The sequence below is a fragment of the Janthinobacterium sp. CG_23.4 genome (genome assembly GCF_029892305.1).
In the GTDB taxonomy this organism is placed as follows: Bacteria; Pseudomonadota; Gammaproteobacteria; order Burkholderiales; family Burkholderiaceae_D; genus Janthinobacterium; species Janthinobacterium lividum_D.
Window position 1 is genome coordinate 288,358 of record NZ_JARXUX010000001.1, and the last position, 115,343, is coordinate 403,700.

At 61.3% G+C, this 115,343-nt stretch carries 100 protein-coding genes (2 of these 100 only partly in view); 68 read left to right on the forward strand and 32 right to left on the reverse strand.

Features of this window, described 5'->3' with window-relative positions; genetic code table 11:
* A protein-coding gene (locus H4V96_RS01295) for a monovalent cation:proton antiporter family protein (protein WP_196856281.1) crosses the window boundary here: on the reverse strand, positions 1-1,581 show its 5' portion. 399 nt of this gene lie to the left of the window's left edge; only the first 1,581 of its 1,980 coding nucleotides appear in the window; its start codon is at positions 1,579-1,581; its stop codon lies beyond the left edge, outside the window.
* Between the two features lie 108 nt (positions 1,582-1,689).
* Here H4V96_RS01295 and H4V96_RS01300 point away from each other — a divergent pair, with 108 nt between their 5' ends.
* The 7 genes from H4V96_RS01300 (at position 1,690) to raiA (ending at position 7,164) form a co-directional block, all read left to right on the forward strand.
* The gene (locus H4V96_RS01300) at positions 1,690-2,700 is read left to right on the forward strand and encodes a KpsF/GutQ family sugar-phosphate isomerase (RefSeq protein WP_196856280.1); all 1,011 of its coding nucleotides are present in this window, start codon (positions 1,690-1,692) and stop codon (positions 2,698-2,700) included.
* On the forward strand, positions 2,700-3,233 hold the full coding sequence (locus H4V96_RS01305; RefSeq protein ID WP_196856279.1) for an HAD hydrolase family protein: 534 nt from the start codon (positions 2,700-2,702) through the stop codon (positions 3,231-3,233). Before H4V96_RS01300 ends, H4V96_RS01305 begins: the two co-directional genes overlap by 1 nt.
* Before the next feature lie 45 nt (positions 3,234-3,278).
* Positions 3,279-3,890, forward strand: coding sequence for an LPS export ABC transporter periplasmic protein LptC (lptC, locus tag H4V96_RS01310; RefSeq protein WP_280720653.1), 612 nt, complete (start codon positions 3,279-3,281; stop codon positions 3,888-3,890).
* Positions 3,891-3,915: 25 nt separating this feature from the next.
* Positions 3,916-4,497, forward strand: a complete 582-nt coding sequence (gene lptA, locus H4V96_RS01315) for a lipopolysaccharide transport periplasmic protein LptA (RefSeq protein WP_010394581.1) — start codon at positions 3,916-3,918, stop codon at positions 4,495-4,497.
* Positions 4,497-5,252, forward strand: coding sequence for an LPS export ABC transporter ATP-binding protein (gene lptB / locus H4V96_RS01320; RefSeq protein WP_010394583.1), 756 nt, complete (start codon positions 4,497-4,499; stop codon positions 5,250-5,252). The genes lptA and lptB overlap by 1 nt, the downstream gene beginning before the upstream one ends.
* A 4-nt stretch (positions 5,253-5,256) precedes the next feature.
* Complete coding sequence (locus tag H4V96_RS01325; RefSeq protein WP_196856278.1) at positions 5,257-6,735, forward strand: RNA polymerase factor sigma-54; 1,479 nt, start codon at positions 5,257-5,259, stop codon at positions 6,733-6,735.
* A 69-nt stretch (positions 6,736-6,804) separates the two neighbouring features.
* The gene (gene raiA / locus H4V96_RS01330) at positions 6,805-7,164 is read left to right on the forward strand and encodes a ribosome-associated translation inhibitor RaiA (RefSeq protein ID WP_010394587.1); all 360 of its coding nucleotides are present in this window, start codon (positions 6,805-6,807) and stop codon (positions 7,162-7,164) included.
* A 314-nt stretch (positions 7,165-7,478) separates the two neighbouring features.
* On the opposite strand, the gene rapZ is transcribed toward raiA, so the two are convergent.
* The 5 genes from rapZ to ilvA form a co-directional block, all read right to left on the reverse strand.
* Positions 7,479-8,342 (reverse strand): RNase adapter RapZ, encoded by an 864-nt coding sequence (gene rapZ / locus H4V96_RS01335; RefSeq protein ID WP_010394589.1) that lies wholly within the window; start codon positions 8,340-8,342, stop codon positions 7,479-7,481.
* Positions 8,343-8,523: 181 nt separating this feature from the next.
* A complete protein-coding gene (gene hprK / locus H4V96_RS01340; RefSeq protein WP_034753337.1) occupies positions 8,524-9,459 on the reverse strand; it encodes an HPr(Ser) kinase/phosphatase in 936 nt (311 codons plus the stop codon).
* A gap of 36 nt (positions 9,460-9,495) precedes the next feature.
* Positions 9,496-9,978 carry a PTS sugar transporter subunit IIA gene (locus H4V96_RS01345; protein WP_010394591.1) on the reverse strand — a complete coding sequence of 161 codons (483 nt, stop codon included), beginning with the start codon at positions 9,976-9,978 and terminating at the stop codon, positions 9,496-9,498.
* A gap of 333 nt (positions 9,979-10,311) precedes the next feature.
* Positions 10,312-11,154: an NADPH-dependent 7-cyano-7-deazaguanine reductase QueF gene (queF, locus tag H4V96_RS01350; protein WP_196856277.1), complete on the reverse strand. Its 843-nt coding sequence runs from the start codon at positions 11,152-11,154 to the stop codon at positions 10,312-10,314.
* Between the two features lie 109 nt (positions 11,155-11,263).
* On the reverse strand, positions 11,264-12,802 hold the full coding sequence (gene ilvA / locus H4V96_RS01355) for a threonine ammonia-lyase, biosynthetic (RefSeq protein ID WP_196856276.1): 1,539 nt from the start codon (positions 12,800-12,802) through the stop codon (positions 11,264-11,266).
* A gap of 202 nt (positions 12,803-13,004) precedes the next feature.
* Between ilvA and H4V96_RS01360 the strand changes: the two genes are divergently transcribed.
* The 26 genes from H4V96_RS01360 (at position 13,005) to H4V96_RS01485 (ending at position 40,513) form a co-directional block, all read left to right on the forward strand.
* Entirely contained in the window at positions 13,005-13,496 is a 492-nt protein-coding gene (locus H4V96_RS01360; RefSeq protein ID WP_010394600.1) for a YqaA family protein, read from the forward strand.
* Between the two features lie 281 nt (positions 13,497-13,777).
* Positions 13,778-17,818, forward strand: coding sequence for a DUF3683 domain-containing protein (locus H4V96_RS01365; protein ID WP_196856275.1), 4,041 nt, complete (start codon positions 13,778-13,780; stop codon positions 17,816-17,818).
* Positions 17,818-18,267: an HIT family protein gene (locus H4V96_RS01370; RefSeq protein ID WP_010394604.1), complete on the forward strand. Its 450-nt coding sequence runs from the start codon at positions 17,818-17,820 to the stop codon at positions 18,265-18,267. Before H4V96_RS01365 ends, H4V96_RS01370 begins: the two co-directional genes overlap by 1 nt.
* A gap of 9 nt (positions 18,268-18,276) precedes the next feature.
* Positions 18,277-18,726, forward strand: coding sequence for a DUF971 domain-containing protein (locus H4V96_RS01375; protein WP_010394606.1), 450 nt, complete (start codon positions 18,277-18,279; stop codon positions 18,724-18,726).
* A gap of 254 nt (positions 18,727-18,980) precedes the next feature.
* A complete protein-coding gene (gene ubiE, locus H4V96_RS01380; protein ID WP_010394608.1) occupies positions 18,981-19,715 on the forward strand; it encodes a bifunctional demethylmenaquinone methyltransferase/2-methoxy-6-polyprenyl-1,4-benzoquinol methylase UbiE in 735 nt (244 codons plus the stop codon).
* Positions 19,716-19,758: 43 nt separating this feature from the next.
* Complete coding sequence (locus tag H4V96_RS01385; RefSeq protein ID WP_196856274.1) at positions 19,759-20,715, forward strand: Tim44-like domain-containing protein; 957 nt, start codon at positions 19,759-19,761, stop codon at positions 20,713-20,715.
* A 180-nt stretch (positions 20,716-20,895) separates the two neighbouring features.
* Entirely contained in the window at positions 20,896-21,540 is a 645-nt protein-coding gene (locus H4V96_RS01390) for an SCP2 sterol-binding domain-containing protein (protein ID WP_196856273.1), read from the forward strand.
* Positions 21,537-23,108 (forward strand): ubiquinone biosynthesis regulatory protein kinase UbiB, encoded by a 1,572-nt coding sequence (gene ubiB, locus H4V96_RS01395; protein WP_196856272.1) that lies wholly within the window; start codon positions 21,537-21,539, stop codon positions 23,106-23,108. The genes H4V96_RS01390 and ubiB overlap by 4 nt, the downstream gene beginning before the upstream one ends.
* A gap of 19 nt (positions 23,109-23,127) precedes the next feature.
* On the forward strand, positions 23,128-23,730 hold the full coding sequence (locus H4V96_RS01400) for a methyltransferase (RefSeq protein ID WP_010394618.1): 603 nt from the start codon (positions 23,128-23,130) through the stop codon (positions 23,728-23,730).
* 90 nt (positions 23,731-23,820) lie between these two features.
* On the forward strand, positions 23,821-24,129 hold the full coding sequence (locus H4V96_RS01405; RefSeq protein WP_196856271.1) for an FmdB family zinc ribbon protein: 309 nt from the start codon (positions 23,821-23,823) through the stop codon (positions 24,127-24,129).
* A gap of 40 nt (positions 24,130-24,169) precedes the next feature.
* Positions 24,170-24,811, forward strand: coding sequence for a DUF502 domain-containing protein (locus H4V96_RS01410; protein ID WP_010394622.1), 642 nt, complete (start codon positions 24,170-24,172; stop codon positions 24,809-24,811).
* A gap of 63 nt (positions 24,812-24,874) precedes the next feature.
* A complete protein-coding gene (gene aspS / locus H4V96_RS01415; protein WP_010394624.1) occupies positions 24,875-26,677 on the forward strand; it encodes an aspartate--tRNA ligase in 1,803 nt (600 codons plus the stop codon).
* Positions 26,678-26,762: 85 nt separating this feature from the next.
* Positions 26,763-27,227, forward strand: coding sequence for a dihydroneopterin triphosphate diphosphatase (nudB, locus tag H4V96_RS01420; protein ID WP_196856270.1), 465 nt, complete (start codon positions 26,763-26,765; stop codon positions 27,225-27,227).
* A gap of 19 nt (positions 27,228-27,246) precedes the next feature.
* Positions 27,247-27,540, forward strand: coding sequence for a hypothetical protein (locus H4V96_RS01425; RefSeq protein ID WP_010394629.1), 294 nt, complete (start codon positions 27,247-27,249; stop codon positions 27,538-27,540).
* Positions 27,541-27,654: 114 nt separating this feature from the next.
* Positions 27,655-28,476, forward strand: coding sequence for an endonuclease/exonuclease/phosphatase family protein (locus tag H4V96_RS01430; protein WP_029496130.1), 822 nt, complete (start codon positions 27,655-27,657; stop codon positions 28,474-28,476).
* A gap of 9 nt (positions 28,477-28,485) precedes the next feature.
* Complete coding sequence (clsB, locus tag H4V96_RS01435; RefSeq protein WP_196856269.1) at positions 28,486-29,649, forward strand: cardiolipin synthase ClsB; 1,164 nt, start codon at positions 28,486-28,488, stop codon at positions 29,647-29,649.
* Positions 29,650-29,654: 5 nt separating this feature from the next.
* The gene (locus H4V96_RS01440; RefSeq protein WP_128089221.1) at positions 29,655-30,035 is read left to right on the forward strand and encodes a S4 domain-containing protein; all 381 of its coding nucleotides are present in this window, start codon (positions 29,655-29,657) and stop codon (positions 30,033-30,035) included.
* Between the two features lie 256 nt (positions 30,036-30,291).
* Entirely contained in the window at positions 30,292-30,894 is a 603-nt protein-coding gene (locus tag H4V96_RS01445; RefSeq protein WP_029496131.1) for a TetR/AcrR family transcriptional regulator, read from the forward strand.
* A gap of 79 nt (positions 30,895-30,973) precedes the next feature.
* Complete coding sequence (locus H4V96_RS01450; RefSeq protein ID WP_010394642.1) at positions 30,974-32,776, forward strand: acyl-CoA dehydrogenase C-terminal domain-containing protein; 1,803 nt, start codon at positions 30,974-30,976, stop codon at positions 32,774-32,776.
* A 14-nt stretch (positions 32,777-32,790) separates the two neighbouring features.
* Positions 32,791-35,190 carry a 3-hydroxyacyl-CoA dehydrogenase/enoyl-CoA hydratase family protein gene (locus tag H4V96_RS01455; protein WP_196856267.1) on the forward strand — a complete coding sequence of 800 codons (2,400 nt, stop codon included), beginning with the start codon at positions 32,791-32,793 and terminating at the stop codon, positions 35,188-35,190.
* Positions 35,191-35,201: 11 nt separating this feature from the next.
* Positions 35,202-35,699, forward strand: coding sequence for a YiiD C-terminal domain-containing protein (locus H4V96_RS01460; protein WP_280720654.1), 498 nt, complete (start codon positions 35,202-35,204; stop codon positions 35,697-35,699).
* 60 nt (positions 35,700-35,759) lie between these two features.
* Positions 35,760-36,956 (forward strand): acetyl-CoA C-acyltransferase, encoded by a 1,197-nt coding sequence (locus tag H4V96_RS01465; RefSeq protein WP_010394649.1) that lies wholly within the window; start codon positions 35,760-35,762, stop codon positions 36,954-36,956.
* 94 nt (positions 36,957-37,050) lie between these two features.
* On the forward strand, positions 37,051-37,830 hold the full coding sequence (locus tag H4V96_RS01470) for an enoyl-CoA hydratase (protein ID WP_280720655.1): 780 nt from the start codon (positions 37,051-37,053) through the stop codon (positions 37,828-37,830).
* A gap of 135 nt (positions 37,831-37,965) precedes the next feature.
* Entirely contained in the window at positions 37,966-38,568 is a 603-nt protein-coding gene (locus H4V96_RS01475; RefSeq protein ID WP_010394658.1) for a TetR/AcrR family transcriptional regulator, read from the forward strand.
* A gap of 87 nt (positions 38,569-38,655) precedes the next feature.
* On the forward strand, positions 38,656-39,813 hold the full coding sequence (locus tag H4V96_RS01480; protein WP_070345867.1) for an iron-containing alcohol dehydrogenase: 1,158 nt from the start codon (positions 38,656-38,658) through the stop codon (positions 39,811-39,813).
* A 22-nt stretch (positions 39,814-39,835) separates the two neighbouring features.
* Positions 39,836-40,513, forward strand: coding sequence for a type 1 glutamine amidotransferase domain-containing protein (locus tag H4V96_RS01485; protein WP_010394662.1), 678 nt, complete (start codon positions 39,836-39,838; stop codon positions 40,511-40,513).
* 7 nt (positions 40,514-40,520) lie between these two features.
* Here H4V96_RS01485 and H4V96_RS01490 read toward each other — a convergent pair whose 3' ends face one another.
* Positions 40,521-40,838 (reverse strand): hypothetical protein, encoded by a 318-nt coding sequence (locus tag H4V96_RS01490; RefSeq protein WP_280720656.1) that lies wholly within the window; start codon positions 40,836-40,838, stop codon positions 40,521-40,523.
* Here H4V96_RS01490 and H4V96_RS01495 point away from each other — a divergent pair.
* Both H4V96_RS01495 and bla read left to right on the forward strand, forming a co-directional pair.
* Positions 40,830-41,225, forward strand: a complete 396-nt coding sequence (locus H4V96_RS01495) for a dihydrofolate reductase family protein (RefSeq protein ID WP_280720657.1) — start codon at positions 40,830-40,832, stop codon at positions 41,223-41,225. The genes H4V96_RS01490 and H4V96_RS01495 overlap by 9 nt on opposite strands.
* Before the next feature lie 212 nt (positions 41,226-41,437).
* Positions 41,438-42,382, forward strand: coding sequence for a subclass B3 metallo-beta-lactamase (bla, locus tag H4V96_RS01500; RefSeq protein ID WP_196856265.1), 945 nt, complete (start codon positions 41,438-41,440; stop codon positions 42,380-42,382).
* 34 nt (positions 42,383-42,416) lie between these two features.
* On the opposite strand, the gene H4V96_RS01505 is transcribed toward bla, so the two are convergent.
* Positions 42,417-43,178 (reverse strand): transporter substrate-binding domain-containing protein, encoded by a 762-nt coding sequence (locus H4V96_RS01505; protein WP_010394668.1) that lies wholly within the window; start codon positions 43,176-43,178, stop codon positions 42,417-42,419.
* Between the two features lie 218 nt (positions 43,179-43,396).
* On the opposite strand from H4V96_RS01505, the gene pnuC reads away from it, so the two are divergent.
* The 3 genes from pnuC to H4V96_RS01520 all read left to right on the forward strand — a co-directional run bounded on the left by pnuC (position 43,397) and on the right by H4V96_RS01520 (position 48,409).
* A complete protein-coding gene (pnuC, locus tag H4V96_RS01510) occupies positions 43,397-44,008 on the forward strand; it encodes a nicotinamide riboside transporter PnuC (RefSeq protein WP_010394670.1) in 612 nt (203 codons plus the stop codon).
* 126 nt (positions 44,009-44,134) lie between these two features.
* Positions 44,135-45,541, forward strand: a complete 1,407-nt coding sequence (locus H4V96_RS01515) for an IS66 family transposase (protein ID WP_280720658.1) — start codon at positions 44,135-44,137, stop codon at positions 45,539-45,541.
* Between the two features lie 300 nt (positions 45,542-45,841).
* Positions 45,842-48,409, forward strand: coding sequence for a TonB-dependent receptor (locus tag H4V96_RS01520; RefSeq protein ID WP_196856751.1), 2,568 nt, complete (start codon positions 45,842-45,844; stop codon positions 48,407-48,409).
* Here the strand turns inward: H4V96_RS01520 and H4V96_RS01525 are convergent.
* Both H4V96_RS01525 and H4V96_RS01530 read right to left on the reverse strand, forming a co-directional pair.
* Positions 48,387-49,205, reverse strand: a complete 819-nt coding sequence (locus tag H4V96_RS01525) for a response regulator (protein WP_010394676.1) — start codon at positions 49,203-49,205, stop codon at positions 48,387-48,389. The genes H4V96_RS01520 and H4V96_RS01525 overlap by 23 nt on opposite strands.
* 12 nt (positions 49,206-49,217) lie before the next feature.
* A complete protein-coding gene (locus H4V96_RS01530) occupies positions 49,218-49,487 on the reverse strand; it encodes a hypothetical protein (protein WP_196856750.1) in 270 nt (89 codons plus the stop codon).
* 38 nt (positions 49,488-49,525) lie between these two features.
* Between H4V96_RS01530 and H4V96_RS01535 the strand changes: the two genes are divergently transcribed.
* Together H4V96_RS01535 and H4V96_RS01540 are read left to right on the forward strand one after the other, a co-directional pair.
* On the forward strand, positions 49,526-49,912 hold the full coding sequence (locus tag H4V96_RS01535; protein ID WP_196856749.1) for a hypothetical protein: 387 nt from the start codon (positions 49,526-49,528) through the stop codon (positions 49,910-49,912).
* Between the two features lie 15 nt (positions 49,913-49,927).
* A complete protein-coding gene (locus H4V96_RS01540; RefSeq protein WP_010394680.1) occupies positions 49,928-50,485 on the forward strand; it encodes a helix-turn-helix domain-containing protein in 558 nt (185 codons plus the stop codon).
* Between the two features lie 106 nt (positions 50,486-50,591).
* Here the strand turns inward: H4V96_RS01540 and H4V96_RS01545 are convergent, their stop codons facing one another.
* Both H4V96_RS01545 and H4V96_RS01550 read right to left on the reverse strand, forming a co-directional pair.
* Positions 50,592-51,245: an FMN-binding negative transcriptional regulator gene (locus tag H4V96_RS01545; protein WP_196856748.1), complete on the reverse strand. Its 654-nt coding sequence runs from the start codon at positions 51,243-51,245 to the stop codon at positions 50,592-50,594.
* Entirely contained in the window at positions 51,246-51,707 is a 462-nt protein-coding gene (locus tag H4V96_RS01550; RefSeq protein WP_010394684.1) for an OsmC family protein, read from the reverse strand. It lies immediately after the preceding gene.
* A 107-nt stretch (positions 51,708-51,814) separates the two neighbouring features.
* Between H4V96_RS01550 and H4V96_RS01555 the strand changes: the two genes are divergently transcribed.
* The 6 genes from H4V96_RS01555 (at position 51,815) to H4V96_RS01580 (ending at position 58,432) form a co-directional block, all read left to right on the forward strand.
* Positions 51,815-53,305, forward strand: a complete 1,491-nt coding sequence (locus tag H4V96_RS01555; RefSeq protein WP_196856747.1) for a PLP-dependent aminotransferase family protein — start codon at positions 51,815-51,817, stop codon at positions 53,303-53,305.
* Positions 53,306-53,343: 38 nt separating this feature from the next.
* On the forward strand, positions 53,344-53,946 hold the full coding sequence (locus tag H4V96_RS01560; protein WP_196856746.1) for a DNA-3-methyladenine glycosylase I: 603 nt from the start codon (positions 53,344-53,346) through the stop codon (positions 53,944-53,946).
* Entirely contained in the window at positions 53,946-55,577 is a 1,632-nt protein-coding gene (gene mnmC, locus H4V96_RS01565; protein ID WP_196856745.1) for an FAD-dependent 5-carboxymethylaminomethyl-2-thiouridine(34) oxidoreductase MnmC, read from the forward strand. The genes H4V96_RS01560 and mnmC overlap by 1 nt, the downstream gene beginning before the upstream one ends.
* A 120-nt stretch (positions 55,578-55,697) precedes the next feature.
* Positions 55,698-56,417 carry a HAMP domain-containing sensor histidine kinase gene (locus H4V96_RS01570; RefSeq protein ID WP_010394690.1) on the forward strand — a complete coding sequence of 240 codons (720 nt, stop codon included), beginning with the start codon at positions 55,698-55,700 and terminating at the stop codon, positions 56,415-56,417.
* 11 nt (positions 56,418-56,428) lie between these two features.
* Positions 56,429-58,153 carry a tetratricopeptide repeat-containing response regulator gene (locus H4V96_RS01575; protein ID WP_196856744.1) on the forward strand — a complete coding sequence of 575 codons (1,725 nt, stop codon included), beginning with the start codon at positions 56,429-56,431 and terminating at the stop codon, positions 58,151-58,153.
* Positions 58,154-58,216: 63 nt separating this feature from the next.
* The gene (locus H4V96_RS01580) at positions 58,217-58,432 is read left to right on the forward strand and encodes a hypothetical protein (RefSeq protein WP_010394693.1); all 216 of its coding nucleotides are present in this window, start codon (positions 58,217-58,219) and stop codon (positions 58,430-58,432) included.
* 202 nt (positions 58,433-58,634) lie between these two features.
* On the opposite strand, the gene H4V96_RS01585 is transcribed toward H4V96_RS01580, so the two are convergent.
* Entirely contained in the window at positions 58,635-59,342 is a 708-nt protein-coding gene (locus tag H4V96_RS01585) for a PhaM family polyhydroxyalkanoate granule multifunctional regulatory protein (RefSeq protein ID WP_010394695.1), read from the reverse strand.
* A 149-nt stretch (positions 59,343-59,491) separates the two neighbouring features.
* Here H4V96_RS01585 and H4V96_RS01590 point away from each other — a divergent pair, with 149 nt between their 5' ends.
* The 5 genes from H4V96_RS01590 (at position 59,492) to H4V96_RS01610 (ending at position 66,625) form a co-directional block, all read left to right on the forward strand.
* Positions 59,492-60,610, forward strand: a complete 1,119-nt coding sequence (locus tag H4V96_RS01590; protein WP_280720659.1) for a DUF3108 domain-containing protein — start codon at positions 59,492-59,494, stop codon at positions 60,608-60,610.
* Positions 60,611-61,384: a DUF3108 domain-containing protein gene (locus H4V96_RS01595; protein WP_010394712.1), complete on the forward strand. Its 774-nt coding sequence runs from the start codon at positions 60,611-60,613 to the stop codon at positions 61,382-61,384. It begins immediately after the preceding gene.
* Positions 61,385-61,666: 282 nt separating this feature from the next.
* Positions 61,667-63,049, forward strand: coding sequence for a hypothetical protein (locus H4V96_RS01600; RefSeq protein ID WP_029496138.1), 1,383 nt, complete (start codon positions 61,667-61,669; stop codon positions 63,047-63,049).
* On the forward strand, positions 63,042-63,785 hold the full coding sequence (locus tag H4V96_RS01605) for a hypothetical protein (protein WP_010394717.1): 744 nt from the start codon (positions 63,042-63,044) through the stop codon (positions 63,783-63,785). Before H4V96_RS01600 ends, H4V96_RS01605 begins: the two co-directional genes overlap by 8 nt.
* Before the next feature lie 8 nt (positions 63,786-63,793).
* On the forward strand, positions 63,794-66,625 hold the full coding sequence (locus H4V96_RS01610; protein WP_196856743.1) for an ATP-binding protein: 2,832 nt from the start codon (positions 63,794-63,796) through the stop codon (positions 66,623-66,625).
* Between the two features lie 360 nt (positions 66,626-66,985).
* Here the strand turns inward: H4V96_RS01610 and H4V96_RS01615 are convergent, their stop codons facing one another.
* Positions 66,986-67,504, reverse strand: a complete 519-nt coding sequence (locus H4V96_RS01615; protein ID WP_196856742.1) for a hypothetical protein — start codon at positions 67,502-67,504, stop codon at positions 66,986-66,988.
* A gap of 189 nt (positions 67,505-67,693) precedes the next feature.
* On the opposite strand from H4V96_RS01615, the gene H4V96_RS01620 reads away from it, so the two are divergent.
* From H4V96_RS01620 to H4V96_RS01630, 3 genes are all read left to right on the forward strand, one after another.
* The gene (locus tag H4V96_RS01620) at positions 67,694-70,201 is read left to right on the forward strand and encodes a prolyl oligopeptidase family serine peptidase (protein WP_280720660.1); all 2,508 of its coding nucleotides are present in this window, start codon (positions 67,694-67,696) and stop codon (positions 70,199-70,201) included.
* 67 nt (positions 70,202-70,268) lie between these two features.
* Positions 70,269-70,421, forward strand: a complete 153-nt coding sequence (locus H4V96_RS01625; protein ID WP_196856741.1) for a hypothetical protein — start codon at positions 70,269-70,271, stop codon at positions 70,419-70,421.
* Between the two features lie 25 nt (positions 70,422-70,446).
* On the forward strand, positions 70,447-70,686 hold the full coding sequence (locus H4V96_RS01630) for a hypothetical protein (protein WP_280720661.1): 240 nt from the start codon (positions 70,447-70,449) through the stop codon (positions 70,684-70,686).
* A 174-nt stretch (positions 70,687-70,860) separates the two neighbouring features.
* On the opposite strand, the gene H4V96_RS01635 is transcribed toward H4V96_RS01630, so the two are convergent.
* Both H4V96_RS01635 and H4V96_RS01640 read right to left on the reverse strand, forming a co-directional pair.
* Positions 70,861-75,276, reverse strand: coding sequence for a translocation/assembly module TamB domain-containing protein (locus tag H4V96_RS01635; protein ID WP_280720662.1), 4,416 nt, complete (start codon positions 75,274-75,276; stop codon positions 70,861-70,863).
* An 8-nt stretch (positions 75,277-75,284) separates the two neighbouring features.
* Positions 75,285-77,207 (reverse strand): autotransporter assembly complex family protein, encoded by a 1,923-nt coding sequence (locus H4V96_RS01640; protein ID WP_343029686.1) that lies wholly within the window; start codon positions 77,205-77,207, stop codon positions 75,285-75,287.
* A 211-nt stretch (positions 77,208-77,418) separates the two neighbouring features.
* Between H4V96_RS01640 and queC the strand changes: the two genes are divergently transcribed.
* From queC to H4V96_RS01655, 3 genes are all read left to right on the forward strand, one after another.
* Positions 77,419-78,132 (forward strand): 7-cyano-7-deazaguanine synthase QueC, encoded by a 714-nt coding sequence (queC, locus tag H4V96_RS01645; protein WP_010394734.1) that lies wholly within the window; start codon positions 77,419-77,421, stop codon positions 78,130-78,132.
* Between the two features lie 400 nt (positions 78,133-78,532).
* Positions 78,533-80,314, forward strand: a complete 1,782-nt coding sequence (locus H4V96_RS01650) for a CHASE domain-containing protein (protein WP_280720663.1) — start codon at positions 78,533-78,535, stop codon at positions 80,312-80,314.
* A 54-nt stretch (positions 80,315-80,368) separates the two neighbouring features.
* Positions 80,369-81,514: a sensor domain-containing diguanylate cyclase gene (locus H4V96_RS01655; RefSeq protein ID WP_280720664.1), complete on the forward strand. Its 1,146-nt coding sequence runs from the start codon at positions 80,369-80,371 to the stop codon at positions 81,512-81,514.
* On the opposite strand, the gene H4V96_RS01660 is transcribed toward H4V96_RS01655, so the two are convergent.
* Positions 81,515-81,895 (reverse strand): hypothetical protein, encoded by a 381-nt coding sequence (locus H4V96_RS01660; RefSeq protein WP_010394737.1) that lies wholly within the window; start codon positions 81,893-81,895, stop codon positions 81,515-81,517.
* A 570-nt stretch (positions 81,896-82,465) separates the two neighbouring features.
* Here H4V96_RS01660 and H4V96_RS01665 point away from each other — a divergent pair.
* Positions 82,466-82,975, forward strand: coding sequence for a hypothetical protein (locus tag H4V96_RS01665; RefSeq protein WP_196856738.1), 510 nt, complete (start codon positions 82,466-82,468; stop codon positions 82,973-82,975).
* 72 nt (positions 82,976-83,047) lie between these two features.
* Here H4V96_RS01665 and H4V96_RS01670 read toward each other — a convergent pair whose 3' ends face one another.
* From H4V96_RS01670 to H4V96_RS01690, 5 genes are all read right to left on the reverse strand, one after another.
* Complete coding sequence (locus H4V96_RS01670; RefSeq protein WP_196856737.1) at positions 83,048-86,227, reverse strand: CusA/CzcA family heavy metal efflux RND transporter; 3,180 nt, start codon at positions 86,225-86,227, stop codon at positions 83,048-83,050.
* Between the two features lie 24 nt (positions 86,228-86,251).
* Positions 86,252-87,502 (reverse strand): efflux RND transporter periplasmic adaptor subunit, encoded by a 1,251-nt coding sequence (locus H4V96_RS01675; protein WP_196856736.1) that lies wholly within the window; start codon positions 87,500-87,502, stop codon positions 86,252-86,254.
* A 12-nt stretch (positions 87,503-87,514) separates the two neighbouring features.
* Positions 87,515-88,753 carry a TolC family protein gene (locus H4V96_RS01680; RefSeq protein ID WP_196856735.1) on the reverse strand — a complete coding sequence of 413 codons (1,239 nt, stop codon included), beginning with the start codon at positions 88,751-88,753 and terminating at the stop codon, positions 87,515-87,517.
* Between the two features lie 119 nt (positions 88,754-88,872).
* Positions 88,873-89,235, reverse strand: coding sequence for a cation efflux protein, CzcI family (gene czcI / locus H4V96_RS01685; protein ID WP_196856734.1), 363 nt, complete (start codon positions 89,233-89,235; stop codon positions 88,873-88,875).
* 37 nt (positions 89,236-89,272) lie between these two features.
* Positions 89,273-90,820: a C13 family peptidase gene (locus H4V96_RS01690; protein ID WP_196856733.1), complete on the reverse strand. Its 1,548-nt coding sequence runs from the start codon at positions 90,818-90,820 to the stop codon at positions 89,273-89,275.
* 183 nt (positions 90,821-91,003) lie between these two features.
* Here H4V96_RS01690 and H4V96_RS01695 point away from each other — a divergent pair, with 183 nt between their 5' ends.
* A complete protein-coding gene (locus tag H4V96_RS01695; protein ID WP_196856732.1) occupies positions 91,004-92,947 on the forward strand; it encodes a GAF domain-containing sensor histidine kinase in 1,944 nt (647 codons plus the stop codon).
* A 184-nt stretch (positions 92,948-93,131) separates the two neighbouring features.
* On the opposite strand, the gene H4V96_RS01700 is transcribed toward H4V96_RS01695, so the two are convergent.
* A complete protein-coding gene (locus tag H4V96_RS01700) occupies positions 93,132-94,643 on the reverse strand; it encodes a response regulator (protein WP_010394755.1) in 1,512 nt (503 codons plus the stop codon).
* Positions 94,644-95,076: 433 nt separating this feature from the next.
* Between H4V96_RS01700 and H4V96_RS01705 the strand changes: the two genes are divergently transcribed.
* The gene (locus H4V96_RS01705) at positions 95,077-95,580 is read left to right on the forward strand and encodes a DUF3016 domain-containing protein (protein ID WP_010394757.1); all 504 of its coding nucleotides are present in this window, start codon (positions 95,077-95,079) and stop codon (positions 95,578-95,580) included.
* A gap of 133 nt (positions 95,581-95,713) precedes the next feature.
* Here the strand turns inward: H4V96_RS01705 and H4V96_RS01710 are convergent, their stop codons facing one another.
* Complete coding sequence (locus H4V96_RS01710; RefSeq protein ID WP_010394760.1) at positions 95,714-96,157, reverse strand: thioesterase family protein; 444 nt, start codon at positions 96,155-96,157, stop codon at positions 95,714-95,716.
* Positions 96,158-96,275: 118 nt separating this feature from the next.
* Positions 96,276-97,724, reverse strand: coding sequence for a PQQ-dependent sugar dehydrogenase (locus tag H4V96_RS01715; protein ID WP_196856731.1), 1,449 nt, complete (start codon positions 97,722-97,724; stop codon positions 96,276-96,278).
* A gap of 276 nt (positions 97,725-98,000) precedes the next feature.
* On the opposite strand from H4V96_RS01715, the gene H4V96_RS01720 reads away from it, so the two are divergent.
* Together H4V96_RS01720 and H4V96_RS01725 are read left to right on the forward strand one after the other, a co-directional pair.
* Positions 98,001-99,107 (forward strand): S-(hydroxymethyl)glutathione dehydrogenase/class III alcohol dehydrogenase, encoded by a 1,107-nt coding sequence (locus H4V96_RS01720; RefSeq protein WP_010393359.1) that lies wholly within the window; start codon positions 98,001-98,003, stop codon positions 99,105-99,107.
* A gap of 123 nt (positions 99,108-99,230) precedes the next feature.
* The gene (locus H4V96_RS01725; RefSeq protein WP_196857059.1) at positions 99,231-99,464 is read left to right on the forward strand and encodes a hypothetical protein; all 234 of its coding nucleotides are present in this window, start codon (positions 99,231-99,233) and stop codon (positions 99,462-99,464) included.
* Positions 99,465-99,496: 32 nt separating this feature from the next.
* On the opposite strand, the gene H4V96_RS01730 is transcribed toward H4V96_RS01725, so the two are convergent.
* Entirely contained in the window at positions 99,497-100,501 is a 1,005-nt protein-coding gene (locus tag H4V96_RS01730; RefSeq protein WP_196857060.1) for a helix-turn-helix domain-containing protein, read from the reverse strand.
* Positions 100,502-100,846: 345 nt separating this feature from the next.
* Here H4V96_RS01730 and H4V96_RS01735 point away from each other — a divergent pair, with 345 nt between their 5' ends.
* From H4V96_RS01735 to H4V96_RS01745, 3 genes are all read left to right on the forward strand, one after another.
* Positions 100,847-103,645 carry a polymer-forming cytoskeletal protein gene (locus H4V96_RS01735; protein WP_196857061.1) on the forward strand — a complete coding sequence of 933 codons (2,799 nt, stop codon included), beginning with the start codon at positions 100,847-100,849 and terminating at the stop codon, positions 103,643-103,645.
* Between the two features lie 94 nt (positions 103,646-103,739).
* Positions 103,740-104,438, forward strand: coding sequence for a dienelactone hydrolase family protein (locus tag H4V96_RS01740; protein ID WP_010393363.1), 699 nt, complete (start codon positions 103,740-103,742; stop codon positions 104,436-104,438).
* 152 nt (positions 104,439-104,590) lie between these two features.
* Positions 104,591-105,007, forward strand: coding sequence for an SRPBCC family protein (locus tag H4V96_RS01745; RefSeq protein WP_196857062.1), 417 nt, complete (start codon positions 104,591-104,593; stop codon positions 105,005-105,007).
* A 208-nt stretch (positions 105,008-105,215) separates the two neighbouring features.
* Here the strand turns inward: H4V96_RS01745 and H4V96_RS01750 are convergent, their stop codons facing one another.
* Positions 105,216-106,832 (reverse strand): M28 family peptidase, encoded by a 1,617-nt coding sequence (locus H4V96_RS01750; protein ID WP_196857063.1) that lies wholly within the window; start codon positions 106,830-106,832, stop codon positions 105,216-105,218.
* 416 nt (positions 106,833-107,248) lie between these two features.
* On the opposite strand from H4V96_RS01750, the gene H4V96_RS01755 reads away from it, so the two are divergent.
* A complete protein-coding gene (locus H4V96_RS01755; protein WP_196857064.1) occupies positions 107,249-109,402 on the forward strand; it encodes a DEAD/DEAH box helicase in 2,154 nt (717 codons plus the stop codon).
* A gap of 586 nt (positions 109,403-109,988) precedes the next feature.
* On the forward strand, positions 109,989-111,650 hold the full coding sequence (locus tag H4V96_RS01760) for a PAS domain-containing methyl-accepting chemotaxis protein (protein WP_196857065.1): 1,662 nt from the start codon (positions 109,989-109,991) through the stop codon (positions 111,648-111,650).
* Between the two features lie 116 nt (positions 111,651-111,766).
* Here the strand turns inward: H4V96_RS01760 and H4V96_RS01765 are convergent, their stop codons facing one another.
* The 5 genes from H4V96_RS01765 to H4V96_RS01785 are packed head-to-tail and all read right to left on the reverse strand — an operon-like array spanning position 111,767 to position 114,924.
* A complete protein-coding gene (locus H4V96_RS01765; protein ID WP_196857066.1) occupies positions 111,767-112,075 on the reverse strand; it encodes an outer membrane protein assembly factor BamE in 309 nt (102 codons plus the stop codon).
* Positions 112,072-112,896 (reverse strand): hypothetical protein, encoded by an 825-nt coding sequence (locus H4V96_RS01770; protein ID WP_196857067.1) that lies wholly within the window; start codon positions 112,894-112,896, stop codon positions 112,072-112,074. The genes H4V96_RS01765 and H4V96_RS01770 overlap by 4 nt, the downstream gene beginning before the upstream one ends.
* 49 nt (positions 112,897-112,945) lie before the next feature.
* On the reverse strand, positions 112,946-113,305 hold the full coding sequence (locus H4V96_RS01775) for a nucleotide pyrophosphohydrolase (RefSeq protein WP_196857068.1): 360 nt from the start codon (positions 113,303-113,305) through the stop codon (positions 112,946-112,948).
* Entirely contained in the window at positions 113,302-113,451 is a 150-nt protein-coding gene (locus H4V96_RS01780) for a hypothetical protein (RefSeq protein WP_196857069.1), read from the reverse strand. The genes H4V96_RS01775 and H4V96_RS01780 overlap by 4 nt, the downstream gene beginning before the upstream one ends.
* A gap of 36 nt (positions 113,452-113,487) precedes the next feature.
* Positions 113,488-114,924, reverse strand: a complete 1,437-nt coding sequence (locus H4V96_RS01785; protein WP_280720665.1) for a cytochrome P450 — start codon at positions 114,922-114,924, stop codon at positions 113,488-113,490.
* A gap of 162 nt (positions 114,925-115,086) precedes the next feature.
* Between H4V96_RS01785 and H4V96_RS01790 the strand changes: the two genes are divergently transcribed.
* Positions 115,087-115,343, forward strand: partial view of an AraC family transcriptional regulator gene (locus tag H4V96_RS01790; protein ID WP_010393378.1) — the 5' end (the start) only. Its footprint extends 580 nt past the window's final position; only the first 257 of its 837 coding nucleotides appear in the window; its start codon is at positions 115,087-115,089; its stop codon lies beyond the right edge, outside the window.

Consider the following 115,343-nt stretch of genomic DNA (forward strand, 5'->3'; position numbering starts at 1 on the left):
GGCCGCGCCCGCGCTTTTCAGCTGGTCGATGTCGGTGTCGTCATGGCTGCGCACGATGACGGGCAAGGTCGGCGCCATTTCTTTGAGTAAATGCAGTAACTTCAGTGCCGAGGGCGTGTTGGCATAGGTGATCACCACGGCGCTGGCGCGGTAGATGCCTGCCGCCACCAGGCTTTCACGGCGGCCCGCGTCGCCATACGAGACATGGGCGCCCGCCAGCTGCGCTTCCTGCACGCGTTCGGGGTCCAGGTCCAGCGCGTGGTATTCAATCTTTTCCTCTGCCAGCAGGGTGGCCAGGCTTTGTCCGCTGCGCCCGAAGCCGGCGATCAGCACGTGTTTTTGCGAGGCCATGGTGCGCGTGGCGATTTTCGTCAGGGCCAGCGACTGCATCATCCAGTCGTTGGCCGCCAGTTTCATGACGATGGCATCCGATTTGGCGATGAGGAAGGGGGCCACCAGCATCGACAGCACCATGGAAGCCAGCACGACCTGCACGACGAACGGGTCCATCAGCTTGATGCCGCCGGCCAGGTTCAGCAGCACGAAGCCGAACTCGCCCGCCTGCGCCAATCCCAGCCCCGTGCGCAAGGCCACGCCGTTGCTGGACCCGAACAGGCGGGCCAGCCCCGCGATCAGGGCGAATTTCAGCAGTACCGGGCCGCACAGCAGCAGCAACACTAGCCACCAGTTATCCAAAACCACGCGGATATTGAGTAGCATGCCGACGGTAATGAAGAATAGTCCCAGCAGCACATCGCGGAAGGGCTTGATATCCTCTTCCACCTGGTGCTTGAATTCGGTCTCGGAAATGAGCATGCCGGCAACAAAAGCCCCCAGGGCCAGCGACAGCCCGGCACGTTCCGTGATCCATGCCGCGCCCAGTGTGATCAGCAGCAGGTTGAGCATGAACAATTCTTGCGAGCGGCGCTTGACGACGATGGTCAGCCAGCCCCGCACCAGTTTCTGGCCGATGAACAAGAGCAAAATGAGGACGACCAGGGCCTTGCCGCCGGCCCAAACCAGGGTTTCGGCCAAGTTGTCCGAATCGCGTGTGAGGGCGGGAATCAGGATCAGCAGGGGCACCACGGCCAAGTCCTGGAACAGCAAGATGCCGATGATCTTGCGGCCGTGTTCGCTTTCCAGTTCCAGCCGTTCCGTGAGCATTTTCGAGACGATGGCCGTCGATGACATGGCCAGCGCACCGCCCAGGGCGAAGGCGGCTTGCCAGCTCAGGTGAATATAGGCAGATAGGTAGCGCCCGACGAACCAGCCGAAGATGACGGTGGCGACGATGGTGGTGACCACCTGCGCCATGCCGAGCCCGAAAACGATGTGCCGCATGGCGAGAAATTTGGGTAGCGAGAATTCGAGTCCGATGGAAAACATCAGGAAGACAACGCCGAATTCGGCCAGTGTGTGGCTGGCCTCGTTTTCCGCCGCCAAGCCCAGCGCGTGGGGGCCGATGACGATGCCGACAGCCAGGTAGCCCAGCATGGGCGGCAAATGCAGCATTCTGAAAGCGACGACGCCCAGCACGGCGCTGCCAAGTAACATCAGGGTCAGTTCAAGGGAGGAAAACATGGGTTGCCCGGTGCGGTCAATGGAAATCGTTGTTTGTTGTGACTGGCAAGTTTTTTGCTTTCCTAATTCGTTTATACTTTGGGCATGAGTGTAACCCATGAAAAAACAATGCTGAAAGCTTTTGATCGAATTGACATGCAAGCGACCACCGAGCGTGCCGTCGCGCTCGCCCGCACTACCTTGCAGATCGAGTCCGACGCCATCGTTGCGCTGCGTGAACGCCTGGCCACGGACGATAGCGTGGGCCGTGCCGTGGCGATGTTGCTGCAATGCAAGGGACGTGTCGTCGTCTCCGGCATCGGCAAGTCCGGCCATATCGCGCGCAAGATTGCCGCCACCCTCGCTTCCACCGGCACGCCAGCCATGTTCGTGCATCCGGCCGAAGCGGCCCATGGCGACCTGGGCATGGTCACCTCGGAAGATGCTTTTATTGCCATATCGTACTCGGGCGAATCGACCGAACTGATGGCCATCATGCCTGTCGTCAAGCGCATGGGCGGCGTGCTCATTTCCATGACGGGCAAGCCGAACTCCAGCCTTGCCCAGCTGGCCGACGTGCACCTGGATATTTCTGTTGAGAAAGAGGCCTGTCCGCTAAATCTGGCACCGACTGCCAGCACCACCGTGACCCTGGCCCTGGGCGATGCGATCGCTGTGGCCTTGCTGGACTTGCGCGGCTTTAAGGAAGACGATTTCGCCCGCTCGCATCCGGGCGGCGCCCTGGGCCGTCGCCTGCTCACGCACGTGCATGACGTGATGCGCAGCGGCGAACGGGTACCCAAGGTAGCCGTCGACGCTTCCTTGCTGCAGGCGCTGGAAGAGATGACGAAGAAGGGCATGGGCATGACGGCCATCGTCGATGCGGATAACCGCCCCGTGGGCGTGTTTACGGATGGCGACTTGCGCCGCATGTTCGAGCGTGTGCAGGATTTCACGCAAGTGGCGATCCGCGACGTCATGCATGCGCAGCCGCGCAGCATCGCGCCCGAACGCCTGGCCGTCGACGCCGTGGCCGTGATGGAGCAGTTCCGCATCAACCAGATGCTGGTCGTCGATGCCGACGCCAAGCTGGTGGGCGCCCTGCATATCCATGATCTGACGCAAGCGAAGGTGATCTGATGGACAGCGTAGCTGGCAACCTGGCGCGCGCGGCCAAAGTCAAACTGATGATCTTTGACGTCGATGGCGTGCTCACCGACGGCAGCCTGCATTTCGGCCCCGATGGCGAGATGATGAAAACGTTTAATGTGTATGATGGCCTGGGCATCAAGCTGCTGCAGGAATCGGGCGTGCAGACGGCCATCATCAGCGCGCGCCGCTCGGCCATCACGGCGCGCCGCGCGCAAGACCTGGGCATTACCCATGTGCACCAGGGCGGTCACGACAAGCTGACGCCGTTTCGCGAACTGCTGGCGCTGACTGGCTTGACTGAAGAGCAATGCGGCTACATCGGCGACGATGTCATCGATGCGCCCATCCTGCGCCGCGTGGGCTTTGCCGTCAGCGTGCCGGGCGGGCGTCCCGAAGTGCAGGGCCTGGCGCACTATGTGACGCAGGCCGGTGGCGGCCGTGGCGCGGTGCGCGAGATCTGTGAATTCCTGCTGCGTGCCCAGGATAACTACGCGCGCGTCATGGCGCCGTTCCTTGCGTGAGGCGCATCGCCTCGCCGCCAGTGATATTTGAAAGAGTGAAACCCTATGCGTAAGCCAGGAGGCGCCCATCGCTGGCGCATGATTTTTACCTTGCTGGGGGCCATCATCTTTGCGCTGGGCAGCTTTTGGCTGCTGGCGGTGATGAACAAGAATGCCCAAGACATCTCGGCTAGCAAGCATCTGGACGAGCCAGACTATTTCATCACCAATTTCAGCATGGTGCGCATGGACTTGACGGGCAAGCCCAGCTATATCGTGTCGGGCAGCAAGCTCACGCATTATCCGCTGGACGATTCATCCGATATCGACCAGCCTTTCGTGCGCAAGCTGTCGCCAGGCATGCCGCCGCTCAATATGCATGCGGAACTGGCGCATATCGACCAGGACAACACCCGGCTGCAACTGCACCGCAATGTCGTGATCGATCGCGTGGCCAGTGCGAAGGCGCAGCACCTGAGGATCGAGACGGAAGCGCTGACGGTGTTCCCGGATGAGGAAAGAATGGAAACGGACGTGCCTGTCGACATCCTGACGGGCAGCTCGCGCATCAATGGCGTAGGCATGCGAGCCAATAACGCCACCGGCGTGGTGGAAGTACACAATGCCCTGCGCATAGTGCTGCCGCCGAAACCGCGCCCGGCCGCAGCGCCAAAATGACAGAATGAAACAAGGAAACCATATTATGAAGAAGATCTTGCTGTTGAGCCTATTTTCCCTGGCCGTCATGGGCGCAGCGCATGCCGAGAAGGCCGATTCCGAGAAGGAAGCCGTCATCACGGCACGTAGCGGTCACGTCGATGACGTCAAGCAGGTTCGTACCCTGACGGGCGACGTCGTGCTGGTCAAGGGGAGCTTGATCATGAAGGCGGGCCGGGCCCTGATCACGGAAGATCCGCAAGGCTACCAGTTCATTACTTTCTGGGCTGATCCTGGCAAGCTGGCCACCTTCCGCCAGAAGCGCGATGGCGCGGGCGACCTGTGGGTCGAAGGCGAAGCTGAGCGCGTGGAATACGACAACAAGACGGAAGTAGTGAAACTGTTTTCCAATGCCAAGGTGACGCGCCTGGAAGGCAAGAAGCCGACCGATGTGGCCAATGGCGCCTTCATCTCGTATGACAGCCGCAAGGAAGAATTTGCGATGGAAAATTCCAACAGCGGCACCAGCACCCCGGATGGCGGCAGCGTGCGCATGGTGATCCAGCCAAAGACCAAGGCAGCGGCGGCGGAGAAAGCGCCAGCGACGCCTGCGCCAGGAAAGAAATAATGGACAATACACGTTGCGGCAGTACCCTGATCGTTCGCGGGCTGCAAAAATCCTATGGCAAGCGGCAAGTCGTGCACGACGTCTCGCTGCAAGTCGAATGCGGCGAAGTGGTCGGGCTATTGGGGCCGAACGGTGCCGGCAAGACCACCTCGTTCTACATGATCGTCGGCCTGGTGCCATCGGATGGCGGCAGCATCGATATCAGCGGCGTGGACATTTCCCGCCTGCCGATACACCGCCGCGCGCAGATGGGCCTGTCGTATCTGCCGCAGGAAGCGTCCGTATTTCGCAAGCTGACGGTGGAAGACAATATCCGTGCCGTGCTGGAAATCCAGACCGTCGAAGGCCGCCCCCTGAAGAAGGCCGAGATCGAGGAACGCCTCGATAAATTGCTGGCGGACTTGCAGATTGAAAAGTTGCGTGAGAACCCGGCGTTGTCGCTCTCGGGCGGTGAGCGGCGCCGCGTGGAAATCGCCCGCGCGCTCGCTACCGATCCGCGTTTCGTGCTGCTCGACGAGCCGTTCGCCGGTGTCGACCCCATCGCCGTGATCGAAATCCAGCGTATCGTGCGCTTCTTGAAGGAGCGTAATATCGGCGTCCTGATCACCGATCATAATGTGCGCGAGACGCTGGGTATCTGCGACCGTGCCTACATCATCAACCAGGGCTCGGTACTGGCGTCGGGACGCCCCGACGACATCATCGCGAACGAGTCGGTACGCCGGGTCTATCTGGGCGAACACTTCCGCATGTGAGCCAATGAAACAATCATTGCAGCTGCGCACTTCGCAGCACTTGGCACTGACGCCGCAGTTGCAGCAATCGATACGCCTGTTGCAATTGTCTACGCTGGAATTACACCAGGAGCTCGAGCAACTGCTGACGGACAATCCTTTGCTCGAGCGCCTCGACGATCCGCTCGACCGTTCGCTGCGCCTGCTGTCCGACGGCGCCTTGAGTTCCACGGCCGCGCCGGCCGAAGCGCCGCCGCAGCCTCCAAGCCAGGAGGCACCCACCGCGCCGGTCGAAGCGGAAACCTTTGACGGCGAGGCCAGCGACAGCCCTGCCGCTGGAGACGCCGGTGACAGCGACTGGAGCGAGGCGAACCGGGGCAAGGCACCCGACGACGAAGATTCCCGCCCGCAGCTCGAAGCCCATCACTGTACCCTGCGCGAGCACTTGATGGAGCAGATGCGCGTGACGGTGCTCGAATTGCGCGACCGCGCGCTCGTTGAGCTGATCATCGATGCACTCGATGACAATGGCTACCTGGAAGAATCGCTCGACGACATCCTGGCGCGCCTGCCGGAAGAGCTGGAAATCGACGCCGACGAGATGCGCACGGCCTTGTCGCTGTTGCAAAGTTTCGATCCGCCCGGCGTGGGTGCGCGTAATGCGTCGGAGTGCCTGGCACTGCAAATCAAGCGCTTGCCGCACATCGCCATGGTGACGCGGCGCATGGCCCTGGTGATCGTGGAAAAGCACCTGGCCTGGTTTGCCCAGCGCGATTTCAACAAGTTGAAAAAAGCCCTCAATTGCGATGATGAAGACTTGCGCGAAGCGCAGACGGTGATTCGCCAGTGCAATCCGCATCCGGGCGCCGTGTTCGCCTCTGACGTGTCCGATTACGTGGTGCCCGACGTCGTCGTCAAGCGCGCGCGCAATGGTTGGCAAGTCACCCTGAACAACGACGTCATGCCGCGCCTGCGCGTGAACGCCATGTACGCCAACTTGCTCAAGCAGGGCAAGGGCGAGGGCGCCATGGGCGCACAGTTGCAGGAAGCCAAGTGGCTGATCAAGAATATGCGCCAGCGTTTCGACACGATCTTGCGCGTGGCGCAGGCGATAGTAGAAAGACAAAAGAACTTTTTTTCGCATGGGGCCGTTGCCATGCGTCCCCTTGTACTCCGTGAAATAGCTGATACACTGGGATTACACGAGAGTACTATCTCGCGGGTAACAACCCAAAAGTACATGCTGACCCCGCATGGCATGTTTGAGTTGAAATATTTCTTTGGTAGCCACGTCGCCACCGAAGCGGGGGGCGAAGCATCATCGACGGCGATACGGGCATTGATCGTGCAACTGACAGGAGCAGAAGACCCTAAAAATCCTTTATCCGACAGTAAGATTGCGGACATGCTGGGCGAGCAAGGCATGGTGATTGCGCGACGTACTGTTGCCAAATACCGGGAAGCGTTGAAAATTCCGCCAGTGAGTCTGCGTAAGTGTTTGTAAGTTTTTTTCGGTTCCTCTGCGGGCCGGATAGGATGGACCGCACGAACCCGATCATCTTTAGGAGTGTGTATGAATCTCACCATCAGCGGACATCATCTCGAAGTGACACCAGCCATCCGTGAATACGTACAAACGAAGCTGGAGCGCGTGAAACGGCATTTCGATCAAGTTATCGATATTGCCGTGATACTGACCGTGGATAACCTCAAAGAGAAAGAAAAACGTCAAAAGGCCGAAGTCAACCTGCGTATGAGTGGCAAAACCGTCTATGTGGAAAGCCTGGCGCAAGACCTGTATGCCGCAATCGATATGCTGATCGACAAGCTGGACAGGCAAGTGATGAAGTACAAAACCAAAGTGCAAGGGCACGGTAAAGAGGCGATCAAGCATCTGCCAGACAACTCGGACGAAGAAATCGCCGCCGCTTAAGCGGCCCGCGACTTCCAAACGGTTGTGATCAACTAAGGGCGCACATTGCGCCCTTTTTTGCGCCTGTCGCCCTTGTCGGGCTACCATCATGGGAACGCAAAGTTCCGTCCGAAGACGCTAGAATGTGTGCACTTTGACTTCTTTCCTGCCTGGCGGGCCTGCTGGCTCGCATCTGCATTAAGAATACCGGATCACAGCATGGCGAGCGGCAGGAAAAGGTGTTGGAGTAGCGCAACTTCGCCTGGCACTGCGCCGCCCAGGCAGTGAACGTTGCCCGCTACCTGCGCCGATGCGCAACAGATTTTATGCGCGTCTTACCCACGTTCGCGATGTCGCAAGACGACGCGCTCGTTCGGGCTGAAATACTGTGCCAGCCGTTCCGCCATGTACACCGAGCGATGCTGGCCACCTGTACAGCCGAGTGCCACGGTCAGGTAGCTGCGGTTGTCGGACTTAAAGGATGGCAACCATTTTTCGATGAAGGCGCGGATGTCGGCCAGCAGTTCCAGCGCGCTGGGCTGTGCGTCGAGGAAGGCGATCACGGGCGCATCGCGTCCGTCGAGCGGGCGCAGCGTCAGGTCGTAATAAGGATTGGGCAAGGCCCGCACGTCGAAGACGAAATCGGCGTCCAGCGGCACGCCCAGCTTGAAGGCGAAGGATTCGAAGAACAGGGTCAGCGGTGCGCGTTCCGAGGCGACGATATCCTTGACCCAGGCGCGTAACTTGTTGGCGCTCAGCTCTGAGGTATCGATTACATGGCCCAGCTGTTCGATGGCAGACAGGCGTTCGCGCTCTTCAGAGATGCATTCGATCAGGGTGCGGCGGCTGGCTGGATTCTGATTCGGACGCAATTCGTGCGACAGCGGATGGCTGCGCCGCGTTTCCGAGAAGCGCGCTACCAGCGAATGCGTGGTAGCCGTGAGGAACATGACCTTGACGTCGTGCCCCTGGTCGCGCAGCAGGGTGACATTGTGCGGCAGGCTGGTCAGCGACTCTGCGCTGCGCGCATCGACGGCGACGGCCAGTTGTGATGCGCCTTCGTCGAGCAGCGTTTGCACCAGGCTGGGCAGCAATGCCGGTGGCAGGTTGTCGACACAGTAGTAGCCGGTATCTTCCAGCACATTGAGTGCGACGGATTTACCGGAGCCGGATATTCCGGTGATGAGGACGATATGCATAACCCGATCATACAATAAAGATCGGCATGGCGCCCCCGAGGCAACTCTCTTTACAAATTATTGCAATGTCATATGTGTATTTCGTAGGTCGGCTTAGCGCAAAGCGCGTAAGCCGACACCACCTTGGGCGTCAACAATGTCGTCGGATTACGCGGGGCTTTGCCCCGCTAATCCGACCTTGTTAATCGCCACTCATTGCCAATCTCTGCCGCTCCATGAACTCTTGCAAGGTATCGATGCCGCGCAGTTGCAAGATGGTATTGCGCACGGCCGCTTCCAGTAGCACGGCGATGTTGCGGCCGGCGGCGACGGGGATGACAACCTTGCGCACGGGCAAGCCGAGCACGTCTTCCGTGGGGAACAGGAAAGGCAGGCGCTCGACTTCTTCTTCTAGCGCGTTGCGGCGCACCAGATGTACGATCAGTTTCAAGCGCATCTTGCGGCGCACGGCTGTTTCGCCAAAGATGGCCTTGATATCGAGCAAGCCCAGGCCGCGTACTTCCAGCAGGTTTTGCAGCAGCGGTGGGCAGCGACCTTCGATCATGTTCGGCGCGATGCGCGAAAATTCCACGGCGTCATCGGCCACCAGACCGTGGCTGCGCGAAATCAGTTCCAGGCCCAGCTCGCTCTTGCCCAGGCCCGAGTCGCCCGTGATCAGCACGCCCACGCCCAGCACGTCCATGAACACGCCATGCATGATGATGCGCTGCGCCAGCTTTTTCGACAGGTAGACGCGCAGGAAGTCGATCACTTGCGCGGCCGGCAGCGGGGTCGAGAACAGGGGAATGTTTTGCTCGTCGCAGATGGCGAGGATATCGGGTGGCGTTTCCAGGCCTTGCGCAATGATCAGCGCCGGTGGACCGCCAGCGATCAGTTCGCCAATGACGTGGGTGCGCGTGTTGACCTTCAGGCGCTGATAGTAATTGATTTCCTGATGACCAAAGACCTGGATGCGGCCCGGATGGATCAGGTTCAAGTGGCCCACCTGGTCGGCAGCCGACGAGACATCGCCCGAGATCAGGCGTTCGCCGCCGGGAAAGCCGGCGAACCAGCCCAGTTGCAGACTTTCACGATTATCGTCGTACAGGCGTTGTATCGTCAGTGGCGTTTGCAACATGGCAGTCTTCTTCAGGAGTGGAGGAATACCTGAAGTTTAACCCGCCGCTTGCAGGCTGGGTTGCCAATTGACGATGCGCGCATGCACCGATTTCGGATCTGGATCCGTGGCCAGTGCCGTGCGGAAGGCATCGTCGGAAAACATTTCAGCAATTTCTGACAAAATTTCCAGATGCTGCTGGGTAACATGATCGGGAATCAGCAGAAAAAACAGCAGATTGACGGGCTTACCATCGGGCGACTCGAACGGAATCGGTTCGGCCAGGCGCACGAAAGCACCGAGTGGCGCTTTCAGGGTTTTACTACCCTTGACCCTGCCATGCGGCACGGCCACGCCATGGCCCAGGCCTGTTGAGCCCAGCCGTTCGCGGGCAAACAGATTGTCCGAAACAGTAGAGCGGGCGATGCCGTAATTGTTTTCGAAGATCAGCCCGGCTTGCTCGAAAGCGCGCTTTTTACTGGAGACTTCCAGGTCCAGCAGGACGTTTTCGAGAGATAGTATTTTGCTAAGATTAGTCATGACACTCAATGAAATGGTGCAATGCGCAGAGGGCTTGCGAGCCGAATTATAGGCCTGTTTTCACGGCCTGTAACGCCAATTCTCATCAGTATAGGCCCGTTGCGGGCGCAGTGTATGCGACAGCCCATGCCGCCATCATTTTGGTAAAAAAATAACACCATGGTGTATCGGCTATTTCTGGATTAAAAACACGCGGCGGACAGGTTTTTCCGCCGCCGAATGCCGATTTTCCAATTTTTCAGCGTCTTTGGCATGCACTGTGGCACGACTGCTACGTTGTTTTAAAACACAGCCAACATTCCTGTTGGCATGATTTTGTGCTGTGGCCCGGTGTTACTGTCGCGCATTGCGCAGATTGGCTGGCATGGTGCCGGTGCTGTAGTTGCTGCGCCAGGGATTGATATCGAGTCCGCCGCGGCGCGTATAGCGCGCATAGACGGAGAGTTTTTGCGGCTTGCACTGGCGCAATATATCGACAAAAATGCGCTCCACGCATTGCTCGTGAAATTCATTGTGTTCGCGAAAACCAATCAGATAGCGCAGCAGGCTTTCCTGGTCGATCTGCGGCCCTGCATACTCGATCTGTACGCTGCCCCAGTCTGGTTGGCCGGTCACCAGGCAATTCGATTTCAACAGGTGCGAGACCAGTTTTTCTTCCACCGGTGCTGCATCCAGCGCGGCCTTCAAGAGTTGCGGCGAAGGCGAGTATTGCGTGATTTCCAGGTCCAGGCGGTCGAGCAGAACGCCATCGAATTCGCCCATTTTGAGCTTGCCGAAATCTTCCTGCAACGTCAGCTCCACCTGCACAGGCGCGCCAAAACCGTTCGATAAATCTTGCTTGAGCAAGCTCAGCAGGGCTTCCGGGCTGTCCAGCTTGGTCTGGTTATAAGAGTTCAGGTAAAGCTTGAACGATTTCGATTCGATGATGTTCGGCGAATCGGCCGGCGCGCTGACCTTGGCAATGGCCACCTGCGGCTTGCCGCGCTGGTTCAGCCACGACAGTTCGTAGGCATTCCAGATATCGAGACCAAAGAAGGGCAGTGTGCCGTGTAGTGCCAGCTCGTCGCGCTTGCCCTGGCGCGCAATGGGAAACAGCAATTCCGGCGCGTAATGGCTGCGGTAGGCGGAGCTTTTGCCCAGAGGCGAGAGTGCGGCGAGGTCGTTGGTGGTGGTCATGGTCGTGTGGCGTGAATTCAGTCAAGGACGCATGGTAGCCTATTTCAACCCAACGGCGACGACTGGGGTCGTACCCTGCAGGGTACGACCCCAGTATTTGCAGTTGGGCTTATTGCCCGAGGAACAGCTTATACACAGGATTGCTGCTTTCATCCCAATAACGATAGCCGAGCGTATCGAGGAAGCGGGCGAATTGTCCCATCTCATCGGGTGGCACTTGCAAGCCCACGAGGATGCGGCCGACGTCGCCGCCCTGGCTGCGGTAATGACACAGAGAAATATTCCAGTTCGGCGCCATGCTGTCGAGGAAGCGCATCAGCGCGCCCGGGCGTTCGGGAAATTCAAAGCGGTACAGCAGCTCATCTTGCGCCAGGCGGCTCTTGCCGCCCACCAGATGGCGGATGTGCGACTTGGCCAGTTCGTCGTGCGTCAAGTCCAGCGTCTTGAATTCATGCTCTTCGAATTTCTTCGCCATCGCCCCGGATTCATACCGGTCGGCGATCTGGATGCCGACGAACACGTGCGCGGCTTTTTCGTCACTGATACGGTAGTTAAACTCCGTCACGTTGCGCGCGCCGATGAGCGAGCAGAAGCGTTTGAAGCTGCCGCGCTGTTCGCGCATGGTGACGGCAAACACGGCTTCGCGGAACTCGCCCAGCTCGGCACGTTCCGCGACGAAGCGCAGGCGGTCGAAATTCATGTTGGCGCCGCAGGCAATAGTCACCAGCGTCTGGTTGACGATGGGGTGCTTGCTCAGGCTGGCCCGCTCCACGTAGGCCTTGGCGCCCGCGATGGCCAGTGCGCCGGCCGGTTCCAGGATGGAGCGCGTATCCGTAAACACATCCTTGATGGCGGCGCAGATGGCGTCCGTGTCGACGATGATGATTTCATCGACATATTGCTGCGCCAGGCGGAAGGTTTCCTCGCCTACCAGGCGCACGGCCGTGCCGTCTGAAAACAGTCCCACGTCGGGCAGGGTGACGCGTTCGCCTGCTTTCAGCGAGCGCGCCATGGCATCCGAATCGAGCGTTTGCACGCCGATGATCTTGATGTCGGGGCGAATCTGTTTCACGTAGGCAGCCACGCCGGCGATCAGGCCGCCGCCGCCGATGGCCACGAAGATGGCATGGATGGGGCCGGAATGCTGGCGCAGGATTTCCATGCCTATCGTGCCCTGGCCCGCGATCACGTCCGGATCGTCGAACGGGTGTACAAAGGTCAGCTTCTGTTCCTTTTCCAGGGTCAGCGCATGGTTGTAGGCATCCGTATAGGATTCGCCGTGCAGCACGATTTCCACATGCACGCCGCCGCGTGCCTTGACGGCGTCGATCTTGACGGGTGGCGTGGTGGTTGGCATGACGATGACGGCGCGGCAACCCATGCGCGCGGCCGACAGGGCCACGCCCTGGGCATGGTTGCCTGCCGAGGCGCAAATGACGCCGCGCTTGCGTTCCGCATCGCTGAGCTGGGCCATCTTGTTGTAGGCGCCGCGAATCTTGAAGCTGAACACGCTTTGCATGTCTTCGCGTTTGAAGTAAATCTGGTTGTTCAGACGCTGCGACAGCGCAGGGGCCAGTTCCAGCGGCGTTTCGGTAGCGACGTCATAGACGCGGGCGGTCAGGATTTTCTTGAGGTAGTCGATGTTCATAGTCTGCTAGCAAGTGATTCTGGGCCAGAAAGGGTCTGGAGCGTGTCGGTCGATAGCGGTGGCGCGGCGGCGGATAGCCTGGCGACAAATAATGCTTGATGAGACTAGGGGCCGGTGAGCCCTGGCTGCCTGGCACCGATTGTGCGGCGCGCAAGCTACGCTTCATTATAATGGAGAGCCTTACTGCATCGCGAAGTGTTCCATGATCGAATCCGCAATCGCCTGGCTGCTGCAGCTGATCGCAGCGCCGGAAGTCGGGCTGACATCGGTCTTTCTGATCAGCTTTATTTCCGCCACCTTGCTGCCGCTCGGCTCGGAGCCAGCCGTCTTTGCCGTCATCAAGGCCAATCCTGCGCTGTTTTGGGCCGCCATCGGCGTCGCCACCCTGGGCAATACCCTGGGCGGCATCGTCGACTACTGGATCGGCTACCGGGCCAAGCAGGCATTCGCCAAGGAGCGCGACACGCGCTGGTTCCGCTGGCTGGCCCGCTATGGCGCCAAGACCATGCTGCTGGCCTGGCTGCCCATCGTGGGCGACCCCCTGTGCACGCTGGCGGGCTGGCTCAAGCTGCCGTTCTGGCCCAGCGTGGCCTATATGGCCATCGGCAAGTGCGCGCGCTATCTGAGCATGACGGCTTTGCTGTTATACGTGCCTGATGGCGTATGGCAGCGCATCGGGCAAATGCTGGGATGATGGCGATGGCGATGGCGATGGCGATGGTGGTGGTTGCAACGCTTGTTTGCCCTATATTTGGGCAGCGTGATAGTTTGTGGTCGAGTCTGATTCTTGGCATTTTCACGTAAAAAAATCATGGAAACTGGTTTTTTATTCATGTAAAAGTAAACTTTTCCATATTTGCTATGGCGCCCGATGCTGTGCTTAAACCTTAGGCGGTCTAAGGCTGTTCCCGCGTGCTGCGGCGCAATAAGATAAAATGGTCCTTTAGGGTCCAGTCCAAACCGTCACCACACTCCATGAACGCTCCCGCACACATCCAAGCTTTACTGGCAGAAACGCCCAATGGTTCCGCAGCAAGCCGCCTGCGCGAAATCCCGTATAACTACACGTCGTTTTCCGATCGCGAGATCGTCATACGCCTGTTGGGGGAGGATTCCTGGCGCTTGCTCGACGAGTTGCGCGGCGCCCGCCAGACCGGCCGTTCGGCCCGCATGCTGTACGAGGTGCTGGGCGATATATGGGTCGTGCGCCGCAATCCTTACCTACAGGATGACTTGCTCGACAACCCGAAGCGCCGTCAGGGCTTGATCGATGCCTTGCATCACCGCCTGGCCGAAGTCGACAAGCGCCGCCTGTCCATCGACGCTGCCGGTGGCGACGTCGCCGCCGGCGGCGAAACGCCGGCAATGGCCAAGGCGCGCAGCGCCAACGTGGAATTGCTGTTGAAGGCGGCCAGCAAGGCCGTGGCTGACTTTGGCGCCGAATTTCGCACCACCTATGACTTGCGCAAACGCACGGTCAAGGTACTTGGCCGCTACACGGAAAAACACAATGTGCGCTTCGACGGCATGACGCGCGTGTCGCACGTGACGGATGCCACCGACTGGCGCGTGGAATACCCCTTCGTCGTGCTGACGCCCGACACGGAAGAGGAAATGGCCGGTCTGGTCAAAGGCTGCATCGAGCTGGGGCTGACCATCATCCCGCGCGGCGGCGGCACCGGCTACACGGGCGGCGCGATTCCCCTGACGCCAATGTCGGCCGTCATCAACACGGAAAAGCTGATCACCCTGGGCGCCGTGGAAATGACGGTCTTGCCGGGCCTGACGCATGCCTACGCGACCATCAATTCGGGCGCGGGCGTGATCACGAACAAGGTCTCGGAAGCGGCGGAAAAAGCCGGTTTCGTGTTTGCCGTCGATCCGACCTCGGCGCATGCTTCTTGCATCGGCGGCAACGTCGCCATGAATGCGGGCGGCAAGAAAGCCGTGCTGTGGGGCACGGCGCTGGACAACCTGGCTTCGTGGCGCATGGTCGACCCGAACGGCGACTGGCTCGAGGTCACGCGTCTCGAGCATAACCTGGGCAAGATCCACGATATCGCCCTCGCACGCTTCCAGCTGGAATGGCGTCATCCGAGCACGCGCGACGCGGCCAAGCCAAACGCGCCGTTCAAGACGGAAATCCTGGAAATTCCTGGCCGCAAGTTCCGTAAAGAGGGCCTGGGCAAGGACGTGACGGACAAATTCCTCTCTGGCTTGCCGGGCATCCAGAAAGAAGGCTGCGATGGCCTGATCACGTCGGCGCGCTGGATTTTGCATAAAATGCCGAAATTCGCCCGTACCGTCTGCCTGGAATTCTTCGGCCAGGCGCGCGACGCGATCCCGTCGATCGTGGAAATCAAGGATTACCTCGATGGCTTGCCGGCCAAGGGCGAGCAATACACGAGCATTCGCCTGGCTGGCCTGGAACACCTGGACGAGCGCTATCTGCGCGCCGTCGGCTACGCCACCAAGTCGAAGCGGGGCGTGCTGCCGAAGATGGCCCTGTTTGGCGACATCGTCGGCGATGATGAAAATGCTGTCGCACAAGCGGCGTCGGAAGTGGTGCGCATCGCCAACACCCGCGTGGGCGAAGGCTTTGTCGCTGTCAGCCCGGAAGCGCGCAAAAAATTCTGGTTAGATCGCGCCCGCACAGCGGCGATTGCCAAACACACCAACGCGTTCAAGATTAATGAAGACGTCGTGATTCCGCTCAATCGCATGGGCGAATACACGGATGGCATCGAACGCATCAATATCGAACTGTCGATCAAGAACAAGTTGCAACTGGCCGATGCCCTGAGCGAGTTCTTTGCCAAGGGTAATTTGCCAGTGGGCAAGAGCGACGATGCGTCCGATGAGCGGATCGACGACGCTGAAATGCTGGGCGATCGCGCTGAGCAGGCACGGCAGTTGCTGGCCCAAGTGACCAGCCGCTGGACCTATCTGCTGGCCCAGCTGGATCGTCCGCTGGTGGACGTGAAGGGCGAGCTGGCCGAACTGGGCTTGGAGCGCTTGCTGCCCGTGTTCGAGGCGCGCCTGGAAACGCAGCCGGGCGCCAGCCTGTTCGACGTGGTGCAGGACCGCACCGTGCGCATTACCTGGAAGCAAGAAATTCGTGCCCAGTTGCGCCAGATCTTCAACGGCGCCGCCTTCAAGCTGATCCTTGACGAGGTGACTGCGATTCATGCGCGCATCTTGCGTTCGCGCGTGTTTGTCGCGCTGCACATGCATGCGGGCGACGGCAACGTGCACACGAATTTACCCGTCAACTCGGATAATTACGAAATGCTGCAAGATGCCCACGAAGCCGTCGGCCGCATCATGATTTTGGCCCGCTCGCTCAATGGCGTCATTTCCGGCGAACACGGTATCGGTATCACCAAGCTGGAATTTTTGACGGAAGAAGAAATCGGTGAATTCCGCAGCTACAAGCAGCGCATCGATCCGGAGGGCCGTTTTAACAAAGGCAAATTGCTGAACTTGCCAGGCATGGGCGCCGATTTGCGCAATGCTTACACGCCATCGTTCGGCCTGATGGGCCACGAGTCGCTGATCATGCAGCAAAGCGATATCGGCGCCATTGCCGACAGCGTCAAGGATTGCTTGCGCTGTGGCAAGTGCAAACCCGTGTGCGCGACTCACGTGCCGCGCGCCAACTTGCTGTATTCGCCGCGCGATAAAATTCTGGCGACCTCATCGCTGATCGAAGCCTTCCTGTACGAAGAGCAGACACGGCGCGGTATTTCCATCAAGCATTGGGAAGAGTTTGAAGACGTGGCCGATCACTGTACGGTCTGCCATAAATGCGTGACGCCTTGCCCCGTGAACATCGACTTCGGTGAGGTGTCGATGAACATGCGCAACTTGCTGCGCAAGATGGACAAGAAGAGCTTCAATCCGGGCACCAAGGCGACGATGCTGTTCCTCAACGCCACCGATCCCGTGACCATCAATGCCACGCGCAAGGTCATGATTGGCTGGGGTTACAAGGCACAGCGCCTGGGCCATGATTTGTTGAAGAAATTTGCCAAGAAGCAAACCAAGGCGCCGCCGCCATCGACGGGCAAGCCGGCCGTCAAGGCGCAGGTGATCCACTTCATTAACAAAAAGATGCCGGGCAACCTGCCGAAGAAAACGGCGCGCGCGCTGCTCGACATCGAGGACGATAAAGTCATTCCTATCATCCGCAATCCGAAGACCACCACGGCCGATACCGAAGCCGTGTTTTACTTCCCCGGTTGCGGTTCGGAGCGATTGTTTTCGCAAGTGGGCCTGGCGACGCAGGCGATGCTGTGGGAAGTGGGCGTGCAGACGGTCTTGCCACCTGGCTACCTGTGCTGCGGTTATCCGCAGCGCGGTGCAGGTGAGTTCGACAAGGCCGAGAAGATGATGACGGACAACCGCGTCTTGTTCCACCGCATGGCCAATACGCTCAATTACCTCGATATCAAGACGGTACTCGTCTCGTGCGGCACTTGCTATGACCAGCTGGCGACGTATCAATTTGAAAAGATTTTCCCTGGCTGCCGCATCATGGATATCCATGAGTATTTGCTGGAGAAAAACGTCAAGCTCGAAGGCGTCAACGGCACGCGCTATATGTATCACGAGCCTTGCCACAATCCGATGAAGTTGCAGGAATCGGGCAAGACCATCAATTCCTTGATTAGCACGGTAGACAACGTGAAGATCGAGAAGAATGAGCGTTGCTGCGGCGAATCGGGTTCCCTGGCCGTCACGCGTCCCGATATTTCCACGCAAGTGCGTTTCCGCAAGGAAGAAGAGATGCTCAAGGGTGCCGACAAGCTGCGCGGCGATGGTTTCACGGGTGATGTGAAAATCCTCACCAGCTGCCCGTCGTGCCTGCAAGGCCTGTCGCGCTACAATGATGATTCGGGCACGACGGCCGACTACATCGTCGTCGAGCTCGCCAAGCACTTGCTGGGAGAGAACTGGATGCCCGATTACGTCAAACGCGCCAACGACGGCGGCATCGAACGGGTGCTCGTGTGATGTCCATCAGTTGCGATCTGTGTAACTTGCTGGACGGCTACGCCAACGGGCAGGGTTTGGAGACCTTGCTGTGGCGTAGCGAATGCTTGTCCGTGGTGGCCGTCGATGAGCCTGCATATCCGGGCTTTTGCCGCGTGATCTGGCACCAACACGTGAAGGAAATGACGGATTTGACGCCAGGCGAGCGCCATGATGTCATGCAAGCCGTGTGGCAAGTCGAGCTGGCCGTGCGTGAAGTGATGCAGCCGGAAAAGGTCAATGTGGCCAGTTTCGGCAACATGACGCCGCATGTACACTGGCACGTGATTCCCCGTTATCGCGACGATGCGCATTTCCCTCATCCCAGCTGGGCGGTGATCCAGCGCGAGACGGCGCCCGAGGTGCTGGCCGCGCGCCGCGCCCGGTTGCCGGCACTGTATGCCGCCATCATTCAACGTTTATCCGCATAAAGTATTGTCATGACTGAAAAAACAGCAACACCCCAACCGACGGGCTTGACCGTGCACAACCAGTCGCGCGTGCTCGACGTAGCTTTTGACGACGGCAGCACATTCACGCTGCCGTTCGAATACCTGCGCGTGTATTCGCCATCGGCCGAAGTGCAGGGCCATGGCAAGGGCCAGGAAACCTTGCAGTTAGGAAAGCGCCTGGTGGGCATCACGGGCCTGGAACCGGTCGGCAACTACGCCGTGCAGCCAACCTTCAGCGATGGCCACAATTCCGGCCTGTACACCTGGGCCTATTTGTACAAGCTGGGCGCGGAAAAGGCTACCTTGTGGCAAGCTTACCTGGACCAGTTGACGGCAGCCGGCTACCCGGGCGACAGCGGCCGCGATGCCAAGGCCGACATGACGATCAAGCAGTCTTCCGGCCACGTCCACGGTCCGAGCTGCGGCCACAAGCATTAAGTAGAAATCATGCGCTAGTGTGGTCGGATTGCCACCGCGGCTTTCCTTGCAGGCAGGCGCGGAGCGTCTGAGCCTGACCTGAGCCTGCTGCGCCTGCTGTGTGGCTGCTGTCATCGTGCGCTGGCGCTGGCCGCGTATGCGCGGGCGGCAATGCTGGCGTTGAATGCAGTCGAAAGGCAATACCTTCTCCGGCGTCAGGGGAAAATGCGCCTGCCGCTTGTATAATGCACGCAAGTTCAAACAGACTGGCTACCATGACCAATACGACCCATTTCGGATACAAAACAGTTGCAGAAGACGACAAAGTGCGCGAAGTCGCCAAGGTGTTCCATTCCGTCGCTGCCAAATACGACGTGATGAACGACTTGATGTCGGGCGGTCTGCACCGTCTGTGGAAGACGTTTACCATTGCCAACGCGGGCGTGCGCCCCGGCTTCAAGGTGCTCGATATTGCCGGCGGCACAGGTGACCTGTCGAAGGCGTTTGCCAGGCAGGCCGGCCCCACGGGCGAAGTCTGGTTGACCGATATCAATGAATCGATGTTGCGCGTGGGCCGCGACCGCCTCTTGAATCGCGGCTTGCTCACCCCCACCTTGTTGTGTGATGCGGAAAAACTGCCTTTCCCCGATAACTATTTTGACCGTGTCAGCGTGGCCTTCGGGCTGCGCAACATGACGCACAAGGATGTGGCGCTGGCTGAAATGCGCCGCGTGCTGAAACCGGGCGGCAAGCTGTTGGTGCTGGAGTTTTCCAAGGTGGCCGCGCCGCTGCAAAAACCGTATGACCTGTATTCGTTCTCGGTCTTGCCATGGTTTGGACAGAAAATCGCCGGCGACGCGGAAAGCTATCGCTACCTGGCAGAGTCGATCCGCATGCACCCGGACCAGGAAACGCTGAAGACCATGATGGAAACGGCGGGCCTGGAGCGCGTGCAGTACTACAATTTGACGGCAGGCATTGCCGCTTTGCATACCGGCATCAAGATGTAATGCAAGAGCTAACTTCGTGTTGCCGGTGAATTTAGGAGATGGAATGAAATTGAAGAAATTTATGGTTGGCATGATGCTGGCCGCGACCACGCTATCCATGCTGGGTGAAGCGCTGGCTCGTCCGATGGGTGGTGGCCGTTCGATAGGTCGTCAGTCGCAAAACGTGGGCCGCCAGGCTCCGGCCCCGACCCCGGCTGCCGCGCCACGCCAGGCGCAAGCTGCACCAGCGCCGGCACCGGCAGCGGCACCCGCCGCCAAGCCACCGAGCCGTTGGAAAGGCTTGCTGGGCGGCGCCTTGTTGGGCCTGGGGCTGGGTGCGCTGCTGTCGCACTTCGGCCTGGGCGGCGCCATGGCCAGCATGCTCGGCACGCTGCTGATGGTGGCCTTGCTGGCTGGGGCAGCCTTCTTCATCTACCGCATGGTGCGCGGCAAGCGTGACGGCAATGCCAGCGGCAATACGCCGTTCGCGGGCTTTGGCGGCAACCAGCCGGCACCGGCCGGCAACGTGCCCGATATCGGTTCGGCCATTGCGCCGCTGCCGCCGCTGCAGCCCGTTTCGTCCGGCGTCGGCCTGGATAAGCCGGCGCCGGTCCCGGTCCCGGCGCCGCTTGCTGCGCCATGGGGCGTGCCAAGCGACTTCGACAAGGACACCTTCCTGCGCCACGCGAAAAGTAATTTCATTCGCCTGCAAGCGGCCTGGGATAAGGCGGACGTCAACGATATCCGTGAATTCACGTCGCCGGAAGTGTATGCGGAATTACGCATGCAAATCCAGGAACGGGGTGCGCAGGCAGACTTTACCGATGTCGTTACCATCGATGCCGAGCTGATGGGGATCGAGACGAGTGCCAACGATTACCTGGCCAGCGTGAAATTTACGGGCCAGATCCGTTCGGCGCCGGGCGCCGCAGCCGAGCCGTTCGCGGAAGTATGGAATATGTCGAAACCCGTCAGCGGCAATAGCGGTTGGGTATTGGCTGGCATACAGCAATTGAACTAATGGTCAAAACTTGCTCAATCGTGGTTTAAGTTCCTGTGCATGCATGATGCATAGCAGCTATTGCCTGATGAACTGGTAAGATCGAAACCGCCCACGTTGTTTTCCGGGCGGTTTTTTCTTTTTAGGGGGGCGCGCGCAGCGCGCAGTATATAGATGGCACCGACGGCACCGATGGCACAGATGACACTACTTTCCGATCTCTCCCTGATGACGCCCGTCATCGCGACCATCAATCATTTGCTGGCGCAGGAACCGTGGGCGCGCCAGCAGTTGGCGCTGCACGCCGGTAAGGTGGCTTGCATCGATACGGGCGCCGTGGCCCTGCGCATGCGCGTCGACAGCGCCGGCATGCTGGAAGCGGCGCCCGCGACGGCCGAGATACAGGCCAATGTCACCATCGGCGTCAAATTGTCCGATGTGCCCTTGATACTGCAAAACCGCGAACGGGCATTTTCGTATGTGAAGATCGAAGGCGATGCCGAGTTTGCCAATGCGATTTCGCAATTGAGCAAGGGCTTGCGCTGGGATGCCGAGCACGACCTGGAAAAGGTGATAGGGCCCATGCTGGCCACGCGGCTTGTTTCCGGTGTGAAAGATGCTGCCGCTTTTGTGCGCACGGGCCAGCAAAAGCTGGCGGAAAACGTGGCCGAATATTTTCTCGACGAACAGCCTATGCTGATCCGTCCTTCTACCTTGCAAGAGTATTCGGCTGGCGTGACGCGCGTGCGCGATGACGTCGAACGCCTGGCCAAGCGCCTTGCCCGTCTGGAAAAGGCGGCCGCCGCCCTCCAGTCGCAGTCTTCCTCACCGGATTTGCCTACATGATATTGAAATTCCTGCGCCTGATTAAAATTATCCGTGTTTCCATCAAGTACGGCCTGGATGAGATAGCGATTTCTGGTCTGAAAGTGCCACGCACCGCCAAATTGATCGACACCCTGATTTTCTGGCGCGACCTGTCGTCGCCACGCGGTGTGCGCCTGCGTTTGGCGCTGGAAGAGCTGGGTCCCATTTTTGTTAAATTCGGCCAGGTGCTGTCGACCCGGCGCGACCTGATGCCGCCCGACATCGCCGAAGAACTGGCGCGGCTGCAAGACCGCGTGCCACCGTTCGATTCCGACCTGGCCATCGCGCAAATCGTCAAGTCTTTGGGCGCGCACCCGGAGCAGTTGTTTGCCAGCTTCGAGCGCGAGCCGGTGGCGTCCGCCTCCATTGCCCAGGTACACTTCGCCACCTTGAAAGACGGGCGCGAAGTGGCCGTGAAAGTCTTGCGTCCAGGCATGAAAAAGCTGATCGACGAAGACGTGGCCCTGATGCATATCGCCGCCGATTGGACCAGCCGCCTGTGGGCCGACAGCAAGCGCCTCAAGCCGCGCGAAGTGGTGGGCGAGTTCGACAAATACCTGCACGACGAGCTGGACCTGATGCGCGAGGCGGCCAATGCCAGTCAGTTGCGCCGCAACTTTGCCAATTCGAACTTGCTGCTGGTGCCGGAAATGCACTGGGATTATTGCTCCAGCAGCGTTATCGTGATGGAGCGCATGGTAGGCATTCCCGTGTCGCAGATCGACCGTCTGGTGGAGGCCGGTGTGGATTTGCGCAAGCTTTCCAGCGATGGCGTGGAGATTTTCTTCACGCAAGTGTTCCGCGACGGCTTTTTCCATGCAGATATGCACCCGGGTAATATTCTCGTGTCGATCGCGCCCGAATCGTTTGGCCGCTACATCGCCCTCGACTTCGGTATCGTGGGAACCTTGAATGACTACGACAAGGATTATCTGTCGCAAAACTTCCTCGCCTTCTTCCGCCGCGACTATAAGCGGGTGGCCGAGGCGCACATCGAATCGGGCTGGGCGCCGAAAGACACGCGCGTCGATGAACTGGAAGCGGCCGTACGCGCCTGCTGCGAACCGATCTTCGATCGCCCGCTGAAAGATATTTCTTTTGGTCAAGTCTTGCTGCGCCTGTTCCAGACTTCGCGCCGCTTTAACGTGGAAGTGCAGCCGCAACTGGTGCTGTTGCAAAAAACCCTGCTCAATATCGAAGGCTTGGGGCGCCAGCTGGACCCGGAACTGGACCTGTGGCAAACCGCCAAGCCGTATCTGGAAAAATGGATGAGCAACCAGGTGGGGCCGCAAGGCTTCATGGAGCGTCTGCGCGCCGAGGCGCCCCGTTATGCGCACATCTTCCCGCAACTGCCGCGTTTGCTGTACCAGGCCTTGACGGTGCATGGCGTGCCGCGCGAAAACGACGTGGAATTGATGAAAACCTTGCTGGCGGAGCAACGCCAGACGAATCGATTGCTGAGCTTTATCGTCTACTTCGTGGGCGCTTTTGTCCTTGGCGCGCTGGGCTTGCAAGTGTTCATGCGCTGGCATCAACTACCGTTTTAACGCACTGAGGACGTAGGCAATGGCTGACTTTCAAACCCGCGACCCGCTGTCGCCCGCCTTTTGGGACGAGCGTTTCGAGAAGCAATTCATGCCCTGGGACCGTGGTGGCGCGCCGTCGCGTTTGCGCAGCCTCGTTGCCGCTAGCCCGGCGCCGCTGCGCTGCCTGATTCCCGGCTGTGGTTGCGCCCATGAACTGGTTTGCATGCTCGATCACGGCTGGGATGCCACGGCCATCGACTTTTCACCGGCCGCCGTGGCCGCCGCGCGCGGCCAGCTAGGCGAGCGGGCAGGGCACGTGGTCGAGGCCGATTTCTTCACTTGGCAAGCTGTTGCGCCGCTGGACCTCATCTATGAGCGGGCCTTTCTGTGTGCGATGCCGCGTGCCATGTGGCCGCAGGTGGCAGCCCGCTGGGCGCAGTTGCTGGCACCAGGCGCCATGCTGGTCGGTTACTTTTTCTTTGACGATAATGCCAAGGGGCCGCCGTTTGGCATGTCGCGTGAGCGATTGCAGGCCTTGCTGGCACCGCATTTCGACTGCCTGGCCGATGAGGCCGTGGACGATTCCATCGCCGTCTTTGCCGGCAAGGAGCGCTGGATGAGCTGGCGTCGCCGGGCGCACTGAGTTGGCAGGCTGAGCGAGCTGGCATTTTCCGCTGGGAATGGCGGAAAAGCTTTATAATTCAGGGTTTTTGATGATTTTCTCGGAGTAGAGATGCCGATTTACGCTTACCGTTGTGACGAGTGTGGTTTTGCCAAGGATGTCTTGCAAAAGATCTCCGATCCTGTATTGACGGTGTGCCTGTCGTGCGGCAAGCCCAGTTTCAAGAAACAATTGACGGCCGCCGGTTTCCAATTGAAGGGCACTGGCTGGTACGCGACCGATTTCCGCGGCGGCGCGGCGTCCACCACGGCGATACCGACGGGCCCGGCCGATAGCACCAAGCCCGCTCCAGCGGCCGAGAGCGCTCCCGCCACTGCGCCTGCGACCCCTGCGGCTGCGGCTGCGGCGAAAGCGGACTGAAAGGCGCAGCGCGCCGATACGATCCATTACCGAGAAATTGATGCGTAAATATTTTATTACCGGCTTACTGATTTTGGTGCCCCTGGCCATTACTGCCTGGGTCTTGAATCTGGTCATCAGCACGATGGATCAGTCGCTGTTACTGGTGCCCGGCAGTACACAGCCCAGCGTCTGGTTCGGCCACAAAGTTCCGGCCCTGAGCTCCATTCCCGGCCTGGGGACGGTATTGACGGTACTCATCGTTTTCTTCACCGGTTTGCTGACGAATAACCTGGTCGGCAATTACGTGGTGAAAATATGGGAAAAATTGCTGCAACGCATACCCATCGTCAATTCCCTGTATTCCAGCGTCAAGCAAGTGTCCGATACCTTGTTTTCCCCGTCGGGCAATGCCTTCCGCAAGGCCGTGCTGGTGCCGTATCCGCACCACAATTCCTGGACCATCGCTTTCCTGACCGGCGTGCCGGGCGGCGATGCGGCGAACCATCTGGTGGGCGACTATGTCAGCGTGTATGTGCCAACTACGCCCAACCCGACGTCAGGCTTTTTCCTGATGATGAAGCGCAGCGACGTGGTTGAACTCGACATGAGCGTCGATGCGGCGCTCAAATATATCGTCTCGATGGGCGTGGTAGCGCCTGCGGAAGTTGTTGCTGTAGCGGCCCCGGCAGCCAAAGAATAAAGGCAGGCGTCCCATGAGGGACGTGGCCGGATTGAACACTCACTAACCTGAACTGAGAATTTTATGTCTATGCGTACTGAATACTGCGGCCTCGTCACCGAAGCCATGCTGGGACAAACCGTCAGCCTGTGCGGCTGGGTACATCGCCGCCGCGACCACGGCAGCCTGATTTTCATCGACTTGCGCGACCGTGAGGGCCTGGTGCAAATCGTCTGCAACCCGGAACAAGCGGAGATGTTCAAGGTCGCCGAAGCCGTGCGTAACGAATTCTGCCTGCGCGTGACGGGTGTCGTGACCAGCCGCATCGACGGCACTATCAACAACAACCTGAAATCGGGCAAGATCGAGGTGGTTTGCGCGGAACTGGAAGTGCTGAACGCTTCCGTGCCCGTGCCGTTCCAGCTCGACGACGACAACCTGTCGGAAACGACGCGTCTGACGCACCGCGTGCTGGACCTGCGCCGCCCGCAAATGCAGAACAATCTGCGCCTGCGCTACAAGGTGACGATGGAAGTGCGCAAGTACCTCGACGCGCTGGGCTTCATCGACATCGAAACGCCGATGCTGACCAAGTCCACGCCAGAAGGCGCGCGCGATTATCTGGTGCCGTCGCGCGTCAACGCCGGTAGCTTCTTCGCCTTGCCACAATCGCCACAGTTGTTCAAGCAACTGTTGATGGTCGCTAACTTTGACCGTTACTACCAGATCACCAAGTGCTTCCGCGACGAAGACTTGCGCGCTGACCGCCAGCCTGAATTCACGCAGATCGATTGCGAAACCTCGTTCCTGACGGAACAGGAGATCCGCGACCTGTTCGAAGACATGATACGCGTCGTTTTCAAGAACACCCTGAACATCGACTTGCCGAACCCGTTCCCGGTGATGGACTTCGCCGAAGCGATGGGCCTGTACGGTTCCGACAAGCCCGACATGCGCGTCAAGCTGGCCTTTACGGACTTGACCGAAGTCATGAAGACGGTCGAATTCAAGGTCTTCAACGGCGCCGCCAATATGAAGGGCGGCCGCGTGGTGGCCCTGCGCGTACCGCAAGGCGGCAGCATGCCGCGTTCGGAAATCGACGCTTACACGCAATTTGTCGCCATCTACGGCGCCAAGGGTCTGGCTTACATCAAGGTCAACGAGAAAGCCAAGGGACCTGAAGGCTTGCAGTCGCCTATCGTCAAGTTCCTGCCTGCCGACGTGCTGGCCACGATTCTCGAGCAGACGGGCGCGCAAGACGGCGACCTGATCTTCTTCGGCGCGGACAAGGCCAAAGTTGTCAACGACGCCATCGGCGCGCTGCGCGTGAAAATCGGTCACAGCGAGTTCGGCAAGAAAGCCGGCCTGTTCGAGGACGTGTGGAAGCCATTGTGGGTGGTCGACTTCCCGATGTTCGAACACGACGAAGAAGCGGACCGCTGGACGGCGACCCACCATCCGTTCACGGCGCCGAAAGATGGCCATGAAGACATGCTGGAAACCAATCCCGGCGCCTGCATCGCCAAAGCGTACGACATGGTCTTGAACGGCTGGGAACTGGGTGGCGGTTCGATCCGTATCCATCGCGAAGAAGTGCAGAGCAAGGTCTTCCGTGCATTGAAAATCGATGCCGAAGAAGCGCAGCTGAAGTTCGGCTTCCTGCTTGACGCCCTGCAATACGGCGCGCCACCGCATGGCGGCCTGGCGTTTGGCCTGGATCGTATCGTGACCATGATGACGGGTTCCGATTCCATCCGCGACGTCATCGCCTTCCCGAAAACCCAGCGCGCCCAGTGTCTGCTGACACAAGCACCGTCGGAAGTGGACGAGAAGCAATTGCGCGAGCTGCACATCCGTTTGCGCGGCGCCGAGCCAAAAGTAGCATAATGCATCAGGCGGCCGCTGCGGCGGTCCCTGTTTAATAATGCTGGGCAACAAGAGGCGCTGACGAGGCGCCTTTTTCATTCTTGATATGACTGATAAAATTCCTGTTTCCGTGCTGGTCGTCATTCATACGGCTAATTTGGACGTCTTGCTGATCGAGCGCGCGGGACAACCGGGTTTCTGGCAATCGGTAACCGGTTCCATCGACGCCGTCGATGAGCCGCTGCAGCTGACGGCCGCGCGCGAATTGGGCGAGGAAACCGGCATCATTGCCGATGGCCAGCACATCGTGCTGCGCGACTGGAACTTGTCGAATGTGTACGAGATTTTTCCCATCTGGCGCCACCGCTATGCACCCGGCGTGACGCACAACACCGAGCATGTCTTTAGTGTGCAGGTGCCGCGCGACATCGCCATCGCGCTCAGTGCGCGCGAACACTTGCAATACGCGTGGCTGCCCTACCTGGCGGCGGCCGAGCGCTGCTTCTCGTCGTCCAACGCGGAAGCGATTTTGCAATTACCGGCCATAACGGGCCTGGCGCGCCCCACCTGATTTCCCTAGAAAGCATGGCATGTTGAACTGGTTATATTTGACTGCGCAGCAAAAACTGCTGGGCACCCTGGGTATTGTTTTCTGCCTGTGCTGCATTTTTCTGCTGTTGACTTCCACCGTGCCTGGCCGCACGCCACCGATCGGCATGCCGCTGATGGCCATCGGTTGGCTGCTGCATCCGGGCGCCTTTGCCAAGGCCAGGCGCAGCGTGGCCTGGCGCGGCGCGCCGTTGCTGGTGAAGATCGTCTGGGCGGCCGGCATCACCGCGCTGATCGTCAGCGTGACGGCGGGCGTGGGACGCATGCTGGCCTGAGAGTTTTCTGGTATGCGCCTGGCAAGCCTTGGCTTCCGGAAAAAGTCTGCATTAGGTGCGCACGCGCACCTGCGTCGTTGCCGCACGGGGCCCGTCTGGGAGTAGAATCAGGGCATGAAAATCCGCGTAGCAACTTATAATATTCACAAGGGTGTCTCCTCCGTGCGGGGCTTGCCCAGAGTACATGCATTGAAGCAGGCGATCGCTCTCTTCGATGCGGATGTCGCCTTTTTGCAAGAAGTGCAGGGCAAGCATGATCGCAATGCGGCCCGCTTTGGCGCCGAGAAAAACGGCCATGCGCATTGGCCGCAAGCGTCGCAACATGAATTTTTTGCTGGCGCCGAGCATCATAGCGCCTATGGCATGAACGCCGTGTACGACCATGGCCACCATGGCAACGCCTTGCTGAGCAAGTTTCCCATCGGCTCGCACATCAACCATGATGTGTCCGACCATGCTTACGAGCAGCGCGGCATCCTGCATTGCGTGCTCAACACGCCGCATGCCGACGTGCACTGTTATGTCGTGCACCTGGGCCTGTTCGAATCGGGACGGGGAAGGCAGACGCAGGCGCTGATTGAGGCCGTCATGGCATCGGCGCCCGATGGCGAACCGGTCATCATCGCCGGTGATTTCAACGACTGGCGCAATACGCTCAGCGACAAGCTGCGCAATGCGCTGGGGGTAGTGGAAGTGTTCGACCAGCGCGCGTCGAACTCGGCCCTGGGCGACCTGGTGCGCACCCTGGCGCGGCGCCAGACGAAAACTCCGGTGCCCGTGCCGGCGCGCACCTTTCCCGCCGCCTTGCCGTGGTTCCGCCTGGATCGCATCTATGTGCGCGGTTTCCATGTGGAAGGCGCGCAAGTGATGCATGGCACCTTGTGGGCCAAACTATCGGACCACGCGCCGATAGTTGCAACTTTGAAACTCGCGTAGACTATTCGCATGCGCACCGTCAATTTCATCGCCCACAACGACATCCGGTTGCTGTATTGCGGCACCGATTACTTTCCCGCATTGATCGCCGCCATCGACGGCGCGCGCTCGGAAGTGTATTTCGAGACGTATATCTTCGCCGATGACGGCACTGGCACCCTGGTACTCGATGCGCTCAAGCGGGCCGCCGCGCGCGGCGTGCTGGTGTGCATGATCACGGACTGGTTCGGCACGGGCAATCGCCGCGTGAATGCCATGCATGCACAGCTGCAAGCGGCCGGCGTGCACCACCGCATCTTCAACCCCTGGTTCCGGCGCGGCATCACGCGCACGCACCGCAAGATTTGCGTGGCCGATGGCGAGATCGCCCTGGTAGGCGGCATCAATATCAATGACGACATGTTTTGCGACTACGACCACAGCATCAGCCTGCAAGCGCCGCGCTGGGACTTTGCCGTGCAGGTGCAAGGCCCGTTGGTGGCCGCCATCCATGAAGAGGTGCAGGCGCAGTGGGCGCGACTGGGCAAGATGAACCTGGTACGGCGTATCAAGCTGTATCGCAAGATGCGCGTGGTCAGCAATGAACTGGCGAACAACCCTGTGGTGGCCGGCTTTGTCGTGCGCGATAACTTGCGCAACCGTCGCACCATCCAGCGCGCCTACCTGCAGGCGCTGGGCCAGGCGCGCAAAAGCGTGATGCTGGCCAATCCATATTTCGCACCCGGACACAAGCTGCGCCACGCCCTGGCTCAGGCCGCCCAGCGCGGCGTGGACGTGGTCCTGTTGATCGGCGTGGGCGAGTTCCGCATGCAAGATGCCGTGGCGCACTCGTTTTATCCGAAACTGCTCGCTGCCGGGGTGAAAATCGTCGAATATCGCAAGACGCAGCTGCATGCCAAGGTGGCCGTGGTCGACGATGACTGGGCCACGGTCGGTTCCAGCAATATTGACGCGCTGAGCCTATTTCTGAACCAGGAAGCGAACGTGGTCATCAAGGACGTCGCTTTCGCGCAAAGCCTGCGCCGGCATATCGAGCAGGGCGTGGCCGACGGCATCGTCATTCATCAGGACGATTTCAAGCACATCGGCCGTTTCCGGCGTATCGGTTACGAAGCCGCATTCCTCGCCTACCGGCTGGTGATGCGCATTTTTTCAGTGGGCAAGTACGCATGAACGAGATGACAACGGTAAGACTGGACAAATGGCTGTGGGCGGCGCGTTTCTTCAAGACGCGCTCGCTGGCCAGCGAGGCCGTCGACACGGGCAAGGTGAAAGCCGGCGGCGAACGCGTGAAGCCGGCGCGCAGCCTGCGCGTGGGCGACGAGCTGGCCATCGACAACGGCTACGATACGTGGGAAGTGGCCGTGCTGGGCTTGTCCGACAAGCGCGGCGCGGCAAGCGTGGCGCGCCTGCTGTATGGAGAAACACCGGCCAGCATCGCCCGCCGCGAGCAGCTGGCCGAGGAGCGCAAGCTGTTCCGCGAGCCAGGCACCACGATCAAAGGGCGACCGACCAAACGCGACCGCCGTCAACTGAGCAAGGCAGGCGACCTTTCCTGAGGCCTGTCTGTTGTTGTAAAGCAAGGGCGCGCGCCGCTTTTGCTCTTCTGCAATCGCTACAAACACTTAGCTAAAAAATGCTGCGGCGCACCAATAGAATATCAGCTCTAAAGTTCCCGTTTGACTTTTACGTGGTAGTGGATAATAGTACGAGCGTTCGGATTTTTTCGAGGCGTGCTTTTTTACCCTCGCTTCAGTCCGCCAAACCGGCAACATCACTTTGAGAACGGACCTCTTGAATACTTCAGTCAAATTCATGCGCAAGGGCGAACTGACCCGTGCCGCCATCCTCGACGTGGCGCTGGACTTGTCCAGCCGCGACGGCCTGGAAGGCCTGACCATTGGGCTGCTTGCGGACAAAATGAACATGAGCAAGTCGGGCGTGTTTGCCCACTTCGGCTCGCGCGAAGACTTGCAGATGGAAGTGCTGAAGCTTTACCACTATCGTTTCGAGCAAGAAGTCTTTTTCCCCAGCATGAAAGAACCACGCGGCATCCAGCGATTGCAATCGATGTATGCGCGCTGGGTCAAGCGGGTCAGCGTGGAAATCGCTTCCGGCTGCATCTATATCAGCGGCGCCGTCGAGTATGACGACCGCCCCGGTCCCATCCGCGATTCGCTGGTGGCGATGGTGCGCGCTTGGCAGGGCGCGCTGCTGCGCAGTGTCGAGCAATCGATCTCCACAGGCGACCTGAAAGTGGACACGGACGCCCAGCAGTTGGTGTACGAGATGTATGGCCTGATCCTGGCCCTGCATCACGATGCGCGCTTTCTGCGCGTGCCGGGTAGTATCGAACGCGCGCAGGCAGGGTTTGTCCGCTTGCTGGCGTCGTACCAGAATTCTGTAACAAGCAAATAAGCAGTCAGGCTGTATCCGCAGCAACGCACACGCAGTTCACAAGTATCACACTTTAGCTAAACGCTTTCAGGAGAAAATAATGGGTCAATACGTCGCGCCAATCCGGGATATGCAATTCGTTCTGCATGAGTTTTTGAAGGTCGAAGAAGAACTGAAACAACTGCCGTCGTACGCCGACGTCGACGCCGATATCATCAATCAGGTGCTGGAAGAGGGCGGCAAGTTCACTTCGGAAGTGTTATTTCCGCTGAACCACTCCGGCGACCGCGAAGGCTGCAAGCACGATCCGGTGACGAAAAACGTCACCACGCCCAAGGGCTTCAAGGAAGCCTACAAGCAGTACGTCGAAGGCGGCTGGGCAGCATTGGCTTGCGATCCGCAATACGGCGGCCAAGGCCTGCCAGTGGTGCTGAACAATTCGTTCTATGAAATGCTGAATTCGTCGAACCAGGCTTGGTCGATGTACCCGGGCTTGTCGCACGGTGCCTACGAGTGCCTGAAGGAACACGGCACCGACCATCAGAAGGAAGTGTACCTGCCGAAACTGGTGTCGGGCGAATGGACCGGCACCATGTGCCTGACCGAATCGCACTGCGGTACCGACCTGGGCCTGATGCGCTCGAAAGCGCTGCCTGAGGCGGACGGTTCCTGGACCATCACCGGCAACAAGATCTTCATCTCGGCCGGCGAGCACGACATGGCGGAAAACATCGTACACCTGGTGCTGGCCCGCGTGCCGGACGCGCCGGAAGGCTCGAAAGGCATCTCGCTGTTCCTGGTGCCGAAATTCCTGCCGACCGCCGATGGCAAGATCGGTGAGCGCAATCCGATCACCTGCGGCGTCATCGAAGAAAAAATGGGCATCCACGGCAATTCGACCTGCCAGATGAACCTGGACGGCGCGAAAGGCTGGATCATCGGCCAGCCGAACAAGGGCCTTAACGCCATGTTCGTCTTCATGAACGCAGCCCGTCTGGGCGTCGGCATGCAGTCGCTGGGCCTGACCGAAGTGGCCTACCAGAACGCGCTGATCTACGCCAAGGACCGCACGCAAATGCGTTCGCTGTCCGGCATCAAGAACCCGGAACTGCCGGCTGACCGCATCATCGTGCACCCTGACGTACGCCGCATGCTGTTGACGGGCAAAGCCTACGCCGAAGGCGCGCGCGCTTTCACTTCCTACGTGGCGCTGCAGATCGACCGCGAACTGCACCACCCTGACGCCGACGTGCGCAAGGAAGCTGCCGATGAAGTGGCGCTGCTGACGCCTGTCGTCAAGGCTTTCATCACGGACAATGCCTGGATCGCTACATCGGAGGCGATGCAAGTGTTCGGTGGCCATGGCTACATCTCGGAATGGGGCATGGAGCAGTACGTGCGCGACGCGCGCATCAACATGATTTACGAAGGCACGAACACGATCCAGTCGCTCGACCTGCTGGGCCGCAAGATTCTGGGCGACAACGGCGCCAAGTTGCGCAAGTTCGGCGAAAAGATCAAGGCTTTCGTGGAAGACAACGGCACCGATGAAGCGATGAGCGAATTCGTCACCCCACTGGGCGACCTGGGCGACAAAGTCACCAAGCTGACCATGGAAATTGGCATGAAGGCGTTCCAGAATCCGGACGAAGTGGGCGCTGCATGCGTACCTTATCTGCGCGTCGTCGGCCACATGATCTATAGCTACCTGTTCGCGCAGATGGCCAAGATCGCCCTGGAAAAGACAGCGGCTGCCGAGGCACAAGGCGATAAGTTCTATGTCGCCAAACTGGCTACCGCACGCTTCTACTTCGCCCGCTTGCAGCCTGAGACGGCAACCCTGATTCGTCAGGCGCGTTCCGGTTCGGCCAACCTGATGGCACTCGACGCAGACCTGTTCTAAGACTTGAGGAAAATATGACTAATTTCATCGTTAAAAAAGTAGCCGTCCTCGGCGCCGGCGTGATGGGCGCGCAGATCGCCGCCCATTGCATCAACGCGAAAGTGCCGGTCGTGCTGTTCGACTTGCCGGCCAAGGAAGGTCCAAAGAATGGCATCGTGCTGCGCGCCATCGAGAACCTGAAAAAACTCTCGCCTGCGCCACTGGGCAACAAGGATGACGCCGCGCTGATCCAGGTAGCCAACTACGAAGACAACCTCGATCTGTTGGCCGGTTGCGACTTGATCATCGAAGCCATCGCCGAGCGCATGGATTGGAAACACGAGCTGTATCAAAAGGTCGCGCCGCACATCGGCCCGAACGCAATCTTCGCCTCGAACACCTCGGGCCTGTCGATCACCAAGCTGGCTGAAGGCTTCGATGCCGACCTGAAATCGCGCTACTGCGGCGTGCACTTCTTCAACCCGCCGCGCTATATGCACCTGGTCGAGATCATCCCGACCGAGTTCACCAAGCCAGAGATTGCCGACCAGCTGGAAGGCTTCCTGACCACCACCCTGGGCAAGGGCGTGGTCCGCGCCAAGGACACGCCGAACTTCATCGCCAATCGCGTTGGCGTGTTCGGCATCCTGGCCATCGTGCACGAAGCTGAAAAATTCGGCCTGTCGGTGGACGTCGTCGATGACCTGACCGGCGCCAAGCTGGGCCGCGCCAAGTCGGGCACCTTCCGCACGGCGGACGTGGTCGGCCTGGACACCATGGGTCATGTCATCAAGACCATGCAGGATTACCTGCCGAACGATCCGTTCGCTGCCGTCTACAAGACGCCGGCCGTGCTGGCGAAGCTGGTGGAAAAAGGCGCGCTGGGCCAGAAGAGTGGCGCGGGCTTCTACAAGAAAGTCGGCAAAGAAATTCAACGCCTCGATTTCGCCACCGGTGAATACGTGGCTGGTGGCGCCAAGGCTGCCGACATCATCGCCCGCATCCTGAAAGAAAAAGATCCGGTCAAGAAGATGAAGGCGCTGCGCGAATCGACCAATCCGCAAGGCCAGTTCCTGTGGGCGATCTTCCGCGACGCTTTCCATTACATCGCCATTCATCTCGACACCGTGGCCGACAATGCGCGCGATATCGACTTCGCCATGCGCTGGGGCTTCGGCTGGAACGTCGGTCCGTTTGAAACGTGGCAGGCATCGAACTGGCTGCAAGTGGCCAACTGGGTCAAGGAAGACATCGACGCTGGTCACGCGCTGTGCAATGCACCTTTGCCTGCCTGGGTATTCGAAGGTCCTGTCGCTGAAAAAGGCGGCGTGCATACGCCGGAAGGGTCCTACTCGGCCGTGTCGAACAGCTTCGTGCCACGTTCGTCGCTGGCCGTGTACGACCGTCAGCAATTCCGCGCGCCAGTATTGGGCAGCGGCGCCATCGACGGCAAGACCTTTGGCACCACCGTCTTCGAAGACGAATCCGTGCGCGTCTGGCATACGGGCGACGACGTCTTGATCATTTCGTTCAAGACCAAGATGCACGTCATCGGCGAAGGTGTCATCAATGGCTTGAAACTGGCCCTGGCCGAAGCGGAAAAGAACTTCAAGGGCCTGGTGATCTGGCACGCCGACGCAGCCGAAGGCGGCGCCTTCTCGGCCGGCGCCGACCTGCAATCGGCCCTGCCAGCGTTCATGCAAGGCGGCGTGAAAGCCGTCGATCCTATCATCGCCGAACTGCAGAACACTTTCATGTCGCTGAAATACGCGAACGTGCCGGTGATCGCCGCAGTGGCCGGCCTGGCGCTGGGCGGCGGTTGCGAATTGGCGCTGCATGCATCGAAGCGCGTGGCCTCGATCGAGTCCTACATCGGCCTGGTGGAAGTGGGCGTAGGCCTGATTCCTGCCGGTGGCGGCTTGAAGGAAGCGGCGCAGCGCGCCTACAAGGAAGCCAAGGGCAACGACATCCTGCAATTCCTGAAAACCGGCTTCACCAATGCGGCCACCGCCAACGTGTCGAAGTCGGCACTGGAAGCGAAGAAGATGGGCTACCTGAAAGAAGACGACGTGATCGTGTTCAACGCCTACGAGCTGCTGCACGTGGCCAAGGTCGAAGCGCGCGCCATGTTCGACGCGGGCTTCCGTGCGCAACTGCCGTCGCTGATCCAGGTCACGGGCCGTTACGGCTGGGGCACCATCAAGGCGCAGCTGGTCAACATGCGTGATGGCGGCTTCATTTCGGCGCACGATTTCAAGCTCGGCGAAATGATCGCCGAGATCGTCTCGGGCGGCGACGTGGACCAGGGCAGTTTCGTCAGCGAACAGTGGCTGCTGGATATGGAACGCAAGGCATTCCTGGAGCTGTTGAATCATCCGAAAACCCAGGAACGGATCATGGGCATGATGCAGACCGGTAAGCCGGTACGCAACTAAACCGTAGGTCGATGATGATCCTGTCGTTGGTATTTAAAGTAGTACTGCGCGTGAGGCCAAGCATGGTGTATGACCGTATCAAACAACAGATGATGGACACCTTGCCCTTCGTGCGGCTGCTGGGGATCAGCATCGACAACATCGGCGCCGGCATCTCGAAGGTGTCGATGCCGGAAGATCCAAAACTGAATAATCACCTGGGAACGCAGCATGCTGGCGCCTTGTTCACCCTGGCCGAAACGGCTTCCGGCGCGGCCATGGCTGGCGGCTTCGCCGAGCTGATTCTGGGTTTGCGCCCGGTGGCCAAGGAGTCGCGCATTCAGTACCAGAAGGTGGCCCGGGGCGCGACACGCGCCGAAGGCCGGGTACCGGGCGACCTGGCTGCATTGAAGGCGCAGCTGGCACAGGACGGCAAGGTGGCGTTTCCCGTGGAAGTCGATATCTTCGACTCCGAAGGCACGCTGGCGGCGCAGGTGACGGTGGACTGGTATTTGTCGCAGAAGCGATAGAGCGCCACTTCGGACATTCGACAGAACACGAACTTCGTTCAACATCTTTGAAAGAACAAAATGAGCAAACAACTTCAAGACGCGTATATCGTCTCTGCAACCCGCACCCCGATCGGCAAGGCGCCGCGCGGCATGTTCAGAAACACCCGCCCGGACGACCTGCTGGTGCGCGTGCTGCAATCGGCCCTGGCGCAAGCGCCTGGCCTCGACCCAGCGCTGATCACCGACGCCATCATCGGCTGTTCGTTCCCGGAAGCGGAGCAGGGCTTCAATATTGCGCGTAACTCGGTGCTGCTGGCCGGTTTGCCGAAAACCGTGGGTGGCGTAACCGTCAACCGTTACTGCGCCTCCGGCATCACGGCCATCGCCATGGCCGCTGACCGCATCCGCGTGGGCGAAGCCGACGTGATGATCGCTGGCGGCATCGAGTCGATGTCGATGGTGCCGATGATGGGCCACCACCCATCGATGAACCTGGACATGTTCAGCGATGAAAACATCGGCATGGCTTACGGCATGGGCCTGACGGCCGAGAAAGTGGCGCAGCAATGGAAAGTGTCGCGCGAACAGCAGGACGCGTTCTCCGTTGAATCGCACCGCCGCGCCATCGCCGCGCAGCAAGCGGGCTTCTTCAAGGCGGAAACGACGCCTGTGGAAATCATCACGCGCACGCCGAACCTGGCCACCGGCCAAGTTGATGTGACGCGTCGCACCGTCGACACCGACGAAGGCGCGCGCGCCGATTCGTCGATGGAGTCGCTGGGCAAACTCAAACCCGTATTTGCCGCCAAGGGCACCGTCACGGCCGCCAACAGCTCGCAGATGTCCGACGGCGCCGGTGCGTTGTTGATCGTCAGCGAAAAAATCCTGCGCGAACACAACCTGACCCCACTGGCGAAATTCTCTTCGTTCGCCGTGCGCGGCGTGCCGCCCGAAATCATGGGCATCGGTCCGAAATTCGCGATCCCTGCAGCGTGCGCCGCCGCCGGCATCACGCAAGACCAGCTGGACTGGATCGAGCTGAACGAAGCGTTTGCCGCACAGGCTTTGGCCGTGATCGGCGACCTGGGCCTGGACCCATCGAAGGTCAACCCGATGGGCGGCGCGATCGCCCTGGGCCATCCGCTGGGCGCGACGGGCGCCATCCGCGCCGCTACCGTGATCCACGCACTGCAGCGCACCAAGCAGAAGTACGGCATGGTCACGATGTGCGTCGGCGCCGGCATGGGCGCCGCCGGCATCTTCGAGCGCGTTTGATGACACAGGCGTCGTGACGCAAGAGGCCAGATAAGATTGGTCAAAGCTTGGGCGCTGGGGATACCTCGGCGCCCTTTATCTTTTTGGAGACGACATGGATATTTTGTGCAGCAAGAGCGAGGGCATCCTCACCCTGGAATTCAACCGCCTGGAACGCAAGAATGCGATCACCGGCGCCATGTACCAGACCCTGGCCGACGCTTTGGTGGCGGCCGAGACCGATGATGGCGTGCGTGCCATCCTGATCTGCGGCAAGCGCGAGATTTTCACCGCTGGCAATGACCTCGATGACTTCATGAAGACGGCGCGGCCGAAGGATGGCTCGCTCGATCATGACCGTCCCGTGTTCCAGTTCATGCGCGCCTTGTATGGCAGCAGCAAACCCGTGGTCGCTGCCGTCTCCGGCCCGGCCATCGGCATCGGCACCACTTTGCTGATGCACTGTGACCTCGTCTACGCGGCCGACAATGCCAGCTTCTCGATGCCGTTCACGCAGCTGGGCCTGTGCCCGGAATTCGGCTCCAGCCTGCTGCTCACGCAGTTGGCAGGCTACCCGCGCGCAGCGGAAAAGCTGATGCTGGGCGAAGCGTTCCCGGCCAGCGAAGCGCTGGAAATGGGTCTGGTGTCGAAGGTCGTGCCCCTGTACGAATTGATGACGTTTGCGCAAGGCCAGGCCGCCAAACTGGTGGCATTGCCCGCCGCCTCGATCCGTGCCACCAAGCGCCTGATGAAGCAGAGCCGCATGGAACCGATGAAAACAGCCATCGTGGAAGAAAACACACTGTTCAGCGCCATGCTGGGTGGCGCCGAAGCGAAGGAAGCGTTTACGGCCTTCTTTGAAAAGAGGAAGCCGGATTTCAAGAAGTTTGCCTAAACTGAGTGCCGGGGGCAGACCCCCGCGCCCGTTAGCGCAAGCCTCTGCGTCAGCGGTCCTGAGGGGCTGATCCCATCATTTTCTTGGGGTTAAATTAAATTTAGACGACTGGTCTAATTGTGCTACAATCATCGCATGAAAGCTGAATACACCGACGTGCGCCAGCACATCATTGACCAAGGCAAGGCCATCATCACGCGCAAGGGCTTTGCCGGCGTGGGGCTGAACGAGATTTTGTCGGCCGCCGATGTGCCCAAGGGGTCCTTCTACCATTACTTCAAGTCCAAGGAATTGTTTGGCGAGGCTATGCTGGAAGATTATGTGACCCGCTATCTGGCCGATATGGATGTGCTGCTGGGTCAACCGGGCCAGAGCGCGGCACAGTCGCTGATGGCGTATTGGGCCAGCTGGACCAGCGAGAGTCTCGATGGCAGCGGCTGCGACTGCCGTTGTCTGGTGGTCAAGCTCAGCAGCGAAGTGGCGGACATGTCTGAACCGATGCGCGTGGCGCTACTCGACGGCACCCACCGCATCATCGCCAGGCTGGCCCTGTGCATGGCGCAGGGTAGGGTGGATGGTTCGCTGCCTGCGATTGTCGATCCGGCGCAGATGGCCGCCACCTTGTACCAGCTGTGGCTGGGCGCGGCCATGCTGACCAAGCTGCGGCGCGACGCCAGCGCCTTGCAGACGGCTTTGCAGGCGACCTTGGCCATACTGCAACTGCCGCCCGATCACTAAGCGGGCACCCTCTGCGCGGATGATGCTTGTTCGCGTATTTTTGAACTGCACTATAGACGACCAGTCTAATAATAAAGGAGCAGCAGCATGAGAAATTTTGAATTCCATAACCCGACCCGTATCGTGTTCGGTGCCGATACTGTCACCAAATTGTCCACCCTGGTGCCGCACGATGCGCGCGTGCTGATCCTGTACGGCGGCGCCAGCGCGGAAAAGACCGGCACCCTGGCCGAAGTACGGGCCGCGCTGGGCCAGCGCAGTGTGCAGGAGTTTGGTGGTATTGAACCCAATCCCAGCTATGAAACCTTGATGCGCGCCGTGGCGCAGGTGCGTGGCGACAAGCTGGACTTCCTGCTGGCCGTCGGTGGCGGCTCCGTGATCGATGGCACCAAGTTCGTCGCCGCCGCCGCCTTGTACGACGGCGAGCCGTGGGAAATCGCCGAGCGCGGCGGTGCCAATGTGCAGCGCGCCCTGCCGTTTGGCACGGTGCTGACCTTGCCGGCTACGGGGTCGGAAATGAATTGCGGCGGCGTGGTGACGAAAAAAGCCACGCATGACAAGCTGAGTTTTCGCAATCCGCTGCTGTATCCGCAATTTTCCGTGCTCGACCCGAGCAAAACGTTCACCTTGCCGCTCACGCAAGTGGCCAATGGCCTGGTCGACGCCTTTGTCCACACCACGGAACAGTACCTGACCTATCCGGTGCAGGCGATGGTGCAAGATCGCTTTGCCGAAGGCTTGCTGCAGACGCTGGTCGAGATTGCCCCGCAGGCAGTCGCCGTACCCGACGATTACGCCACCCGCGCCAACCTGATGTGGACGGCCACCCTGGCCCTGAATGGCTTGATCGGCGCCGGCGTGCCGCAGGACTGGGCTACCCACATGATCGGCCATGAACTGACGGCCCTGTACGACATCGACCATGCGCGCACGCTGGCCTTGGTGCTGCCGGCACTGCTGGACGTGCAGCGCGAGCACAAGCGCGGAAAATTGCTACAGTATGCAGAACGCGTGTGGCATATCACCAGCGGTAGCGAAGAGGAGCGCATCGACGCCGCCATCGCCCGCACCCGCGCCTTCTTTGAGGGCCTGGGTATCCCGACCCGCTTGTCCGCTTACCAGTTGGGCCAGGAAGCGGTGGAAGCGGTATTGCAGCAACTGGAAGCACATGGCATGACCTCTCTTGGCGAACATCGCGATATCGACCTCGCGCGCAGTCGCCGTATCCTCGAAGCAGCACTGTAACCCTGACATAAAAGGAAACAACATGAACATCCTGATGGTACTGACCTCGCACGATCAACTCGGTGACACCGGCAAGAAAACCGGCTTCTGGCTGGAAGAATTTGCCGCGCCCTACTATGCCTTGCAGGAAGCTGGCGCCAAGCTGACCGTGGTTTCGCCCAACGGTGGCCAGCCGCCGCTGGACCCGAAAAGCGACGAGCCGGATTCGCAAACAGAGGCCACGCGCCGCTTCAAGCTCGATACTGCTGCGCAAGCCGTGCTGGCCAACACCGGCAAGCTGTCCGAAGTGAAGGCGGCCGACTTCGACGCCGTGTTCTACCCGGGTGGCCATGGCCCGCTGTGGGATCTGGCCGAAGACCAGCACTCGATCGCGCTGATCGAGCAAATGATCGCCGCTGGCAAGCCGGTTGCCGCCGTCTGCCACGCGCCCGGCGTGCTGCGCCACGCGAAGGCCTTGGATGGTACGCCGCTGGTGCGCGGCAAGCAGGTGACGGGCTTTACCAATACCGAGGAAGATGCCGTGGGTTTGACCACCATCGTGCCTTTCCTGGTCGAGGACATGCTCAAGCAAAACGGTGGCGTCTACTCCAAGCTGGCTGACTGGCAGCCGTACGCCGTCACCGATGGTTTGCTGGTCACCGGCCAGAACCCTGCGTCGTCGGAAGCGGCTGCCCAGGCGCTGCTCAAGCTGCTGGCCTGATAACCGCCTAGTGCGGCCTGCGAGCAGGCCGCACTAGCGTGGTGCATGCTCCGGCGGCCATGCCCGCCAGTGCATAGCCGTGCAGGAAATCGACGAGTGTATCGTGCCCGCGCAGCCGGGTTTTCTTGTCCAGGCCGAGGCCTTCCAGGGCCAACTCGAATAGCGCAGAAAAGCGCTCGCCTACATCGCCTTGCGTTACCAGTGCGCGCGCCATCAGGCGCACGAAATAGGGCGTGGCGCTGATCAGTTCCAGGTACAGCGCGCACAGCCCGAGCTGGCGCCCGACTCGCCTGACGCCACCGGCTATACGGCCTTGATGGCGCAAGTCGATACCTTGCTGATCGGCCGTAGTACATATGATGCCGTGCTGGGCTTTGAACCTTGGCCGTATGCGGGCAAGCGCGTGGTGGTGCTCAGTCATCGCGCTTTCGTGGCGCGCCATGGGGAAGAGCGCCGCGAAGGCTGCGTGGCGCAGGTGCTGGCCGGCTTGGCAGCGGAAGGCTGCCGCCACGTGTATCTCGATGGTGGCGCCGTCATCCGCGTCGGCTTGCACGAGAGCGTCATCGACAGCTTGACCTTATCCATGCTGCCTGTGGTGCTGGGCAAGGGCGTGCGTCTGTTCGATGCGGCGCTGCCGCGCAGCAACTGGCGCCTGGACGCAACGCGTCAGCTGCCCAGCGGCGTGGTGCAGCTGGCTTATTCAAAAAGTTAAACCGTGTGGGCGAGTTCGACGATGAAGCCGGTGTCAAAGCGCTCGTTTCCCCGCGTACCGTCTGGCCGCTTGTCGCCGCAGCGATTGCACACGATGCGGCAATCATTCGGCCTCTATCGTAGCGCAAGTTGCTGCGTCCGCCCGCTTGACCGCGCTACGCTGGCGACGTTACCCTATGGCATCGCTTTCCTCATACTTACTCCTGGAGCCGCATGCCGCTTTTCTTCATCCCCAAGACCTTGCTGAGCCTTGCGCTGGCCGCCATGGCGCTGCCGTTGGCGACGCATGCCGCCACGCCCGCGATCGACCCTCTGACGCAGCCGATTGCCTCGCCTTACGCGGCGCAGTGGAACCGCGCGCAGCAACCGGCGCGCATCCATGGCGACACCTATTACGTGGGCGTGGGGGGCTTGAGCGTGGTGTTGATCGATACGCGCGATGGCCTGATTCTGATCGATGGCGCGTTGCCGCAATCGGTGGACGCCATCAAGGAGCATATCCTCGAGCTGGGCTTTCGCCTGCAAGACATCAAGTTCATCCTCAATACGGAAGCGCATTTCGACCATTCGGGCGGCATTGCCGCGCTGGCCCGCGACAGCGGCGCGCAAGTCGTCGCGAGCCCGCTGGGAGCGCAGGCGCTACGCGCGGGCGCGGTGCTCGCTGAGGATCCGCAAGCGGGCGAAATCGACGCCATGCCCGCCGTGGAGAACGTGCGCGAGATCGCCGATGGCGAAATCTTGCAGTTGGGCGAGGTGAGCATCACGGCACGCTACACGCCGGGCCATACGCCGGGCAGCACCAGCTGGACCTGGGTGTCGTGCGAGGATGCCCAGCGCAAGGAATGCTTGAACATGGTGTTTGGCGCCAGCCTCACGCCGGTGGCGGCCGACGATTTTCACTACTTGGCCGATGAACGCCATGCGGACCTGACGCCAGCCTTTCGCCGCGTCATGCAGGACTTTGCCAGGCTGCCGTGCGATATCCTGATCTCGGCCCACCCCGACCACTCCGACGGCGAGCGCAAGCTGACGCAACTGCTGGAAGGCATCACGCCGAATCCCTTCATCGATGTGCAAGCGTGCAGCAATTACGCGGCCAAAAATGAAGCCAAGCTCGATGCGCGCATCGCACAAGAAAAAGCGCAGGCGACAAAGTAACAATATTGTCGTCAGTATCGAGGGCTGATCGCCGCTATGGCGTTTCATAGCGGGCGCGTATCGCCGCCAGTACGCCGCGGTGCTCCAGGTGCACGATGGCTGCGTTCAGGCGCGCCAGCTCGGCCTCGCTAGTGTTGCGCGCATTGAGCATCAGGTGAATGGGGGCGCGCAAGGCAAGGAAAGGCAGGGCGGTCAGGGCCACGCCTTGCTGGCGTGCTTCATAGCGCACGGCCAGCACGTCGCCCAGTAGCAGTTCGGCGCGGCCCGCGTCGAGCATGAGGATGCCTTGGTGGAAGCTGCCGAAAGTATGCAGGCGGCCGTCTTGTTCCAGTGCTATGCGGGCTGCTTCATAGTCGGCCCCATACCAGCCCACCTTGGGTGCCAGCAGGGTGGACGCGCCGCGCGTCAGCTGGCCGAAGCTGCTGGCAGGATGCTGCACGGCGGGTCTGCCGGCCTTGCCGAAGATGCCCACGGTTTCGTCGCGGTAGCTCACACTGAAACGCGCATACGTTTGGCGTTCCGATGTGTAGGAGGCGGCGGGCAGCATGTCCAGTTCGCCTTTCTGGAACAGCAACTGGCGCCGCACCGTGGGCAGTTCCGGCAGCGTCACCAAGGTGCAGCGCGCTTCTTTGAAAATAGCCTGTACCAATTCCAGGTCCAGCCCAGTATATTTGCCATGGGCATCGCGATACAGGTAGGGCGGCCATTGCTCGAGCGCCATCGTCATGCGGCAGGCCAGGGCGGGCAGGGCGCAGATGCCGAGCACTGACAAAAATAAGAAATGGCGCTTGCGCATACGAGAGGTGTTTCCAAGGTGTGACACTAATGTTCAATTTGACAGAATGCCCGTGGAAGTCAAGAGCTTAGGGTCTACTTGACCGATAAAGCAGTGTTTTTACTTGATTTTTGCACGCTTTTAACGATTTTATGTGCCGCCGCCCGGCGCCGTGAATACTGTATGGTGTAATCGGCTGTAGTGGTGCGCTACCGCTACTGCCCGCAAAGGAAGACCGCTTGACTGCCCCGCTCGAGATCGCCGCCAATGTACTGATGACCGCCTCCATCATTCTGGCCGGACGCAATAATATTCATTCCTGGTCGATTGGCTTTGCTGGCTGCGTGTTATTTGCTGTACTGTTTTTCCAGGTCAATCTGTATGCCGACGTGATGCTGCAGTTGTTTTTCATCGTCACCTGCGTCATCGGCTGGCTGCAATGGCGGCGCGGTGCCGGTGGCCAGCCCTTGCCGATCAGGCGCACGGGCTGGCGCAGCCTGGCCTGGGTGGTGCCGGCCGGTATTGCCGCCGTGGTCATTTACGGCATGCTGCTGCACCGCTTTACGAATGCCTATGCACCCTTCATCGATTCTGCAGTGTTGGTATTTAGCATCATCGCGCAATTCTTGCTGATGAACCGGCGCATCGAAACCTGGGCCTTCTGGCTGCTGGTCAACACGGTGGCCGTGCCGCTCTACTACAGCCGTGGCCTGCACCTGACGGCAGTCCTGTATGCGGCTTACTGGGTCAATGCCCTGATTTCCTGGTACGGGTGGAGCATGCAGGCACGCCGCGCGGCACTGGCGCGCACGGCGCCCACGGCGTCATCTGCGACAATCGCCGATGCCTGATATTGCCAAATGTTAAATCCTTAGATTCAAAATCGTATATACAATAAATTTTTAGTGACTATTCAGCCTGAGCGTACAGCGTAGAAAGTTGTTGTAAACGAATCGTGGATAACGCATCATGCGTGCATGCCACCAAAACCGCCCCGCCCCGACCTTACGCATCTGTCCGAACAGGACAAGGACAGGCTTATCGACGCGCTGTTCGCGCGCCTCGACGCTGTCGAGGCGCGGCTGGGAATGAACAGCCAGAATTCGAGTAAGCCGCCGTCTTCCGATGGTCTTGCAAAGAAGACGCGGTCGTTGCGCGGGACATCGGACAAGAAGGCCGGCGCGCAAGATGGCCACAAAGGGACGACGCTCAAGCGGGTCGCCGAGCCGACCGATACCGTTCGCCATCCATTGCCATCGCAATGCAATCGTTGTCAACGACCGTTGCCGCTTGACGAGGCACTGGTGGTGGAGCGCAGGCAGGTCTTTGATGTGCCCGCGCGTTCGTTCGATGTCGTCGAGCACTGCACGCTTGAAGTGGCGTGCAGCTGCGGGCAAGTGCATGTGAGCGCCTTTCCTGCCGCCGTTTCTGAGGTCGTGCAGTACGGCCCGAACGTGAAGGCCTTGGGCGTCCATCTGACCCAAGGACAAATGCTGCCCTTCGCCCGTACCGCAGAACTGCTTCACGATATCTATGGCCTGTCGATTTCTCCCGGCACGCTCGTGGCATGGGTGGGCGAGGCGCGGGCCGCGCTGCAGGACACGGCCAACCAGATTGCCGACAACTTGCGCATTGCTGCATTTGTCAACGCCGACGAGTCGGGTCTGCGCGTTGCCGGAAAACTTCATTGGCTCCATATCGCAGCCAACGAAACGCTGACCTGGTATGGCGTGCACACCAAGCGCGGCATGGAGGCCATCGAGGCCCACGGCATCTTGTCCAAGCGCGCAGGCGTCCTGGTGCATGACTGCTGGGCGCCGTACTGGAAGCTCGATGAGTCCATTCATGCCTTGTGCAATGCCCATCTTTTACGCGAGCTGGTGTACGTGAAAGAAATCACCGGGCAGACATGGCCCGACGCGATGACGAACTTGCTACTGAGTGCGAACAAACTATGTGAGGCAGCCCGGCAAAAACAAACGATGTTCAGCGCCGACAATGTCGCCGCCTTCCGCACGCTTTACGATTCGATTGTGAACGAAGGCGAGCAACTTAATCCAGAAGCAGTCAAGAGCGCCGGGAGGAAAGGGCCAGTCAAACAGTCGGTTGCCTTCAACTTGCTCAAACGCTTCCGGCTCCATGCCGACGCCGTCCTGCTGTTCATCACCGACCATGCCGTCCCATTCACCAACAATCTTGGGGAGCGCGCCGTGCGCATGCCAAAGGTGAAGCAGAAAATATCCGGCTGCTTCCGAACCGTCATCGGCGCCGACAACTTCTGCGTCATCCGCTCATGTCTCGACACGCTACGCAAGCAAGGCCATGGCATGCTTGAGGTTCTGCTCCGGGCCTTCAACGGTAATCCTATCCCGCTTGCCGCATAGCGGCTGAACAGTCACAATTTTTAATTCGTTCACACCATAAAGACACCGGGATATAGTGGCCTTTCCCCGCTTACCGGTGTTTTTTATGTTGCGTTTTAGTCTTTTTACCTGTTTTTACGCCGCCCGGCACCAACTGGCCATGCACTGCATGGCCCAGTCGATGCCGATGCGTGCCCGTCCACGCATCCCGTAAGTCCATCCATCCATCCCGTTGTCGTTTGCCCGCTGGCCCAACCGGTCCGCGTGCCCTTGCTCGGTCTTTTTTTCGAAAAAAGGCTGCAATCCCACTAAGAGGAAACCATGTTTAAACCACTCGCCATCAGTATTGCCATTGCCGCCGCCTTTCCCGCTTTCCCCGTCCTCGCCCACGCCGGAGAGGACATGCTGCGTGTTAACGTCACCGGATCGAATATCCGCGTCAGCGAAAAGGAGGGCGCCAGCGCCGTGCAGGTCATCACGGCCAAGGAATTGAAAGCCAGCGGCAAGACCAGCGTCGCCGATGTGCTGCGCGCCATTTCCGCCAACAGCGGCAATAGCTACAATGAACAATATACGGGCAGCTTCTCGGCCGGCACCTCGGGCCTGTCGCTGCGCGGCATTGGCCAGCAAAATACCCTGATCCTGGTAAATGGCCGCCGCGTGGCCAGTTATGCCACGGCGCAGGATTTGCAGCAAACCTTTGTTGACCTCAATAGCTTGCCGATGGCGGCCGTGCAGCGCATCGAAGTGCTCAAGGACGGCGCCTCGTCCGTCTACGGTTCCGACGCCGTGGCCGGCGTGGTTAACATCATCCTGTACCAGCAATTCACGGGCACGGACATCACGGCGCAATGGGGCGGCTCGACGCAAGGCACGGGCCAGCATGAAAAGAGCGCGGCGCTGCAAACGGGCTTCGGCAAGCTCGAGGAAGATGGCTACAGCGTGGTCTTCTCGGCCGATGCCCAGCAGCGCGACAAGCTGCAGCAAAGCGACGTAGCATGGCTGCGCGATGCCGATTACCGCCAGCAGCAGCGCGGCAGCCTGGGCTGGATCGCCACGAATTACGCCGGTAACGACCCCACGCAGACCCTGGGCGGCGTGCGCGGTCCGCTGCAACTGGTGCCCTACAATGCCATCAATCCCGATCGCAACGGCCAGGTATTGGCCTACAATCCGGCGCTGTATAAAACGCTGATTCCAGGCATCCAGCGTATTCACTCGGCGTTGCGCGGCACACTCAAGCTGAACGCCGACACGCAAGCGTATGTCGACTTGCTGCACAGTTATTCGCGCGCCGACCAAACCTTCAGCGCGCCGCTGACGGTGAATAACGCGACGCGCGTGTGGAACAACAGCACCAAGCTGCTCGATACCATCGCCGTGGTGCTGCCGGTGGGCCATCCGAACAATCCGGGCATGAAGCCCTTGCCGTTCACGGCCACCCTGTTCGACCTGGGGCCGCGCCTGAAGCAGGACCGCGTCACCTTCTACCGCGCGCTGGCCGGTGCCAAGGGTACCTGGGCGGGCTGGGATTGGGATACGGCCGTTGCCCATTCCAGTAGCAAGCTGGAGGAAACGGTGCAGAACTTCGTCAATCGCTACGAATTCGAGAAAGTACTGGCCGAGGGTAGTTACAATTTCTATGATCAAGCGCAAAACAGCGAGGCGGTGCGCCAGCGCCTGCGCCTGTCGACCCTGCGCCCGGCCGAATCGACACTCGACACGCTCGACTTTTCGGTGGCCAAGGATATCTGGCACCTGCCCGCCGGTCCGCTGGGGTTTGCCGCTGGCGTCCAGTGGCGTCGCGAGAAGATGGATTCGCAAACCTCGACGGCCGTGCTGTCGGGGACGGAATTGCGCCCCGCACTCAATATTATCAATGGCTCGCGCAATGTGTCGGCCCTGTTCGCCGAATTGAATGTGCCGGTGGTGAAAGATTTGTCCGTCAACGTGGCCGGCCGCGCCGACCATTACAGCGACTTTGGCAATGCGTTTTCGCCCAAAGCCAGCGCCCGTTATCAGGCGGCACCATGGTTGTTGTTGCGCGGTACCGTTTCCCGTGCTTTCCGTGCCCCGTCGCTGCCGGAAATCACCGATAGCACCGCCGTCAGCTACACCAGCGTGATCGATGCTCGCGACCCCTTGACGCCAACGCAGTCGCGCGGCGTGACGGTCATGACGATCGCCAATCCGAACCTGCGCCCCGAGCGCTCGAACAACCTGAATCTGGGCGTGGTGGTCTCACCCACCAGCAGCTCGAGCATCGGCCTCGATTACTACCGCATCAAGCAAGATGGTGTGATCGGTACGGCCAGCGCCACCACCATACTCGCGAATGAAAACACGGCACCGCAAAAGATCACGCGCGGTGCCGACGGACGCATCACGACCTTGTATCGTCAGTTCCGCAACCAGGGGCAGCGCGAAGTGTCGGGTATCGATATCGACCTGCGCCAGCGCTTTGTCGACCAGGACTGGGGCAAGCTGACCCTGGCTGGCCAACTGAGCCGTGTGCTGCGCTTTGCCGAGCCCTTGTCCGATGGCGCACCACTGACCAATGGCGCCGGTAGCAATTACTTCGGTTCCATCCCGAAATGGCGCGGCGTTACGTCGGCCACCTGGGAACAGGGAAAATGGTCGTCGACCCTGACCTGGAACCATGTGGGCAGCTATGCGCAGCAGAAGCATCTCGACGAATCGGTGGCTGCCTTCAGCACCTTTGACGTGACCAGCAGCTGGCAGCTGACTCCGCAGGCGAACCTCACGTTCATCGTGCAAAACCTGGCCAATAAACGCGCGCCCTGGGACTATGCCGCCACCGGCTTTGACTTTACCCAGGCCGATCCGCGTGGACGCTTTGCATCGCTCAAGTTGAACTATAAGTTCTAGTACCCTGTTGCTGCCGCTGCGTCTGTTCCTGCAGGCGCTGGCGGTAGGCGCTGGGCGTGACGCCCATGCGTTCACGAAAGGCGGTGGCGAAGTTGCCCGCGTTGTGAAAGCCGATCAGCAGGGCGATATCTTGCACGTCGATGTCCGTTTGCTGTAGCAACTCCACGCCGCGGGCGATGCGCGCCTCGCGGATGAAGGCAAACACGGTCATGCCCGTTTGCTCGCGGAATACATGGGTCAGCTTTTCGCGGTACGTGCCGACGCTGCGGGCGATGTCGGACAGCTTGGGCAGGCTGTCCAGGTTGTCGACGATGAGCTGTTTGACCGCATTGACGAACACCATGTCGGGGTGCTGCAGCCTGTCTTGGGTCAGCGTCGTGGCTGGCAAGGTACTGTTGCTTTTACGCATCAATCCCAAGTGGATATGGATGCGCGCGACCAGTTCGTCCGGCGTGAACGGCTTCGAAATGTAGTCGACACCGCCCACCTGCAAGCCCGTGATGCGTTCCTTGGCGCTATCGGCACCGCTGAGAAAGATCACGGGTATCTGTTCCGTTTCGGGGTTGGCCTTGAGCAATCGACATGCCGTGTAGCCATCCATCTCGGGCATGCGTACATCGAGCAATATCAGATCGGGATGCGTGGCCAATGCCAGCTGGTAGCCCTGGTAGCCGTTGAACGCGATGCTGAAACGGTAGGGCTGCTCTCTAAGCAGCTCCATCAGCAAGCGCTGCTCTAACGCCGAATCGTCCACGATCAAGATGTTTTTTTTGGTGGTTTCGTTGGTCAATGACATGGCATGGATAACTTAACCAAAAAGCAATTTATTGTTTATTGTACCCGGCTTTTTCTTTTTTTTCTGCTTTTCTCGTGTTTCAAAAGAGCTTTCTCCGCCAGCAGAAGCGGCGATTTCCCAGATCGCTAATAATTCATTCATCCATTGACTTAAAGCAACGTCGATGATGAAAAAAAACTGTTTTGTAAATGCAGCAAAAAAGTTGAAGATCTGATGTTCGTGGCTCTCGGCGCGAACATTGTGTTGTCCTGGTGTGCGTGCTTTAAAAAATGCCGGCAACACCGTGACGATCCTCGACGCCCGGCATATCAAGGGGACGCATGAATGATGTTCCATCATCGGGAGGTATCATGTTACGAGTTATTTTCCTGTGCCGTATCGCCGCCGCCAGTGTCGCGCTTGCCAGCACGGCATTCTTGCCTGGCGCTGCCGACGCAGCCGTGTACTTGAACGGCAGCAACACCGCGACCATAGCCCCTGCCCTGAAAATCATCGCCAATTGCACCCTTGCGACGGCCAATCTTGACTGCGGCCAAAGTCAGGGTGTAGCGGCTATTGCCGTGAACGTCAATACGATCGTGGGTGTCACTCGCACCCATCCTGCGCCGACGGCGACAAGTCGACTATCACGGACACCGTTTACTTTTAGGCCTAGCCAAGTTTTTGGGTTGCAACTGAGATATTTTTCGATTGTTGTCTTGAGTTAATGTGAGGAGATGGTCATGAAACATACCAACTTTAATAATTTGCCTTGTCCGATCGCTCGCAGCCTGGGCAAGGTGGGCGAATGGTGGAGCATCCTCATCCTGCGTGAAGCGTTTTATGGCAAGACACGCTTCGACGAATTTGAAAAAAGCCTCAAGATTGCGCCAACTATCCTGACGCGCCGCCTGGCTGACCTGGTGGAAGGCGGCTTGATGACGCGTCGCCTGTATTGCGCCAAGCCGCCCCGCTACGATTATGTGCTGACCAAGTCCGGGCGCGCCTTCAAGCCTGTCTTGCTAGCCTTTATTGCCTGGGGTAATGAAAACTTCGCGCCGGAAGGCGCCAGCCTCGTCATCGCCAGCCGCGACACGGGCCTCGCTGCCGATCCCGTGCTGGTCGATGCGATGACGGGCTTGCCCATCAATGATGAGTATTACGCGTTCGCGCCAGGGCCGGCTGCCAGCGACAGCATGCGCAGCATCATCCTCGATGCGGAGAAAAGCAGCGGCATCGCGCCCAAGCCGAAGGCCGCGCCGGCCAACCGTGGCTGGGTGGCTGAAGGCCATCTGGCCTGAGGCGCGACGGCAGGTGGGCGGCGCGCTGTGGGGCCAACATGGCGCGCCGCGCGCCGCGTCATTCTGGTGTCGACGGCGCTATCGTGCCTGACGTTGTCGGCGGCCGTCAGCGCGCTGGCGTGACGTTGGCGGCGATCAGCGCACCCAGCGCCCGCGCCGCGCTAGCTTGCTTCCCCAGCGACAGTTCATGCGCCATGCTGGCCTGGTCTTGCATGCTGCGGTTCTGCCCCAGCTTCCATTTGCCCGTGATGCGCGTGAGGGCAATTTCGATGCCAACGATGGCATTTAACATCTTCTCGATATACTCGGCCGGCGCATCGCTGATGCGCCAGGGCGCAGCTTGATCCGCCTCATGGCGCGCCGTTAGCCGCTCCAGCAAGCCCATCAGCCACGCCGCATCGTCGATGGCGCGCAAGGGGCCGTGTGCGTGTACGACCGCGTAATTGAAAGTGGGCACTTCCTTGCCGCTGCGCTGCTTCTCCGCATACCAGGCGGGCGTGATGTAGGCGTGCGGCCCCTGGAAGATCACCATGCATTCTTCTTGTCCAGGTGGCGCGCGCCACAGCGGGTTGGCACGCGCCACATGGGCGCGCAGGATGCCGAAGGGGGCCTCGGGCGTGGGCGCGGCGATCTCGAACGGCAGATGGTCGGCGCATAGACCATCGTCGCCCTGGCGCACCAGCGCGCCCAAGGGATGCGCGTCGATCAGGCCATGCAGCACGTCGAGGCGTTCTTCGCGAAAGCTGGCGGGCGTGTACATCTAGGTTGCTCCTTCCACGACCACCTTGGCCGTGAGCGAATTGGCGATGTAGCAGCGCTCGTGCGCGTCGTGGTGCAGGCTGGCCAAGGCTTCTGGCGTGGGCGCCGTGCCGGAAAATACGATGTGCGGGCGCAGCACGATACGCGTCATGGCCAGGCGGCCCGCCGCATTTTTTCCCAGTTCGCCGACGGCGTCGTCGCGGTAGTCGTCGATGACGTAGCCGCGCTGCGCTGCCAGCGACAGGAAGAACAGCATGTGGCAGCTCGATGTAGCGGCCACCAGCGCTTCTTCCGGGTCGACGTTCTCTGCCACGGACATGGGTAGCGGCACGGACAGGGGCGATGATGAGGCTGGCACGTGCAAGCCGCCATCGAACTGCCATGCATGGCCACGGCTATAGCGCTGGCTGGCGAAATCCTGGCCGTCGCGCTGCCAGGCCACGGTGGCGAAAAACTGCTGCATGGGCGCTCCACGAAAGTAAGAGGGAAAGTGTCATCTTAGCGCCCCTCTTGGCTATTTAAAACAGCCAATAAGTGCTATTTTGCAGATACCAATTTAAGAGCGCCGCCATGCCAGCTTCCTGCCTGTTCCAGATCATCGCCGCCTTGCCGCTGCAGCGCGGCGCTACCGAGCCGCTGTTCCGCCAGCTGTACGCCGCCATCAAGGCCGCCATCCTCGATGGCCGCATGAGTGCAGGAATGCAGCTGCCGCCCACGCGCGACTTTTGCCGTCTGCTGGCCGTGTCGCGCCAGACGGTGCTCAATGCGTATGCGCTGCTGGCGGCCGAAGGCTATCTCGACGGTGCCGTGGGACGCGGCACGTTTGTCAGTCGCGATGTGCCGCAGCCCGTGGCCGCGCCGGCCGGCAAGGCCGAAGCCGCCGGTCTGCTGCGACCTCTGTCGGCGCGCGGGCGAGGCGTGGTGGCGGCCATGCGCCAGGTGGCGTTCCACCGTGGTTCGCTGCGCGCCTTTCGCGTCGGCATGCCGCGCATCGATCATTTCCCGTTCGACGTATGGAACCGGTTGGAAGCGCGGCGCTGGCGCCGGCCCGACCAGCATTTCGGCTATAGCGACCCGGCTGGCTACCTGCCGCTGCGCGAGCTGCTGTGCGTGTACCTGAAGGCCTCGCGCGGTGTCCAGTGCACGCCGCAGCAGATTGTCATCACCTCCGGTTCGCAGCAGGCGCTGTTTTTGCTGTCGACCATCCTGCTGGCGCCGGGCGATTCGGCCTGGATGGAGTCGCCCGGTTACCGGGGCGCCAGTGGCCCCTTGCGCGCGGCTGGCGCGCGCGTCTTTCCCGTACCCGTCGATGCACAGGGGCTGGACGTGGCGTACGGCGTGGCGCACTGTCCCCAGGCGAAGCTGGCGTACGTGACGCCATCGCACCAGATGCCGCTGGGCGTGAGCATGAGCTTGCCCCGCCGCATGGCCCTGCTGGCCTGGGCCGCGCAAAACAAAGCCTGGCTGGTGGAAGATGACTACGACAGCGAATACCGCTACACGGGCGCGCCGCTGGCCTCGCTGCAAAGTCTGGACCGGGCTGGCTGCGTGGTCTACGTGGGCACCTTGTCGAAAGTGCTGTTCCCCGGCCTGCGCCTCGGCTACATGGTGGCGCCGCCCGCGCTGGCCGAAGCATTGGTGCAGGCCAAGGCCGTGATGGACCGCCACACAGCCATCGTGCCGCAGATGGCGCTGGCCGATTTCATCGCCGAGGGACATTTTGGCCGGCACATTCGCCGCACGCGCGACAGCAATGCAGAACGGCGCGACCAGCTGGTGCGCGGCTTGGCGCGCGAACTCGACGACCAACTGGTGTGCGGCCCGGCCGATAGCGGCCTGGAGCTGTGTGCGTATTTTCGCGCCGGCCACGATGAAGAAATGGTCGCGCGCGCGGGGCTGGAGCGTGGCATCGAATTGCGCCCACTAGGGCACTATGCCGATCCGGCAGCGGGGCCGGCGTGCGCCACGCCACCAGGGCTGCTGCTGGGCTTCGCCGCCATTCCCCCGGCAGAGATGGCGCACGGCTTGCTGGAGCTGGGGCGCATCCTGCGCGGCCGATAAACTATACTGGCACTTGCCTGCACACCAAGACCAAGACCATGACGATCACCGCGACCACTGCGACTATTGACACTATTGCCGCCATACCCCGCTGCTCCTGGGCCAATTCGGCCAACCCCCGCTATCTCGACTATCACGATACGGAGTGGGGCGTGCCTTGCCACGATGAGTGCCGCTTGTTCGAGATGCTCAATTTAGAAGGCGCGCAGGCGGGCCTGAGCTGGGAAACCATCCTCAACAAGCGCGACACTTACCGCGCCGCCTTCGACGGCTGGGATGCCGAAAAAATCGCCGCGTATGGCCCGGACAAGGTGGCGCAGTTGCTGCTCGATCCCGGCATCGTGCGCAACCGCCTGAAGGTGGCAGCGGCTATCACGAATGCGCAAGCCTACCTGCGCTTGCGCGCGCAAGGCCAGACCCTGGACAGCTTTTTGTGGGCCTATGTCGATGGCCAGCCCATCGTCAACAGCTGGCAGCCGGGCCAGTTCCCGTCCAAGACGGCCTTGTCCGACACCTTGTCGAAAGACTTGCTCAAACTGGGTTTCAAGTTCGTCGGCTCGACCATCGTCTACGCCTATATGCAGGGTATCGGCATGGTCAACGACCATGCGCCCACCTGCTTTTGCCGCGCGGGGCATTGATGCGCCGCGCGCAGGTCTTGCTCGACACGGATTTCGACGGCGCGCGCTTTGGCGCCGCCTGTGCCGCCCATGACGGGCGGCGCCTGCATTACATCGCGCTGGCGCCGCGCTGCGTCGACGCCAGCGACTTGCCCGAGCAATGGCGCACGCAATGGCCGCCCTGCGTGCCCGGCCTGCACCGCATGGTCTCGCGCGATGGCTTGATTACCCTCGACCTGATGATCGGCGAAGCCCTAAGCTGCTTGGCGCAGATAGCGGCGCGCATCGATGAAATCTTGCTGGCATGGGTGCCCGCCGCCGTGACAGTGCTGGCACGCCTGATGGTGGATGGCGGCCTGCTGCAGGCCGTGCACCTCGACGAGGCGCAGCGCGCGGCGCTGCAACAGAGCGGGTTTGTCTTCGACGAGAGCCGTTTGCGCGCCGTGTTTCATGCACGGCGTCCAGAGCATGCCGCCGTCACCGCGCCTGAACGTCGCGCCATCGTCATCGGCGCGGGTGTGGCCGGCGCGGCTGCCTGCGAACGGCTCGCCGCGCGCGGCTGGAAAGTGACCTTGATTGAGCGCCACGCCGAGCCGGCCAGCGAGGCATCGGGCAACCTGGCTGGCATCTTCATGCCGCTGATGTCGAAGGATGACAATATTCCCACGCGCCTGGTGCGCGCCGCTTACCTGTACGCGCTGAATCGCTGGAAAGATCTGGGCGGCATCGGCGCCGCTATCGAGGGTGTGCAAAGCGGCGTGCTGCACCTGGCGCGCGACGGCGCGCATGCGCAGGTGCAGCGGCAGATCGCCGCCAGCGGCGTGTATCCGCGTCAGTTCGCCCGCTGGCTGGAGGCACCCGAGGCAAGCGCCATGCTGGGCGCGCCTGCGCCCGATGGCGCCTGGTGGTTTGCGCAGGGCGGCTGGGCGCGCCCAGCCTCCGTCTGCGCGGCCATGCTCGACGCCTGCGGCGCCTTGCTCACGCGGCGCTTTTCCAGCAGCGCCCTGCGCCTCGAACGTGGCGATGAGCAATGGCTGGTGCGCGATGCCGAAGGTGACTTGATCGCGGCGGCACCCACAGTCATCCTGGCGGCAGGCACGGGGGCCGTGGATTTCGAACAGGCGGCCGGCCTGCCGCTCGACGCCGTGCGTGGCCAAGTTACGCATCTGGCCGAAGGCAGCTTGCCTGGCTTGCCCTTCGTCGTCTGCCGCGAAGCCTATATGACGCCGGCGCACCAGGGCGCCGTATGCGTGGGCGCGACCTATGATGCCGATGCAGACAGCAGCCTGCGCGTGGCCAGCCAGCACGACAATATTGCGAAGATCGCCGACATCCTTGGCGTGGCCCCATTCGAGGCGCCGCTGGCCGGGCGCACGGGCTTTCGCTGCATGGCACCGGACCGCCTGCCACTGGCGGGCGCCTTGCCCGACCCCGGCGTGCCAGGCCGCTGCGAGCGCTTGCGCGACGTGCCGTGCTGGCCCGGCCTGTTTGGCTTGCTCGGCTACGCCTCGCGCGGCCTGATATGGGCACCGCTGGCGGCCGAGTTGCTCGCGTGCCAGCTAGAGGGCGAGCCCTTGCCGCTGGAGAGTCAGTTGGCCGCCGCTTTGGACCCTGCCAGATTTTTGTTACGCGAACGCCGCCGCAACGCCTGAAAAGCGCAAGGCCTTGTTGCGTCATGTCACGCTCTTTGCGCGCGGCTGGCTGGCATCCAGATGCGGGCGGTATAATTTACCTTCGGCAATATTTAAGCATCGCCCCCAAGGAGATATCCGGTGGAAGATCAACACAGCTCGCCCGAGCTTTTCCTGTTCCTGGCGTCGACCGTGCACGATATGAAAAACTCGATCAGCGTGGTCAGCGGCACGCTGGAATCCTTGCTGGCGGCCGAACAGGCCAAGCCCGTGCCCCAGGCCGACCCGGCCTACCTGCAGATGGCGCAAATGCTGTACCAGACCAAGCGTCTCAACGATAACCTGATCCAGCTGCTGGCGCTGTACAAGGAAGTGGGCAAGCCCGGTTACCCCTTCGACGTGCAGCCACAACTGGTGAGCCAGGTAGTGGAGCAGGTGGTGGGCCAGGAAAAGATCCTGCTGGCATCGAAAGGCATCGGCCTGGAGATAGCCTGCCCGCCGGAGCTGATCTGGACCCTGGATGAAGACCTGATCATCGGCGTGCTCGCGCATGCGATCAACAATGCCATTCGCTACACGAAAGACACGATCCGCTTGTCAGTGCGGCAGGTGGGTGCCTTGCTGGAGCTGCGCGTGGAAGACAATGGCGACGGCTACTCGCAGGCGCTGCTCGACGCGGGCAGCGCTGCCATGGATGGCAAGGCCGCCGGCGTGGATTTTTCCACTAACAGCACCGGATTGGGCCTGTATTTTTCCAGTGTCGTGGCGAAGATGCACAAGCACCGTGGCAGTAGCGGCAGCATCGCCCTGGAAAATGGCGGTGCGCTGGGCGGCGGCTGTTTCATCGTGCGCCTGCCCTGAACGAGGATGCCATGACGACAGACAGCCAAGCCACCGAAGCCGGTAGCACCGACTGGGCCGACAAACATTATCTGCTGGTCGACGATTTCATCGGCATCCGCATCCTGCTGCGCGAATCGCTGCGCAACTTGGGTGCGCGCTATATCGACCAGGCGGCCAGTGGCGGCGAAGCCATGAAGCTGCTGGCCAAGACGCGCTATGACGTGGTGCTGTGCGACTACAACCTGGGTGAAGGCAAGAATGGCCAGCAGGTGCTGGAAGAGACGCGCGTGCGCAACCTGACCGCGCCGTCCAGCGTGTGGCTGATGGTGTCGGCCGAAAAAAGCGTGGAATCGGTGATGGGTGCGGCCGAGCACCAGCCCGACGCCTACCTGATCAAGCCCATCACGGAAGGCGTGCTGCTGACGCGATTGAACCGCGTGTGGCACAAGAAGCAGGTATTTCGCGAAATCGACCAGGCTTGCTTGGAAAAGGACTACCGGCGCGCGGCCAAATTATGCGATGCGCAGATCGAGGTCCATGCGCTGCACGTGCTGGAATTGCTGCGCATGAAGGCATCCTTGCTGCTCAAAAGCGGCGAGCCGGAAAAGGCCCGCGCCGTGTATGAAAAAGTGCTGGCCGAGCGCGATTACAGCTGGGCCAGGGCGGGCCTGGGCAAGATCCGCATGAATAACGGCGAGCATGAGGCGGCGCGACAGATATTCCAGGGCGTGATCGTCGAAAACAAGTATTACATCGACGCTTACGACCAGATGGCCGTCGCCTACCAGTTGATGGGCCAGCACGAGGAAGCGTGCGCGGTGCTGGAAAAGGCGGCGCGCCTGTCACCCAATTCCGTGCCGCGCCAGCGCAACTTGGGACTGGCCGCCCTGAAAGTCGGCAATGTCAGCATGGCGGAGAAAGCTTTTCGCAAATGTATTTCCATCGGCGAGTTTTCCGTCATGAAGACGCCCGACGCCTACCTGGGGCTGGCGCGCGCGTGCGGCTTGAAAAAGGATGCCAAGGAGGCGCTGCAATGGTTGCTGATGGCGCAGCGCGAATTTTCGCCTGAACAAATTGGCTTGCGCGCGAAGATCACGGAAGGCATGGTGCACCACGAAACCGGCGATTACCGGCGTGCGCGCAAGTGTGGCGACGAACTCGAAACCATGCTGCTGGAAGACCCGGCGCGGCCTGAAAAAAATATTTGCATGGAATTGGCTACGCTGCTGTTCGCCGTCGGCGTCAAGGATGTGCCATCCGGCCTGCTGTGCTATGTGGTGAAGAATAACCACGATAACCAGGTGGTGCAAGACGAGGTGCAAAAAATCTTCGACAAGGCGAAGATGGGCGATGAAGGCAGCAGCCTGATCATCGCTGCGCGCAAGGAAGCATCGGACTTGATGAACAAGGGCGTGCTGCTGTGGAAGACGGATAAGCTCAACGAAGCGGTCGCCTGGATGCGCACGGCGCGTGAAAAATTACCCAACAACCTGCGCATCTTGTTCAATTCTGTGCAAATCATCGTGTCTTTCCTGGAACAGCGCGGCTACCAGGCGGCATTGGCGGCCGAAGCCATGGAAGTGTTGTTGTATGTCGATAAAATTGCTCCAGGACAGCAGCGCTTTGCACAGTTGATGGAGCAACTGGTGCAGTTGACGCCGCCGTCCGGGGTGGAAGCGGCTGCCGAGCTGCCGGGAAAAACGCCACCGGCGCCGGAAAACGGCGGGAAATCCATGCGCGAGCGTGCCGGATGATAAACTAGGGGTCAGCGTGGGTAATCCCGTGCTGAGTTGCTTTACAACAATAAGGAAGAAACTATGCGTGATGTGGTCAATGAAGTGTACAAAAAAATGAAGGTCGGCAGTATTGCCTGGGTACGCCCGGTCGCCGCCAAGGGAGACACGCTGGAAACATTCCAGTCTTCGTACGAGCACGCCAAGGCGCTGGCCGACGAAGGCTTGATCACGATCGGTGACGTAAAACGCCAGGCCGACAACATGATCGAGGCGATCCGCATTCATCGTATCGCCTGATTACCTTGCCGGCTTGAACTATTCAGTGAGCTCGACTATTCAGTGAGCTCGAATAAATGCTTGCGCTTTCTGGCCAGCCCAAGCGGCGCCCTGCAAGATGGCGCCGAGGCGAGCCCACTGCCGGCAGTGCGCGCACTGCTGTGCAGCGCCTTGCATGGCATCGGGCGCTGTGACGCATGATGGCACGATAATTTTCTGACGCTTACTGGGCCTTGCCTGGTGCCTTGGACTTGGGCGCTGCGCGTTTCGCGGGCGCCTTGCGCAGCGTAGCCTTGGCTGCCGTGCCTGTTTGTGCAGGCTTGCTGGCGGCTGGCTTGGCCTCGCTGCTCTGGCCAAAGCTGGCCGCTGCCGCAGCAGCGGCGTCGGGCGACATGGCCGTTGACACCGCCTGTTTGAACTGATCTTGTAATAAATTCCACCAGGCACTCGGATTGGCCAGCTGGGCTGCTGCCTGGCTGCCGGCATCGCCGGGCGCCGCCGCAGCGGGCGCCGGGGCCGGCACCGGTTTTGGTGCCGGCGCGGGTGCTGCGGGTGCTGCAGGCGACACCTGCTGGAAAAATGCGGAAGCGTAGGGCACCGATTCCAAGACGGTTTTCTCGCTGGCGCCGGGCTGGGTGATGGCCGCCGCCAGTGATGCACCCATCGATTTCAGGGTGGCGATGGTGCCGCGCTGTACTTCCAGCGCCTGGATACTGCCACGCAGCATGCTGGTATTGAGGTTCAGCCATGCTTCGACGGCTTTCAGGTCGCTGATTTTCTTGTCCAGCTCTTCCACCGACATGGTCGGTGCCGTGATGCCAGGCATGCCCATGCCGGGCACGCTCATGCTGCCCCACAGGTTCTTGACGAAGTCGAGGGTGTCGGTCACAACTGCTGCGCCCGGCATTTGGGGCATTTGCGGGTTTGCCATGCGAAATCTCCTGGTAGGTGGATGTCCCTAGCGTAGCAGATATCAGCTTGCAACTGACGTAAAGAGGCCAACATTTTCTTACATAAAATATCAGGAGTTGAGCGCGGGCAAGCAGCTGAAAGTGGGGTGTAAGCGTTACACTACCGCTCATGATGCCTGACTCCTTCTTTTCGCCATCGCGTCGCCGCAGCGTCATCTGTGTCGCGCTCATAGGCGCACTGCATTACTTGGCGCTCGATTGGCTCACCTCGCATGCGGGCATGGTGCCGTCGGGGCAGGACCATGCGCATCTGGTCAGCATGGTGTTGATCGCCGAGCCACCCAAGCCCTTGCCGCTGCCACCGCCGCCGCCGCCGCCGCCCGAACTGCCGCCCGTGCCCAAGCCCAGGCCGCCACCGCTACCACCGCCACCACCGCCACCACCGACGGTGCTGGCGTCGAGCGTAGCGCCACAGTGGACGGCGCCGGCCAGCGACGTGCCGGAAGGCGCGGCTACGTCCGAGCCCGCCGTCGTGGCAGCGCCTGCCGCCACGGCGCCTGCGCCCGCGCCGACCAGCGCGCCACCGCCAGATGTCGAGCAGGTACGGCACTACAGGACGGATGTGCCTGCCTCGGCCCAGTTCGACTTGCACGTGGACCGGCGCGATGCGGATGGTACCAAGTGGCAGGGCGTGGCCACCATGGCGTGGGAAAACAGTGGCGATACTTACCACCTGACACTGGAAGTGGGCTTGAGCATGCTGATCACGCGCATTAACTTGCTGGTGCTGAGCAGCGAAGGTGTGGTCGATGCGAGCGGCATCGTGCCCGTCATGGCTACCGAGAAACGCAAGGGCCGCGCGCAAACGGCAACGCATTTCAAGCGCGACGCCAAGGTCATTACGTTTTCGGCCACGACGGCCACGGCGCCGTGGCAGGAGCAGGCGCAAGACAAGGCCACGGTGCCGTTCCAGCTGGCCGCCATCGGCCGCGCCGACGTCAACCAGCTGGCCGGCAATATCGATATCCTTGTCGGCGAGGAAAAGGAAGCGACCGTGTTCCGCTTCCAGCTGGTGGGTGAGGAAGAGCTCGATACCAAAATGGGCCGTCTGCTGACCTGGCATTTGCGCCGGCCACCGAGGCCCGGCACCTATTCGTCGCAGCTCGATATCTGGCTGGCGCCGTCCATGCAATGGTATCCGGTACAAATACGCAATACTGAGGCGAGCGGGGCTTTGACCACGCAAACCGTGACCCATATTCGCGTCAATGACGCTACAGGAAAATAAATGACTGCTTTGATCACGTTGAAACGCGTTTTGCTCGCCAGCTTGCTGGCCGCTAATTTCACTCCCCTCACTCCCGCGATGGCCGACGCGCCCGTGGAGCATCCCGTCATCAAGCGCCCGTACAAGCTGGCGCCATCGGCAGACCTCGTCTACTCGATCAAGGCCCGGCAGCGCGGTATCGGGCTGTCCGGCGAATCGGTCAGCAACTGGCGCGTGGGTGGCGGCAAGTATTCGCTGCTGGCTGAAACCAAGTCTGCCCTGTTCGGCAAGATATTGGAACAGCGCAGCGAGGGCGCGGTCGACGATTTCGGCCTGGCACCGGCGCAATTCGTGGAAAAGCGCTTCCGCAAGGATGCCGTCACGACTACCTTCAAGCGCGACAGCAAGACCATCGTCTTTGGCGAAGGCGACGAGAGCTATGCGCTGAAAGGCGGCGAACAGGACCGCAACAGCGCCGTCTGGCAATTGGCCAGCGTGGCGCGTGCGGTGCCCGAAAAATTCATCCCCGGCTCGGAATGGGCGTTCTTCGTGGCCGGCGCGCATGATGCGGAAGCGTGGACTTTCAAGGTCATCAAGGAAGAGCTTGTTTCCACCGGCATGGGCGAGGTTGCTGCGATTCACCTGGTCAAGGCGCCGCCGCCGGACAAGAAGGGCCAGCAAGTGGACCTGTGGCTGGCACCGTCGCTGGAATGGTATCCGGTGAAGGTGACGTTTGCCGATGCGGACGGCGGCGATTATGTCGAGCAAACCTTGCAAAAGATCGTCAAGAAGTAGGTTTCTACGCTTGCTTGTATTCGATTTTCTTACCCCAAAGCAAGTGCCGGGGTCAGTCCTGACGGATTGGAATGCCTTCCATTGGAAGGCATTCCCCCAGCCGGGTCTGACCCCGAATTTTCGCTGTTGCTTGTTTTGCTGATGCAACACTCGATTTGTCGACAGCGCCATCCCCCTCTTCCACAAGCCGAATTGCATGTCAGAACTGATATACTGACGCCCCCGCCCCGCAGCGCTGCTTTCGCCCGCTGCGCCGCCCGCTTAACACTCATCCGGAAAAGAATGATTGATATAATGGCAAGTGCAGCCGTGGCTACGGATGCAAATCAGACAGAGCAAGAGCATCACGATTCCTTGCAGGCGCATTTTCAGCCCAATATTTCTGCCGATGAAATCGAGCAAGTTTTTCACTTGAAGCGGGCGCAGCCTTTGCTGCAAGTGTTTACGGCCCTGTTCCATGGCGGTTTTGATGGCGTGCTGGTGCGTCTGCTGGTGTTGCGCGAGCTGGCGTCCGATGCGGCCACCTCCGCGTATACGCGCGCCGATATCAATACGAAACTTGCGTATCTGTTGCCGGAAAGTTTGGAAACGGTCTTGCTGCGCTTGCGCTCGAACCAGTTGCTGGCCTGGGATGCGCAGCAGGGCGTGTACCGCGTCACGCCGATGGCGCGCAATGTGCTGTCCGCCATCGACAGCTTGCTGGGCCTGGGCCAGACGGAAGACGAAGCGGAAATGGGTTTCTTGCTGTCGCAGGTGGCCGGTGCGCAAGCCGTCGGCGGCGTTTCCGTTGAGCAGCTCCAGCATTTGCTGGGGCGCCTGGTGGACTTGACGGAAGAGTTTTCCGACGCCATCGCCTCCGGTTCCGAATTCCGTTTGCGCACGGCTCAAGCGAAATGGAATATGGCCTGCGACTGGGTCGAGAAAGGCTCGGAAATTCTCGTCGCCATCACCTCCGATGAAAACGCGGACAGCGCCACGCACAGAGCGGCGCAAGCGATCGGCCGCGCGCAAAGTAAATTGCTGAACATGCAGGGCATGTTTTCGCGTGCGCTGAACCAGATCGAGCGCCAGCGCGTGCACCTGGGGCAGTCAGGCTTGTCGACCACCGACATCAAGCGCTGGCTCTTGTTGCATGAGGACTTGGCCAGCCTGGCCGAGGGCGCCATCGACCAGCCTGTCGTGCCCCTGTTCGCCACGCCGGCCGAGATGATCGACGTGGCAGAAACGGAACTGCTGTCCGAGCGGGCGGCAGGCGTCACCAACACGGGCCTGCCTAGCGGCGAGGATGCGCCCACTACCATCAGCGACGGTCCCGCCATGCAGCTTGAACTCGATGACTTGCTCGAACGCCTGTCGAACTTTGCCAGCCTGGGCAATTTCCCCAGCATCGTCGAAGAGGGGCCGAAGAGCGTGCCGGTGCAGGACTCGCTGCTGCCGGCCAGCTTTGCCGTGGCGTCCTACCGTGCCTCGATGCTGCCGTTGCTCGGTGATGTATCCGAAGCGAGCTTGCAAGGCTCGACGGCCGAACTGGCACGTTTGCCGATTACCTTTACACCGACCGACGAGATGGTCCAATTGACCGACCCCCACGTGGCGGCCATGTCGATCGCCTCGCTTTCACTGAATGTTTCACTTGATTTAGATGGCGCCACCTTTGATGAATGACGATTCCCAAATCCTGATTGCGCGCCTGCTCACGCATCAAACCTTGCGCCGCGACGACAAGCTCGTCAAGCGCGTGCTGTCCGACGAGCTGTTCCGCGCCGAGATCGATGCGCGCCTGCTGGCCTGCGGCTTGAAACTGCTCGACAACGTGTATGCCGACCATGTGACTTTGGCCCTGACGCGCACCATCGAACCGAAGATTTTCGGCGCGCGCGACGTGTGGCAAAACAATAATTTCGGCCTGGCACGCGATGGCGTGGCCTTGCTGGTAGTGCTGTGGGCGCAGATCATCTTGCCCAAGCGTGAACGCCAGGAAACGCACCAGCACGCCGACGATGATCAAAATGATATGTTCGGCATTGAAAAACCGCTGCCGCGCGCGGAAGACGCCTCGATCGGCATTTCTTACAAGGCACTGCTATCTGACTTCGGCGACAAGCTGGGCAAGAAGACGCGCATGGACATGAATTTGGGCACCTTGGCCAAGCTGGGCTTCATCGAGCGGCGCGGCGACTTTATCCTGGAAGGCCCGCTGCTTGATCTGATGATGGATACCGACGTCTTGAAAGAGCGCATCATCAACGGCGCCCTGGCCGACGTGTTCAAGCGGGCGCCCGCGCGCCTGGTCGCCGTCGACCCCGATGCCGACCTGAGCGACGAGCTGTCCGCCGATAGCGGTGACCTGTCAGACGCCGGCGATGCCGGCGACGCAGCTTCGCCCGACCTCCCTCACTGAAAGCGCCCATGTTTCATATCAAATCACTTGAACTGGTGCACTGGGATTACTGGCAGCGCATCAAGAATATTCCGCTCGACGCGAAGATCATCACCATTGCGGGCCAGAACGGCTCGGGCAAGACCACCTTGCTCGATGCCTTGCGCACCCTGTTCGGCCTCGACTGTTCGATGGGGCGCACGTATAAGCACTATGCGCGCCACTCGGGCCAGCAAACGGCCTGGCTGCGCGCGGTGGTCGATAACAAGAATGTGGGCAAGCAGCTGTCGAATCGCCCCTTCCGCAGTTCCGGCTTCTTCAGCGACGATGAAGTGACCCTGTTTTGCCAGATCCAGAAGAATGGCGGCGACTGGAAGCGCCAGTATCTGATGCGTCCAGGCAATGTACAGATCGAAGACATCACGGACGCCAACGACTGGCTCGGCGTGGAAAATTACCGCAAGCGTCTGGCCAATGCGGGCCTGTCGCCCGCCATGTCGAAAGTGCTGGCGCTGGAGCAGGGCGAAACGGACAAATTATGCGAATACGCGCCGCGCCAGCTGCTCGACCTGGTATTCCAGGTGTTCGGCGACAAGGAAGTACTGGACGCCTACGATGAAGCCAAGCGCCACCAGCGCGATACGGAAGTGGAACTGAAACGCTTCGAGACGGAACTGGAAGCGTCCAAGACCAACCTCGAAGGCTTGCGCCTGCGCGTGGCCAATTACCACCAGTGGGAAGGCTTGCATAAAGAGCGCCGCAACCTGTTGGAAGAAGTGCTGCCCAGCCTGCAGTATCACGAGGCGCGCGAAAAGGCGGCTACGGCCAGCCGGCAATTGCGCGATGCGCGCAAACCGATGGCGCAGGCGGACCAGCAACTGACGGATAAACGCAATGCGCTGGCGGCGCAAGCGAAGGCCTTGTCCGACGCGCAGATGAATGAGACTTTGCTGGAGCAGGAATCGATCGGCCTGCAGAGTCGCCTCGCACTGATCAATGCAAAACTGAAACCGCTCGACAGCCTGCTGGAACAAAAAGACCGTTTGCACAAGCTGGCAGCGGACTCGGGCAGCGATATCGCCGCAGTGGCGGCGCAGCTGGAACAGAAGGAAGCGCAATTGCTGCAGCAGCGCCAGCAGCGCGACGCCTTGTCGGCGCGCATCGCGGGCGAGCAGGCAACCATCGCCGCGCTGCAAGGCAAGACGGCCATGCCGGAACCGGACAATGTGCGCGGCATGCGCCGCGCGCTGCGCGATGCGGGCATCGCCCACGCCATGCTGTCCGACATCGTCGAAGTGACGGACAGCCGCTGGCAAGGCGCCGTCGAAGGCGTGCTGGGTGCTTACGCCTCGGTGGTCCTGCTGGACCAGGCCAAGGATGCGGCTGCCGCCTACCGTTTGGCGGAAAAAGAACGCTATCGCCACTTCATCGTACCCGAGCTGGTTACGGCGCCGGTGGCGAAAGACGAGAGCTTGCTGGCGGTGGTGAAATTTTCCGCGCCCGTGCCAAGCTGGCTGATCGAGCAGCTGTCGCGCATTGCGCGTGTCGATTCCGTCGAAGCGGGCTTCAAGCTGGGCAGCCATGAAGAGTGGATCACGCCCGAGGCGTATCACCGTGAACGCCGCGGTGGCCGTTCGCTGTTCGTCGAAGCATCGCGCTACCGCTTCGGCCAGGCTGGCCGCAGCGGCCGCCTGGAAGCGCTGCTGCGCTCCCTGCCGGGCCTGGAAGGACAGGAAGATACGCTGACGCTGGCAATCTCGAAACTGGCGGCCGACGTGGGCGCCCTGAAAGCGCGCATCGCCGGCGTCGACGCGGCCAAGGAACTCAGTGCGCGCCAGGACGAATTTGCCGAAGCGCTGCGCAATTCGAAGCCGCTCATGGAAGAGCGTCTGGACGTGGGAGGCCGCCTTGGCGAGTTGCAAAATCTGACCAAGAACGCGACCGTGGCGCGCACGCGCGCCGATACCGTGTGGCAAAACGCACGCCTGGCCCTGTCCGAAGCGGAAGCCGGTGCGCGTCTGGGCTACAAGAAGCAAATCGAGCAGCGCGCCGAGCATGCGCGTGCCTTGCTGGCCTTGCGCCATGCGTGGCGCCACTTGCCGAAAAGCTGGCGCCGTCCTGCGCGCCGCGCGGCGCTCGTGGCCGAACACCAGAATGCGCACCAGGTCGACTTGCGCGTAGCCAGCCTGCAAAACAGCCTGGCGCGCGACGACTGGGAACTCGACGCCACCGTCATCGACCAGCACCAGCGCCTGTCGGACCAGTTGCATGGCCGCCAGTCGGAAACGGACGAGCGCCGCTACCAGAACAATCGCGCCATCGAAGCGACGGGCAATGCGCGTGGCGCCTATATGGAACGCTTGCGCTACACCATCAAGACTTACAGCAAGAACATCAAGGAACTCGGTGAACTGGCCGGCATCGAAGTGCATGCCGACCCTGTGCGCCTGGAAAACGACGATGTGCAGCTGTCGCAGGCGGGCTTGCACGTGCGTTTCAAGTTCGATGGCAAGGGCATCATCGGCATGAATGATGGCGAAGCGTCGGGTGGCCAGCAGGTGATGAAGTCCCTGGTGCTGCTGATCGGCTTGCTGAAATCGGAAGACGGTTCCGGCGGCTTCGTCTTTATCGATGAACCGTTTGCCCACCTCGACATCCGCAACATCCAGCTGGTGGGCGAGTTCCTGAAGAACACGCAAGCGCAATACCTGATGACGACGCCGTTGACGCACAACACGGATGTCTACGATCCGTCGGAGCTCACTTTGATCACCAGCAAGAAGAAAAAGGATATGCAATGGGCGCAACCGATTTTCGTGCTGCAGCGCAGAGTCGAGCCCGTACCAAGTAAGGCTGCGTGATACGCTGCGCCAGCATGCTGGCCGCGAGCATGCTGGCGCTGACGTGTTCGGCGCCAGCTGCGGCCATGAAACAGGACGTGCTCAGCGTGGGCACGGACTCGATGAAAGTCGAGTGAGCATTCTTCAACGAATCGGCCAAGGCTGAGAACGTGTACGAATGCCGGACCTGACCCCGGCCTTGCCGCGAATGCCGGACCTGACCCCGGCCTTGCCGGCCTTGTGATGAGCGCCAGTAAATTCGCTAACCCCAGAGGCAAAGAGCTGGGGTCGGACCCGCCGGGTCCGACCCCAGTCCTTGTTCTTGGGCTAAAAATAGCATCACTAACACTAACTTAACGGCATTAGTATCTGACCCCAGCCTTACTCGGCGGCCTGCAGCGGTTTGTTGCTCTGGCGCCAGCGCAGCAGGCCCCATGCATACACGGCGTAGTAGCCGATGACGAGGCCGTAGGCGGCCATGGTCAGCGCGCTTTGGCCGAATGGCGGTGGCGGCACCGGCACGTCCAGGCGCGTGTTCAGGTAGATTTCCATGCCACGGTAAAGTAAGCGGGCGATGAACAGCATCGTGATGGCCAGCCCCAGATAGCGGTGCTGGGTAAAGAAAAAATCCTTGCCCACTTGCTCGAAGCGGGTCAGCTTCAAGCCCAGCACGCCCAGCCAACCACCGGCCAGCGCGCCTGCGCCCAGGCTCGACAGGGGTAAGACGTCGAATTTCGTCGTCGTGGCCAGGAACAGCAGCAGCGCGGGAAAGGCGATCGCCACGCTCCAGTGCTTCCACGGTTGCGATTTTTGGCGCGCAACCAGTTTCTTCAGGCGCGAATAAATGCGCCAGACCAGCAGCGGGACCAGGAGCAGCAGGGCGAGGGTGGTGGTTTCCATGTCGGCATTCGGGTACGGGTAAAACAGCGATTGTAAGCGAGATGGGGACAGGCGGTGACGTTACTCAAACGGTAAAGGTTGCTTGTTGACATTTGCATGGCATGAACGCACTATGCCCTGTCACGAAGCACCCCCATGAGCGGTGCGGTGCGCTCGCCTGTTGTTACCACTCTCATCCATCGGAGCTCCATGTCTACTCGTTTGCCTTTGCTGCCCATCACTCTCGGCTTGATGGCCTCATCTTCCCTCGCCATGGCGCAAGATAGTGCATATCAAGCCCCGCCGGCTCCCCTGCAAGCCATCGTCGATGCACCGCGGGCGCCGACCCTGAGCCTGAGCCCGAAACGCAATCTGGCCGCCGTGCTGGCCACGCCATCCTTGCCCAGCATGAGTGAAGTGGCGCAGCCGGAACTGAAGCTGGCGGGCCTGCGCATCAATCCGCGCACGTATTCGGCCAGCCGCTTCAGCTTCCACACGGGACTGGGTTTACTCGACATCGATACGCAGAAGGAAATCAAGGTCAGCGGCTTGCCTGTCTCGCCCCGCATCGCCGACCTGGCCTGGTCGCCCGACCAGCGCTACCTGGCGTTTACGCATATCGCCTTTGCCGATCCGGCCAAGGGGGTCAAGGAGTCCGGCGTGCAATTGTGGCTGCTTGACGTACAGACGAAAGCGGCGCGCAAGCTGGCCAGCGTCCCCCTGTCGACCGTGTTTAGCCGCGGCTTTTCCTGGATGCCTGACAGCAAGACCTTGCTGGTGCAGTTGAAGCCGGCCAAGCTGGGTGCGGCTCCGGTGCCGAGCGGCATTCCGACTGGCCCGTCGATCCAGGACAGCGTACCCGGTGGTGGCGTCAAGCAATTGCGCACCTATCCTGACCTGCTGAAAAACGAACAGGATGCGCAGCTGTTCGAACACTACATCACCGTGCAGCTGGCCTTGCTTGACGTGACGGGCAAGCAGCGCCTGGTGGGCCAGCCGGGCCAGTTCTCGCGCGCTTCGGCTTCGCCCGATGGCAAGCACCTGCTCACGACTAGCATTGTGCGTCCGTACTCCTACAGCGTGCCGGCGCGTGATTTCGGCCATCATATCGATGTGCGCGACCTGAATGGCAAGGTGGTGCATGCGGTGGCGGCCCTGCCGCTGGAGGAAGGCTTGCCGCCGGGTAATGATGCCGTGTCCGCCGGCGTGCGCGCCGTCAGCTGGCGTGTCGATGCACCCGCCACCCTGGTGTGGGCCGAGGCGCAAGATGGTGGCGACCCGGCCAGGGCGGCCGAGATCCGTGACATCGTCTACACGCAGGCGGCGCCGTTTGCCAACAAGCCGGCCGTGCTGGCCAAGCTCGGTTCGCGTTATGCGGGCGTGGCCTGGGGCCGTGGCGACCTGGCCCTGCTCAGCGAAGTGTGGTCCAAGACGCGCGCCGTCAAGCAGTGGCGCATCGCGCCGGACCTGCCGTCCGCCGTGGCGGGCACGCCTGGTGACCTCGTGTACGCCGGTTCCTTCGAAGACCGCTACAACGATCCGGGCCAACCGGTCATGCGCGCGGACGCTGCCGGCTTGCCGCGTTTGCTGATCGCTGCCGACGGTTCCATCCTGCTCGACGGCCAGGGTGCCTCGAAAGAAGGCGACCGTCCCTTCATCGACCGCCTGAACCTGGCGACGAAACAGAAGCAGCGCCTGTTCCAGAGCGCCGCGCCTTACTATGAAAACGTGGTGGCCGTGCTGGACGAGGATGGCAGCCGTTTGCTGTCGACGCGCGAATCGCCGACCGAGCAGCCAAATTTCTTTGTGCGTAACCTGAAACTGCAAGGTGCCGCGCAGCTGACGGCCCTCACGCATTTCCCCCATCCGCTGCCGCAGTTGAAGGATGTGCAGAAAGAGTTGATCCGCTACAAGCGCGCCGATGGCGTGGACCTGACGGCCACGCTGATGCTGCCGCCGAACTATGACGCCCGCCGCGACGGCCCGCTGCCGACCCTGATGTGGGCGTATCCGCAGGAATTCAAGACCGCCAGTGCCGCCAGCCAGACCAAGGGTTCGCCGTATAAATTCAATGCCGTCAGCTACTGGGGCCCGGCTGCCTTCCTGTCCATGGGCTACGCCGTGCTCGACAATCCATCCTTCCCCATCGTGGGAAATGGCGAGCAGGAGCCGAATGACACCTATTTGCCGCAACTGGTGGCCGACGCCGAGGCGGCCGTCGAGGAAGTGGTCAAGCGCGGTGTCTCTGACCGCAACCGCATCGCCATCGGCGGCCACTCGTATGGCGCCTTCATGACAGGCAATTTGCTGGCGCACACGCGCTTGTTCCGCGCCGGCATCGCCCGCAGCGGTGCCTACAACCGCACGCTGACGCCGTTCGGCTTCCAGGCGGAAGAGCGCTCGTTCTGGCAGGCGCCGGCCGTCTACCAGGCCATGTCGCCATTTAATTATGCGGACAAGATCAAGGACGCGCTGCTGATCATCCACGGCGAGCAGGACAATAATTCTGGCACCTTCCCCATCCAGAGCGAGCGCATGTTCCAGGCCGTCAAGGGGCTGGGCGGCACGGCGCGTCTGGTGATGCTGCCGAACGAGAGCCACGCCTACCGCGCGCGCGAATCGATCATGCAGATGCTGTATGAAAGCAACAATTGGCTGGAGAAATATGTGAAGAACGCCGTGCCACCGGCCGCCGACGTCAAGCCGGCAGCAAATTAAGGGGCGCGCAGGACAGGTGGCGCGCATCTCGTGGTATGGTCTTTCTTTGTTTGCCGGGAGACCAGCCATGTCTGTCATCCATGCCCACCGCGCGCCCGAGCCGGCGCCTGTCGATGCACCCATGCCGGCGCCGGTGCCACAAGAAGCGCCCGGGCACCATCCGGGGCCCGGGCATCCGGTGCCGCAGGACGATCCCGTGCCGCACCCGCATCCTCAGTAACCCTCGTCAAGAAAGGCTGTTTTAGATGGAAATTTTCAAGGAAGTCTACACACGCAAAGTCAGTGGAGAATCGTTCAACTATGAACTCGAGCACACCCAGGGCGCGGACGTGGCCTGGATTGCGCGGGTGTACCACGACGGCGTACTGAAAGGCTCGCCCTACGGCACGCTGACGGCCAACGTGCTGTCCGGTCCGGCACTGGAACAATATTTGCGCGCCTATGTCGAAGGCATGATCGAGTGGGGGCTCGACGTGGCTGAGTAAGATCGCCTTTGCGGCCGATCAAGAAAAAGGGCGCCGAGGCGCCCTTTGTTGTTTCTGTGGTGTCGGATTACGCGGCTGCGCCGCTAATCCGACCTGCGCACATGCACATGCACATGGACCGTAGGTCGGATTAGCCCGCAAGGGCGTAATCCGACAACATTGTTGGCCGCCACTCTAATCAAACGCCCACGTGTACAACACGTCCAGCGCATTGTTGGTCCCGGTCTGGAATTGCAGGGTGATGCGACGGTTCAGCTTGTAGCGCAGTTTCACCAGGCTCGTCGCCGTGCTCGTGCCTTGCTCGAACGTCAGGTAGGCGCGCGACGACAGCCGCTTGCCAACCGTGACCACCGTGCTTTCCAGCCCTTGCGCCTGCGACAGGCCGACTTCATCGAGGCCCAGTGAATTGGCCAGCTTGCCTTGCAAGCCGCCGCCGGAGCCGCCGAAGAGGGCGCCTGCGGCCGTCGTCAGCAGGGCCATTTCATCGCCCGCTGTCGTCTCCGCGCCGTGGCCCAGGATCAGCCAGGCCAGCTTGTCGCTGTCCGACACGCTCGGCGTGGACACGAGCTTGGCCGTCGGTGCCTGCGCCGTGCCGCGCACTTCCACGCCTGCTTCCACATTTGTTTCCGACAGCGCCTCGCCTTCGGGCCGCTTGCGCACGGCCAGGATATTGAGCGATGGGTTGTCATAGGCCCCCGTGAAGGCGATCAAGCCGCGTTCGATCGACAGCTTCTGCCCGTAAGCGGCGTACTGGCCGTTGCTCACTTTGATGCTGCCCGTCACGCGCGGCGCGGCGCGGTTGGTGACGCGGGCGCGCACATTGCCCGCCAGGTCGGCATCGAGTCCCATGCCGCGCAAGTGGAAGGCATTGCCCAGGTCGAATTCAAGGTCGATATTGAGCGGCAGCGACGGTGCTTCCTTGCTGCCCTTGACTTGCTTGCCCAGTACGATCACGTCGCTGCTTTGCGTGGGGGTATCTTGCGGCGCCAGTTCGATCAGCGCGCGGTTGGCCTTGAACTTGCCTTCGAAGCTGAAGCGCTTGTCGTTGCGCACCAGGCTGCTGTTGCCCGACAGGATCAAGGTGCGGTCAGGACGCGACAGCGCCTGCAGGCGGTCGGCCATCAATTTCAGTTCCATGCTCGCTTCGCCATTGGCAAAACGTACCCAGCCATCAGCCTGCAGCTTGCCATCGCCGCCGTCAAAGCTCAGGCGCTGCAATTGCAACTGATCGCCGGCCAGCTTGGCTTGCAGCACGCCATTGCGCAATTTCAAGCCCTGGTCGGCCCAGTTCAGCAGCAACTTGCTGCCGCTGATGTCGCCATTCAATTGCGGCGCACCGATGGTGCCGCTGCCGGTCAGGGTCACTTTCAAGGCCCCGCCCAGCTCCAGGCCCGGCTGTCCTGTCAGCGGCGCCAGCCATGCCAGTGTATCGATGCTGGTCGTGCCCGTCAGGGAGAGGGCGCTGTCGTTGCTGATGCGTCCGCTCAGCATTTGCACGCTGGCGTTGATATCGCTTTGCCCTGCGCGCGCGCCATCGAGTTTCATGGCCAGGCGCAGTTGCTGGTTGGCCACATCCACGCGCGCATCGAAGGTGCGCAGGCCCAGCGCCAGCGGCTGTTCCACGCCCACCGTCACATCGCCTTTTTCGCGGTAGATGTGCAGCATGCCGGCCAAAGACGGGTCTTTTTGCTTGGCCGTCGCTACCTGCATGTCGAGCGACCATTGCGCGCCCAGGGTCAGGTCACTGCGCGCATTGGCTTGCAGCGACGGAATCGCTTGCGCCAGATAGCTCAGGGCCACGCCGGCCGCCTGGCCGGAACTGCTCCAGCGAGTGCCGTTCTTGGCCAGGCTTTGCATGTTGATGCTGCCTGCCGGTAATTTGATGACAGTGTTGCCCACGCTGATTTGTTCAGGCTGGCCCAGGCCCGCCACGCCGCTGTCGGCGGGACCGGCCACTTTCACAGGCACGGGCGCTTGCAGCACCAGTGCATAGCGGCCCTTGTTTTGCAGGCTATCGAGCGTGCCCGTCCAGTTGGCGCCGCTCTGGCTGCCGCGCACTTGCAGCGTGGCGTCGAAATCGTCGTTGCGCGCCGTCAAACTGAGCGTATGGCTGCCGCGCGTGCCCGTCGTGCTCAAGCGGGCGCTGGCCAGCTTGAAGGTGGGGGTGCTGTAGCCCGCGATGTCCAGGCTGCTGACCATGGGGTCGAGTGCGCCTTGACCGGCGCCTACGCTGGCGCTGCCTTTGATGGCTTTCAGTTGCTGGTCGCCAAAGAAGGTCAGGTCACGGCCTTCGAGCGTCAACTGTGCGGCCGGTGCATCCATCTTGCCGCTCACGGAACCGGCTGCCTGCAGCATGCCGGCAAAGCGCGGACCCAGGGTCGACAGTTGCGGCGCGTCGAGTTTCCACGTCAGTTGATCGGTGGCGCCACCCAGCGCGCCCTTGGCCAGCAGGCTGTTCGGCCCCAGGCGCAGTGCCGCATCGACGCTGTCGACGCGTTTCGCATTGGCCGACAGCTTGGCATAGCCGGCCAGCGGCGCGTTTTGCAGCGTCGATTCGCGCAAACTGAGGTTCAGGGCCACTTGCCAGTCGCCGGTTAGACGGCTGCTGCCGTTGAAGTCCGCATTCACGCTGCCGTTGGGTAAAGTTGCGCCGAAGGCGGCCGGATTGATCTTTTGCAAGGAACCCGTCATGCTCAATTGCGCTTCCTTCTTCGGCCCCGTCAAGCCCACCTCGCCGTTGGCGTGAATGGCACTGTCAGGCGCCGGGCGCTTGCCACTGGCGAGGCCTAATCCTTTCGCATCGGCAACAAACGTCGTGCGTGGCTGCTGCAGGCTGCCTTGCAGCACGCCGCTAGCCAGCACGGCGCCCAGCAAGTCGTTTTTCAGGGCCGAGAGCTGGCGCGCATCGACATTCCAGTTGAGTTTTTCGCCGGCGCCGCCAAAGTTACCCTTGGCTGTCAGGTTGTTCTTGCCCAGCGCCAATAGCACGTCGATGCCGCTGAAATGGCTTGCCTCGGCTGTCAGCTTGCCCTTGCCCGATAAAGGCTGGTCGAGCAGCTTGCTGGGGCGGACGGTAAAGTCCGCATTCGCCAGCCATTGCGGGGTGACGTGGCCGCTGGCGCGCACGTCGAGGTTCAGGTCGGCCACGGGGAAGGCGCCGAAGTCGGCCGGGTTCAATCGGCTGGCATTGGCCATGGCCTTGAACGGCTGCGCGTCCTTCAGGCTGATCTGGCCCGTTGCGTTGACGCTGCTTTTGCCAGCTTGCAAGCTTGCCTTGCGCAGTTGCACCAGGGAATCTGCCAGGGTGGCTTCCAGGTCCAGGCGCAGCTTGGCTTCGCCCAGTGTGGCGCGCAGCGATTGCGTCTTGCCGTCGCTGTCGAGCACGATATCGCCCGCGATTTTTGTGCTGTTGATCCTGCTGTCAATATGCTGCAAGTCGATCTTGTCTGTGCGCAAGGTCAGCTGCGCGGTGCCGATGGGCGCATCGGCGGCGTTGCGCTTGAGCTTGCCGCTACCCGTGAATTTTCCTGCGTTGCCGAAATCGATGATGGCCGATTCCAAAGTCGTCGCCGTCAGGGTGCCGCCCAGGTGCGCTTCGAATTGGCGCAGCGGCAGCTTTTGCTGGTCGATGGGGCCGGGCGTGGCGTGGTTAAGGATGGCCAGCTTGCCCGACACGGTTTGCGCATTGGGGCGCGTGTCGATGGCGGCGTCGAGCTCCAGGCTCAGGTCTGCCTGCGGCAAGGTGGCCTCAAAACGGCCCGGATTGATCTTGTGGCCACGGATGCTGGCCGAGCGCAGGATGATGATGGGATCGAACGGTGCCAGCGCCAGCTGGGCATCGGCCGTGGCCGCGCCCGCGCTGCCCTTGGCCGTCACGTTCAGCAGGTTCAGGTCGCCGCCCAGTTGCAGATTCAAGGCCGCTGGCTTTTCACCGGCGGCGGCAGTGCGCTGCGTCAAGCTCGCCTTGCCGCTGAGCTTGAACGGCTGCGTGGCGGCAATGGTCGCGCTGGCCGTGGCTTGGCCGAATGGCGTCAGAGCTGATGCATCTTCCAGCTGCCATTGCGTCTTGTCGCCCGATAAGGTGAAGTGGATTTTTTCAAATACCGTGTTGCCGCCCGCACTGATGAGGGTGACCTTGTCCAGGCGCGCGTCGGAAATGCCGATCTTGAACGGCGCAGCCAGGCTGGCCGGCATCGTCGATGGCTCTTCGGAGGGCGCCGTGCTTTCCACGGTCAGGCTGGCCACGTGCAGTTCGCTGATGGCGATGCCTTCCGAGAAGAACTGGAACGGCGACCAGTCGATGTCGATGTTGTCGGCCGTAATGTGCTGCGTCTTGCTGCGGTAGCTGACGTGGCCCAGGTGCATGCGCTTGTACAGCGAGCCCGACACGCCCGACACTGCGATGTCGCCGCCGCTGGCGCTGGCCACTTTTTGTACCAGCATCTGCAAGGTCGATTCGCGGCCCAGGAACCAGAAGGCGGCGCCCAGCAGCACGGCCAGGCTGGTGATGGCGATTAGCACATAGCGCAGCGCCCGGCGTGGTTTTTTTGGTGTTGCGGGTGGTGCGGCATCGTGCGATTCGGTAGGCATATCAGACATCAGAAAGTGAATCCAAGAGAGAAGTGCAAACGGTATTTTTGGACTGCGTGGCCATATGCCACGTCGACATTGATGGGGCCGATGGGGCTCTTGTAGCGCCCGCCCAGGCCATAGCCCGATTTTGGCGTCATGGCCGCTTTCACGGTGTCGGCGGCATTGCCGGCGTCATAGAAGGCGGCAATCGCCCATTTCGGCTGGAACCAGTACTGGTATTCGGCGCTGCCGGTGAGCATGTAGCGCCCGCCGATGATGGCATCGCCTTGCTTTACGCCCAGTTCCTGGTAAGCATAGCCGCGCACCGACTGGTCGCCGCCCGCACGGAACAGATACACGGCTGGCACGCCGCGTTTTTCCTTCGAACCCAGCGCGCCGATTTCGCCGCGCACGATCAGCTCGCCTTTTTCACCGAGCGGACGGTAATACACGGCCTTGCCGGCCACGCGCACGAAGCGCTCGTCCGTCAGCACCGGCAGCAGGGCGCCGCCCACCTGCGCATTGATGACGTAGCCCTTGGTAGGGAACAGCAGGCTGTCGAGGCTGCGCTTGGTGATGGCATAGGTCAGGGGCAAGCTCTTGCTGCGCGTCTGTTCCAGCCCCACCACGGTCTTGTCTTCGCTGAGGAACTCGAACGTCAGGCTGCGTTCAAGGTTGGTTCCGCCCCAGTTGCGCTTGGCCGAGATGGTGGTGACGGCCGTGATTTCGTTGGAAATATCGCTGCGCTCGAACGAGGCGCCCGCGCTGTCGTTGTAGCCGCGTTCGGTGGTGGGGAAGTAGAAGTTGGCGTGCGCCGTCTGTTTCTTCGTTTCCATGGTGACGGCGCTCTTGAAGCGCGTGCCCCACACATTCAGGTTGTCATAGTTGAGCTGGGCGCGATTGCCCGTATTCGTACTGAAACCGAGACCGGCGCTGACGTTTTGCTGCTTGTTTTCCGTCACGCGCACCACCAGCGGCAGCAGTGGCGCGGGGCCGCGGTTGATGGGTTCGGCTTCTGCGGCGGCGGCCTCGGCTTGCTGGCTTTCCTGGCCCGCTTCGATCTGCTCGCTCAGGATGCTACTCATGTCGGCGCTCACTTCCACGCTGGCAAAGTAGCCCGTGTCCTGCAGGCGTGCCTGCAACGATTGCAGCGCCGATTCGCTGTAATAGTCGCCCACGCGTATTTTGTCGAGGTTGCGGATGATCGCTTCCGGGTAGCGTTTCAGGCCTTCGATGCGCAGTTCGCCGAAGCGCAGTTCAGGGCCGCTGTCGAGCACCACCAGCAAGGACACCGTGTGCGTTTCCGGGTCGACGGTAGCTTGCGTATCGACCAGCTGGGCGCGCGGGTAGCGCGTCTGCACGACTTCACGCAGCAGTGCGCGCTTGGCCGATTCCCATTCGGCCTGGCGAAACACGCTGCCCGTCTTCAACGGCCAGCTGCGCTTGAGCGCGTCTGTATCATATGCTGCGGACGCTGCCAGCGGCGGCGTGGGATCGAAGCCGCGCAACTCCAGCTCGACCTTGTCGATAGTGACCGGTGCGCCCGCTTCGACGTCGACGATGACGAGCGTTTTGGTGCCCGTCGTATCGACGCGCACCGTGATGACGGGTGTGTAGTAGCCGGCCGTGGCGACGAGGTTTTTGGCTTGCTCAGGCGTATCACGCACGAGGCGCTGCAATTGTTCGCGGTCCATGCGCGGGTTGCCGCGGAAGCGTTCCAGGTCCAGGTTTTTTTCAAGCAATTCATCAAGATCGCCGGGCGCATTGATCTTGACCTCATACTGCAGCGGCGCGGGCGCCGCTTCCGTGCTGGTGTCGGCGACAGCGTCTTGGGGGCGCTCTTGTACGCGCTCTTGTGCTCCCTCTTGCGCGCGGGCTGCGGCGATGGGAAACAGCAAGGTCGCACCACCGGCGACGGCCAGTGTCAGTTGACCCATTACTTTTGTCACGACTTGTGCCAAAATTGGTGATCGTATCGCCTTGCCGGCAGCGCTTTGCCGTATGCGTCGTGCAGAAAACATGGTGCTCCAGATGAGTAAATGCTGACTGTATGTTACCGGAATAGGTAAACTGATGGCGGACGGATAAGTATTTTTTGCGCAGGGAATCACGTTTCCTCGCGCACGATTGCAACAGAGTAAAACTGAAAAGAAAGAAATTATGCTAGCAACGGACTCCGCACTGGTGCTCTTTAGCGGTGGACAAGATTCCACCACCTGCCTGGCCTGGGCCTTGAAGCACTATAGCCGCGTGGAAACTATCGGCTTTGACTATGGACAGCGCCATGCGATCGAGCTGACCGTGCGTCCCGGCCTGCTTGCACAGATACGCGAGCAGTCGCCCGAGTGGGACAGCCGCCTGGGGCAGGATCACATGATAGACCTGTCATTGATTTCTGCCATTTCCGATACGGCCATGACGCAGAACGTCGAGATCGTCATGCAGGAAAATGGCTTGCCGAACACCTTCGTACCTGGCCGCAACTTGTTGTTCATGACAGTGGCCGCCACCGTGGCGTACCGCCGCGGCTTGACGGTGCTGGTGGGCGGCATGTGCGAGACGGATTTTTCCGGCTACCCGGATTGCCGCGACGATACGATGAAGGCGCTGCAAGTGGCCCTGAATCTGGGCATGAACACGCGCTTGAAACTGGAAACGCCGCTGATGTGGCTGGACAAGGCGCAAAGCTGGGACTTGGCGCAAGACCTGGGCGGCCAGCCGCTGGTCGACCTGATCCGCAGTGGCACGCACACCTGCTACCTGGGCGAGCGCGGCGAACTGCACGACTGGGGCTATGGCTGCGGCACCTGCCCCGCCTGCGCCCTGCGCGCGAACGGCTACCAGCAATACGCTGCGCGCAAGGCGGCGAAGTAAGCGGGGCTGCCACAGAAAGCTTGCGCCGTTGCGTCCAACGGCGCGGCAGGCTGTGCGCCCATGCCGTGTTTTTGACACGCCAGCGCCTTGCCATGCACGCTCTCTTCGCCGCGCTGTACCTGCACGCGCTCGTCAATGAAGCGCGGCACTTGCCGCGGAACACGTGATGGCAGTCACGAAATATGTGGTCTTTTTAATACAATATTCAGTATTGCAAGGGCGCCCGCTGTAACGTACTATCATTTACATCGACTACCGCTGGTAATCGTGCAGCCCGCTGCCAGTCATGCTGCTGGCCGTGTAGCGGTTGGATAACTGTTCTGCTTTTCCGCCTGTCATGCCTACACGCGCATCTCCGTCTTGGTTTGTTCGCTCAGCGTCGCACTGGGTGGGGCCGCGCGTGCTAGCTGCGCTGGTGCTGTCGCTGTGCCTGGGGCTGACGTATGGCGCCTGGCGCAATGCGCATGACGCCAGCGAACAACAGGTGCAGGCCGATTTTGAGTTCCGCGTGCGCCAACTGGCGGGCAATATCGTGGTCCGTATGCAGACCTACATCCAGGTGTTGCAAGGCGTGCAGGGACTGTATGCCAGTTCGCAGGACGTTGCGCGCAGCCAATTCCATGCCTATCTGGCGGTGCTGCAGGTGGAGCGGCTCTTTCCCGGCATCCATGGCATCGGCTACCTGCCGCTGTTGCCCGGTGCCGGGCTGGCGCGGCACGAAGCTGGCGTGCGCGCGGAGGGCTATCCCGGCTATGCCGTGCGTCCGCCCGGCCTGCGTGCCTGGTATGCGCCTATCACCTATCTGGAACCTTCGAGCGAGAGCAACTTGCTGGCGCTCGGCTATGACATCTGGCATGACCCCGTGCGTCGCGCCGCGCTTGAACAGGCGCGCGACACGGGGCAAGCGGCCATGACGGGCAAGATCGCGCTGGTGCAAGATGCCGGCAATGTCCAGGCGCACGGTTTCCTGATGGTATTGCCCGTGTATGACAATGGCTTGCCGCATGCCAGCGTGGCGCAGCGGCGCGCCGCCTTGCGGGCCTGGGTGTTTGCACCATTTCGCATGGGCGATCTGATGGCGGGCGTGGGCGGCGAGGGCGCGCGCTTGCTGGACCTGGAAATCTATGACGGCACCCGATTGGCCGAGGCGACGCTGATGCATGACAGCGTGCCCGGTGCCTGGTCGCTGGCCGCGTCGGACGGCTTGGTGTCGCAGCAAGCGATCAGTATCGCCGGCCATGCGTGGACCCTGCGCGTGCGTGCCAAGCCTGGCTTCGATGGCGAGCTGCTGGCGCGGCCTCGCCTGGTGGCCTGGACCGGCGTGCTGGCCAGTGTCTTGCTGGCGCTGGCTGCCTGGCGGCTGGCGCTGGGCCGCGCCCGCGCACAGGTGGCGCTGGCGCGCTCGAGCGAGCTGACCGAACAGCTCGAGCAGGGCCAGGCGAGCGTGCTGGCGATGGCTGAGGCGGCGCAGCGCAGCCAGGCCATGTTGCGCAGCATCCTCGATTCGACGATCGACGGCATTCTGGTCGACAACATCGATGGCCACATCTTCACCTCGAACCGGCGCTTCCGCGACCTGTGGCAAGTGCCCGACGTGCTCGACTGGCAAGCCGATGACGCTGCGCTGGTGCGCCATGTGGAAGGCCAGCTGGAGGAGGCGGCGCCTTTCCTGGGAGCACGCGCCGATACGCCGCACGGCCACCGCGAGCGGCGCGACGTGCTGCGCCTGCGCGATGGACGGGTGGTCGAACAGTATGTGCGCAGCATGCAGTTGGGCAACGAACAGGCGCGTCTGTGGACTTTCCGCGATATCAGCGAGCGCAGCCAGATGGAACGGCGCGAGCACACGCGCCGGCAAGTGCTGGAAATGCTGGCTACGGGCGCACCCCTGGAACGGGTGCTGGAAAGCGTGGTGCTGGGGGTGCAAGCCGACCATCCCGCCATGCTGTGCAGCATCTTGTTGCTCGATGAAAACCGCCACCGCCTGGTGCTGGGCGCGGCGCCGAGCTTGCCCGCATTTTTCAATCTGTCCAGCCATGGCCATGACCTTGACAGCCTGCAGGGCGTGCATGGCATCGCCGCGCAAGCCCTGCACGATGGCCAGCGCGTGATCGTCGGCGATCTGCATGCCGTTGCCGATGCGCAAGAGACGATGGAGCTGGCGTGGCGGGCCCAGTTGTAAGCGTGCTGGGCCGAGCCCGTACGTGGCGGCTCGGGCAAGCTGCTTGGCGTCCTGATGGCATATCACCGCCAGCCCACCTTGCCGGGCGCGGCGCATCTGGCGCGGCTCAGCGAGGCGGCGCATCTGGCGGGCATGGCCATCGAACAGGCGCAGGTGGCACTGGCCCTGCGCGCCGGCGAAGCGCGTTTCCGCAGCCTGTACGACCATGCACCCGTGGCCCTGTGGGAACAGGACTGGTCGGCCGTGCGCGCCGCACTTGATACGTTGGAGCAAGCGGGGGTACACGACCTGGGTGCTTATTTTCAGGCCAATCCGGACGCGCTGCGGCGCCTGGCCAGACTGGTGCGCATCATCGATGCGAACGGCGCCGCACTGGCACAGGTGCGTGCCAATGAGGACGACCAGCGGCGCGGCAAACTGGGCCTGGCGCAGAATTTCGATGACAGCGCCTTGCCCCGCTTCGGCGATGCGCTACTGGCACTAGCGGGCGGCGCGCATCTGTACGAGTGCGAGAGCAGCTTCGTGCGTCTCGATGGTGCTGCGCGGCAAAATGAATTGAGCTTGCTGGTGATGCCCGGCCATGCGGACAGCCTGGACTTCGTCATGGTGTCTACCCTCGATATCACCGAGCGCAAGCGCATGAATGCAGAACTGTTGCAGCTGGCCACCACCGATTTCCTGACCGGCTTGCCGAACCGGCGCCATTTCATGACGGCGCTGGAAAACGAGCATGCACGGCTGCAGCGCGAACTGGCCAGCTGCGCCAGCGTGTTGATGCTAGACATCGATCACTTCAAGCGCGTCAACGACGCGTATGGCCATGCGGTGGGCGATACCGTGCTACGCCATCTGGGCGCGCTGATGTGCCAGGCGCTGCGCAAGGTCGATGTGCCGGGCCGCATGGGCGGCGAAGAATTCGCCATCTTGCTGCCGGGCACAGACCTGGCTGCGGCGGCCGTGTTTGCCGAACGGCTGCGCCGGCGCGTGGCGGACAGTTCCTTGACCACCGATGGCGGTGTCTTGATCAGTATCACGGTGAGCATCGGCATGGCCGCCCTGGCCGGCACCGATGCCGATTGCGACGCCGTGCTGGCACGCGCCGATGAAGCGCTATACCGGGCCAAGCGGGGCGGGCGCAACCGCGTCGAACAAAACGACTGCGGCAGCGATGGCGTGCTCAGCAAGTGCATGGCGCAGTAATTACAGGCTGTGCTGACGCGCTTGCGCCTGCTTGCCATGACGCTTGCGGCTGACGATCAGCCAGACGATGGCGACGGGAATCAGCAGTGGCAGCAGCACGGGCGTGCTCAGCGCCAGCAGCAACACTACGCACAGCACCAATGCGGTGATCATCACCACGCCCACGCCGGCCAGAACCACGCCCATGACGACCGCAGCGCACACCAGCGCAATGGCGCTGACCAGCAAGCCGCCGCTCGCAAACACCAAGCCGAATAGCCATTCCAGCGGGCCATCGAGATCGTCGCCCTGGAACTGCATGTGCATGTCGCTGCCGCTGACCTTGTCGAGGAACAGGCAGGCCAGCATGATGATGAGAATAAAGGTGAGTAATTTTTTCATGCGATGCCTCAGTGTGTGGGTGATCGGGTGTTGCATGAGTACACTGTAGGCGCGCGCGGCGGGCGTAGCCAGCGGCGTGCGACAGGCGGTTATTTTCACGGCATGGACGGTCGCTACGGACAAAAAATGCTGATATGAAACAAGATTTCTTTTCTTGTAATAGGCGCAAGCCGTCCTATACTGAATACCTCAGTCGAGCAAGGAGGGCAACATGCTTTTGTTTGCAGATACCGGGGATCAATCACTCTCGCTTTCCCCCCACCGAACCACGCGCCAGCGTAGCGCCCCGCAGTCCTGCGCCGAGCCCGTTGGCGCGCCATCGGCGATACCGCCGATCATCATTACTCCCTTTCATTACCATGCGCCGCTGCCAGCCATCGACCCGCGCTGGGTACCACCCGGTCCACCGCTGACTTGGCCCAAGCTGCCTGTCATGTCGCTGTGTTGAGCGCTGCCGTGGCGGCAGGCTGGCCCGTGCCGTTTGACCTGCCGTCGCGCTTTTGGTGAGGCGGCACGGGAGGGCGTTTTCGACTATCATGCTAGCCCCGATCCTTCAACACGAGCACCGCCATGCGTAGCGATTTTCCCGCCTTTCCCGATGAACCCGCCGAGCACGATAATGACGCCCCGATCCAGGAGCCGCGCCTGTGGGTAGGCAATGGCTGGACGGCGCGCGTGATGAAGAACGAGGAAGATGAAGGCTGGGCCGTGGCCATGATCAAGGATGGCGAACCGGAGCCGGCGCTGGTGGGGCCGTGGACCATGGGCCGTGACAAGAAAAATCCGAAGCCGCTCGATGTCAACGCTTTCAATACCCTGGTGAAAACGGCCTCGGAAGTGCTGCGCCGCCACGAGCAGCAGCTGCATGCGCAATTGCACAAGCACCTGTTCGTCGCCACCGACGACGGCCAGGTCAAGGTGATGTTCGACATCGTGCCCGATGAAGAGCACCCGTACGCGGAACTGAGCGCCTACGACGCCGATGGCGAGCAGATTGCCAAGGTGCGCACCTCGGCCGCCTTCAAATTTAGCGCCACATCTGCGGCGAACTGGGTCGAAGGCGGCTACCGCAAACCATGACCAGGTAGGTCGGATGAGCGGGGCTTTGCTCCGCTCATCCGACCTATTGTTGGCGCCAGTGGTGGTGTCGGATTACGTTCCTTCGGATCTAATCCGACCTACCTCTTCTTCCTCCTCCACCTCCTCTTGCCGGCGGTACGCGAGGCGGTACAGCAGCGGCAGCACGAGCAAGGTCAAGGCTGTCGACGACAGGATGCCGCCGATCACCACGGTGGCCAGCGGACGCTGCACTTCGGCGCCCGTGCCCACGGCGATGGCCATCGGCACGAAGCCTAGCGAGGCCACCAGCGCCGTCATCATGACAGGCCGCAGGCGGGTGATTGCCCCCTCGCGTATCGCCTCTTGCAGGGGCATGCCCTGTTCGCGCAACTGGCGGATATAGGCGATCATCACCAGGCCGTTCAGCACGGCCACGCCGGATAGGGCGATGAAGCCCACCGCTGCCGAGATCGACATGGGAATATCGCGCAGCCACAGGGCGACGATGCCGCCCGTCAAGGCGAACGGTATACCGCTGAACACCAGCAAACCATCTTTCACGTTGCCGAACATGGCAAAGAGCAAGACGAACACGAGCGCCAGCGCCACCGGCACTACCAGCTCCAGGCGTTTCGTGGCCGACTGCAATTGCTCGAACTGGCCGCCCCAGCTGGTCCAGTAGCCGGGGGGAATGGCCACCTGCGCTTGCAGCTGCTGCGTGGCGTCGGCGACAAACGAGCCGATATCGCGTCCGCGCACGTTGGCGCTGATGACGATGCGGCGCTTGCCATCTTCGCGGCTGATCTGGTTCGGTCCCGGTGCCACTTGCAGGCTGGCCACTTCGCCGAGCGGAATGAAGCGCGCGCGGCCATCCGTCGCCGCTCCCAGGGGCAGGGAGATGGGCAGGCGTTTCAGCTGTTCCAGGTCGCTGCGCAGGCTGTCGGGCAGGCGCACGACGATGTCGAAGCGGCGGTCGCCCTGGAATAGCGTACCCGCCTCTTGCCCGCCGATGGCCGTGGCAATCGCTGCTTGCACGTCAGCAATGTTGAGACCGTAACGGGCCGTCTGCTCGCGGTCGATCTGTACCGTCAGCATGGGTAAACCGGTTGTCTGCTCGACCTTCACTTCCGTCGCGCCTGGGATCTTGCCCAGCACGCCGGCAATCTTCGCCGCCGTGCTGTCGAGGACGGCCATGTCGTCGCCGAACAGTTTCACGGCGACGTCGCTGCGCACGCCGGAAATCAGTTCATTGAAGCGCAACTGGATCGGTTGTGAAAACTCGTAGTTATTACCAGGCAAGCTGTTGGCCGTGGCTTCGATTTCCGCCAGCAATTGCTCGCGCGATTTTTTCGTTTGCGGCCACTGGTCGCGCGGCTTGAGCATGATGTAGCCGTCGGAAATATTCGGCGGCATGGGGTCCGAAGCGATTTCTGCCGTTCCCGTGCGGGCGAACACGCGGGCGATTTCCTTGTGCTTGTCGATCAGCTTGCGTTCCAGTTGCTGCTGCATGGCCAGCGATTGCGTCAAGCTGGTGCCGGGGATGCGCAGGGCCTGGATGGCGATATCGCCCTCGTTCAAGCTGGGCACAAACTCGCTGCCCATGCGCGTGGCCAGCAAGCCCGACAGTAATACGGCAACCGCCGCGCCCGTCAGCACGACGGGCGTGTTGCGCATCACCTTGTCCAGCAGCGGCGCATACCAGCGCTTGGCCGCGCGCATGATGGCGTTTTCCTTTTCCGCCACCTTCTCGCCAATAAACAGCGCCACGGCGGCAGGGATGAAGGTGATCGACAGCAGCATGGCGCCCAGCAGGGCGATCACTACCGTCAGGGCCATCGGCGTAAACATGCGCCCTTCCACGCCCGTCAGCGCAAAGATCGGCAGGTACACGACCATGATGATCAGCTGGCCGTACAACAAGGGGCGGCGTGCCTCCTGCGAGGCCGCAAACACTTCATGAAAACGTTCTTGCAAGGTCAGCGGTCGTCCCAGTTTCTGCTGCGCATAGGCCAGGCGGCGCACGCAGTTTTCCACGATCACCACGGCGCCATCGATGATGATGCCGAAGTCCAGCGCGCCCAGGCTCATCAGGTTGGCGCTCACGTGGTATTGCACCATGCCCGTAAACGTGAACAGCATGGCCAGCGGAATCACCATGGCCGTGATGACGGCGGCGCGGATATTGCCGAGGAACAGGAACAGGATGGCAATCACCAGCACGGCGCCTTCCAGCAGGTTTTTCTTGACCGTATTGATGGCCTTGTCGACCAGGACCGTGCGGTCATACACGGTGACGGCGTGCACGCCTTTGGGCAGACTTCGGTTGATTTCCAGCATCTTTTTATCGACTGCCTGCGACACGGCGCGACTGTTTTGTCCGATCAGCATGAAGACCGTGCCCAGCACCACTTCGCGGCCGTTTTCCGTGGCCGCGCCCGTGCGCAATTCGCGTCCCAGCACCACGTCGGCGACGTCGCGGATACGGATCGCCACACCCTGCACGTTGGCGACGATGATGTTGGCGATGTCGTCCTTTGACGCTACCTGGCCCGGCGCGCGTATCAACAGCTGCTCACCCTGCCTTTCGATGTAGCCGGCACCCACGTTGCCGTTGTTGCGCTCGAGCGCTGTCACCACCTCTTGCAGGCTGATGCCGTAGGCGGCCAGTTTTTCCGGGTAGGGCGCCACTTGGTACTGCTTGGCGTAGCCACCGATGGCATTGATTTCCGTGACCCCCGTAACATTGCGCAACTGCGGCTTGATGATCCAGTCCTGGATTTCGCGCAGGTCGGTCGGCGTGTACGGCGTGCCGTCCGGCTTTTTCGCGCCGTCTTGCACTTCCACCGTCCACAGGTAGATTTCACCGAGGCCCGTGGAAACGGGGCCCATTTTGGGCGTGATACCGGCCGGCAAGCTTTCCTTGGCTTCTTGCAGGCGCTCGTTGATCATCTGGCGGGCAAAATAGATGTCGGTGCCATCCTTGAAGATCACGGTCACTTGCGACAGGCCATAGCGCGACAGCGAGCGCGTCTGTTCCAGGTTCGGCAAGCCGGCCATGGCCGTCTCGATGGGGAAGGTAACCCTTTGCTCGGTTTCCAGCGGCGAATAGCCGGCCGACTGGGTATTGATTTGTACCTGCACATTGGTGATGTCGGGTACGGCGTCGATGGGCAGTTTTTGATAACTGTAGATACCCAGGCCGGCCATGGCGGCCACGGCCAGCATCACCAGCCAGCGCTGGTCGATGGCGAAGCGAATCAAGCGTTCAAACATGTTGGTGTCCTTGATGTCAGGTGATCAGTGTTCATGGCCGGCGGAGTCCTTGCCCAGCTCGGACTTCAGCACGAAGCTGCCCTGCGCCGCGTACGGTGTACCGGCGGCCAGGCCCTGTTCGATATGCGTCAACGTGCCATCGCTGCGTCCCAGCACCACCGGCGTGGCCTGGAAACCACCGTTGACTTGCACGAAGATGACGCTCTTGTCTTCCACCGTCTGGATGGCCGTGTTTTGCACGGTGACGCGCGCGTCCGCTTCGCCCGACACCACTTCCACGCTGACGAACAGGCCCGGGCGCCAGGCCATGTCCGGGTTACGCAAGCTGATGCGTGCCTTGGCCGTGCGCGTCTGCTCGCCCAGTAAGGCACCCACATAGGTGATCGTGCCTTGCGCGCTGGCGTCGAATGCACTGGCCTTGACTTCCGCCTTGCCTCCCACGCGCACGGTGGCCAGGTCTTTCGCCGGTACGGCGATTTCCGCCCAGACGCTCGAGAGGTCGGAAATGACGAAGATGTTGGCGTCTTCCTTGACGGCCTCGCCCAAGGTGATGTGTTTTTCCAGTACCATGCCGTCGAACGGTGCGCGGATCTCGTAGCGGTTCAGCGGCCCTTTGCCGACGCCAGCGGCGCCACTCGCGGTGCCGCTGCCACTGGCACTGGCACTGGCGCCTAGTGCGCTGAGCTTTTGCTGCGCATTTTGCACGGCGATTTCTGCTTCGCGCCACGCTTGCTGCGCCTGCAGATAATCTTGCTCGGCCGAAATCTTCTCGCGCCACAGCTTTTCTTCACGCTCATAGGTGGAGCGGGCCAAGGATAAACGCCGCTGCGCCGACAGCAGTTCGCTGCGCTGTTCCGACAGTTCCGTGCTGGCGATAACGGCCAGCACTTGCCCTTTTTTTACCAGCTGGCCCAGGTCTGCCTGTACCGCTTCTACCACGCCCGCCAGGCGCGGCACGACGTGGGCCGTGCGGTCTTCATTGAAGCGGATTTCGCCGGGCAGGGCGACGGTTGTCTTGATGCGGCCGGGCGCGGCGGTGGCGATGACGACGCCAGCCGCCTTGCTTTGCGCGGCGCTCAATTCCAGCCTGCCTTCCACGGCTGCGTGGCCGTCTGCGTCTTTCTTTTCAGCCTGTGCTTGCGTTTTTGCGGCGGCGGGCGGCGCGCTCTTGGTGTCGGAATTGTCCGTGCCGAGGATGAGGCTAGCGAGCACGACGCCGGCGGCCGCGATGGAGGCGATGGCGATCGCTTGTTTCTTGTCGAGTTTGATATGCATGTCGGGTCTTCCTTACAGGGGGGCGGTGGCGCCAAGCAGGCGCTCGATCTCGGTGGCGGCGTGCTGCGCTTCAGTCAACGCGCGCAGGTATTGGTTTTTGGCTTGCAGCAAGGTGCGCTGGGCGTCGAGCACATCGAGGAAGGCGAACTTGCCGAACTCAAAACCCTTGCTGGCCGCGTCGTAGGCACTTTGCGCGCCGGGCAAGATATCCTGACGCAAGCTCTGTACGTCGAGCCGGGCCGTGGCCAGCCGTTCGCTGGCGGCAGCCACGGCCGTTTGCACGCCGATGCGGGCGGCGGCCAGCTCGTCGCTGGCCTTGTCGCTGCGGCGCAAGGCGTCGAGCTTGTTGCCGGCATTGCGGTCGAACAAGGGCAGTGGCAAGGCCAGGCCGATGATGGCTTGGTTGCGGCCCAGTTCTTCCGAGCGCTTCACGCCTATGCTGAGCGTGACGTCGGGCGTGGCGCGGCGCTGTTCCACGTCCAACATGGCTTGCCGCTGCGCCAGAGCGCTGCGCGCCTGGCGCACGGCCGGTGCCTGCTCTAGGCGCGCCGCTTGTGCGCTGGCCGCTGGCAGCTCGGGCAAGGTTTCCAGTTGTCCCTCAGCCAAGGTGAAACGGGGCGTGGCATTGCCCCATAGGGCAGCGAGGCGCTGACGGGCGCTCGACAGCGTGCTGCGGGCCAGGTTCAGCTCCAGCCGCACGCTCGCTTCGGCGACGCGGGCACGGGTTTCCTCGACAGGCGAGGCCTTGCCGGCGGTGACCCGGCGCGCCGTGATGTCGCTGGCGCGCGCCGCCAGCGCCTGTGCGCTGTCGGCCAGGCGCAAGCCTTCCTGCGCGGCCAGCACCTCGACAAAGGCGGTGGCGACGGCGGCGCGCGTGTCGGCTTGCTGCAGGGACAGGCCCGCTTGCGCCAGGTCTTCGCCGCGTTGGGCGACGCTCGTGCGGGCGCCGCGCTTGCCGCCCAGTTCAATCAGCTGGTTGAGCTGCACGGTGGTGGTGCGCGCGCCACGCCGCGTATCCTCCAGCACCGTTTGCAGTTCCGGGTTGGGCAGGGCGCGTGCCTGTTGCAGGGCGCCGCCCTGCGCCGCCAGCTCATGACGTGCACCCGACAAGGTAGCGTTGCCGCCGTCGGCGAGCAGCAGTGCGGCAGACAAGGTCAGAGGAGCAGCCGGCTCCGCAGGTACTTGCGCATGGGTAAGATTGCCAGCCAGCAGGCCAGCGCAGAGACAGAATAGAGAGATGGAACGGTACATCGAATTCTCCAGGGTAGGAAAAAAGAATTCGACGGGACGCGCAGGCTTGCGCCAGACTCATTGCGCCAAGATTAATCCGGCGCAGCGATGGCGATTAGTGATTGAGACGTCCCGTCGGTCTAGGCGGCCGACGACCAGTCAGGGCGCTTGGGAGCGTCCGGGATGTGGGAAGCGTAGAAGAAGGGAGCGGTGTCGGCGTTAACGCAGGCCGTGTCGCCGACGGGCAAGCTGGAGCCGGCCGGCAGCCAAGCATGGCCTATGCCATGGCAGACGTTGCAGTCGTTGTGCGGCTGGCCTTTGAATTGTTTGTCAGCTTTATCGGCGACAGGTTTTTTGTCCGCATCGGCCTTGTGCTGGTGATTATGGTGGCCCAAGTGCTGCGCCGCCTTGCCTTCCTCGTGCAGGCAATACGCGCTCGCCGCTGCCCAGGACATCTGGAGCGGAAGCACGAACAGCAGCAAAATGAGGAACAGTCGTCGCATGGTGAGATCTATTGTACAGAAAAGAGGGCGGGCGTGGCTAGCGTTGCTGGCTGCGCCACGCCTTCAATTGCGCGGCGATGGCCTTGCCCTGAAACATTTGTGGCTCGGAATGCTCTTGCGCTGCCATGCCGCCCGCGCGGAAATCTGCTGCTTCGCGCGCCTGCACCAGCCCCCTGGCCTGCTCGAAGGCTTCGGCAAAGCCTGCACTCTTGGGCAAGGATTGCTTGAAATACGCTTCGCTGAAATACGTGAAATCGTTCTGGTCGTCGCAACCGAACGAGCTGCGGTCGCCGCGCGCGGCCGTGATGATGAGGGTGTTGTCATCCTTCAACGGCGCAATAAAACCACCTGCATAGCAGGCCGAGACGACGATGACCTTCCAGCGGATGCCGCTGTGCTTGAGCATGGAGGCAAGTTCTTGCGCGGGCAAGCCGTGCAAGTCCATGCCGTTTTGCGCCAGCGCCAGTGCATGTTCGGGCGAACCATGGCTGGTGAGGAACAGGAACAGAATGTCGTTCTGCTTGTCCATCTTTGCGCCCAGTGCATCGAGGCTGGCGCTGATGCTGGTGCGCGTGGCCATCGGCTGTTGCGCCACTGTATTACGGCTGTTGACCAGCACCAGGGAGCGGCCTGCGGTGCCGTAATCGCGGTCGAACTGGTGCTGCACGAAGGCCGTTTCGCGGTGGAATACTTCTTGCGCGCCGTCGCCGGCCACGCCCAGCAGGTACAGATTGATCTTTTTTGCCGCATCGCGCGGCGCAATGCGCGCCAGGGCCCGGTCGAGCAGGGTGCCTTGGCGGTACAGGGCCAGCTCGACATTGTCGCGCGTGAGCTTGTCCAAGGCAGGGTCGTCCAACTGGCCTTGCGTCCAGTTGCCGCTGTCTTCGCGCCGGCCGTCCGCCTGCGCCACGGCGTAACGCAGCACGCCCTTGCCGTCGAACTGGCCATTCTTGAAGCTGCCCCGGTATTGGTCGCCGTCGGCCGTGCGCAGCACGCCTTCGCCCTCGAATTTCCAGTCTTTCAACTCGCCTTCGTAGTCGATGCCGTCGCTGGTGCTGACCTTGGCCTTGCCCTGCAGTTGGCCCTGGACGAACTCGCCTTCGAAGACGCTGCCGTCCGTGTCGGTCAGCTTGCCGCTGCCGTGCGGGCGCCAGTGTTTAAAATGGCCTTCGAAGCTGGCACCATCGGCGCCCTGGAAGCGGCCTGGCCCCTCGAAGCTGCCCTTGGTGAAGGTGCCCGCATAGATCTCACCCTTGGGCGAGGTGTAGCGGCCGATGCCATCGAAGGCGCCCTGGCGGAAGGCACCCACGTATTCGACGCCGGACGCCTGGCGCAGCGTGCCCTGGCCGGAAAACACGCCGCGTGCGAAGCCCCCTTCATAAAATGCACCGCTGGCATATTCCAGCCTGCCCCAGCCATGCATCTTGCCCGCGACGAGGGGGCCAAAATAGCGTCCGCCATCGGCCGTTTCGGCCGCCGGCGTCTTGGCTGGCGCGGCGCACAGCGGCGGCATGCCCAGCGCTGCAAAGGCCAGCAGGCCGGCGAGGGTATAGGGGCGTAGCGAGGCGCGTAGCGTGGCGGACATCTGTATGGTCTGGTCTGTAGGAAGGTGCCCAGTCTGCCACTGTATTGCCAGCGTGGCAAATGCTGGCATGGCCTGTGTTGCTCTGCCTTAAGGCAAGATTCTGCGTTTTATGCCGTGCCAAGGCTGGATTGAACTGATAATATTGATTTTCAGAATATATTGACACAAGGCATATAGCTACCCATGGAAAGCCGTCTCAGCCGTCTGGAAGCTGTCCAGACCGTGTTGCTGGAAATCGGGCAGCGCTCGAGCACCTGCAGCGATATCAGCGAATTCCTGCAGGCGGTGCATGCGGCGCTAGGTCGCATCATGTATGCGGCCAATTTTTATGTGGCGCTCAGCGACCGCGACGACGGTCTGGTGCGCTTTCCGTATTTTGTCGATGAATTCGATGCCGCGCCCGACCCGGACGTGGGCGTGCGCCTGGCCAGCGCGGCGCAATCGCCCACGGCATGGGTCATCGTCAACGGCAAGCAACTGGTGATGACGGCCGATGACGACGCCATGCGCGCCATCGATGGCGGCGCCTGGGGCGGCGGCACGGCGGCCGAGCACTGGATAGGCTGTCCGCTGCTGGACCAGCAACACCAGGGGCTGGGCGTTATCGTCATCCAGAGCTACGACGCGCAGCACCGCTTCAGCCAGGAAGACCAGGCTCTGTTCGCGCTGATCGCCACGCACGTGTCGAGCGCTCTGCAAGGCATGCAAAGCATGGACCGCCTGGAAAAAGCGGTGCAGGAGCGCACGGCCCTGCTGGCGCACGAGGTGGCCGAGCGGCGCCGCGCGGAAAACCTGCAGCATGCGCTGTATGAAATCGCCAATCTGTCGGCGCAGGCGTCCGATGCGACGACTCTGTATACGCGCCTGCACGCTATCATCAGCGAGCTGGTCACGGCGAAGAATTTCCTTATCGCCCTGTACCATCCGGACAGCAAGGACATCACGATCCCGTATTTTGTCGATGAAAAAGATGCGCAGGCGCCGGTGAAGCGCTTTCATTACGGCATCGGCATGAGCTCGTACGTGCTGGCGCGCCGCCAAGCCTGCCTGCTCGATGCGGACAGCTATGCGGCGCTGGTGGCCAGCGGCGAGATCGGCGAGCCACTGGGCAATGTGAGCATCGCCAGCTGGATGGGCGCGCCCATGCTGTTGGGCGAGCGCAAGTATGGCGTGATCATCGTGCAAAGCTACGACAGCTCTGTCGTGTATGGCCAGGCGGAACTCGACGTGCTGGCCTTCATGGCCAGCCACGTGGCCGTGGCGATGGCCCGCATCCAGGCCGACAGTGCCATGCGCCAGGCCAAGGAAGCGCTGGAAGTGCAGAACGCGGCCCTGAACAGCGCGCTGAGCGCCTTGCAGGAAGCGCAGTCGGAACTGGTGCGCCAGGAAAAGCTCGCGTCGCTGGGTCGGCTGGTCGCTGGCGTGGCACATGAAATCAATACGCCGCTGGGCATTTGCGTCACCGCCACCAGCCATCTGGTGCAGGAATTGAAGCTCACGCGCGAAGACCTGGACAGCGGCCAGCTCGATGCAGATGGCTTGCAGCAGTTTTTCGATATCATCGACCAAACCCTGCGCATCATGACGACCAATACGCAGCGCGCCGCAGCGTTGGTACGCAGCTTCAAGCAGGTGGCCGTGGACCAGTCCTCGGACGAATTGCGCAGCTTTAATTTGCGCAAATACCTCGATGAAATCGTGCTCTCGCTGCAGCCCAAGCTCAAGGGCAAGCCGATCAAGGTGGAAATCGATTGTCCACCTGATGTGCAGCTGCGCAGCTATCCGGGTGCCGTCTCGCAGATCGTCACGAACATGCTGGTCAATTCACTGGTGCATGGCTTTGTGGAAGGCGAGCCGGGCAAGATCAAGTTGTCTGCCCGGACGGCTGGCGAAATGCTGGAACTCGACTACAGCGACGATGGCATGGGCATGGACAGCGCCACCCTGGGCCAGCTGTTCGACCCCTTCTTCACGACGAAGCGCGGTTCGGGCGGCAGTGGCCTGGGCGCGCACATCTTGTACAACCTGGTAACGGGGCCGCTGGGCGGTACGGTGAAGGTGGTCAGCGCGCCAGGCATGGGTCTACATTATAAAATTCGGTTCCCGCTGGAGCCTAAGAGCACCTGAGAAAACGTCCATGGCTGCGTTGCTTGGTCTTGCCGTGCTATTCGCACTGTCTGCGACCGCGCGCCTTGCCCTGAACGTTTTTCAGGCGCTCTTGCGACGCGGATTTGGCACATGAAATCGCGGCGTACGGGGTCAGACCCTCAGGGTCTGACCCCAGTATTCGTACTTGGGTTAAATGTGCCGCCTAATCAGGGAAACGCTTGTTCAGGGCCAGAGCCTCATCCAGGTTCGCGATCAGCAACTCCACATACTGCGGGTCGAGGTGGCTGCCGCTCACTTCGCGCAGATAGCTGACCACGCGCTCCAGGGGCCAGGCATCCTTGTAGCAGCGCTTGTGCATGAGGGCGTCGAAGACGTCGGCGACGGCGGCGATGCGCGCGTAGGGGTGGATGTTTTCGCCCACCAAGCCTTGCGGGTAGCCGCTGCCATCGTACTTTTCGTGGTGCTGGTGGGCGATCACGGCTGCCGCTTTGAGCAGCGGGCGCTGCGAGCCGTCGAGGATGGACATGCCCACCGTCGGATGCTGTTTCATGATTTCCCATTCGGCCGCGTCGAGCTTGCCCGGTTTGAGCAGCACGGCGTCGGGCGTGGAAATCTTGCCGATGTCATGCATGGGCGCCGCGTGGCGCAGCACCATGGTTTCCTCTTCCGACATGCCGGAGGCCTGCGCCAGCAACTGACACACTTCTGCCATGCGGCGCACGTGGTTGGCGCCTTCATGCGAACGCGATTCGACCACATCGCCCATGCGCAGGATCAGCTCGGCCTGGGTGTCGGTGATTTCCTGCGTCAGCAGGATGTTATCGAAGGCAATCGCCACGCCCGAGCAGAACACTTCCAGCAATTGCGCGTCGAGGTCGGATATTTCTTCCACGCCTTTTAAAATCAGCACCGAAGCCTTGCCGCTGCTGTTGGGGAAATAGCCGACATAGGTGTCGCCATGCAGGCGCGAGATTTTATTGCTCTTCGCATGGTCCAGCTGAGATAGCAGAGCAGGGCTGAGAATGCCGCCATCGGCTTCATGGTCGCCGATCTGCGCGAGGATTTCATAATCCTGTTCGCCCGAGATGGCGCTGGCGCCGCGCAGACGCAGCAGCATGCTCGTTTCCAGGCGCAGCAGGGCGACGACTTGCTGCAGCAGGCCGCTGGCAAAGTCGCGCAGATTGCGTTGCTTGAAGATATGCGCCGAGGCCGCGATGACTCTTTCCAGGCCCTCGCGGTAATGCAGTTGGGCCAGGCGCGCTTCCTCGACCTTCATGATGTCGCGGTAGGCGCGCAGCGCGGCAAAGGTGGTGGTGAACAGCTTGGTGCGGTCCAGTTCCGTCTTTTCCTTGTAGTCGTTGATGTCGTAGTTGACGATCACCCGTTCTTCCGGCGCCTGTCCCGGCTGCCCGGTGCGCAGCACGATGCGCGTAAATTGGTTGCCCAGGTCTTCGCGCATCCAACGCGCCACTTCCAGGCCGCTGTCTTCGCGTTCCATCACCACGTCCAGGAAGACCAGCGCGATGCCCTCTTCGCGCGCCAGCACTTGCTTCGCTTCGGCGCCGCTATACGCATGCACGAAGCTCAGGGCGCGGCCCTCGAGGCGGAAACGGTTCAGTGTCAGTTTGGTGATGTCGTGGATGTCGGGTTCATCGTCGACGAGCAGGACTTTCCAGGGCGGTAACGTGGGTGAGGCTGAAGACAAAAATGACATAAGGACGAGTTCCGCTAAAAGGCATAACTGACGCAATGCTGAGACGCCTGCGCCAGGCTAGCCTGTGCGCCACTGACGGCGTTGCGCGTTTTTCGGGCGCATTTTTCGATTGTAGACTGACAGCCAAGTATTAACAATAAGCAAGAATAATTGACTGAAATCATGCGACATATATGCTAAAAAAGCATGCTAAATCCAGGCTCCTCACATCATCTGAAATTGATCGCTTAGACAACTATATTTTCAAGACAATACTTTGTTTTAATTAATATTACCAATAAATCTGCAAAAAATACCGCGTAGCGCCTTTCTGGCAGCAAATCGAAAAAGTAACAAGGTATGAATTGCGCAGCAAAGTAGGATGCGCTGCGCTATATTGGTCAGGTGTAAGCAGTCGCTCCATACCACTCACATTGACTGAAAAGGTGACATCATGCAAAAGCAGACGACGCGCGCCCTGGTCGCTGGTCTGGCCTTGCTGGCCAGTAGCGCGGCCTGGGCCGGAACGCAAGTGCAGTTCAGCAAACCGGATCAATTTACCGATGTCCCGTTCAAGCCGCAGGAACGCGATGAGGTGTTGAAGGAACTGAGCCAGCATTTCGAGAAACTGGGCGCATCGCTGCCGCCCGGCCAGAGCCTGAAGATCGATGTCACGGACGTGGACCTGGCGGGCCGTGAAAATCCCGCTTTGCGTGCCGGCCAGGATATTCGCGTCATGAATGGTGGGGTCGACTGGCCGCGCCTGCGCCTGCACTACGTGCTGGAACAGGATGGCAAGGTCATTCGCAGTGCCGATGCAGCGCTGTCCGACATGGCGTACCTGAGCCGCATCAATCATTACTTCAGCAATGAAAAGCTGCGCTATGAAAAGCTGATGATCGATGACTGGTATGCCGACACCTTCGGCATCAAGGTGCAGCGCCAGGCGCGCAAGTAAGCGCGCATTCACCGCTGCCTGCATCGCCTTGTCAGGGCAGGCTCATTCTTGCCCTTATCGCTGCCTGCCTGTCGCCCCAGTTTTCATGTTTTCCTGATAGACATGCAGCATGGCGGCATGCTTGATCGTTGCCTTAATCGATCCAGTTTACCTGCGTGAATTTGCTGCCGAACTCTTCCGGCATGGGCACGACTTGGCTGCGCTTGTAGTTGAAAAACACAAAGCCGGACTTGGCCATCGCGATCAGCGTGTTGTCGCGCGGGCGCGTGATGCGAAAAGTGATGTCGCCGCCATATTTATTAAAATCCATGACGCCCACTTCGAACAGCAGCTGGTCGCGCGCATGCGCTTCGGCACGGTAGGTGGTGGCCAGGTCGGTGACGATGATGCCGGTGCCGTCCGCTTCAATGTCGCGCACGCCGAATTCGAACAGGAAGCGAGCGCGGGCTTCGGAAATCATGGAAATCATGGAATCGTTGCCGAGATGGTTGCCGGCATTGATGTCCGTGGTGCGTACCGTCAGTTGCGAGGAATAGCAGTACTGGTCTTCGGGAAATTCAAGTTTCAAACGGGCCATGGTGTTCTCTTGGGCTGGTGCGCAGGGCGCGACGGGAAAAACCCATTCTAGCCGGTTCCCCGCGCCCCGTCGAAAAACGCCCCAGCCGCATGCGCGGCTCCGCTACACTGGCGTACGCTTATTTGTGTACGATGCGATACACCTTGCCCGTGCCGCTCAGCATGTACAGCTCGTTTTGCGCATCTTGGCCGAAGGACACGATGTTGCCCACGTTGGTGATGTTCCAGTCCGTCACTGCGGAGGCCGTGCCATTGCTGTAGCTGAAACTTTTTAGCCAGCCGCTGCAGTAGTCCGAGTACAGATAGTGCCCCGCCAGTTCCGGCAAGGCCGTGCCCCGGTACAAATAGCCGCCCGTGATCGAGCAGCCGCCGACCATATCGTGGCCGTATTCGATGGCAGGCACGACCAGCCCCGCCTGGTTACAACTGGCGCTGTTGTAGCACTGCGTGCCTTCCATGATGTTCCAGCCATAGTTGTTGCCCGCCTGGCCCACGGGCCGCACATCGACTTCTTCCCGGTTGGCCTGGCCCACGTCGGCGATATACAGCAGCTGGGCCGTCAGGTCGAAGGCGTGGCGCCACGGGTTGCGCAAGCCGTAGGCCCAGATTTCAGGGCGCCCGCCTGCCGTGGCAAATGGATTGCCGGGTGGAATGGCGTATGGCAGGGCCACCGTGCTGGCGTTGACGTCCAGACGCAGCAGTTTGCCCAGCAGGACGTTGGTATTGTGCGCGTTGCCGGGCGGGTCACCCGCGCTGCCGCCGTCGCCCGTGCCCGCATACAGATAGCCATCCGGGCCAAAGCTGAGCAAGCCGCCATAGTGGTTGCTGAACGTGGGATGGGGAATCGTGAGGATGACCAGCGCGGACAGGGAATCGGCCACGTTGGCGTTGCCCGCTGACACTTGCCGCCGCTCGATGACGATATTGCCGGCCAGGTCGGTGTAGTAAATGAAGAAATAGCCGTTGCTGGCGTATTGCGGATGGAAGGCCAGCGACAGCAAGCCCCGCTCGCCGCTGGTGGTGGTGAGCGCGCTGATATCGAGGAAGGACGTGGCCAGCAAGTTGCCGTTCTGCACCACGCGGATGCGTCCGGGGCGTTCGAGGATGAACAAACGGCTGTCGCCCGCTGGCGCCGTGAGGAAGATGGGCGCGCTCAGGCCGGAGACCACCTCTTGCAGGGCCAGGGCCAGCGGCGCTGTGGCCGCATACGTGACGCTGGCACTGGCCGTCGCGCCCGCATCAACTTGCACCTGCTGCGTGGCGGGCGTGGGCGCCAGCGTTCCCGTGCCGTGCGCCACGCTGGCGGCGCTGAGCGCGTAGGCGCCGGGCGCCAGGTCGGTGAGCGTGGTGCTTGCCGTCAGCAGCTTGCTGTAGGACGCGGGTCCGCTGAGCGTGACGGCGCCCGCCACGCCGGCCGACAAGCCGCCGATGCTGACCGTCAGGCTGCCCGAGGTCGCGCCGGGCGGGTCGTCGTCGCCGCCACCACCACAGGCGGCCAGCAGGGCCAGGCAGCATGCCAGCAGCAGGGCCAGCCAGATACGCGTGCGTTGGGAAAATAGATTGCGCATGTCAGTCTCCTGCGGGAACGACGCAACGGCTACGCGATGAATGTCGCTTGTGCCAAGAATGCGCGTCTGGATGCCGGGAAGATTGAGCAGGCGCAAACGGACATCCCAATGACGTCAGCATACGCCACGCGCCTGCCGCGCTTGTGTGCGCTGCTGCACGGTACGGCGGCAGCGGACAATTGCGCCGCGTTTTCAGACAAGGGTGGGGGCCGTTGCCTTGCCGCGCCCGCAAGCGCCCGATAATGGCGCATCTGAAACCGAGCAGGAAGAAACCCCATGAAAACCAAAGCCGCGATTGCCTGGAAGGCGGGTGCCCCTTTGAGCATCGAAGAAGTCGACCTGGCCGGCCCGCGCGCCGGCGAAGTGCTGGTCGAGCTGAAAGCCACGGGCATTTGCCACACCGATTACTACACCCTGTCGGGCGCCGATCCGGAAGGCATCTTCCCGGCCATCCTGGGCCATGAAGGCGCCGGCATCGTCGTCGACGTGGGCCCGGGCGTGACGACGCTGAAAAAGGATGACCACGTCATCCCGCTGTACACGCCGGAATGCCGCCAGTGCAAGTTCTGCCTGTCGCAAAAGACAAATTTGTGCCAGGCCATCCGCTCGACGCAGGGCCGCGGCCTGATGCCTGACGCCACCAGCCGTTTTTCCCTGAATGGCCAGCCCTTGTTCCATTACATGGGCACCTCGACCTTTTCCAACTACATCGTGGTGCCGGAAATTGCCTTGGCAAAGATCCGCGAAGACGCGCCGTTCGACAAGGTGTGCTACATCGGCTGCGGCGTGACGACGGGCGTGGGCGCGGTATTGTTCTCGGCCAAGGTGGAAGCGGGCGCCAACGTGGCCGTGTTTGGCCTGGGCGGCATCGGCTTGAACGTGATCCAGGCGGCGAAAATGGTCGGCGCCGATAAAATCATCGGTATCGATATCAACCCGGCGCGCCAGGCCATCGCGCGCAAGTTCGGCATGACGCATTTCATCAATCCGAATGCGGTGGAAAACGTCGTCGATGCCATCGTGCAGCTGACCGATGGCGGTGCCGATTATTCGTTTGAATGCGTCGGCAACACGACCCTGATGCGTCAGGCGCTTGAATGCACGCACAAGGGCTGGGGCAAATCGTTCATCATCGGCGTCGCTGCGGCGGGCCAGGAAATTTCCACGCGCCCATTCCAGTTGGTGACGGGGCGCGAATGGCGCGGTTCGGCCTTCGGCGGCGCGCGCGGGCGCACGGACGTGCCGAAGATCGTCGACTGGTATATGGAAGGCAAGCTCAATATTGACGACCTGATCACGCACAGGCTGAAGCTGGAAGACATCAACCAGGGCTTCGATCTGATGAAAAGCGGCGAGTCTATCCGCTCCGTGGTGCTGTATTGATATTGAACCCTAGCGTAATGTACTTATTGCGCAACACTTGACCGACGGCGCAGGGCGACAGCCTGTACTTCGTCGCCTGCGCCTGCTAGTGTGAAGACATCCGCCTTGCTTTGGGAGTCGTTCATGTTTGCCACTGTCTACCTTGCCACGTTGCGCCGCATGCTGCCCGTCTTCCTCGCTGCGGCCCTGTCTTCCCTGCTGGCCTTATGGTGGAGCAATGCCGCCATTCTTGCCACGCCTGCCATCTGGCTGGCGCTGCTGGCCACCTATCTGTTGTGCGCGCTGATGTTTACGCCGCTGGCCTTGCAGCGCCAGAAGCTGGCCACGCGCCACGTGCGCAGCCGCAAGTTGCGCTGAGTTGCGCTGAGCCCCGCGGCCCCTCGCTGCGCCTAGCGCGCCGTGCTGGAAAAGCGTTCGCGGTAGTCGCGCGGCGTGATGGCGAGTTTCTTTTGAAACAGACGGCGCAGCCTTTCCTCGCTATGCAAGCCGGCCTGCACGGCGACTTGTTTCAATGACGACACATTGTCTTCCAGCAAGCGGCGGGCCACTTCAAAGCGCGCCGTTTCGATGAATTCCGTGGGGCTGCTGCCCGTTTCGCGCTGGAACACGCGCGTAAAATTGCGCTCGCTCATGGACAGCCTGGCCGCCAGTAGCGGTATGCCAAGCTCTTCGCCCAGGTGTTCCATGATCCAGCCTTGTAGCTGGCGGATGCTCGGATGCGTCGTCATCTGACTCGACAGATGCACGGAAAACTGCGACTGGCCGCCGGGCCGCTTCAGGTACACCACCAGGTCGCGCGCCACCTCCAGCGCGATATCGCGGCTGAAATCGTCTTCCACCAGGGCCAGGGCCAGATCAATGCCGGCCGTCACCCCGGCCGATGTCCAGAATTTCCCTTCGCGTACGAAAATAGCATCGGCGTTGACCTGTATTAATGGATAGCGTTGGCGCAAGCTGTCCACGGCGCTCCAGTGCGTGGCCGCACTCTTACCGTCGAGCACGCCCGCCTCGGCCAGGAAGAAGCAGCCCGTACACAGGGCCGCCAGGGTATCGATGCGCGGTGCCGCCTCTGCCACCCAGGCGGCGAGGGCGGGGATGTCTTGCAAGACTTGCTCGACATGGTGGCAGCCGACGATGACGGCCAGGTCGGGCAAGCGGTTCACATCGAGCGCCTTGCTGGCGTGCAGCGACATCAGGGTGTCCGACTCGACAGGACCGATGGCGGTCGACACAATGCGCACGTCATAACCGCCGGGCAGATTGCGCAGGCGCAAATGGGTGTTGGCGTAATCAAATACTTTCATGGCACCGATGGCTTCCAGCGCCTTGAAGCCTGGATAGACGATGATGTCGACGCTGCGCAGGGGGAATTTTGGGGAGCTTTGCTTGAGCATGCAATGAATGAGATAAATGAAACAGTGCCATAATGCAACAATGGCGATGGCCTAGGTTAGCATGAAATTGGCTACCAACCGATTGCCCTCTCATTCATCAGATTGCTTTAAGCCGTGCGCATATACATTTTCATTGCCGCTTTACTATGTTCGCTGGGGACTGGCCTAGCCCGCGCTGGAACGCTCAGTTTTAACGGCGCTGCTGTCACGGACTGCAGCAATAGCGGCGTCGAATATACCTGCCCATCTTTGGCGATGCAATGGAATGACGATGTTGTCATTGACAGCGGCTACCGTGTGACTGTCAACAGCCCTGTAACAATTACATTTAATCAGGGCTTGACGATGACAGGCACGGCTAGTCTGACGGCCAAGGGAGATATCAATGTCAGCGACAACCCGCCATCGAAGTTAAAAATAAGTGGCGCGACCATTATTGCCAATGGCGGCACTTTTATCGCAGGCGGGCAAAATGGACAAAACATCGTTGCCAATATCAAAGCCGCGTCGATCAAGCTGGGTGGCAGTCCGATCAGCGTGACAGGCAATCTCATGGCAACGGGTGCGGTGACTATCGCTGCCAGTTCGACCGTGAATGGCGCTATCGAGGGCGGCTCCGTGACCGTCGAGGCTGATGCCAAGGTCACAAACGGTATTAGCTCGACAGGGCCAATAAATCTCGCATCGAGAGTGCGTGTCACGGGGGCTATTACCGGTACCACCATCGTTACCGCTTCCGCCGTCGTTATTGATGGCAGCATCATGGCCAGCACCTCGCTCTTGATTGAGTCTGCAAGCAAGGTTACGGGCAACCTGACTGCCCCTGCCATCGAACTGAAGTCGACGGACCTGCTGGTGACGGGCGATGTCAAGGCATCCCGGACGCTGGTCATTGAGAACAAAGCGACCGTCAAGGGCGATGTGGAAGGTGGAAGCGTGACCCTTGGGGATTCCGACGCGACCATCACCGGCAAGGCCTTGGTCGATCACATTACCCTGGGATATCGCGGCCGGGTGCAGCAGACCATTACCTGCAAGGCATACACGCCATCGTACCCCTGCAGCTGCGTGACGAACAACAGTGGCTGGCCCTACACCGATCCCATGGGGCCAAAATGCGGCCCGGCTACCGCGGCCGGTCCGCACCATTTCCAGATCGACCACCCGGGCACGGCCCTGACATGCGCGCCGCAGACCGGGACGCTGACGGCGTGCGCGGATGCCGCCTACAGCGCCCGGTACACGGGCGGCGCGAGTGTTACCGTCAGCCCTGGCGGCACGGCGACGCAGATAGGCAGCAGCGGCGTGGCAACGGCCAGCGTGCGCCAGTACACCGCTGGCACGACTACCTTGAGCCTGAGCAGCGTACCGGGCAGCACGGGCGCGCTGGTGTGCAAACGCAGCTCGGACAATAGCAATAGCTGCAACATGACGTTCGCGGCGACGGGCTTGACGGTCACTCCCGTGCATCATGTTTCTGGCAGGCAGCAGGCGTTCGGCATCAGCGCCGTGCAGGCTGCCCCCAACGCGCAAGCTTGCGTGCCACTGTTTCAAAATACCAGCAAGGACTTGAACCTTGTTTGCAGCTACGGCAATCCTGCCAGCGGCACCTTGCCCGTCTTCGTGCAGGGTAGCGGGGCTTTCGTGCCACTGGCCCAGAACGCTGGTAGCGCCTGCAGCACGACGGGCGCGAACGTCAAGCTGGCGTTCAACGACAAGGGTGTCGCCACGGCCATCATGGTGTATGCGGACGTGGGCAAGCTGGATTTGAAGGCCACTTATACGGGGTCGGCCACTACCGGCGATGCCGGCTTGAACATGACGGGCCTGGGCAGTGTCATCGTCGTGCCAGCCGCGTTTAGCGCCGTTGCCATCGCCAGCCCCCAGCGCGCGGGCGCACCGGTGACGGTCAGCATGAGCGCACTCAGTAGTGCAGGCGCCGTGACGCCGAACTTCGGCAATGAAACGCCGGCACAGACGGTGCTGCCTGCGCTGGCCAGCCTGCTCAAGCCGACGACGAGCGAGATTGCCGCGCCAGCCAAGCCGGCCGTGCAGGGCGCCGTGGTCTTCAAGAATGGTCGCGTTGCCAGCAGCGACATGTATTGGCCGGAAGTGGGAACGATCACCATTGCTTTTAACTTGGCCAATCCCAATGGCTATCTGGATGCCAACCTTGTCGTGCAGGACTTGCCCAAGCCCTCAAACGTGAGCGAGGCGGTGCAATTCATCGCGCACCATTTCATCACGCAGTTGATCAAGAGCAAGGACGCTGACCAGCCCAAGGCGAGCAACGGCATTGCCACGCCATGTGCCGCGCCGCTCATCTGCGCCGACGATGGGGAAAAAGGCCGCTACGCCTACTCCGGGCAAGCCATAGGCGTGCGCGTGACGGCGCGTGCCCTGGGGGGAGAAACGACGGTCAATTATGATGAGCGCAATCCGAGCGTCCTGGCACCCGTGTTGCTCGAAGGCCTGGACGCGGCCACGGGCAAGATTTCCTTTCCGCCGATGACGTCCGATGGCCGCAGCCGGCTCACCGATGGCAGCAAGGCGCAAACGACCATCACCGGCGTGGCGCCCGTGCAATTTACCTTCGGCGTTGCCTCGCCCATGCTCGCCTATCATTTTCCGGGCAAGGCCGGCGCGCCGGTGGCGCCCACCGACGTGCTGCTGCGCGCCAGCAGCACGTATCCGGGCGGCGCCGTCGTCAGTTCAAGTTCGGCATCGATACAGAACGAAGCACGGATGACTGTGCTGTCGGGGCAATGGCGGGTAGCCCACGGCTATGGCTCCGAGTTGCTGCCCATCAAACTGTCCGTGCAAGTGCAGTACTGGAATGGGACGAAATGGACGACGAATCTGCTCGACAGCATCAGTGCATTCAACAAGTCGGACGTGCTGCTGGCTAATTGCAAGAAAACGCTGGACTGCAGCGAGTTGGCCGCTGATGACCAGACCTATACCGTCGTGCAAGGCGCATTGCCACAAGCGAGCCGCCTGACCTTGCTGGCGCCCGGCGCAGGCAAGGCCGGCAGGGTCGACGTTGCCGTGGGCAAGCATGCCTACCTGGGCAGCACGGTCGGCAGCGTCGTCTTTGGTATCCTCAAGTCGGGTCCCGTGATTTACTTGCGCGAGCTGTATTGAGCCTGAATAAAGGGGGCCGACGCAGGCAGCGCGAAAAACCAGTACCATGCTTGGCGGTGGCATTTCCCCACCCCAACCTCAGACTGGAGTTTTTATGAGCACAACATCGCAGTGGATCGATATCGCCGGCCCGGACGGCAGCTTCCAGGCCTATCTGGCCGTGCCGCATGTGGGCAAGGGCCCCGGCATCATCCTGTTGCAGGAAATTTTCGGCGTCAATGCGCATATCCGCGCCGTGGCCGACCAGTACGCGGCCGATGGCTACGTGGTGCTGGTGCCGGACTTGTTCTGGCGCGCTGGCGCGCACATCGAGTTGGGTTATGACGGGGACGGCTGGACGCGCGCCGTGGAACTGCTGCAGGCTACCGACAATGCCCACGCCGATGCCGATATCGCCGCCAGCGTCGCCGCCCTGCGCGCGCGCCCGGAATTGAGTGGCAAGCTCGCTTCGGTCGGCTACTGCTTCGGTGGCCGCTTGTCGTTTCAAGCCGCTGCGGCAGGCCTGGTCGACGCCGCCATCGCCTATTACGGTGGCGGCATCCAGGATAAGCTGGATCTGGCCGACCAGATCAAGGTGCCGCTGCTCATGCATTTCGGCGGCCAGGACAGCCACATTCCGTCGCAAGCCGTGCAAAGCATCGCCGAGCGCTTCGACGACCGGCAAGACGTGGAAATCCATATTTATCCGGACGCCGAGCATGGTTTTAACTGCACCCACCGCGACAGTTACCAGCAGCGTGCCGCAGCCCTGGCACACGGTAATTCCTTGATTTTCTTGGCGGAAAATCTGTAAGGTATCCCCGTCAGCCAGGCCAGCCGCTATTGTCCAGGCCCTTGCGCGACCAGCAGCAAAGCCGCATGGGCGCTAAAATAGAGGCTGTGCCGGGCAACTCCGGCCGGCCGGGCGCGATGCCCGGCAAACCTGGATGAGGAACCGAATTAAAGATGGCCCAAGTAATTGTTTCAGTAACATTGGCGGCTAATGCCGAACGCGTGTGGGATTTTATCGGCGGCTTCCAGTCGCTGGCTGAATGGTCGAGTGCCATCAAGACTAGCCTGTCCGAACATGGCGGCCGCGTGCGCCGCCTGAAAACCACGGACGGCGCCATCATCGCCGAACGCCTGCAAAGCTACAGCGAAGCGGACAAGAGCTACAGCTACACCATCGTCTCCGGCCCGATCCCCGTCAAGAATTACCGTTCCACCCTGCGCGTCACGGGCGAACCGGGTGGCGCTTCCTGCTGCGCGGAATGGTCGAGCGAGTTCGACGCGGCCGAAGGCGTGGAAGAGGTCATGGTGGGCGCGTTCCAACATCTGTACGAAACAGCGTTCATCGACCTGAAACGCATCATGGCGATTTAAATGCAAACACCGGCCAAGGCCTAATGCCGTTCAGTTAAGGATTTTGGCGTGATTTATGAGCGCCAGTAAATTCGCTAACCCCAGAGGCAAAGAGCTGGGGTCTGACCCTCAGGGGCCGACCCCTGTCCTGGTTCTTGGGCTAAAAATAGCATCACTAACACACTAACTGAACGGCATTACCGGCCAAGGCCGGTGTTTTCCATGGTGCTTAGCGTTTTACCTTGCCAAACGCCTCGCCCTTGTTCCAAGTAGGCAAATTCTTGTCGTTCGCCACCTCATAGCCGAGGTTCAGGGTGAACTGCGCCTGCTGCAGCATGCCCGACAAGTCCCACGACGGGTGGTATTCATCCGTGACCTGATGGTAATCGTTTTTGAAGGCCACCAGGCGCTCGCTTGAGGCTTTGGGGTGCTTGACGAAGTCGAACGAGCCGTCGCCGGAAAACACGGCCGAGCCGACGTTGAAGGCCGGCACGCCCGCCTTGGCAAAGGCAAAATGATCGGCCCGGTAAAACGCGCCGGACAGGTCGGGAATGGTGGGTGCCAGGCGCAGGCCCATGCGTTTGGCGACCTTGGCGGCGCTCGCGTAGAGGCTGCTGCGCTCGGCGCCGGCGACGCCGATGTCGTGCGTCTTGCCGACAAAGTTCATGCTGTCGAGGTTCAGGTCGGCAGCGGTTTTTGCCAGCGGCCACAGCGGTGCGCGCGTATAGGCCGTGCTGCCCAGCATGCCCGTTTCCTCGCCGGCCGGCCACAGGAAGATCTGCGTGCGGCGCGCCGGTTGTTTTACGGCCACCTGCGCCATGGCCAGCAGGGCCGCTGCGCCCGAGGCGTTGTCGATGGCGCCGTTGTAGATATGGTCGCTCTGGCCAGCGCGTTGCTTGCCTTCGTCATCCTTGCCCAGGTGGTCCCAATGGGCCGAGTAAATCACGGCTTCATCCTTCAGTTTCGGGTCCGTGCCCGGCACGATGCCGGCCACGTTGAATTGCTCGATGCTGCGGATCTGGCTATCGAGTTGCACCTTGACCGTGGCATCCAGGGCCACGGGGCGGAACTGGCGCGTTTCGGCCTGCGCGCGCAAGGCGTCCAGGTCTTGTCCTGCTTGCTGAAACAGCGTGCGCGCCATGTCTTCCTGCAGCCAGCCTTCCATGGCGTTACCCGCGCCAGCGAGGCTGAAGCGCTCGTGGCCGAAACCGTTGGCCGGCACCGACCACGGATACGAGGCCGATGCGGTCGTGTGTATCAGCAAGACGCCGGCGGCGCCCTGACGCAGCGCTTCCTCGTATTTGTAGACCCAGCGGCCGTAATACGTGAGGGACTTGCCGGCAAAGCGCTGCGGTTCGGCGACGGTCGGCTGCGGATCATTGACCAGCATGATCAGCAGCTTGCCCTTCAGGTCGACGCCCTTGAAATCGTCCCAGTTTTCTTCGGCGGCGCCGATGCCGTAGCCGACAAACACGATGGGCGCGTCGAACGCCACTTTCTGCTGGCCGTTGGAAGCGCCAAAGACGATGTCTTTGCCGAAGGCTGGAGCGAGCGTCTTGCCGCCCACGCTGAAGGTGACCGTGCTCGATGGCAAGGCCTTGCTGCCGACGATGGTCAGCGCCTGGCGGTATGTGCCATCCTTCAAGGGCTGTAAGCCAGCCACGGCCGCCTGGGTTTCCAGGTAGCGCAAGGCCAGGTCGCCGCCGCGCTGGCCGGTGCCGCGTCCTTCGAGCAAATCGTCGGCCAGGAAGGACAGATGGGCGCGCAGGGGCGCTTCGGCAACGAGCGCTTGGGCGAGAGCAGCCGTGCTGAACAGGCTGGCGGCGAGGACAAAGGGAAATCGCATGACAACTCCAAAAGTGAATACGGGAAAGCAAAGCAGCGGCAATCTTACTCTATCGTCATGCTCCAGCGTAGTGCGCCGCACGACTGGGCGAGGCCGCACAAGGCGCGCCGGAATAGGCACTTGCTGGCGTTCTTGCGCAGCTGAAACGGGGCGGGCGGCGCCGTGCCTGCGCCTTAGCCGTTGCGCTTGCCGTGCAGAAGCGGTGCAGGTGGCATATTGTTGTGTATCGTTTAATGTTGGCTAAATCGCGCGCCAATTGCGTGCGGATCACCGATTTTTCTACCTTTGTTGAGTAGATATGGCGCAAAAAAACGGCGTTCTGCGGCATGCAGCCACCCGGTAAGGTCCAGTAAAGAGTAAACTAGCAGATACACTCTTTCGCATTGGGCGATTCGAGCGAACTTGTGAGTGATTTCATGTCTGATACACCAATTTCCTTATTTTCCGACCTTAACCTGAGCGAGCCGCTGATTCGCGCGCTCAAGGATGTCGGTTACGAAACACCGTCGCCTATCCAGGCGGCCACGATTCCACTATTGCTGGCTAACCGCGACGTGCTGGGTCAGGCGCAAACAGGCACGGGTAAGACCGCCGCCTTCGCCTTGCCCATCCTGTCGCGCATTGATCTGAAACAAAGCTCACCGCAAGCCCTGGTCCTGGCACCGACGCGCGAACTGGCGATCCAGGTCGCCGAAGCGTTCCAGGTCTACGCTGCCCATATCCCTGGCTTCCACGTGCTGCCGATCTACGGCGGCCAAAGCTATGGCCCGCAGCTGTCGGCCTTGCGCCGCGGCGTGCACGTCATCGTCGGCACGCCTGGCCGCGTCATCGATCACCTGGACAAGGGTTCGCTCGACCTGTCCAAGCTCAAAACGCTGGTACTCGACGAAGCCGATGAAATGCTGCGCATGGGCTTTATCGACGATGTTGAACGCATTTTGCAAGAAACACCGGAAGGCCATCAGACGGCCCTGTTCTCGGCCACCATGCCTTCCGTTATCAAGCGCATCGCCACTACCTACCTGAGCAATCCAGCCGAAGTGACGGTCGCCGCCAAGACGGGCACGGCCGACAACATCCGCCAGCGCTACTGGCTGGTGTCGGGCATGCACAAGCTCGACGCGCTGACACGCATCCTGGAAGCGGAAGCGTTTGACGGCATGATCATCTTTGCCCGCACCAAGCTGGGTACGGAAGAGCTGGCCGGCAAGTTGCAAGCGCGCGGCTTCTCGGCTGCCGCCATCAATGGCGACATCCAGCAAGCGCAGCGCGAGCGCACGATCCAGCAGTTGAAAGACGGCAAGATCGACATCCTCGTGGCAACCGACGTGGCCGCCCGCGGCCTGGACGTCGAGCGCATCAGCCACGTCGTCAACTACGACGTGCCGCACGATCCGGAAAGCTATACCCACCGTATTGGCCGCACGGGCCGCGCCGGTCGCAGCGGCGAAGCGATTCTGTTCATCACCCCGCGTGAAAAGAACTTGCTGAAAGCCATCGAACGTTCGACCCGCCAGCCGATCAGCATGCTGGAACTGCCAACCATCCAGGCTGTCAACGACGTGCGTATCGCCAAGTTCAAGGAACAGATCAGCGAAACCCTGGCCCTGGGCGAACTGGAACAGTTCCAGTCGCTGATCGAAGATTTCGAACGCGAACAGAATATTCCCGCCATCGAAATCGCTGCTGCCCTGGCGAAGATGGCGCGTGGCAACGTGCCTTTGTTGCTGGACAAGAACAAGGCGCGCGAGCAAGCCACGTGGCAAGACGACCGTCCTGCGCGCCAAGACCGCTTCGAACGCAACGACCGTCCAGAACGCGGCGAGCGCTTCGAGCGCAGCGAGCGTGGCGAACGTCCGGCCTTCGCGAAAAAGGAACGCATCTCGCGTCCAGCCGACGCCGGCATGCAAACCTTCCGCATTGAGGTAGGTCATCAGCATGGCGTGAAACCGGGCAATATCGTGGGCGCTATCGCCAACGAAGCGGGTATCGATTCGAAAAACATCGGCCGCATCGAAATCTATGACGATTACAGCGTCCTGGACTTGCCAGACAGCATGCCGAAAGAATTGCTGGACCAGCTGAAAACCGTGTGGGTGGCGGGCCAGCAGTTGCGCATCAGCCGCGACGGCGACGCGCCGGACCTGGCGCCAGCGGCCGCGCCGCGCAAGCCGTTCGCATCCAAGACCGCAGCCGCGTTCAAGGATGCGCCAGCGGACGCGGGCGATGCAGCAGCAGCACCGCGCGCGCCGAAGAAGGAACGTCCACGCCCAGGCGTGACGGCCTACCGCATCGAAGTGGGCCGTGAGCACGCCGTGACGCCAAGCAATATCGTCGGCGCCATCGCCAACGAAGCGAACCTGGAAGCCAAGCATATCGGCCGTATCGATATCTTTGACAACTACAGCGTGCTGGACCTGCCGGAAGGCATGCCACCGGAAATTCTCGACCATCTGAAATCGGTCGTGGTCTCGGGCCAGAAACTGCGCATCAGCCTCGACGACGGTACGACCGAGCGCAAGCCTGCGCCACCGCGCCCGAAGTCGCCACCGCGCAAAACGTATAAGTAATACCTGAGCAAGCCTGCTGCGCGTCGCACTTTGCGGCCGGCGATGCTCATGGGCACTGCACCCCCGTACAGAGTACGGCGGTGCTTCCCGGCTACAAATCACTGCCGCTCGCTACGGTTTTGCCTGGCGTTGTGACTGGCAGGGTAGCGATTGACTTCACCGGCGCTACGGCGCCCGTGTTGCGAATTAGAGACATATTGCTCACTGGCGCGTTCGCGCCAGTTTTTTATTTCCCCCATATATATTCATTATTGCAGCGTCATGCTTGCCGGCAAGGCTTCGGCACGTGCCGCGAATTATCGCAATGCCGCCGCGCCTTTTTTATCTGAGCAAACACCATGTTTATTGCCTACCGCACAGATACATAATTTTTTATTAATCATTTTGCTTGCGTACAATTTAAATTTTTAATTTAAATAAAATCAATTAAGTTGATCAAATGTAAATTTAAAAACACAAATAAATTGATTTTTATTAAATTGTTTGACCTGTGCGAGAGTCGCCGTGGCGATATCTCGCCGCTGCTTGATGTGATATATTGTTTTTATGTTTTTGTTATGCTAGCCGAAAAAATAAAGGAGCGACGATGCGGGTTAATATGCCTATCACGCAAAATGAATACGTATTAAATGAAGGCATGACGATTGTTTCCACCACGGATTTACAGGGAAATATCAATTACGCCAATCAGTATTTTATTGAAGTCAGCGGTTTTTCAGAAATGGAACTGCTGGGTGCTCCACAGAACATACTGCGCCATCCCGATATGCCGGCCGAAGCGTTTGCCGACCTGTGGGATACCGTCAAGACGGGCACGCCATGGACCGGCATGGTCAAGAACCGCTGCAGGAATGGCGATTTCTATTGGGTCTTCGCCAACGTTACGCCCGTCATTGAAAACGGCCGTCCGATCGGCTACATGTCGGTGCGGACCAAGCCCACGCGTGAGCAAGTCAATGAGGCGGCAGCCCTGTACAAGAGTTTTAAAGATGGCAATGCCGCCAGGCTGGCGATGCGCAATGGCCGCGTCGTGCGCCAGGGCTGGGTCGCCAAGCTGGCCGAGTGGCGCAAGCTGAGCCTGTCGCAAGACCTGGCCGTGCATTTCCTCATCTTTGGCGTGGTGCTGGCCATCCTCGGCGGCGCCGTGTGGAATATCGATGGCGACACGAGCACGGCCACGCGCAGCTGGCTCAGCGGCGCGGCCGTCGCGGCCGTCGCGTTGCTGCTGTATTTCTGGGCGCATTTGCACAATTCGCTGGTCGCGCCCATGGGCGACGCCATCATGGTAGCGCGCAAGATGGCCGGTGGCGACTTGACGGGCGTGATCGACAAGGTGCGTGATGATGATATGGGGCAATTGATGGCGGCCTTGCGCCAGACCAACATCAACTTGCATAGCATCATCGGTGACGTGCGCGCCAACTTCGAGGATATCCGTGTCACCACGGCGGAAATTGCCACGGGAAACATGGACTTGTCGAGCCGCACGGAATCGCAGGCGTCCAGCCTGGAGCAGACGGCGGCCAGTATGGAAGAATTGACTTCCACCGTGCAAAACAGTGCCGACCACGTTGCCACGGCCCACGACCTGGCGCTGAAGGCATCCACCGTCGCGGCCAAGGGCGGTACCATCGTCAGCGACGTGGTCACCACGATGAATGAAATCAGTACTTCGTCGCGCAAGATTCTCGATATCATCGGCCTCATCGACGGCATCGCTTTCCAGACGAATATTCTTGCCTTGAACGCGGCCGTGGAAGCGGCCCGCGCGGGCGAGCATGGCCGCGGCTTTGCCGTCGTCGCTGGTGAAGTACGTAACCTGGCGCAGCGTTCGGCTACTGCGGCAAAAGAAGTGAAAGACCTGATCGACCATTCGATCGCCACCGTGAATGCGGGCAGCGTGCTGACCAGCAATGCGGGCGCCACCATGACGGAAGTGATTGCCTCGGTGGCCCGCGTGACGGAAGTGATGGACGAGATTTCCTCCACCACGCGCGAGCAGAACCAGGGCATCGGGCAAGTCAACCAGGCCGTCATCCACATGGATGGCATCACGCAGCAGAATGCGGCGCTGGTGGAGCAAGCGGCTGCGGCAGCTACCAGCCTGGCGCAGCGCACGGACAGCGTGGCCCGGTCGATCAGCATTTTTAAACTGAAGGCGTCGCCCAGGCGCAAGCCTGCCGGCGTGGGCCGCAGCCCTGGCGCGGGCAAGGGCATGGCACCACGTGCCTTGCTCAAGGCACGCTAGTCAAGCTGCAAAACGTCGGGGTCAGTCACTGCGTGATCAGAATGCTCCCCATTGGGGCGCATTCCTCCGTCGGGTCTGCCCCCCATTTACCTGCCGTCAGCTAGGCGCTACAGCCACTACTTTTTCAGCCGGTACACTTCCCCGCTGCGCACCTTCCGTACCACCCCATCTGCACCAAACAAAATCACAAACTCGCCGTGCGCGCCTGCGGCGGTCGGATAGTTGTAGCTCCACACTTCATTGCCGCTGTCGAAACGGATGGCCGTGCTGTCTCCCAGCGCCGCGCGCACTTGCTCGCGCGTGCTGCTGCCTGGCTGCACCGTTTGCTCCAGCGTAGCGTAAGACACGGTCTTGCTTGCCTGCAAGGCGCGTGTGCCGGAACAGGCGGCCAGCAGCGCCAATGCGAAGACAGCAAGCCACTTCATGGCGCTACCTCGTCCATGTAAGTAAATTCCAGCACGGTATCGTCGGGCCAGCTGTTATCCCACAGGGGGGCGTAATACGTGTGCTCAAGCAAGACTTGGCAATCGCAATAGGGCAGCGATGCGGGAGTTTGCTCGCCACCCGCGTATAGCATGGTGAACGGTAGCGACACCCTGCGTTCGCCGTGCACGAGGGTCACGCCAAACAGGGGGCGCTGCGTGAAAAACAAATAATTGCCATCGGCCTCGGAACACACTTTGTCCGTGCTGTAGAGCATGCTGGAGAGCCAGGCGATGATTTGCGGGTCGTTCGAGATCAGGCCCGAATCCATGCCGACGCGGCATTCCAGGCGCAAGTCGCCCAGACGCCGTGTGCCGGGCGGCAAGCCGGGCGTGATGACTTGCGCGCGCCAGCTCATGCTCGTGGCCTTGCGGTTGGCGATCAGCACGGCGTCCTTGCGCGCAGCTTGCGCATTGCGCACGGGGGCAAAGCTGTTGTCCTCTGCCAAGGGTAAGGCGATACTGATGCTGTCGCCGGCGATGCGCAGCTGCACACCTGTCATGTCCACGCCAGGCTGGCGCGGCAGCAAGCGAAAGCGCAGCAGCGCCTGTGGCGCCAGCGCATGGTCACGCTCGAAGCGGTCTAGGCCCTGCAGCAGCTTGCGGTAGGATTTGTCGACGGGGTCGCGCGTGGCACCCACTGTGACTTGCTGCACCTGCACCTGCACCGGCATCGGCACCGGCGTGGTGTGCGCCAGCGCAACAAGGCTGTACAGTGGACCGGCGAGCAAGCCGGTGAGCAGCAGTGAGAGATGGATACGCATGGCTTGATGCTACGCTTTTTTGCGCGGCAGCCACGCACGGGTGGGGCTATCAGTATTGGCTATATTTGCGCGCATCGCCGCGCACTTGCTGCGCCGGGTATTTCTGCGCATTGAGCGCCATCTTTTCCAGCACGGCCGCATGCAGGTCGACGCCGCTCTTGTCGGCCAGGCGCACCAGATACATCAGCACGTCGGCCAGTTCGTGACGGATGCCCAAGCGCTTCGCTTCGTCCAGCTCGGCGTGCGCGCCCGTGGGTAGCCACTGGTAGTGTTCCATCAGTTCTGCCACTTCCACGGACAGGGCCATGGCCAGATTCTTGGGCGTGTGGAACTGGTCCCAGTCGCGCTCCTCGGCAAAGGCGCGCAGGCGCGCGCGGATGTCCGTCAAGCTGTCGGCGGGCGCATTCATGGCGCCACCTGCAGCGGTTTTTCCATGCGGACACTGAAGCGAGCGTCGCGATGGTCGCCGTAGGGGCCGCGCTGTTGATCGGCATCGAGCTCGGCGAGCAGGGTTTGTACATCGGCTTGCTGCGGCGATTCCAGGCAGATTGTCATGGGTAAATTCAAGGTGATGAGCGGTCTTGCATGGTATCACTGCGGCCGCGCCAGGCGCAGCGTCAGGCCGATGGGCGACATCACAAAACCCATCAGTTCCTGCGCCTCGCCGCCATCGGGCGTGTCGACGCTGGCGATGTCGAAGCTGCCCAGCAGCATGGCCATGGCGATCTTAATTTCCAGCAAGGCCAGGTAGCGCCCAGGACACGTGCGCACGCCGGCGCCGAAAGGCATGGCGGCGCGCTTGTCGATGGCTTTGCCGGCCAGCCAGCGTTCGGGCTGGAACGCTTGCGCGTCGGGAAAGTGCGTATCGGAAACGCTGTCATGGCGCATTACGCACCACAGCATGCTGCCGGCGGGCACGGCCACGTCGCCCACTACCGTGTCACGCAGCGCTTCGAGCGGAATGTAGGGCGCCACCGGTTTCAATCGCATGGCTTCGCTGGCGCAGGCGCCCAGATAGTCGAGGCTATCCATCTGCTCGATGCTGAAACCGCTCACGTCGGGCGCCAGGCGGCGCACCTCTTCGCGCGCCTTCGCCAGGCAGTGCGGATGGCGTTGCAGCAAGTAAATCATCCAGGAGATCGTGTTGGCTGTCGTATCTTCGCCGGCCAGCAGCATGGTCAGCACATTGCCGGCCACGGCGCGGTCGTCCACGCCGCTGTCGGCTTCGTCGGCGGCGGCGATCATCGCTTCGAGCAGGTTGGGTGGGCGCACGCGCCGCGCCGGGTCTTGCTCCAGGCGGGCGCGCGCTTGCCGTACCAGGTCGGCCACGGCCACGTCCAGCGCCGCTACGTCGCGGTCCAGGCGGCGGTCGACGGGCAGTTTGAAATAGCGCCAGTAGGGCAGTATCGACAGGCTGCGCCGCGCTACCGCGGGCAGGATCGCGTCCAGATGGCGCTGGATCACGTCCTCGCCCGATTCGAGTGTATTGACTGCCGTGCCGAAGGCCAGGCCGGCGATGATATCGACCGTATAGCGTTTCAGGTCGCCGTCGAGGTTGATCGCCTGGTTTTGCGTGGCGGACAGATGCCAGCGCCGCTGCAAGCGCTGCGCTACCGTCACCAGCGCTGGGAAATAGGCCTTGATGGCGCCCGGAGCCATGCCGGCCATGACCATGCGGCGCTGGTTGCGCCACTGCGTGCCCTCGGCCAGGAACAGACCGGGATTGCCGCCCATTTCCTCAGAGACGATATAGGTCGACAGCGGACGCCGGAAGCCGTCGGGCCGGTCGCGCAGCACGGCCGCCACCGCCTCGCTGTCGGCCACCACCAGCACCAGCGTGCGGCCGAACCAGGCGCGCAGGTAGGGGCCATAGCGCTGCACCCAGCCTTCCACGTCGCGGTGGATGCGCGGCAGTCGCACTTGCAGCGCGTTGCCGATGATGGGCAGGGCGAAAGGCCCCGGCAGGCGGCGGATCTGGCGCAAGCGCGTGGTCACGGTGGGCGCGGCGATGTGGTCGAGTGGCGGCATGACTGGCTCCTGTTTCAGTGGCAACGATGGCATGACTGTAGCGCGCTTGCGCGCCCGCGTCTTGAATGAATACGACATCGCGCGCAGCCAGAATTTCCCGGTACAATCGTCGCCATGCCTGCCGCTCCTACGCCCCCTAAGCCCCCTAGGCCCGCTAAGCCTATGACCCGTTTGATCGCGCCGCGCACTGCGCTCGCTTCTTGCGTGCGCGCCTTCCTCGTGCGCGACACCACGCGCTGCGCGCCGTTGCCGCCGGCGCAGCGCCTGAACCGCTTTCCGGCCACGCCCATGTGCTGCCTGTTGTGGACCGTCGAGGGCGAGGTCGAGGCGGCCGCGCCCGGCCCCGACCTGCAGCATGTGCGCATGCCGCCCGCCCTGTTCAGCGGCCCGCGCGGCTATCCGCTGGTCAGCTACAATCC

What these genes read in the sequence shown, in the direction of transcription:
- H4V96_RS01300 (WP_196856280.1), top strand. Translation starts at nt 1,690, where the DNA reads ATGCTGAAAGCTTTTGATCGAATTGACATGCAAGCGACCACCGAGCGT.
- H4V96_RS01305 (WP_196856279.1), top strand. Translation starts at nt 2,700, where the DNA reads ATGGACAGCGTAGCTGGCAACCTGGCGCGCGCGGCCAAAGTCAAACTG.
- lptC (WP_280720653.1), top strand. Translation starts at nt 3,279, where the DNA reads ATGCGTAAGCCAGGAGGCGCCCATCGCTGGCGCATGATTTTTACCTTG.
- lptA (WP_010394581.1), top strand. Translation starts at nt 3,916, where the DNA reads ATGAAGAAGATCTTGCTGTTGAGCCTATTTTCCCTGGCCGTCATGGGC.
- lptB (WP_010394583.1), top strand. Translation starts at nt 4,497, where the DNA reads ATGGACAATACACGTTGCGGCAGTACCCTGATCGTTCGCGGGCTGCAA.
- H4V96_RS01325 (WP_196856278.1), top strand. Translation starts at nt 5,257, where the DNA reads ATGAAACAATCATTGCAGCTGCGCACTTCGCAGCACTTGGCACTGACG.
- raiA (WP_010394587.1), top strand. Translation starts at nt 6,805, where the DNA reads ATGAATCTCACCATCAGCGGACATCATCTCGAAGTGACACCAGCCATC.
- rapZ (WP_010394589.1), bottom strand. Translation starts at nt 8,342, where the DNA reads ATGCATATCGTCCTCATCACCGGAATATCCGGCTCCGGTAAATCCGTC.
- hprK (WP_034753337.1), bottom strand. Translation starts at nt 9,459, where the DNA reads ATGTTGCAAACGCCACTGACGATACAACGCCTGTACGACGATAATCGT.
- H4V96_RS01345 (WP_010394591.1), bottom strand. Translation starts at nt 9,978, where the DNA reads ATGACTAATCTTAGCAAAATACTATCTCTCGAAAACGTCCTGCTGGAC.
- queF (WP_196856277.1), bottom strand. Translation starts at nt 11,154, where the DNA reads ATGACCACCACCAACGACCTCGCCGCACTCTCGCCTCTGGGCAAAAGC.
- ilvA (WP_196856276.1), bottom strand. Translation starts at nt 12,802, where the DNA reads ATGAACATCGACTACCTCAAGAAAATCCTGACCGCCCGCGTCTATGAC.
- H4V96_RS01360 (WP_010394600.1), top strand. Translation starts at nt 13,005, where the DNA reads ATGATCGAATCCGCAATCGCCTGGCTGCTGCAGCTGATCGCAGCGCCG.
- H4V96_RS01365 (WP_196856275.1), top strand. Translation starts at nt 13,778, where the DNA reads ATGAACGCTCCCGCACACATCCAAGCTTTACTGGCAGAAACGCCCAAT.
- H4V96_RS01370 (WP_010394604.1), top strand. Translation starts at nt 17,818, where the DNA reads ATGTCCATCAGTTGCGATCTGTGTAACTTGCTGGACGGCTACGCCAAC.
- H4V96_RS01375 (WP_010394606.1), top strand. Translation starts at nt 18,277, where the DNA reads ATGACTGAAAAAACAGCAACACCCCAACCGACGGGCTTGACCGTGCAC.
- ubiE (WP_010394608.1), top strand. Translation starts at nt 18,981, where the DNA reads ATGACCAATACGACCCATTTCGGATACAAAACAGTTGCAGAAGACGAC.
- H4V96_RS01385 (WP_196856274.1), top strand. Translation starts at nt 19,759, where the DNA reads ATGAAATTGAAGAAATTTATGGTTGGCATGATGCTGGCCGCGACCACG.
- H4V96_RS01390 (WP_196856273.1), top strand. Translation starts at nt 20,896, where the DNA reads ATGACACTACTTTCCGATCTCTCCCTGATGACGCCCGTCATCGCGACC.
- ubiB (WP_196856272.1), top strand. Translation starts at nt 21,537, where the DNA reads ATGATATTGAAATTCCTGCGCCTGATTAAAATTATCCGTGTTTCCATC.
- H4V96_RS01400 (WP_010394618.1), top strand. Translation starts at nt 23,128, where the DNA reads ATGGCTGACTTTCAAACCCGCGACCCGCTGTCGCCCGCCTTTTGGGAC.
- H4V96_RS01405 (WP_196856271.1), top strand. Translation starts at nt 23,821, where the DNA reads ATGCCGATTTACGCTTACCGTTGTGACGAGTGTGGTTTTGCCAAGGAT.
- H4V96_RS01410 (WP_010394622.1), top strand. Translation starts at nt 24,170, where the DNA reads ATGCGTAAATATTTTATTACCGGCTTACTGATTTTGGTGCCCCTGGCC.
- aspS (WP_010394624.1), top strand. Translation starts at nt 24,875, where the DNA reads ATGTCTATGCGTACTGAATACTGCGGCCTCGTCACCGAAGCCATGCTG.
- nudB (WP_196856270.1), top strand. Translation starts at nt 26,763, where the DNA reads ATGACTGATAAAATTCCTGTTTCCGTGCTGGTCGTCATTCATACGGCT.
- H4V96_RS01425 (WP_010394629.1), top strand. Translation starts at nt 27,247, where the DNA reads ATGTTGAACTGGTTATATTTGACTGCGCAGCAAAAACTGCTGGGCACC.
- H4V96_RS01430 (WP_029496130.1), top strand. Translation starts at nt 27,655, where the DNA reads ATGAAAATCCGCGTAGCAACTTATAATATTCACAAGGGTGTCTCCTCC.
- clsB (WP_196856269.1), top strand. Translation starts at nt 28,486, where the DNA reads ATGCGCACCGTCAATTTCATCGCCCACAACGACATCCGGTTGCTGTAT.
- H4V96_RS01440 (WP_128089221.1), top strand. Translation starts at nt 29,655, where the DNA reads ATGACAACGGTAAGACTGGACAAATGGCTGTGGGCGGCGCGTTTCTTC.
- H4V96_RS01445 (WP_029496131.1), top strand. Translation starts at nt 30,292, where the DNA reads ATGCGCAAGGGCGAACTGACCCGTGCCGCCATCCTCGACGTGGCGCTG.
- H4V96_RS01450 (WP_010394642.1), top strand. Translation starts at nt 30,974, where the DNA reads ATGGGTCAATACGTCGCGCCAATCCGGGATATGCAATTCGTTCTGCAT.
- H4V96_RS01455 (WP_196856267.1), top strand. Translation starts at nt 32,791, where the DNA reads ATGACTAATTTCATCGTTAAAAAAGTAGCCGTCCTCGGCGCCGGCGTG.
- H4V96_RS01460 (WP_280720654.1), top strand. Translation starts at nt 35,202, where the DNA reads ATGATGATCCTGTCGTTGGTATTTAAAGTAGTACTGCGCGTGAGGCCA.
- H4V96_RS01465 (WP_010394649.1), top strand. Translation starts at nt 35,760, where the DNA reads ATGAGCAAACAACTTCAAGACGCGTATATCGTCTCTGCAACCCGCACC.
- H4V96_RS01470 (WP_280720655.1), top strand. Translation starts at nt 37,051, where the DNA reads ATGGATATTTTGTGCAGCAAGAGCGAGGGCATCCTCACCCTGGAATTC.
- H4V96_RS01475 (WP_010394658.1), top strand. Translation starts at nt 37,966, where the DNA reads ATGAAAGCTGAATACACCGACGTGCGCCAGCACATCATTGACCAAGGC.
- H4V96_RS01480 (WP_070345867.1), top strand. Translation starts at nt 38,656, where the DNA reads ATGAGAAATTTTGAATTCCATAACCCGACCCGTATCGTGTTCGGTGCC.
- H4V96_RS01485 (WP_010394662.1), top strand. Translation starts at nt 39,836, where the DNA reads ATGAACATCCTGATGGTACTGACCTCGCACGATCAACTCGGTGACACC.
- H4V96_RS01495 (WP_280720657.1), top strand. Translation starts at nt 40,830, where the DNA reads ATGGCGCAAGTCGATACCTTGCTGATCGGCCGTAGTACATATGATGCC.
- bla (WP_196856265.1), top strand. Translation starts at nt 41,438, where the DNA reads ATGCCGCTTTTCTTCATCCCCAAGACCTTGCTGAGCCTTGCGCTGGCC.
- H4V96_RS01505 (WP_010394668.1), bottom strand. Translation starts at nt 43,178, where the DNA reads ATGCGCAAGCGCCATTTCTTATTTTTGTCAGTGCTCGGCATCTGCGCC.
- H4V96_RS01515 (WP_280720658.1), top strand. Translation starts at nt 44,135, where the DNA reads ATGCCACCAAAACCGCCCCGCCCCGACCTTACGCATCTGTCCGAACAG.
- H4V96_RS01520 (WP_196856751.1), top strand. Translation starts at nt 45,842, where the DNA reads ATGTTTAAACCACTCGCCATCAGTATTGCCATTGCCGCCGCCTTTCCC.
- H4V96_RS01525 (WP_010394676.1), bottom strand. Translation starts at nt 49,205, where the DNA reads ATGTCATTGACCAACGAAACCACCAAAAAAAACATCTTGATCGTGGAC.
- H4V96_RS01535 (WP_196856749.1), top strand. Translation starts at nt 49,526, where the DNA reads ATGAATGATGTTCCATCATCGGGAGGTATCATGTTACGAGTTATTTTC.
- H4V96_RS01540 (WP_010394680.1), top strand. Translation starts at nt 49,928, where the DNA reads ATGAAACATACCAACTTTAATAATTTGCCTTGTCCGATCGCTCGCAGC.
- H4V96_RS01545 (WP_196856748.1), bottom strand. Translation starts at nt 51,245, where the DNA reads ATGTACACGCCCGCCAGCTTTCGCGAAGAACGCCTCGACGTGCTGCAT.
- H4V96_RS01550 (WP_010394684.1), bottom strand. Translation starts at nt 51,707, where the DNA reads ATGCAGCAGTTTTTCGCCACCGTGGCCTGGCAGCGCGACGGCCAGGAT.
- H4V96_RS01555 (WP_196856747.1), top strand. Translation starts at nt 51,815, where the DNA reads ATGCCAGCTTCCTGCCTGTTCCAGATCATCGCCGCCTTGCCGCTGCAG.
- H4V96_RS01560 (WP_196856746.1), top strand. Translation starts at nt 53,344, where the DNA reads ATGACGATCACCGCGACCACTGCGACTATTGACACTATTGCCGCCATA.
- mnmC (WP_196856745.1), top strand. Translation starts at nt 53,946, where the DNA reads ATGCGCCGCGCGCAGGTCTTGCTCGACACGGATTTCGACGGCGCGCGC.
- H4V96_RS01575 (WP_196856744.1), top strand. Translation starts at nt 56,429, where the DNA reads ATGACGACAGACAGCCAAGCCACCGAAGCCGGTAGCACCGACTGGGCC.
- H4V96_RS01580 (WP_010394693.1), top strand. Translation starts at nt 58,217, where the DNA reads ATGCGTGATGTGGTCAATGAAGTGTACAAAAAAATGAAGGTCGGCAGT.
- H4V96_RS01585 (WP_010394695.1), bottom strand. Translation starts at nt 59,342, where the DNA reads ATGGCAAACCCGCAAATGCCCCAAATGCCGGGCGCAGCAGTTGTGACC.
- H4V96_RS01590 (WP_280720659.1), top strand. Translation starts at nt 59,492, where the DNA reads ATGATGCCTGACTCCTTCTTTTCGCCATCGCGTCGCCGCAGCGTCATC.
- H4V96_RS01595 (WP_010394712.1), top strand. Translation starts at nt 60,611, where the DNA reads ATGACTGCTTTGATCACGTTGAAACGCGTTTTGCTCGCCAGCTTGCTG.
- H4V96_RS01600 (WP_029496138.1), top strand. Translation starts at nt 61,667, where the DNA reads ATGATTGATATAATGGCAAGTGCAGCCGTGGCTACGGATGCAAATCAG.
- H4V96_RS01605 (WP_010394717.1), top strand. Translation starts at nt 63,042, where the DNA reads ATGAATGACGATTCCCAAATCCTGATTGCGCGCCTGCTCACGCATCAA.
- H4V96_RS01610 (WP_196856743.1), top strand. Translation starts at nt 63,794, where the DNA reads ATGTTTCATATCAAATCACTTGAACTGGTGCACTGGGATTACTGGCAG.
- H4V96_RS01615 (WP_196856742.1), bottom strand. Translation starts at nt 67,504, where the DNA reads ATGGAAACCACCACCCTCGCCCTGCTGCTCCTGGTCCCGCTGCTGGTC.
- H4V96_RS01620 (WP_280720660.1), top strand. Translation starts at nt 67,694, where the DNA reads ATGTCTACTCGTTTGCCTTTGCTGCCCATCACTCTCGGCTTGATGGCC.
- H4V96_RS01625 (WP_196856741.1), top strand. Translation starts at nt 70,269, where the DNA reads ATGTCTGTCATCCATGCCCACCGCGCGCCCGAGCCGGCGCCTGTCGAT.
- H4V96_RS01630 (WP_280720661.1), top strand. Translation starts at nt 70,447, where the DNA reads ATGGAAATTTTCAAGGAAGTCTACACACGCAAAGTCAGTGGAGAATCG.
- H4V96_RS01635 (WP_280720662.1), bottom strand. Translation starts at nt 75,276, where the DNA reads ATGCCTACCGAATCGCACGATGCCGCACCACCCGCAACACCAAAAAAA.
- queC (WP_010394734.1), top strand. Translation starts at nt 77,419, where the DNA reads ATGCTAGCAACGGACTCCGCACTGGTGCTCTTTAGCGGTGGACAAGAT.
- H4V96_RS01655 (WP_280720664.1), top strand. Translation starts at nt 80,369, where the DNA reads ATGGCATATCACCGCCAGCCCACCTTGCCGGGCGCGGCGCATCTGGCG.
- H4V96_RS01660 (WP_010394737.1), bottom strand. Translation starts at nt 81,895, where the DNA reads ATGAAAAAATTACTCACCTTTATTCTCATCATCATGCTGGCCTGCCTG.
- H4V96_RS01665 (WP_196856738.1), top strand. Translation starts at nt 82,466, where the DNA reads ATGCGTAGCGATTTTCCCGCCTTTCCCGATGAACCCGCCGAGCACGAT.
- H4V96_RS01670 (WP_196856737.1), bottom strand. Translation starts at nt 86,227, where the DNA reads ATGTTTGAACGCTTGATTCGCTTCGCCATCGACCAGCGCTGGCTGGTG.
- H4V96_RS01675 (WP_196856736.1), bottom strand. Translation starts at nt 87,502, where the DNA reads ATGCATATCAAACTCGACAAGAAACAAGCGATCGCCATCGCCTCCATC.
- H4V96_RS01680 (WP_196856735.1), bottom strand. Translation starts at nt 88,753, where the DNA reads ATGTACCGTTCCATCTCTCTATTCTGTCTCTGCGCTGGCCTGCTGGCT.
- czcI (WP_196856734.1), bottom strand. Translation starts at nt 89,235, where the DNA reads ATGCGACGACTGTTCCTCATTTTGCTGCTGTTCGTGCTTCCGCTCCAG.
- H4V96_RS01690 (WP_196856733.1), bottom strand. Translation starts at nt 90,820, where the DNA reads ATGTCCGCCACGCTACGCGCCTCGCTACGCCCCTATACCCTCGCCGGC.
- H4V96_RS01695 (WP_196856732.1), top strand. Translation starts at nt 91,004, where the DNA reads ATGGAAAGCCGTCTCAGCCGTCTGGAAGCTGTCCAGACCGTGTTGCTG.
- H4V96_RS01700 (WP_010394755.1), bottom strand. Translation starts at nt 94,643, where the DNA reads ATGTCATTTTTGTCTTCAGCCTCACCCACGTTACCGCCCTGGAAAGTC.
- H4V96_RS01705 (WP_010394757.1), top strand. Translation starts at nt 95,077, where the DNA reads ATGCAAAAGCAGACGACGCGCGCCCTGGTCGCTGGTCTGGCCTTGCTG.
- H4V96_RS01710 (WP_010394760.1), bottom strand. Translation starts at nt 96,157, where the DNA reads ATGGCCCGTTTGAAACTTGAATTTCCCGAAGACCAGTACTGCTATTCC.
- H4V96_RS01715 (WP_196856731.1), bottom strand. Translation starts at nt 97,724, where the DNA reads ATGCGCAATCTATTTTCCCAACGCACGCGTATCTGGCTGGCCCTGCTG.
- H4V96_RS01720 (WP_010393359.1), top strand. Translation starts at nt 98,001, where the DNA reads ATGAAAACCAAAGCCGCGATTGCCTGGAAGGCGGGTGCCCCTTTGAGC.
- H4V96_RS01725 (WP_196857059.1), top strand. Translation starts at nt 99,231, where the DNA reads ATGTTTGCCACTGTCTACCTTGCCACGTTGCGCCGCATGCTGCCCGTC.
- H4V96_RS01730 (WP_196857060.1), bottom strand. Translation starts at nt 100,501, where the DNA reads ATGCTCAAGCAAAGCTCCCCAAAATTCCCCCTGCGCAGCGTCGACATC.
- H4V96_RS01735 (WP_196857061.1), top strand. Translation starts at nt 100,847, where the DNA reads ATGACAGGCACGGCTAGTCTGACGGCCAAGGGAGATATCAATGTCAGC.
- H4V96_RS01740 (WP_010393363.1), top strand. Translation starts at nt 103,740, where the DNA reads ATGAGCACAACATCGCAGTGGATCGATATCGCCGGCCCGGACGGCAGC.
- H4V96_RS01745 (WP_196857062.1), top strand. Translation starts at nt 104,591, where the DNA reads ATGGCCCAAGTAATTGTTTCAGTAACATTGGCGGCTAATGCCGAACGC.
- H4V96_RS01750 (WP_196857063.1), bottom strand. Translation starts at nt 106,832, where the DNA reads ATGCGATTTCCCTTTGTCCTCGCCGCCAGCCTGTTCAGCACGGCTGCT.
- H4V96_RS01755 (WP_196857064.1), top strand. Translation starts at nt 107,249, where the DNA reads ATGTCTGATACACCAATTTCCTTATTTTCCGACCTTAACCTGAGCGAG.
- H4V96_RS01760 (WP_196857065.1), top strand. Translation starts at nt 109,989, where the DNA reads ATGCGGGTTAATATGCCTATCACGCAAAATGAATACGTATTAAATGAA.
- H4V96_RS01765 (WP_196857066.1), bottom strand. Translation starts at nt 112,075, where the DNA reads ATGAAGTGGCTTGCTGTCTTCGCATTGGCGCTGCTGGCCGCCTGTTCC.
- H4V96_RS01770 (WP_196857067.1), bottom strand. Translation starts at nt 112,896, where the DNA reads ATGCGTATCCATCTCTCACTGCTGCTCACCGGCTTGCTCGCCGGTCCA.
- H4V96_RS01775 (WP_196857068.1), bottom strand. Translation starts at nt 113,305, where the DNA reads ATGAATGCGCCCGCCGACAGCTTGACGGACATCCGCGCGCGCCTGCGC.
- H4V96_RS01780 (WP_196857069.1), bottom strand. Translation starts at nt 113,451, where the DNA reads ATGACAATCTGCCTGGAATCGCCGCAGCAAGCCGATGTACAAACCCTG.
- H4V96_RS01785 (WP_280720665.1), bottom strand. Translation starts at nt 114,924, where the DNA reads ATGCCGCCACTCGACCACATCGCCGCGCCCACCGTGACCACGCGCTTG.